Consider the following 115,343-nt stretch of genomic DNA (forward strand, 5'->3'; position numbering starts at 1 on the left):
TCTGGGTTAGATTTTGGTAGGTATTTCTTAGGCATGAATTTAGCTTTCAATACCCACAATTTATCTTCTTTCGTAATTTGCTTACGTAAATCTTCCGCATAAACCCAATTAATTTCAGGGAATGCTTTCAGGAGATATTCTAATTTGCCTTTGTCTAAAAAAATGCGTGAAGTTAAAATCGTTTTCACTTCAGCTGCAGTGATAGCGGCAGACATACCATCAACACCCGCTGTATAATTCAATAGTGCTGATACACGTTTTGTTAAGTTTAAAGCCAAAACTGTCGCCATTGAACCAATTGCATTGGGTAACAATACACCCACTCTTTCATTTTCAGCTGTAAAGCGAGTAACAATTCTGCTGATGCCCAAAATTTTTGTGATGAATTGATCATATGTTTCAGGTTTACGTTGAATATCTTCAATACAATAAGCATCACCACCAAATCTTTGCTTTGATAACAAAACCGTGTCGAACAATGATGTAGGTTCAAAAATATTCACACGCATATCCATCATTAAATCATGTGTATATTTCGCTAAATATTGACGACGTTTTTTGCCAAATAAATCTTCTGGCACTGTAATATCTAACGGCGCGCCCATTGTAATTTTAATTGGTGTGAATAAACGTTGTTTAACTAATCCTTTTAAACGGCTCAAATATGTATATTCTGCGCCATCTAAAATAACAGGAATTAAAGGCACTTTTGCTTTATGTGCAATAAATGCAGCACCTTCATAAATCTTCATGAAGCTTCCTGTTAATGTAATGCGCCCTTCTGGGAAAATAACAATCGTACGGCCTTTTATGACTTCTTTTGTGAGCATTTTAATGGCCATAGGGTGCAATGGATCCACTGTCACATGATCGATCAACTTTAAAAAAGGTTTAAAATACCAACGATTTGCAATATCTGTATTCACAACAAATACTGGTTTTTGCGGTAAAAATGCACCGAGCAAAACACCATCTAAAAATGATTGATGATTACATACAATCACACCATGGGTTTTGGCTGCTTTTGCATCCAACTTTGTTTCTACATTAAAGAAGAATTTCAATAAAACCTTAAAGATCGTTCTCATGATTTAGTACCACTGCTTTTTATTAATGAACAACGTTTAGTTTATAGATTATTTTTAATTAATCAATGTTTATTTAAAAACACAATCAAATAAATATTTCTCTGCGTGCATACTCTAAAACATTTTGTTTATGAGGAACATTAGAAAATTTAATAAAAGGATATCACAGTCAATTATCATTATCTTTTTGAGTTGCGTATAATCCTGTGATAATACATATTTAAGGAAGGGTTTTAGATGTCATCCACCACTATTTCTTTGATCGTTGCCATCGCTGAAAATGGCACAATTGGAATTAACAATTCATTGCCGTGGCACCTTCCTGATGATTTAGCATTCTTCAAAAAAAATACTGTCAATAAACCCATCATCATGGGTAGAAAAACTTATGAATCGTTGGGTCGACCTTTACCAAAGCGCGATAATATTGTGATAAGCCGTCATCCTGCACCTGATAATTTACCTGAAAATGTTTTCTATTTTGATTCATTAGATAAAGCGATTGCTGCTTATCAACATGTACCAGAAGTGATGATCATTGGTGGCGCACAATTATATTGCTCAGCCTTACCATATATGAATAAGCTTTACCTCACAATTGTAGAAAGTGAAGTGGCTGGTGATACATTTTTACCTGAAGTTTTGGCTTTACCATTTTCGGATGCAAAAATTCTTCATACAGAAAATCATCCAGAAGATGAAAAACATAGCTATCCATTCAGATTCGAAATTTGGGAATTCCCTACGAAATCTTGATCAAAGTCGACATTTACAAACGTTTACTTCCTGCTAATACTGCAAAATTTGGCAATTTCGTTATAATTGTGCATTACATTTTATATTGAGTGAATTATGGCTGTTTCAACAAAAAAAGTGAGCTGGTATAAAAAATACGCAAGCTATAAATACTATATTCCTTTAGCAAACGCGATCATTCCCTACTGTTTTTGGGGAAGCTTAATCATTGTGATTATAGGATTGGCTTTAGGCTTAGGTTTTGCACCAGCTGATTACCAACAAGGAAACAGCTTTAGAATCATCTATATTCACGTGCCTGCTGCAATGTTATCCACATCACTTTATATGGCAATGGCTGTGACAAGCTTATGCTTCTTAGTATGGAAAGTAAAACTATTACCACTCGTTGCCCGCAGCATGGCAACAGTCGGCGCAGTATTAACATTGGTTTCGCTATTCACAGGTGCTGTTTGGGGCGCGCCAACATGGGGAACTTGGTGGGTTTGGGACATTCGCTTAACATCGCAATTATTACTTTTATTCTTCTACATTGGCTACATCGCATTTGATCATGCGATTGAAGACCGCCAAACGGCTGATATTTTCACATCCATTTTAGCTGTCATCGGCATTGCTGTTGCATTGCTGGTTAAACTTTCAGTGTACTTTTTCAATTCTCTACATCAAAAGAGCACACTTTTTGCATCCGGCGGGCCGAAAATTCCGATGGATATGTTGTTACCATTGATTTTAATGATCGTAGCTTACTCATTGTTTACGTCAGGTTACATTCTGAAAAAGAGCGTGAATCTAATCAATCGTGACAGAGTGATGAAACATTATCTAAATCAATAATTATATAGTGGGGGCGCTATGACGTTTGCATTTGGGAGCTTTGCAGAATTTCTGCAAATGGGAAAACATGGTCTCTATGTTTGGTTGAGTTACGGATTTTTCTTAATCTGTGTACTTGGTCTAATTATTCCGCTATTTAGCGAGAGTAAAAAGTTAAAACAAATTATGAAGCAGGAAGGAATTGAATAATGACACCAAAACAGAAACAACGTGGCATCATCGTTGTTGCATTAGTAGTGATCACACTTGCAGCAATCGGCTTACTCATTTATGCATCAAGAAGCGAATTGAACTACTACTATTCGCCCATTGAAGTAAAAGAAGGTAAAGCACCTTTAGAACGTTCGATCCGTATTGGTGGTTTAGTTGCACCAGGTTCAGTTGTGAAAAGTACAGAAACAATCGACATTGCGTTTGACATTATGGATGGTAAAGACCGCGTTCGTGTTACTTATGACAAAATGTTGCCTGATTTGTTCCGTGAAGGCCAAGGCGTAATCGCAACAGGGCTTTTAAAGGATCAAGATAATTTCGTTGCTACAGAAATTTTAGCGAAGCATGATGAAACATACATGCCACCTGAAGTGAAAGAATCTTTAGAAAAATCTGGCATTGTGATCGATGAAAATTCCAGACATCCTGGCTCACAGCCTTAATTGAGGAGCTAGCATGTTACCATTTGGCGAATTAGCACTTTATATTGCACTAGCAGCATCTCTATTGTTGCTATTCCTACCATTAGTAGGATTATCCACTCATAACATTAAACTCATGCAAACAGCAAAACCGCTGACAGCATGGGTTTTCTTTATGCTTCTAGTTTCATTCTTATGTTTAGGCTATGCCTTTTATGTGAATGATTTCAGTTACTCATACGTTTTCAAAAACTCCAATACACAACTCCCTGCAATCTTCAGATTCACAGCAATCTGGGGTAGCCATGAAGGTTCTGTATTGCTTTGGGTATTAACATTATCATTATGGATGTACGTTGCGACTCTGTTCATGCGTAAAGTGCCGATTGAATTGACAGCAACAACACTTGCAATTTTGGGTGCTATTTCTGCAGCATTCATTGCATTTGTCATCTTCACATCTAACCCATTCGATCGTATGTTAGATAATCTTGCTTTCGATGGTCGTGACTTAAATCCATTATTACAAGATGTTGGTTTAATCATCCACCCACCATTATTGTATATGGGCTATGTTGGTTTTGCGATTCCTTATGCTTTCGTATGTGCAATCTTAATCAATGGTTATATTGATCGTACAACTGTGCGTTGGTTGCGTCCTTGGGTGTTAGCAGCTTGGGGCTTTTTGACATTAGGTATCACTGTTGGTAGCTGGTGGGCTTATTATGAATTAGGCTGGGGCGGCTGGTGGTTCTGGGATCCTGTTGAAAACTCATCATTGATTCCTTGGATTTTATCTACAGCATTGCTTCACTCATTGATTACCACTGAAAAACGCCAAGTATTCTCTGTTTGGTCAGTGTTGATGGCAATCTTGTGTTTCTGCTTAAGCGTACTAGGGACATTCCTTGTTCGTTCAGGCGTATTAACATCAGTTCACTCATTTGCTGCTGACCCTCGCCGTGGTGCAATCATCTTGATGATTTTGGCAATGGTTGTGATCTTCGGTATCGCGCTCTTATTGTTCCGCTCAAGTCGTATTCGTCAACAATCTACAGTCGCTTTAGTGTCTAAAGAAACAGGCATCTTGTTGAATAACATCTTCTTATCCGTAGTGTGCTTCATTGTTGTTCTAGGCACATTGTACCCATTGATTGTTGATATGTTAGCCATCGGTAAAATCTCCGTGGGTCCGAACTTCTTCAATAAAACAGTGAATCCTTTAGCGATGATTTTATTAGTGATCATGGGTGTAACGCCAATGATTCGCTTTAAGAAAGATCAACTAAGCCGAATTAAGAAGCAATTAATTTTCATGGCAATTGCATCCTTGATCATGGGCCCATTATCTAATGCGCTTTATGTAATGTATGTGAATAACTTAAGCCATAATAATGAACCTGCCTTACCTTTAATCAATCCAATGGTAACGTTGGCATTGATCTTATGTTATTGGGTGTTCTTTGGCATCTTGGCTGAAATTGCACTACACAAACCTAAAAATGCAGGCTTTATTAAAGGCTTTTTCTCTCAATCATTATCTCGCGTTGCTATGAACTTAGGTCACTTTGGTACAGTTGTGATGATCATCGGTATCACAATGACAAGTTACTACAGCGTTGAAGCGGATCGTTTATTGCGTGTTGGCCAAACAGAAGCTGTACAAGGTTATGACTTTAAATTGGAAAACCTCCAAGACATTAAAGGACCAAACTATACAGCGACCAAAGGAACATTCACTGTCAGCTTCCAAGGTGAATTTTTACAAATGATGTACCCTGAAAAACGTGTTTACGCTGCAAGTGGCATGCCGATCAGTGAAGTTGCATTGCGTGCATCATTATTGGATGACTTATACATCGCATTATCAGAAGAGCGTCCGGGTCAAAGTTGGGCAATCCGTTTATATGTTAAACCTTTCATTCGTTGGATTTGGTTAGGCGGCATCATCATGGCTGTAGCAGCTGTGATCGCGATGTTCAGCTTACGTCGTCCTGAACGCTCTGAGAAATAAGGAGTTAATATGAAAAAACCTGTAATCGTAGGCATCACCATTGCTGTGTTAGTGGGCATTTTTGGCTTCTTCTTCACAACTTTGGGCAATGATCCAAGCAAACTGCCTTCACAATTAGAAGGGAAAGCTTTGCCTGAATTCACTGCCAATAAGCTTTCTGCACCGGGTAGCATTGCGCAAATTCTCACGAATGATGATATCAAAGGCCCTGCATTAGTGAATGTATGGGCAACTTGGTGCCCAACTTGTCGTGATGAGCACGAAACATTGAATGTGCTCAAAACACAAGGCGTGACTATTTATGGTGTGAACTATAAAGATGATCCCAAATTAGCTTATGAATGGCTCCAAAATCTTGGAAATCCTTATCTATTTAATTTTTTAGATATGAGCGGTGCTGTGGGTATTGAACTCGGCGTTTATGGCGCACCTGAAACATTCTTCGTGGACAAAAACAATGTGATCAAATATCGTCATGTAGGTGCAATCTTGCCTGACATTTGGAACAGCAAGTTGAAAGCGATTTATGAATCATTGGATACTGAAGGAGCACAACCATAATGAAAAAACTCTTAATGTTAGCGTTATTTTTAGGTGCTGTTGCGACTGCAAACGTGAATATCTATCCATTCAGTGATCAAGTAAGTGAAAAACGTTTCAACTCACTCATCACAGATTTACGTTGCCCAAAATGTCAAAACCAAAACTTAGCAGATTCGGATGCGCCTTTGGCGAAAGATTTAAAAGATCGTGTTTATACTATGATCAACGATGGCCGAAGTGATGGCGAAATTTTAACTTTTATGGTGGATCGCTACGGTGATTTCGTTTTATATACGCCACCTGTTAAACCCATCACTTGGTTCTTGTGGTTTGGTCCTGCCATCATTTTGATTGGCGTATTAGTCATCATCTTTGCTCGCCGTCGTAAACCTGCCGTTGAAACTGTCCAACCATTATCACAATCAGAAGCAGAGCAATTGGCTGAGCTGTTAAATAAAAAGGATACTCATCAATGATTTTCGCATCTTTCCTCCTTTTCGCGCTGACAATGTTGGTAATCTTTTACCCATTGACTCGCTCTCAATCAGCACAGCAAGAAGTCACATTGCAAGATCTCTATCAAAAGAACTATGTTGCAACAGAAAAGCGTCTTTCTGCTGAATTAAGTAGCGGCAAGTTAACGCAGGATGACTATGACATTCAAAATGCTGAAGCTGCACGTGATTTATTAAAAATCAACCAAAAAAATCGTACTAACCTTTCTAAACCTGCACGTTTATTGGTGGTATTGATTGCATTGCTCTTCCCTGTTTTAGCCATTGGCGGTTTTTGGGCATTTTCTTATACGCCGGAAACACGCACATTTGATGCAGAGCGTTCTCGCTTAATCAATGAATTCACAGAATGGCGTGAAGTGATCCCAACATCTGAGTTGGATTCATTGAATGGTATCTTAGCCATTGAACCGCAACCTCGTAATCCTGAGATCTTCAATGAATTGAAATACGGTTTCCCTGCTTTGTTCTTCATGAGCGCAAAAGATACACATGACAACATTCCAACGTTAAAATTATTGGGTAAATTGTTGTACGATGTGAAATGGCTCAGTGCTTCTCACGAAGTTTACACACGTGTTTTATCATTAACGCCAAATGATTTCATTGCTAACGCAATGGTGATCGACATTGAAATGCAAAGTGCTAACAATAAGATTACACCGGCAATTCAAGCGAAAATGGAACGTTTCTTCGCAATCTTCCCAAAAGAAACCTCTATGCGCGTGATGTATGCTCAAGCGCTGTATGACAATCAAATGATTGAAAAATCTGTAGAGCAATGGCGCATTTTACGTGAATTATTTGCACAAGACAGAGATCCTGCACGTAAAGAGCAAGTGCAACAAACATTGCAAGCAATTGATATGATCATCATGTCAGTTTCTCAGCAAGCGATGGAAACAGCACAAGTACGCAACTATGTGATCGATCTAAAAACATTTGCTGATTTAGATTGGAACCAATTATCTACACCATCAATCTTGACGTTGTATATGATTGATCAAGAAGATAATACTTCTGTGGCTTATAAAGAAGTATTGATCACGCCAAATATGCAATTCCCAACAGAATTATCATTGAATGACTTTGATCGCTTTGCTGATGTGAAAAGCCCAATCCGTAACTTTGAACATTTAGCAGTATTTGGTGAAATCACTAATGTTGAAAATGGTGAATCTGTTTATGTCACAGATCTATCTCAATTAACAAAAGGTGCTTATGAAAGTGCATTGATGTTTGAGCCAAACTCAGAAGATCACGCATTCTCTGAGCCTATGCAAAAAACTGTTGATTTAGTGAAAGCGAAAAAAGATCAACGCATCTTAGTGCAAGTAAATGCACCAAATGCTGATCTAAGCGCATGGCCGGATGATGCAACTTTAAGCTTATTCATCTCTCCTGCAGGTTCTCGCATGCCATTGGCAGCTAAGAAAATCCCATCAGCGAAGAACTTAACGTTCCCAATAACTGTTGAAATCACTGATGACAACAAATTAATGCAAGGCACACCAAGTTTATTCACGATGGATAATCTAGAAGTGGGCGGTCGTTTAAGCCAAGGTTCAGATGTTGTGGGTAAAGCAGGTGATATTGAAAGTGCTAAACAAGCAGTTTCACCGAGCAAAGCAAACGTGATTATTTTAGATCAAGTGCGTGAAGAATCTAAAGCTTCACCCATCATGGCTCAATAAATATGACATTTGCTGAATTTACTTTAGCCATTAAAGATGTCAGCGCGACGCGTAATTACCGCAAAGTTTTTACGCCTGTTTCGCTGACATTACAAAATGGCATGAGCCTTTATATCGAAGGTGAAAATGGCGCAGGAAAGACAACTTTCCTGCGCGTTATTGCGGGCTTAAACAATATCTATTTGGGCAATATTCTCTATAACAATGTTGATCGTCAAGAGCTTGCGCACACTTATAATCACAATATTCTCTATGTTGGGCATGCGCTTGGCTTAAAAGAAGATTTGACTGCCTTTGAAAACATTCATGCGATGCTCAAAATTCAAAATGTACAGCGTACAGATGAAGAGATCCGCACAGTGTTTGAAATGCTTTCCATTCCTGCACAAGATCGTGCCATCCGCTTTTTATCCGCAGGTCAAAGACGAAGAGTTGCACTGTCTCGTTTATGGTTAGAACCCAAAACCATTTGGATTCTCGATGAGCCATTTACAGCATTAGATAAGCGTTCTATTGAGATTTTAGAAGCCACCATCACAGAACATTATCAAAAAGGTGGCACAGTTATTTTCACTTCTCATCAAACGCCATCAGAAGGTGTGTATAATCATCACCATATTATTGAAAGCTATAGGAAAGAATGAGTGTATTCACTGCGATCATTCAACGTGATCTACAATTAGGCATGCGCCAACGCACAGAATTACTGACGCCCATGATCTTTTTCTTGATCGTTGTGAGTTTGTTTCCACTCGGTTTAGGGTTGGATAATGAAAAAGTCATGCGTGATGTTTCACCTGCCATTTTATGGATTGGTGCTCTATTGTCGAACATGTTGATCATGGATCGCTTATTCAAAAGTGATTATGATGATGGTTCTTTAGAGCAATTGATGCTATCAGGCTCGCCACTCGTTGTGGTTGTATTTGCCAAGATCATTGCACATTGGTGCTTAACTGCTGTGCCACTTATCATTGTTTCACCCATCTTGGGCTTAATGCTCTATTTTTCTGTGCCACAAGCACTAGAAACCACATTCCTTTTACTCATTGGCACACCAGTTTTAAGTTGCATTGGTGCCATTTGTACAGCTTTAACACTACAATTAAAACGTGCAGGCTTATTATTGAGTATCATTGCACTACCATTATTTTTACCTGTACTAATTTTTGGCGTACAGGCAACACTTCGCATCGTTGAAGGACATTCTGTGATCGGCTTTTATGCTGTATTTGCAGCCCTCGACTTGATCACGCTTGCCGTCGCCCCATTGATTACAGCTTTTGCACTACGCATTAGTCTTAACTAAATTTTCTTGAGTTTTACATGACAAAAAAAACAATACCATCCACCAACATGGAATATTCTGAACAATTGCCACCTTTGGTACATTCATGGATTTTAACCATTATTTTGGATTTAGGTGGCCATCGTGAATTTATCCATAAGGATTTTTTCAGTGATGATCAACTAGCTACAGCACTTTCATTGGATAAATGGATCAACCATAAGCCACCATTGAACCGTGCAGATATTTTAAAAACATTGCGCGAACAGCAAGAAAAACTCTTGGCTGATCCAACATTGTTCACAACAGCATATAATCATGATCTTCGCCACAACTTAGACAATCTCAAAACATTGATTGATCTCTCTGATGTGGAATGTACTTTATTAGAGTTCACATTGATCACGTACAATGAAACATTGTTGAACAATGCATTGGATTTATTGGGTGCGATTAGCTCAGATCAAATGTACCGCATTTTATCTGTACTCTTACAAAAAACACCGCAAGAAATTCGTACTGCATTTGCATCGGATGGCACATTAGCGCGCACAGGTTTAGTTCGCGTTCATCATGGCCCTTCTCTATTCTTCCGCGGCAAAGTGGATTTATTGTCTCGCAATTTTATTGAAGCGATGTTTTCACATGAAACAACGCCATACAATATCTTAAAAGATGTTGTTTCTAAATCTAAGCCAACAGAATTAACTTTAGATAATTTCGGTTACTTAAAAACTGAGTTATCTGTTTTAGTACCTTATTTACAGCATGCTTTGGACAATAATGAAAAAGGCGTGAATATCCTTGTATACGGCGAACCAGGCACAGGGAAAACAGAATTAGCACGCGTTTTGGTGGAATATTTTAAAGTTTCTGCTTATGAAGTGGTTTCTGAATCTATTCAAGGCGAAGGCGTAGAAAAAGGCGAACAGCGTTTATATGCTTATTTGGCTGCGCAAAACTTCTTCTGCAATCAAAAATCATTGATCATTTTTGATGAAATCGAAGATGTATTCTTTGATGCTTCATCAGAAGGTTTACCGAACTTCTCGAAAGCTTGGTTCAACCATATTTTGGAAACCAATAAAATCCCAACCATTTGGATTTGTAACGATACTTACGAAATCGACCCTGCCATCATTCGCCGTTTCGATTTCACATTCCATTTGGCTCCGCCACCAAAATCAGAACGCAAAGCAATGCTCGAATCAGCATTGAAATGTTCACTCAGCCCAAATACTTTGAATGCATTGGCATTATCGAAAGATTTAGTGCCTGCAATCATTGATCGCACTGCAAAAGTTCTCAATACTATCGAGAAATCATTGGATGTAAGCTACGATGAAGCTGCTGCTGCTATCATCAATGGCACTTTGAAAGCGCAAGGTAATGATGAAATTCGCATCGCTAAAATTGGTGGATTGAGCGAGATTTATAACCCTGCATTCACAAATACTGATAACAATTTGGCACTATTGGCTGAGCGTTTAAAAGTATTCAATGAAGCGCGCATCTGTTTATATGGTGCTTCGGGTACTGGTAAATCAGCATTTGCACATTACTTATCAGATTATCTCAACAAGCCTTTGCTCATCAAAAAAGTATCAGATTTAATGGATAAATATGTGGGCGAAACTGAGAAACAGATCGCAGCTGCATTCCATGAAGCAAATACAACAGGCTCAATCTTGTTAATGGATGAAGTGGATAGCTTCTTGCGTGATCGTCGCCATGCTCAGCAGAATTATGAAGTCACAATGGTGAACGAAATGCTGACGCAAATGGAAGAATTTTCAGGTATTTTCATCGCAACCACAAACTTGATGGATCACTTAGATCAAGCAATGCTCCGCCGTTTTGACTTTAAAGTGAAATTTAATTACTTAACATCAGAACAAGCTTGGTTGCTTTTCAATGAACAATGCCGTTATTTGGGCTTTAAAGAGATTGATCCTGCATTGGAAGAGAGCTTTAAAAAACTCACAAGCTTAGCGCCTGGTGACTTTGCGATTTCTGCCCGCCAAGCAAAATTGGGCGTGATCACAAAACCTGAAGAAATCATCGCACAGCTTGTTAAGGAAAATGACTTGAAACAAGCCAAAGGCACCACGATCGGGTTTGTGGCTGGCAAATAAGGAGTACTCAATGGCATCATTAGATTTTGAAAAAGAAAAAACAGCTTTTAGAGATTATTGGAATCAGCACAACAAAACTCTTGAGCAAGCTAAAGAAACTTTTGTAGTGATTATAAATTCACTCATTGCCAAAGATTTTCAAATATCAGCTATTTATGGAAGAGTTAAAGATAAAGAAGAGTCTATTAGAAAATTTGCTCATAAATACCAATCAAAATTAGAATCTGAAGGAAAACCATATGAAATAAAAGATCACATCACAGATCTAATTGGTTTACGCCTTGTAACTCTATATGAACCTGATGTTAAAAAAATTAAAGACTTGCTTTTAACGGAATTTAAAGTAATTGGTGTCACAGATAAAATCTCTAGTATGGAATCCAAGGAAGACTCTTTTGGCTATAAAGGATTACATGTTGACTTACAATTAAATAGCAAACGATCTGATATGTCAGAATATATTAATTATGCAGATTATACATTTGAACTACAAATTCGAACTATTATTCAAGACGCTTGGAGCGTCTTAGACCATAAAATAAAATATAAAAAAGCAATTCCTATAGAATTTAAACGACGTATTAATACATTAGCCGCTCTCTTTGAATTAGCAGACAGAGAATTTATGAGTATTAAAAATGATACTGAACTAATGGAGCAAAATATTAAAAAAGCTGCTTTAGAAGAAGAAAACTTATTAGATGCTTTCAACTTCCTCAAAGTTGTATCTGAACATTTTTCTGATTATGAATTTAAAGGTTTTAAAATAGATGGTTTTGTTGAGTCTATAATATCTACAGAGCCTATGACCGCAAAAGAGTTTAACACTATACTCTCAGATCAAAAATCAAAAATTGATTTATATAGTCATTATTTACAACAATCTTCTGATCCTCATACTATGAATCCATATACAGAAATTAGACATATGCTATATGTTTCAAATAAAGAAAAATTTTCAGATATTCTTTATAAAAAACAAAAAGATAACTTTGATCTATGGTTAAAAGATAACGATAAATCGTGACCATAAACCAAAAGCCCTCAACGAGGGCTTTTTTGTTGGATTTAGGCAGTCATTTTGGTGAGGAAATCTTGCATTCGATTGGCATTATATTTCACAAGATTACCTTGGTTTTTGATGTGCACAACATCCAAAAATTCCATTCGGCTGATCACATGGCTCACTAAATGTTCGCGTGCTCTATCCGTCATATCACGGGCTTTAAGCTGTGCACGAATTGAATTCCGTAAGCCTTCCAATTTCACAGGGCGAGAGCAGTCTTCGATCTTGTGAAGCATTCTGCACATTTTAATGAGCACAGAATCGAACTGTAATTCTTTATCACTGCGTGTTGTGCCTACACGCTTGGCTTTTTTATCAGGCGCACGATTCACTAGATTAATGATGGCATCGAAATCTTTATCATTGGAATAAATTTCAAAGCGATCATATTGCTCAAAGTAACAGCCGAGCATAAAAGTAATGCCAAAATCCGCAGAATTATTAGCTGTATCGCCCATTTTAATGAGCTCTAAGCGACCTTGTATCACAAAGTTGCTTAATGCAGTTAACCAATCTAGGGGAATTTTCACGCCAGTGTTGGCGTAGCAGATCACAACTTTATGATATTCTTTGAACTCTAGGATGAGCTCGGTGATCTTTGAGGGGCAGTTTTCAATATCTATGAACAGAATTGAGCGTTGAGAATTATCGGGTAAGTTAATAATTGTTTTATCTCGCATAGTTGCACTCCTTTGAAATGAAACTCACTTGATGCTATCAGTCTTTTTTGACAGTTTTTTGACAAAAAAAATTTTATTTTCATGCATAAAAAAAAGCGGCTTTCGCCGCTTCAAAAATAACTACCAAACTATCATTATTATAAGTGTCACTTTAGTTAGCCATAACAATTTTTTCAAGCGCACCTTCATTTTCCAACTTCTTGATTTTAGATGGACCGTAGAAAATAATCGCAATCAACACTATGCCCACATAACCTGCAATCGGATAGAAATAACCCATCAACTGAATGAAGCCCACAAAACTAATGCCATAACCAATAATCAACGTTACCAAAATAAATATGCGTGATTTCTGTGTTTCCATTGCAACATAGCGAGATATGAATACATAGAACATGCTCACAGCTGTACTATAGATCATCGCCAATGCAACCATGCTCAATGCTGAACTCAAATGTGGTGCATAAGTATTCATGATCTGTAATGAAGGCATTTGTGCCAATGTTTCAACAGTTGGTGCGATTGTTTTGATTTGTGCGAACAATGCAAAGTGACCCATTGCTAATACACCACCGATGATTAAACCGCCTAAAGCACCGCCTAGACGCGCAACTTTTGGATCTTTCTCTTCACCACCAATTACTAATGACATACCAACACCTGCAACAGTCATCATCGTTACGTGGTTAATCGCAGCCATCCACCAGTTTGGTAATGTATCTGGCAATGTTTTACCCACAGCAATCACGTAATCATTCAATTCTGCAAATGTTTCTGTTTGGTTGGATAAGCCTTGATAAATCATGATGGATAACAAGCCAATTAAGATAGGTGTAATCATACCAATCACTAAGATAATTTTACGTAAGCGCAACATTAAAGTACCGATCACCAACAATGTCATGATCAATGAGCCCTGCCAATAAGGCATGTTATATTGCTGTTGGAACAATGCGCCACTGCCTGATAACATGATGATACCAGTACCTAACATCATGATGATGATTAATACATCCACAAATTTACCAACTTTTTTACCGCCCACTAAATAAACTGCTTCTTTATAGTTTTTGGATTGTAAGCGCTGCCCTAAGCCTGTAACAAAGTAACCCACAATGCCATATAAAACTGTTGCAAGTAGTACACCTGTAGTACCATCTAATCCAAATGATGTGTAATAAAAGAATGGTTCCATGCCAGAGGCATTGCCCGCACCTACGACGACGCTCGCATAAGCAAAGCCGACGATTAAAATTTCTAAAAGCTTCTTCATTCCTATCCTCCTCAGCGGTGTTCTCTACTGATATTTTTTTGAGTTTCATACCATCAATTAGTGTGAAAACTTTAGGAAATCACTGCTAATCAACTGTTTTAAATGAAATCTATAAATCTTTTGACCTACATCAGGTTATTCGATCATCACTTTTTCATACCAAAAGTGTCAAAAGATATGAATTCAGAACTTTATGAATTTTTTTCCTAGCAATGCTAAGTCAAAGATTAATAAAGAATTTATGATTATCATTCCCAAAAGGAATAACTCTGTGCATATAGTTCGTTTGTCTAGATTCGTAGTAAAGCTGTAGGATCAAGCCATCTACTACGCAACAAAGGAAAATTGACATGGATATTTCAACAAAAGTATTAAACAAGTTAGGCATTTCAGATGCAGTATTGAATGGCGGTACACACGAAGTTCACAGCCCATTAGATGGCGCAGTGATCGCAAAACTTAAATTTATCGATGAAGCAGCAACAGATAAAATCATTGATGATGCACATGATGCATTTTTGGAATGGCGCACAGTACCTGCACCAATCCGCGGTGAATTGGTTCGTGTATTGGGTGAAGTATTGCGCGAGCATAAAGAAGATCTAGCAGCTGTTATCACTTTAGAAGCAGGTAAAATTCAATCAGAAGCATTGGGTGAAGTTCAAGAAATGATTGATATCTGTGACTTTGCAGTGGGTTTATCTCGCCAATTGTACGGCTTGACAATCGCTTCAGAGCGCCCTGGTCACCACATGCGTGAAACATGGCATCCTTTAGGTGTTGTGGGCGTAATCACAGCATTTAACTTCCCGATGGCTGTTTGGTCTTGGAACTCTGCATTGGCATTGATCTGTGGTAACCCTGTTGTTTGGAAACCTTCAGAAAAAACGCCTTTGACAGCATTGGCTTGCCAAGCAGTATTTGAAAAAGCAGTGGCACGTTTTGGTTCAGCACCAAAAAACTTATCACAATTAGTGATGGGTGCACGTAACTGCGGTAACGCAATCGTTGAAAACCACAAAGTAGCACTAGTAAGCGCAACAGGTAGTACTCGCATGGGTCGTGAAATCGGTCCTAAAGTTGCAGCACGCTTTGGTCGCTCTATCCTAGAATTGGGCGGTAACAACGCAATGATCTTAACTGAATCAGCAGATTTAGAATTAGCAGTTCGCGCAATTCTATTCAGTGCTGTAGGTACAGCAGGCCAACGTTGTACAACACTTCGTCGCTTGATCATTCACAAATCAGTGAAAGCACAAGTATTAGAGCGTTTGAAAGCATCTTACAACACTGTGCCTGTAGGTTCACCGCGTGATACAAGCAACCTAGTTGGACCATTAATTGATAAAGGTTCATTCGATGAAATGCAATCAGCATTGGCAAGAGCAAAAGCTTCTGGCGGTGTTGTTCACGGTGGCGAACGCGTATTAGCAGCTGAAATGCCAAATGCATACTACGTAAAACCTGCAATCGTTGAAATGCCTGAACAAAATGAAGTCGTGGAAACAGAAACATTCGCACCAATCCTTTATGTGATGGAATATGAAAACTTTGCAGATGCAATGGCGATGAACAACGATGTACCACAAGGCTTATCATCATGTATCTTCACAAATGATGTAAGAGAAGCAGAATTCTTCCAATCTGCTGCGGGTAGCGATTGTGGTATTGCAAACGTGAACATCGGTACAAGTGGCGCTGAAATTGGCGGTGCATTTGGTGGTGAAAAAGAAACTGGCGGTGGCCGTGAATCTGGTTCAGATTCTTGGAAAGGTTACATGCGTCGCCAAACTAACACGATCAACTATTCTCGTGAATTACCACTAGCGCAAGGCGTTAAATTCGATTAATGTAAATCTTCACAGACTGCGAAGAGTGATTGCTCCCCTGCGTTGCTCTTCGCTGTTCTGGCCATCTATTAAAGAGCTATATCAATAGCCGAATAATCAAAAACTACCGAGGAAACAATTGGATGATTAAAACATCCATCAGGAGGAGAGAATGCAAATCTCTATTAATCAACTACAGGAGCTTGTCGAGAAAATTTTAGATAGCAGAGGTTTTTCCAAACCTCAACGTGATGCTATTACTCAAAACCTCATCACAGCACAAGTTTCAGAATGTCATTCACATGGTGTATGGCGCTTATTAGAGTTAATTAAAAATCTAGATAAAGGGATGTTGAATCCAACTGCAATCCCTCAAATTACCCAAAATAAAGGCGCTGTTATTCGCGTAGATTGCCAAATGACAGCAGCACAATATGGTCATCAAGTTGGTATTCCATTACTGATCGAACGTGCAAAAGGGTTAGGCATCGCACTATTAGCCGTGAATCATTGCATCCACTTTTCAGCACTTTGGGTGGAATTAGAGGAATTAACCAAACATAATTTAGTTGGCTTAGCCATGACAACAAGCCATGCTTGGGTTGCACCACATGGTGGTACAATGCCTTTATTAGGCACTAACCCATTTGCATTTGCATGGCCTCGCACAAATATTGATCGCCCTTATATTTTTGACTTCGCAACGAGTGCAACAGCACGTGGTGAAATCCAACTGCATGCACGCAACAATACACAATTACCTAATGATGTCGCAATTGATGCCAATGGCAAACCAACCAATGATCCTAATGAAGCCCTAAAAGGCGCAATGCTTGCATTTGGTGGACACAAAGGTACTGCTATTTCCACAATGATCGAATTGATGGCTGGCCCATTGATCAATGACCTCACAAGCCAAGAATCACAGAAAGCAGCCAAAGATGGCGCAGCTTTACCGTATGGTGGTGAAATCATCATTGCGATTGATCCTGAAATTATTTTAGGTACAGACAGACAAAGTGCAGCACAACGCGCAGAAGATTACCTCAATCAATTCAGCCAAGCAGGTGTTCGTTTACCTTCCGAAAGACGTTTTGATGCTCGTGATCAAAACCGACAGCAAGGCACAATCAACATTGACGATACATTGATTGAAAATCTCAAAACATTGATTAGGAATTAAAAATGACAACTTCTCAACATGCATTTAAATATGAAAACCTATGGCACACATTAGTTGAAGATAAAGTTTCTTTCACACCACTTCAAAATAATGAAACAGTAGATGTTTGTATCGTTGGTGCAGGTTTCACAGGATTATCCGCAGCCATTCATTTAGCAGAACAAGGTAAATCTGTTGTGATTTTAGAAGCTCAACATGTGGCTTTCGGCGGTAGTGGTCGTAACGTTGGCTTAGTGAATGCAGGTACATGGAATAAGCCTGATTTCATGGTGGATATTCTCGGTAAAGAAATGGGTGAAAACTTAGTGGCAGCATTGGGTGATGCACCAAAGTTAGTATTCTCCATCATTCAAAAATATGGCATTGATGCACAGCAACAACAAGTTGGCACATTGCACATGGCTCACAGTGAAAAAGGTGTACCAGAATTACAAGATCGCTATGAACAATTAACACGCCGTGGTGCGCCTGTTGAGCTATTAACAGGTGCTCGCATGGAAGAATATTCTGGCAGTAAAAAAATTCCTGCAGCATTATTGGATCACCGCGCAGGTACTGTGAATCCATTTGCTTATGCAACTGGTTTAGCGAAAACAGCAGATAAATTGGGCGTAAAAATCTTTGAAAACTCTCCAGTGGCTTCTGTGAACTGTGAAAAGGCTGGTGAATGGGTTGTAACAGCATTGGGTCATACTGTTCGCGCTGAGAAAGTCATCATTGCTACAAATGCTTATGCAGAAGGTGAATTATCAGAATATCGTAAAGCAGTTTACAGTGGTTATTATTACCAAGTAGCTTCTGAGCCAATGGGTGAAGCTGGTGTAACTGTTCTACCTTATAAGCAAGGCTCTTGGGATACACGCTTAGTATTGAGTAGTATTCGTTTGGATAAAGATGGTCGCTTAATTTTAGGTAGTATGGGACGAGCACTCAATAAGCCTGATTGGTATCTCAAAACTTGGGCAGATCGCATTCAGCAACATTACTTCCCACAGCTTGGTACTAAAATGAATTGGCAATATAGCTGGTGTGGCCGCATTGGTTTTACTGATAACCATACACCAAAAGTATTTGAACCAGCACCAGGTTTAATTACAGCGATTGGTTATAATGGCCGTGGGATTACAACAGGCACATTGATCGGTAAATTGTTTGCAGATCATTTGACTGATCAAGAAATGGCACCGATTCCATTACCATTCTTCTCTTCTGTGGATCAATCTAAATGCAACTACTCACAGATGAAATCCCTCTTCATTGAATCAGGATTCACGATGTACCATTTAGGTCAATGCTTGAAAGTGATTCGTTGAATCACGTTAAAAGCACTTGAGTATCGATCTTCTCGCCGATGGCGAGAAGATCAAAATATAATAATCAGCGAGAAAATATTATTCTTCAGGTAAGTACTTTGGATCTTTGCCTAAATAATTCAAAATCCACTCACGAATAATTTTAACTTTAGGCTCAGCTGAATGGCTTTTGAGATAAGCCATATAATAAGAGCCAACACCCGTTAAACGATGGGAAGATGCTGGCACTAAGCACCCGTGTTTCAAATCTGCTTCCACTAAAATTTTTGGCACCAATGCCAAGCCACAGCCCGTTTTCGCAGCACTGATGCAAGATGACCAACGTTCAAATAACAATGATCGATAACCATCCGGATAAATTTGATTGAAGCGCTCAAAGAATTGATCCCAAGTATTTAAACGGGAGCGGCATTCAATCAAACGCGTATTAAAGTAAATATCAATTTCTGGCTTGCCTTTATTGCGCTCCAAAACTTCTGGATTGCACACAGGAATCATCTCTTCATCGAACAATTCAATGGATTCCATACCATGCCAACCGCCATAACCATAAACAAAAGCAACATCTACATCCACTTCGACTGGATCATACGGCATCATCTGCTCATAAAATGAGAGCTGCACATCGCCATAGTGTGCAGTAAAGCCTTTCAAGGCTTTCACCAACCAAGCAGAACATAATGATGGATGCGATGCAATGCGGATCACATCTTCAAATGTGCCGTAAGACAACATCTCCTTCGATGTTTCCTCGATCTTGTGCAAGATTGTATTCACATGGGCAAGATATGTGCTGCCTGCTGGGGATAATTCTAATTTCTGTCGGTTACGTACAAATAGCTGAACTTGTAGGCTACTTTCCAGTAAAGCCACTTGCTTACTGATGGCACTTTGCGTCAGATTCAATTCTGCTGCTGCTAAGGTAAAACTTAAGTGCTTAGCTGATACTTGGAAACACCGCATTGTATGCGTTGTTGGTAAATATAAACGACTCATCTTCTCCATTCCTCTTTTCCATTGCTGGATATTTTTATCTATCTTTGTTAAATAAATCTAACAAATTAATGCTTTTGCATGCAACATGTATAACATGGCTTTTAAACTATACGCAAATCGAAATATTTAGCATTGCAATAAATTTCAAAACGACCATATTGCTCAAAGCAATGGTTGATATAGCAGATCATAACTTTATGATATTCTTTAAATGATAGAATGCATGATTTGTTTATTCTGACTAAAACATCTGCGTTATATCGAATAATTATGAGGTTGTTATGAAAAACTACAATATTGAAAATCAACAATTTGTGTTGACAGAATCCGCAGATGCTTATCTACGTTTCATACCTTTTTCAAGCTTGCCACAAGCAGAAAATGATACTGGCTTAGCACAATTAACTGAACGAGTTTTAATGGCTAAACATGATGCGTTTATTGGCCATTATACGGACTATATACTGTTCAGCTTGACGCTTAAAAACCATGATGATTTCAATAATAACGAAGCGATTGTAATGATTATTTATAAAAATTATACGCTCTTTTTCTATGACGAAACGCTCACAACAGCAGAGATTTATGTCGATCACATTAACTACATGCTTAAGCAATTGACAGATTCCTCTCTTCCTAATTTGCTGATTCCTTATATATTGATTCGCTATGACTTATTAACAGATCGTAGATTTTTAATGGAGATCGAGAATACAATTTTAGATATTGAAGTATCTTTTAGTCATAAATTGGTAGATCCACAAAATAAAATTTTATCATTGCGCAAAATCCTCTCTAATTATAAGCACCATTATTTATCATTATCTGATTTGATGGAAGATATGATGGGAAATAATTCTAATCTTCTAGGTAATGAAGTTGACCAAAATTATCAAAGACTTTCAAATAAATTAACTCGCCTATATAAGTACACAGAGATGTTAAGCGAATATGTCTCTCAAGTGAATGATCGCTATCGTGCCCAGATGGATCTCAATTTAAATAAAATAATGAAAACATTCACTATTATTTCGGTAATTTTTATGCCCTTAACCTTGATTGTAGGTTGGTATGGTATGAATTTTGACATACCTGAATTAAAGTCGAAATATGGCTATTTATATGTGACTGGATTATCGATTTTTATGCTCATTGCTTCACTTTTGTACATAAAAAAACGTGGATTTTGGGATTAACATCATACTTCAACCCTATCCTCCATCTTATATGCTCGACATTTAGCATGCCCCTGCCGAGTGATGCAAATTATTTTACATCCATAAAAAAGCGGTGTTGCCACCGCTTTCTGAGATTTGTCTAAATTCGTGCAGAATTAATCCACATAAAACTCCATTGGATAAGTCATGTAGCCCACTTCTTCCAATTTATCGACAGTAATGAATCCTGCTGGCGCATTCAACACTGAAGGAATACGATTCACGGCTGTTGCACAAGTATGCGCCACTGTATCAGGCTTCTGTACGGAGAAAACTACATCAGGCTCACCGATGATCTTCCAATCACAGCGATCACCTTCGCCTTCACCATATACATTGCCAACACATTGCACAACTAATTCAATGCCTTGATGTGTTTGAATTGTTGTGACAGCGCTCATCCCTGTTGCAAAGCCTGCTTTGATTGTTGCACCCATTGTTTCTGAATAGATGTCTTTATCCAAGATGATTGGCACACTCTTTTGACTGATGCTTGCAATTGTCCAACGCATTTTTGCACATAAAGATTCAGCTGCATTCCACATATAAGATGGGAAGCTTTCCGCAGATGCAATCTCTTGATCAAATTGTTCAGCAGATAAACCCACGCCATGCGCTTTAGCCAGTGCCATTCCATAATGATCCACGTTATAGCTCACAACGCCTTCCATTCTTGTGATCTTATTCACGCCACCTGCGACTAAATATGGCATATTGATCCAATAAATATCCTGCATACCTGAGCCTGAAATCGTAATGCCACTTTCTTTTGCTAAACGATCTAAACGATTCGTTTCGGCAGGTGAAGTATTCCAAGGATAAATCGCTTCTTCACAAATTGTGATAACGTTCACACCATTTTCTGCGCACAATTCAAAGAAAGAGTACATTTCTGGCATATAGCTGAATACTGTAACAATCGCAATATCTGCATCACATGAATCAAAAACACGCTGAGCATTGCTATCAATTTTAACACCAGTTTTATGGCCAAAATTCGCAAAATCACCAATATCCATGCCTTGTAATTCTGGCTTATTATCAATCGCCCCAACAATCTCCACACCGTGATCACGTAAGTAACGCAACATCACTTCAGCCATTTTTCCACAACCATACTGAACAACACGAATTTTCATAGTAAGCTCCTATTTATAGTGAAATTGCTGTAAAACCCGATTAATATAACTATCCTGTGATACATATTGATGAAACTTATCTGCATGGTAACAAAAAAGGCGGTTACCCGCCTTTTTATCACAACTTTTTATACACTATTTATGAATCTTAGTGCCTTTTGTACCTTTCAATGCATCTGCCATTGTTTCCAATTTAGTCACAATGCCTACGCCATGTGGGCAAGCTTCAATATAATCCAATAGCGATTCTACTTTTGGTAACATGCTACCTGCTGGGAATTGTCCTTCAGCTTTGTATTTTTCAGCATCAGCTACTGATAATTCAGATAACCATTCTTGATTTGGCTTACCAAAGTTCACAGCGATTTGCTCAACGCCTGTAGGAATCAAATAGACATCTGCTTGTAGATCTGCTGCCAATAAAGATGATACGCGATCTTTATCAATCACAGATTCAATACCACTCACAGTATTATCTGCATTACGCTGAACTGGAATACCTCCACCACCACAAGCAATGACTAAAGCATCTGCATCCACTAAGCTTTTGATCACATCCAATTCAACAATAGATTTTGGTGAAGGTGAAGCTACAACGCGTCTCCAACCACGACCTGAATCTTCTACAATATTCCAGCCTTCCGTTGCAGCTTTATCTTTTGCAGTTGCTTCATCCATGAATACGCCAACTGGTTTATTCGGTGTTGCAAATGCTGGATCTTTAGGATCAACTTCCACTTGTGTAATCACAGACACAACTGGTTTATTGATGCCACGGCGCTTAAATTCATTACCAATTGCTGATTGCAACAAGTAACCAATTTCACCTTGTGTACTAGAAACATGATGATCCAATGGATATTGCGGTAAATCTTTCGCCGCAGCATCCTGAATGAGATGGATGCCTACATGAGGACCATTACCATGAGTTAATACAACACGCCAGCCTGCTTCGATTAAGTTCACAACATCCACTGCTAATTTATCTGCAACTTCACGTTGAGATTGCATGTCGATGTGATTGTTATCTTCAATCAATGCATTGCCACCAATTGCCAATACCATTACTGGCACTTTCTTTTGATCACTCATATATTTTCCTCTCAGGTCAATGTGTCAATATCCGCAGTTTAAAACAGAAAAAGCAAATAATGTGGCTATTAAAATAATTAAGTTAATCCTTATAAATTAATAAAAACAATTATTTGCTATTCCCTTAAAACTTGATTAGGACTCTTGACAACCTTTATATGAAAGTGGAATACAAGCCACAATAATCGCTAAAATTGCAACGCCACCAATGTACCAAGCCGCACCCAATGGTGTTTTACTCAATAACCAAATTGTTAATGCTGGCGTAATCGCACTGAATACTGCATAAGCTAAGTTATATGAGAAAGACAAACCTGAATAACGAATCTTCGCTGGGAATGCTCTTGTACCAATGATCGGCGTAATTGCAATTGCACCTGTAAATAGGCCCATCACAGCAGCACCCATGTAAATCATCTCTAAGCTTGGTTGCGTTGTTAATAATGAGTAGAACAAGAATGATGTAATTGCTAAACCGCCCCAAGCAATTAATGATGTTAAGCGAGTTTTTAAAACATCTTCCAGCCAACCAAATAGTACACAGCCGATTGTTAACATCAATGCCATGATAGAACCTGTCACACGTGCATCAATGGATGATAACTGGTACATGCCACCTAGAATTTTCACAGGTGTCATTAAGATTGCCACCATCACAGTTGTGGATAATGTCCATGTCATCAATGCTACGATCACACATGCCCATTTATGTTTTTTCATAACTGTCACAACTGGAATTTCTTTTGATAATTCTTTGCGTTCAGCCATTTCTTGGAAGATTGGCGTTTCTGATAAATAACGGCGCAAATAAACAGAAATCACACCAAATAAGCCACCCGCAATGAATGGAATTCTCCAAGCGTAGCTCAGAATTTCTTCTCTTGTAAAAGTCAGATCGATCAAGATTGAGACTAGGAAACCTAATAAAATACCGCCAGTGATGCCGCTTGTTAATACACCAATGCCTAAACCATAACGATTTTTTGGTGTATGTTCTGCAATAAATACCCAAGCACCTGGCATTTCACCACCAATTGCAGCACCTTGGAACATACGCATAATGATTAATAATACTGGTGCCATGATACCGATAGTTTCATACGTTGGCATAATACCAATCACAAATGTTGGCAATGCCATCATCGCAACACTTAATGTGAACATTTTCTTGCGCCCTAGAATATCTCCAAAGTGCGCCATAATAATTCCGCCGATTGGGCGAGCAATATAACCTGCTGCAAAACCACCCCAAGCATAGATATCACCCCAAACTGTACCTTGTAGGTCAGATGGCAGGAACAGTGCTTTTACAACCATTTCGATATATAATGCGTAGATTACAAAATCATAAAATTCTAATGTGCCACCCAAAGAAGATAAGCCTAATGTTTTATAATCTTCTTTATTCAATGGTCGCGCTGAGGGGGCGCCCGATGCCTCTTGACTCATAGTTACTGACATAAATATATTCCTAAACTTATTTTGATCGAATCCCCATCATAGCTACTTATCTTTCTAAAACTCAATCCCTAAAGTGAAATATATTTACAATTCCATCATTCTCACAAATAAATAATGGATTATGTCACGGCAAACATTATCAATGCCCTACAATTTCACACACCATAATTAACTATATAATTCAAATAATAGGATTGTTTTATATGAATAATTCTACATATCACAGCCTATTGCTTTGAGTCAGGCTGTCGCGAATCTATGCCGTTATAATGATTAGACTATCTAGATTACTATGAGCAGGTAATGTATGAATCATTCTAGCCAAGNTTTCACACACCATAATTAACTATATAATTCAAATAATAGGATTGTTTTATATGAATAATTCTACATATCACAGCCTATTGCTTTGAGTCAGGCTGTCGCGAATCTATGCCGTTATAATGATTAGACTATCTAGATTACTATGAGCAGGTAATGTATGAATCATTCTAGCCAAGCACATCGACCATTGCCTTATTGGCAACAAATCATCATGATTTTAACAGCTGGCTGGATAGTGATTTGGATCTACCGAACAGTTCTAACACCAATTTATCCCATCATTAGTGAATTCTTTGGGCAAGCAAGCGATGCTCAGCTCGGTAATATTTCTAGCTTCTATTTCCTTGGCTATGTTTGCATGCAAATTCCATCAGGGATGCTAGTGGATAAACTTGGTAAGAAACAAGTCATCATTCCTGGTTTTTTATTATTTGGGCTAGGCATATTAGTTGTTGCAACTTCAAGTACACTTCCTGTCGTTTATATTGGTAGCATCATGGCTGGCTTAGGCTGCGGAACATTTTATGGTGTTGCCTATTCCCTCACGACTGAATATGTACCAGAACATAAAAAAAGCTTAGCAACAGCTATTGTCAATAGTGGCACAGCAATTGGTAGCGGTATTGGCTTATTATCTTCAAGCTACTTAGTGAATCAAGGCATTCTCTCTTGGCAAACACTGCTATACATAACAATTCTTTTAGTCATTGTCATGATCATAGTTTTTGCGCGTTACATCAAGCCCAACTTAGGGCAAGTTATTCCACAAACAATCGAAACGCCTATCTCACAAAAGAAATTAAAAGCGCTATTTAAGCCACAAATGATTGCGGCTTATATCCTCTATTTCTCTACGCTTTATACTTACTATTTAATTGATACTTGGTTGCCAAACTTTCTTGAAACAGAGAAAGGCTTTGAAGGTACAGCTGTTGGCTTAGCATCATCTCTTGTATTTTTTGTAGCCATCCCTGGCGCCTTAGCCTTTAGCTTTATGGCTGATAAATTTCCAAAGCATAAAATTGGCTTGATCATTACATTAGAAATTATTGCAGCCTTAGCTTTATTATTTACAGTCAACGCATCACATCAAACTGCCGTTGTCATTGGTATCATTGCTTATGGTTTTTTTGGCAAATTAGCGGTTGAACCCATTATCATTGCTTGGCTGAGCCAATTTACTAACCGCAGAAGCATTGCGACAACTTATGGTGTATTCAACTTCTTTGGTATGACTGCTTCTGTCATTGTTCCCTCTTTAACAGGCATGATATCTGATGCAACGGGCTCTAAAATGTATGCATTCTATTTAGCAGCTGCCATTATATTTATTGGTACATTTTTATTTTTCATCATTAATTTATTAGCCAATAAAAACAAAGCCACCATTGCATAACAATGATGGCTTTGCCAAAGATTACGGTAGGTTAATCTTTAGTTCCCGGTTTAACGTGAGGCTTAAATTTAAACTGTATCTTAGTATTCACACGCTGAGCAATGATCACACCTGTGAGCGATACAATACCACCCACAATATGATACGTTTCCAACGACTCATTCAAAAATAGAATTGAGATAATCGCTGTGAATAATGGCGACAAGTTCATGAATAAAGATGTTTTACTTGCACCTAAACGTGCTACACCTTGCAACCACAAGAAGGGTGCAATAATGGAGGCTGGTATCCCGGCAAAAAGAATCAGCCCCACATTATTGCTGGTAATCGTCGCATCTTTAGTGATCATAAATAATGGAATTAAAATAATCACACCAGAGATGACTTGCCAGTACAACGATTGCCAAATTGAAACTTGAATTTTCCACTTCATTGTTAATACGCCATAAAGCGCATATGCAGAAGCAGCCACGATCATCATCAATTCGCCCTTACCAATACCACTTTCTAAAATCACAGCAGGATTCCCTGCGCTGATTAACCAAGTGATACCAGAAAACGATAAAATACTACCCACAACTAAACCAACCGTTAATGGCGAACGCAAAATGATAAAGCTTAATAAAATTGTTAATAGCGGCGTCAATGATAGGAAAATACCAATCATCGTCGCTGAAATTGTATAAGCAGCGTAATACGCTAAGCATTGATACAATGCCATCCCGAGAAAACCTAAGAATGCAAACTTAGGTAACAATGGACGAATTTGCGCCCAGTTTTTAATGGATTGACGCAAGCAAAATGGCGTCAAAATAATAAATGCTAATAACCAACGATAAAATGAAATGGCTTCAGGCTCAATAACGCCCGCCGACAGTTTATTTACAACTGCATTCATCGCCCAAATCAATACCGCCATCAATGGATACAGCATTGCTACAAAGTTCATGTGTACTCCTATCTTTACATCAGGGCGCTAGTATAAATTGTCCCATATTAAATATATAATGATAATCAGACATTATGATTCATTATTCTGACATTTTACGATAAAGGTTAATCACTTATGATGAAAAAGCGTTCTTTTCAAAATCTAACCTTCCAAAATGACCAACTCATTTTGTTGGCCAATGAAAATATTAATGAAGCCAGTGAATATCAACCCCATCGACATACTTGGGGGCAAATTATCTTCGTCAAATATGGTGTTGTGACTTTAGAGATTGAAAAAGAGCGCTTCCTAGCGCCTTTAGGCTTTGCCATTTGGATTCCGCCTAATTATGAACATTCATGCTTCAATCACCAACCTGCTCGCTTCCGCTCCATTAACATCTGCGAGCGCGAAGCTGAAAAGCTCTCTCAAACACCTTCATTGCTAAAACTCAGCAATATTGCGCTCAGTATCATAGATGCTTTTTTTGAAAAAGAAACTTTAACCTTATCCACCAAACAAGATTTCCGAAAATCTTTAGTGCTCATTGATGAACTACATAATGCGATGATTGGCCATACTTACTTGCCCAACTCTCAGCACCGTTTACTTCAACCCATCATCAAAGCATTGGAGCAGGATCCTTCCAATCGCTTAACGTTGAAAGAATGGGCGGAGAAAGTCTTTACAACAGAACGAACTCTGGCGCGCTATTTTAGAAAAGAGCTTGGCATGAGCTTTAATGAATGGTGCCAACGCCTGCGTTTCATCCATGGCATTGCCTTATTGGAACAAGGCGAAACCATCGAAGAAATCGCGTTTAAAGTGGGCTATCGCTCTGCTTCTAGCTTTATTGCGATGTTCCAGGCTTTATCAGGAACAACGCCAGATCGTTATCGCCAGCTTCATAATATTGATCGGATTGTGTAGCCAACTACATATTTACTGATATAGAGCAAATCACCATAAGAATCTGCAATTAAAGGTAGCTTTTTAGTGATATTTGATTTGTAAATTATAACAATAACCTCCTCATTGAATAAAAATAATATATTTAATATCAATCAATTGAAAAGTTACCGAAGATAACATATTAAAATTTAAGCACATAAATTTGTTTTATCTTTAAAAATATGGTTTATATGTACTTACAAAAAAGCTACAAAATAATCAAAAGTGGGATAAATCATCAAGGAGAAAATCATGTATAAAATTATACAAATGGCGTTTGCCTTTATTGGCGTAATTGTGGGTGCAGGTTTTGCATCTGGGAATGAAATTTTACAATATTTCACAAGCTTTGGCACTTGGGGTACAGCTGGCGCAGTCCTCTCAACAGGCCTTTTCGCATACTTAGGTATGATGCTTATGCAAATGGGTAGCCGTTTACAAACGCAATCACATGATGAAGCAATCTATAAATTAAGCGGTAAATTTATGGGCATTGCAGTTGACTACATTATCATCTTCACATTATTTGGTGTTGGCGTTGTAATGGTTGCAGGCGCAGGTAGCATGTTGAACCAACAATATGGCGCACCAAACTGGGTAGGTAGTTTGATTATGACAGTATTAGTTGTTTCTACAGTATTGTTACCAATTCAACGTGTAATTGCATTGATCGCAGCAATCACACCTTTCTTAATCATTGCATTAACAATCATTTGTACATTCACATTATTCTCAAACCATGCACCTTTAGAAGAGTTAGAGCCTATCGCAACTTCAGTGAAAAGCTCATTACCAAACTGGTTCATTTCAGCAATTAACTATGTATCCTTCAACGTTGCAGTTGGTGCAGGTATGTCATTAGTTATGGGCGGCAGTGAGAAAAATGAGAAAATTGCAAAATGGGGTGGTTTATTAGGTGGTTTAGGCGTTGGTGTATTAATCTTAATTGCTCACTACGCGATCTTCTTAAACATCAAAGAAGTTAAAGACATGAGCTTACCATTATTGAAAATCATCCAAGACATTTCACCAGTTTTAGGCATCATGATGACAGTTGTATTATTCGGTATGATCTATAACACAGGTGTTGCGATGTACTATGCTTTCGTTGCTCGCTTCACAGTAATGCAAACTAAACGTTCATATATGTTCGCAGTCGGCACAGGTTTAGTAGGTTTCATTGCAAGCTTCGTAGGCTTCACAGGCTTAGTTGCTTACTTCTATCCATTGATTGGTTACTTAGGTTTGTTATTAATCGCGATCTTAGTTGTTGCACCTTTCAGAATTAAGAAAGTAGCAAAAACAGCTGAAAACAATACAAATGATGATGCTGAAGTATTGGGCGTACCAACTATATAAAACTGACTAATCAACACATAACAAAAAAAGCTTTGGTGAATTTCACCAAAGCTTTTTTTGTACTACTGAGGAAATACTATCTTGTATAGTCTTTCAAAATCTTCATATTATCTGTAATCACAGAATCCACACCGATTTCAAATAGATGTTTAATGTCTTCAGGTTCATTGGCAGTATAAATCATCACAAAGCGCCCTGATTGATGGCAACGCTCTACAATCTCTTCCGTTAAAATTTTGTAATTCGTGATGATGCCAATGCATGCGGTATCATCCAAAATTTGAAAAAATTTATCCACATCGCCTTCCCAATCATCCACCAACAACGCGCGCGGAATCGCAGGCACTGCATCCATCGCACCTTTTAAAGATTCAGGTTGAAATGATGATAATAAAAACGGATAAGCCCCCGTACCAAATGGGCATTTTGCTTCTAAAAATTTAGCCGTTGCCACGCCTGTTTCATAATCTTCATTGGGATTGGGCTTAATTTCCACATCTAGCTGAAACTTATTGGCAATCACAAAATCCACCAATTGCTCAAAGCATGCCAAAGCTTCACCCGCATAATGCGCTGAATGCCAACTACCCGCATCTAACTTCGATAATTCATTCCAAGTATGATGCTTCGCTAATCCCTTGCCATTTGTCGTGNTCATAATCTTCATTGGGATTGGGCTTAATTTCCACATCTAGCTGAAACTTATTGGCAATCACAAAATCCACCAATTGCTCAAAGCATGCCAAAGCTTCACCCGCATAATGCGCTGAATGCCAACTACCCGCATCTAACTTCGATAATTCATTCCAAGTATGATGCTTCGCTAATCCCTTGCCATTTGTCGTGCGTTCCAATACATCATCATGATGCAAGAACAGCTCTTTATCTTTCGATAATTTCACATCACACTCAAACATCTTGTAACCATTCTCTGTACCTAATCTAAATGCCGCCAATGTATTCTCAGGTGCATCTTTACCCGCGCCACGGTGTGCGATCAAGTTGGGATAAGGATAAGTTGACATGTTAGCTCCTTTCGCTGAACGATTGTCTAAATACGTTTTTGTGTTATCGCATCAAACCATAACACTTCTTCGAGTTTTGGCTCGATGTGGAAAGTCTGATTGCGTTGATATTTGTTTTCAGAATAGCGTGAATCTTCTGTGCGAATCGTCAAAGAAATTTTGCCTAAATTCGTATATAACAACTGCTCTGAGCCCAGAGTTTCTGCCAATGATAACGTCACATCCCAACTGTTATCTGTGCTTTCAGACACGATCACAATATGCTCAGGGCGGATCCCTAGAATCCACTCTTTTTGTGCACTATTACGAATTGTTTCTGGCAATGTAATGCCTTTTAATTCTGTTTCACCCAACCAAGTTTTGCCATCACGAACCACAACATTCAATAAGTTCATCGCAGGCGAACCCATGAAGTTTGCAACAAATGTCGATGCTGGTGAATGGAAAATTTCACTTGGCGTGCCAAATTGCTCAACCACACCGCCATTCATGATGATAATGCGATCAGCTAGTGTCATCGCTTCAGTTTGATCATGCGTTACATATAAAGATGTAATGCCAATTTCATTATGACGACGGCGAATTTCTAAACGCGTAGATGTTCTTAATTTTGCATCCAAGTTAGACAACGGCTCATCGAATAAGAATAGCTTTGGCTTACGTACAATTGCGCGCCCCATTGCAACACGCTGCCTTTGCCCACCTGATAATTGGTTTGGCTTTTTATCCAAGTGCTGCTCAATATCAAGCATCTTTGCTGTATCTTGAATACGGCGCTCAATTTCATCTTTCGGCATTTTCGCTAATTTAACGCCATAAGCCATATTTTCACGGACAGACATGTGCGGATACAAAGCATAGTTTTGGAAAACCATCGCAATATCACGTTGTGCTGGCTCTAGCTTTGTCACATCTTTATCACCAATGTGGATTTCACCACCTGAACTTGTTTCTAAGCCTGCAATTACACGTAATAATGTTGATTTACCGCAACCCGATGGTCCAACCACAACGATGAATTCACCATCTTTAATATCAATATCGATCCCTTTGAGGATCAATGGCCCAGGCTTTCTTGCTGAACCATAATGTTTTGTAATGTTTTTTAACTGAACTGTTGCCATAATTTTGTGTTTCCTTTATCTATTTCTCGCTGTCAATCAAGCCTTTCACCAACCATTTTTGCATCAATAAGATGACTAACATTGGCGGGATCAACATCAATACAACCGTTGCCATGACAATATTCCAGTCTACCGCAACATCACCATTACCCATCATTTGGCGCAAGCCAACTGCGAGCGGGAACATATTTTCTTTTGTTGCCATCAATAATGGCCATAAATATTGGTTCCAACCATAGATGAACTGAATCACGAATAATGATGCAACTGTCGGGATTGATAACGGCAATAAAATATCTTTGAAGAATCGCATTGCGCCAGCACCATCAATGCGTGCAGCTTCAAGCAATTCATCAGGCACTGTGATAAAAAACTGCCTAAACAAGAAAGTCGCTGTTGCAGATGCAATCAATGGAATAGTTAAACCCGCATAGCTATTCAACATTTTTAAGTTCGCCACAACATCAAACGTTGGGATGATACGAACTTCCACAGGCAACATTAACGTAATGAAGATGATCCAAAATAACAGCATGCGAAATGGGAATCTAAAGTATACAATTGCAAATGCTGAAATCAAAGAGATCGCAATTTTGCCAATCGCGATGATCAACGTCATCACAATTGTGACCCACAACATGCGAGATGCAGAGATGGATGTGCCTTCACCGCCTGATAATGCTTTCGAATAGTTTGCCCAGAATTGATCACCTGGCACCAATGACAATGGTACATTCACAACATCTTGTGCTGTTTGTGTGGATGCCACAAATGCCAAATAGATTGGGAAACATACGAGCAATACAGCCACGATTAAAAAGAAATGGGATAAAAATTTTAACCCAGGACGATTCTCTATCATTATTGATTCCCCTTACGATCAATGAAACGGAACTGAACGATCGTCAGCAATAATACAAAGCCCATCAATACAACTGATTGCGCTGCAGAACCACCATAATCCATCGCTTTAAAGCCATCGAAGTAAATGCGATAAACCAATGTTGAAGTTGCTTTACCTGGTCCACCTTGCGTTAATGCATCGATGATGGCAAAAGTATCGAAGAATACATACACAACGTTGATCACACATAAGAAGAATGTTGTTGGCCACAATAATGGAAATTGGATGGAGAAAAATCTACGCCAAGGTCCAGCACCATCAATCGCTGCAGCTTCCATCAATGATTTTGGTATTGCTTGTAAGCCTGCAAAGAAGAATAAAAAGTTATAGGAAATTTGCTTCCAAATGGATGCAATGATCACAAGCCACATCGCTTGATCTGCATTCAATTGGTGATTCCAGTTAATGCCCATTTTGCCGAGCCAATATGACACAATCCCGAATGAAGGTGCGAACATGAATGTCCACAATACGCCAACGATAATTGGCGAAACAGCATAAGGTAGAATTAATGCTGTGCGATAGAACAACGACGCTCTAACAACCTTTTGCATAAAGANTGCTTGTAAGCCTGCAAAGAAGAATAAAAAGTTATAGGAAATTTGCTTCCAAATGGATGCAATGATCACAAGCCACATCGCTTGATCTGCATTCAATTGGTGATTCCAGTTAATGCCCATTTTGCCGAGCCAATATGACACAATCCCGAATGAAGGTGCGAACATGAATGTCCACAATACGCCAACGATAATTGGCGAAACAGCATAAGGTAGAATTAATGCTGTGCGATAGAACAACGACGCTCTAACAACCTTTTGCATAAAGAAGGCTAAAAACAGCGATAAACCTAATCCTAATAATGTCACCCAGAAAGAGAAATATAGCGTTGTATAGATGGATTCTTTATATGTTTTATCTGCAAACAGTACTTTGAAGTTTTCTAAGCCAACCCATTCACGAGCTGTACCGAAAATATCTTCCATCTGAAAGCTTTGCACCAGCGCTTGTCCTGCTGGCCAATAGAAGAATATTGCGATGATTGCCAACTGCGGCAAGATCAATAGCCACGGCAATACACGATAATGTTTAAAATATAATTTCATAAAACAGCCTTTGATTAGAAACAAATAAAAAAGAAGTGAAGAGCGCTGCCCTTCACTTCTCAATCAATGCTATTTATTTACTCGTTCAAAACGTTTTAGCAATGCATTACCACGCTCTACTGCGCTATCCAATGCATCTTTTGGAGATTTTTTACCTGTCCAAACTTGCTCTGTTTCTTCATCCACGATTGTGCGGATTTGTAACATGTTACCTAAACGTAAACCGCGAGTATTATCGTTTGTATCACGAATCATCTGTTGTACTGGAACATCTGCACCTGGATTTTCGTTGTAGAAACCAGTTTTTTCAGTGATTTCAAATGCTTCTTTTGTGATTGGTAAATAGCCAGTTCTCATATGGCTTTGCGCTGCTCTTTCGGGTTGAGAGATAAATTCAAAGAATTTAGCCACACCTTTATAGTTTTCAGCAGGTTTACCATTCAATACCCACAAGCTTGCACCGCCAATCACTGTATTTTGTGGTGCGCCTTCTACATCATCATAATAAGGTAATGTTGTTTCAGCAAAATCGAATTTTGCATCACGTTTTAAACCTGAATAGAAGCCCGAAGATCCCATGAAGATCGCACATTCGCCTGATAAAAATGTAGGCTGAGATGCAACAGAACGGCCTTTATAAACAAACAAACCATTTTTCGCCATATCACTCAAGTTTTCAAAGTGCTTAACATGTAAAGGTGAGTTGAATTGTAATTCTGCATCCATTCCGCCAAAACCATTATTTTTCGTTGAATAAGGGACGTTATGCCATGCTGAGAAGCTTTCTAATTGTGTCCAGCCCATCCAAGAAATTGTCATTGGGCATTTGCTGCCTGATGCTTTCAACGCTTCAGTTGCTGCACGCACTTCTTTCCAAGTTTTCGGTGCTTTATCAGGATCTAAACCTGCTTTTTTGAATTCATCTTTGTTGTAATACATTACAGTCGTTGAACTGTTGAATGGTAATGATAATAAATCACCTTCAGGTGATGCATAATAACCTGCAACTGCTGGAATATAAGCATTGATATCAAAAGGAATATCATTCTCTTTCATGATTTCAGAAACTGATTTAGTCACACCTTTTGAGTAAATCATAGATGCTGTGCCCACTTCAAAAACTTGAAGAATGTCTGGTGCATTGCCTGAACGAATCGCAGCAATACCTGCTGTCATTGATTGCTCATAGTCACCTTTAAATACTGGCACAACTTTATAATCTGTTTGACTTTCGTTGAACTCTTTCGCTAAATCATTCACCCAATCATTCAAAGCACCATTCATTGAATGCCACCATTGAATTTCTGTTTGTGCATATGATGCAGACATCAAAGTACCCGCACCTAAAATCGTTGCCAATGCAATCTTCTTCAGTTTCATAGTCATCAAACTCCCTTTATTTTTACTTTAATTAACGAGCATATAATATAACTTTCTAGCACTGCTTTCCTGACTATAAATAGCCCAAACAACAAGAGCATACCATTTGCTCAATATATCGCGATTTAAATTAAATAACACTCACACAATCTATTGTTATCCATCAATTATTTTTAATGACTTAATTGAAATTGCCATGCCAAAATTACTACATATTATTCACAAACTTCAATCTCTATAAGAGATCATCCGAAATATTCTCAAATATTTCAATCCATATAGGCTTTTCATTGTAGCCATAAAGTAAGAAAAAACAAAAATGCCCAATGAAGCCATTGAGCATTCTCTTTTATGCCTACATATTTATTTGCTATTTGTGCGTTCAAAGCGCTTCAATAATGCATTACCGCGCTCTACCACATTATCCAAAGCTTGTTTTGGTGTTTGTTTGCCTGTCCACACTTGTTCTGTTTCTTCATCCATGATCGTACGGATTTGTAACATATTGCCTAAACGAATACCACGTGTATTATCTGTCGCTTGGCGAATCATCTGTTCAACTGGCACATCAGCACCTGGGTTTTCATCATAGAAACCAGTTTTTTCTGTGATCTCAAAAGCCTCTTTCGTCACAGGTAAATAACCTGTTCTCATGTGGCTTTGTGCTGCGATTTTCGGTTGAGAAATGTATTCAAAGAACTTCGCTACACCTTTATAATTTTCAGCAGGCTTGCCATTCAATACCCACAAAGTTGCACCGCCAATCACTGTATTTTGTGGTGCGCCTTCCACATCATCATAATAAGGCAATGTTGTTTCAGCAAAATCGAATTTTGCATCGCGTTTAATGCCAGAATAAGCGCCTGATGAACCAAACGTAATTGCACATTCACCTGAAACAAAAGCTGGTGAGCCAGCATCTGCTCTGCCTTTATAAACAAATAAGCCATTCTTTGCCATATCGCTCAAGTTTTCTAAATGGCGAACTTGTAATGGGCTATTCAATAAAAGCTCTACATCTAAGCCATCAAAACCGTTATTCTTCGTGGCAACTGGCACGTTGTGCCATGATGAAAAGCTTTCTAACTGCGTCCAACCAAACCATGTTGTCGTCATTGGGCATTTACTACCAGATGCTTTTAAAGCTTCTGTTGCTGTACGAATCTCTTCCCATGTTTTAGGTGGTGCTTCTGGATCCAAGCCTGCTTTTTTGAACGCGTCTTTATTGTAATACATCACAGTTGTGGAGCTGTTAAATGGCAACGATAACAATTTACCATTCGGCGCTGTGTAATAGCTCGCAACTGCTGGAATATAAGCATCTATATCCAATGGCATATTATTCTCTTCCATCATTTCAGAGACAGATTTGATCACACCATCTGCGTAGATCATGGAAGCCGTACCCACTTCAAATACTTGAAGGATATCTGGTGCATTACCTGAACGAACTGCTGCAACGCCTGCTGTCATGGATTGATCATAGTTACCTTTATAAACAGGCACAACTTTGTAATCTTTTTGGCTAGCATTGAAGCCATCTGCCAAATCCACCACCCAATCATTCAAAGCGCCATCCATAGCATGCCACCATTGAATTTCTGTTTGTGCCAATGCCGAAGCTGATAATACATTCACGCCAACCAATGTTGCTATTGCTAGTTTTTTCATTTTTGTGACCATGAGATTCCCTTCAGTTAGTGATGACTCATGGCTGAATTATAAGAACTAATTGTGACAGAAAAATTACAGTGAGCATTTTTCTTCAGGGTCATAGATTTGTCATAAAGATATCCTATACTTCCCTCAAAACTCTTATAAAAAGGTGCTTAATTATGATCGCAATATTTGATTTAGATGAAACCTTAATCCACGGTGATTGCGTGACATTATGGTGCCAATGGCTCTGTGAACAGGGATTAGTAGAAGATGTTGATGCATTCCTGCAAGAAGAAATTCGCTTGATGGACGCTTATAAAGCCAAAACATTCGACCAACAAGATTGTATGGATCATGTTTTTGCGCCAATTACTTATTTACCAACCAATGAAGTGCAAGCATTGGTGGCTCAATTTGTGCGCGCTAAAATTTTGCCTATCGTTTATCAAGCAGGATTGCGATTAATCCAAGAACATTACGATAATAGTGATGATGTGATCATCATCTCAGCTTCGCCACGCATTTTTGTGGAAGAGATTGCTCGCACATGCTTCAATGTGGAAAAATTCTTTGGCATTGAAGTTACTGAAGAAAATGGCTATCACACAGGGAAAATTCAAGGCTTAATTCCTTATCAAGCTGGTAAAGTTGCTGTCTTTAAAGATTATTTAACTCAACACAATATCACCATAGAAACTGCGCTACAGCACAGTTATTTCTACAGCGATTCCAGCAATGATCTGCCATTATTAGAAATCGTAGCTTACCCAAATGTCGTGAATCCTGATGATTCATTACGAAGCGTTGCTGAAGCCAATGATTGGCCAATTTTCGAATTTACTAAGCTGCTGGTGCGATAATATCGAAGTTATAATTGAGCTGAGCATCTTCCATGTGATTATGCGCTTTTAACTCACTATATTTCTTCAATACTCGATTGGAATATTTCAAGGTTTTATCATCTTTGCTGCCATTGTAACGGTGCAAAGCTTGGCGAATATTCCCTTCTTTTTCAAGATATTCCATGAGAATTTCTGTGCCGATCGCAATATTGGCACGGATATCGTATAGAACACTCACATCGCCATATTGTTCAATTTTATCCAAATGCCATTTAGGCACAACTTGCATTAAACCAATGGCGCCTTGATTACTTTGCGCGGTGACTTTATAGGTAGATTCCACAAAGATGATCGCCATTAATAACTCTAAATCAATTTTGTATTTGCGGGCATTACTATCCGCACTTCTGACTAAAACACGCGCTTCACGCTCTTGAACATCATAGTTATTCACTAAATATTTGGTCATCTTTTGGCGTTTATGACGGCGAATATCATTATGATATTGAATATTTTCTGCCATGCTACGCCAGCGTTCTAGTTCATCATCCGTGAAGATGGTTAAATCACGCGATAATCCCCAAACATCTGCCAACTCTGGCATTAAATTTAAGTGTTGCTCACTGGGATGCAAAATATCAAATTGAGCACTTTCTGGCTCGTCAGATTCTCTAAATGATAAACCGTAAAACGTTACGCTAGAGAACGTTAAAACGATTGTACCGATGGTTCTAATGTATTGTCGGATGAATTTTAAAGTCATGCAGCTCGCACTTTTAGAGAACAAGCTTGAAGTATAGCAACAAAAACAAATAGTTCAGCTAAAATGAAACTTATTTACAAATATGTTTCCACCCTATTTTTCCACCCTGGCAACCAACGCTCTTCATTACGTTCTTTTGGAGAATTGTTCACACGATTTGTTAAGATTTCTTTAGCAGAATTTCTAAAACTGAGCATTAAATCTTTTTTTGTTGTTTGATCATTCATATTTTCAAGGACTTGCAACAAACCCCAGCCTTGCCCTTGATAGCGCTCATTCTCATTAATGCCTTCACCTTTGAAGTTAATGTAATCAATCAACGCATATAAACCCACAGGATGATTCAACAATGCATTAAAGTTTTGCTCTACTTTCTTAGATTGTTTTGTGTGCGCTAAAATCTTTGGTAAAGATGCATGCAAACGATTAGCAATGAATTCAATTTGTACGGATTGTGTGTTATACAAAAAACTTTCTAAATCCTTAAATTCTTGGTCATTTTGCTTAGCAGCTAAAAACTCAGCCTGAGTTTTCCAAGGTGCATAACGATACATGCGTAAGATTTTAGGCAGTGCTATCTTTTTAGATTTATAAAACTCCACCAATAATGGAAAGCTTTCTTCAAAGCGCTCAGGCTCTTTATATTTGTACCAAATGAAATGCCCAATCCCTAATGATGGGAAGTTTTCACCATTGTTCCAAACCACGAGATTTTCTCGTTTACCCCCTGTTTCATTGCGATAAATTTTGCCTGCAATATCCTTCAATGTCGCGTCAGGAATCGTGATATTCGCTAAGCTCACACTCAAAGACAACAATAAAACAGCGGTTAAACGTGCAATCATCTAAAAACCTCAATCATATAAAAAGCGCCCTAAGGCGCTTTATTGTCTGTGATTTTAGTAAAAAATCAATCGAAAAGATTTGCTTCTTGGTTGATACCTTCAAACTTAAAGAGTTTTGCTTCTTTAAAGCTTGCTGTTGCATCGCCCGAGAAGATGTTCTTTTGATCTGCACCCAAATCCAATTTCATCACTTTGCCTGTTTTTGGGCTAAAGTCGATTTTCTTCAAATCCACCCAGAAAGTATTCGGTGTTAATGCTGATTCAAAGAAATAGAGTAGATCTTTATGGTCCACAACTGTACGCCAGCGTGTTGAAGAGATATTTGGCTCTGATTCTGTCACAATACCAAATGGCACAGATACGTTACGAATCACGCTGAATACACTTGCAACGGATGTGCGCATATCTTTATCTTTTGGAATGGCATTGATGTAGAAATCTGCACGAGTAAAACGATCTGCCGCACGGTTTGTGCCTGGTAACATCACTGTGCCACCAATTTGCTGCCAATATGTATTCAATGCTAACTGTTCATCAAATGTTGGTGAGTTTGTCATCACTTGATATTTACGATCATGATGAATCACTTGCTTACCTTTGATGTACTCAATGATTGCGCTATCGCCCGTTGCATCTGAAATGGACAGATGCAATGTTGCATTGCGTGTTTCACCTGGCACTTTATCTGTGACGACAATGAATTCTTCTTTAGATAATGCATCTACAGCTTCTTTTACCGTTGCAAAGTTATCCAATACATATTGTGCCCAAGCAGAAATGGACAGCATTTTTTTATCTTTCGTTGGCTCTGGATACTCTGATTCAACGAGCCACAATAAGTTAGCTGCTAAACCTTTTTCATTCACACCATCCGTACTAGAAATATCGTAACCTGATGCAATCACGCTGCCATATTTAGAAACCCATTCAATAGAGTTAGGACCAGCGCCACCATTTTGATGCAAGCCTTGCGGCATAACCCATAAGTTAGTGCCAACATCCACTTTCCAATCCATTGAACGACCTGTAATCACACGATCATTATCACCTAGAAAAACTGCGCGAGTACAAGCTAAGCTCACAGGAATCGCTGCAATGCTTAATGCAATCACAGCAGTTGATAATAAGCGGCGTGTATATTTTTTCATGTCATCACCCTTTGTTATATATTCAATGAAGTCTTGATCGTAAAGACTTTATTCTATAGAAATAATCAGCTTTGTAACGAATTTATTCATATAATAATCATATCAGGTATATTATTGAACATTCATTATCATATAAATTATGGATTAATCATGACTCATCAGAAAAAGCTCGTCGTATTAGGCAGCACAAACATTGATCATATTTTAAATGTCCCATATTTTTTAGCGCCCGGTGAAACATTAAGTGCACACCAATATCAAGTTGCCATGGGCGGAAAAGGTGCAAACCAAGCAGTTGCAGCAGGTCGTGCTGGTGCCAATATCAAATTTATTACAGCTTTGGGTGATGATCCATTTGGTAAGGAAGCTTTAGAACAATTTAAAAATGATGGCATCGATACTTCATTGATTAAAATTGTGCAAAATGAAAAAACGGGTGTGGCTTTAATTTTCGTGAATGATGAAGGCGAAAATATGATTGGCATTCATGCCGGTGCAAATGCTCATGTCACACCTGACATGTTAGAAGAGCGCATTGCAGAAATTGAATCAGCCGATGCGTTATTGATGCAGTTGGAAATTCCATTAGAAACGATTCAAATGGCAACAGAACATGCAAAAAAACATGGCGTGTTAGTTGCATTAAACCCTGCGCCTGCAAAGCCTTTATCGGATGAACTGTTATCTCAAATTGATATCATTACACCGAATGAAACAGAAGCGGAAATCTTAACAGGCGTAAAAGTGGATTCCACTGAAAATGCTCAAAAAGCTTCTAAAATTTTGCATGATAAAGGCATTCAAACTGTCATTATTACCATGGGGAAAATGGGTGCTTGGGTGAGTGAAAACAACCAAGGCATTTTAATCTCAGGATTTAAAGTGCAAGCCATCGATACCATCGCAGCAGGTGATACATTCAATGGTGTATTAATTATGGCACTTTTAGAAGGTTTAACTCTAAATGCTGCAATTCAAAAAGCCCATGCAGCAGCTGCGATCGCTGTGACAAGAAAAGGTGCTCAACCATCCATTCCTTGGAAAGATGAAATTGAAACTTTTTTAGCAGATCATTAATTTCATTACTGAAACATACAAAAAGCCTCATATTGACTAAAATATGAGGCTTTTTTATCACCTAATTTCATTAGGATTATGCATAATCTTTCACAATGAATGCGATGGCTTTATCAATTTCTGCGATCAAAGCTTTCGATTCATCACAATAATCACACTCTTCTAAATGAAAATATCCTGTTGCTTTCTCTTCAGCAACCAATTGGCTAATCTGTTCAGCAGGCTTAAAAATACATTTTCCTGTGTTATTTCTCACTTCAGCCATCTGATAAAAACGTTCTGTTAAGCCGACAGAATAGAATCGAACATCTGGTAGCAAACTTTTCCAGATATATAATGCAAAAAAGCTCTTAAAATAAGAGCCTTCTTGACTGCCTTCAACAACCGATAATAATAAATTAATCGCGTTTCTTTGTGTTGGATTGAAATCCGCCATGTAATCAAAGCTTAAAGGATCTTTATCACTATTCACTAATTCTACAAAATCATTCGGATTAATTGTAAATGACATATTAATCAAACGATTAACTGTTTTTCTTCTTTTTGAATCTTTGCTACCTTCCTCTAAAACTTTCTCATAGCACTCTCGGACATGGCTCAATAAAGAACAATATTCTAAATCTTTAACTTCTGCAGCTCTCACTGCTACAAATAACTTATGAAATTGCATATAAACCCCTTACACCGGTTAATAACAGCTCAATATTGAACGTTGTTAATATATACTTAAAATTTACATTTAAGTCCACATGTATAAAGTCTTATTTTATTATGTTTAATAAAAAAGATTAATCATGACTTCATGATTAATCTTTATATAAAGAAATATATTAATTATTTTTCAAAATAATTATCTAATTCACTTTCTCTAACTGTTTTTTGTGTGGCATTCATATCTCGCCCTAGCGCAATATAAACCGATGGCAACATGAACAGTGTGAAGATTGTACCAATCAACATCCCTGCAATGATCACTAAGCCTAAGCCAAATCGACTTTGTGCACCTGCACCACTTGCGAATAACAACGGAATCAAACCAAAGACCAATGCTGCTGTTGTCATTAAGATTGGGCGTAAACGAATCTTAGCTGCTTCCACAATAGATTCTTTTTTGCCTAAACCTTCATCACGTTGAAGGTTGTTGGCAAATTCCACCATCAATATCCCATGTTTACTGATTAAGCCAATCAATGTCACTAAGCCAATTTGAGTATAAATATTCAAGCTTGCCCAGCCCATTGACAATGGCAATAAGGCACCACACAATGACAAAGGTACTGTCACTAAAATGATTAATGGATCTTTCAAACTTTCATATTGTGCTGCTAAAACAAGATAGATGATCAAAATCGCCGCACCAAAAGCATAGATTAGTGCATTGCCTTCTTCCTTAAATTGACGAGAATCTGACTGCCAATCATGGGAAAACTCTGACGGCAATTCATCCAATACTTGTTCAAAGAATGCAATCGCTTGCCCCATCGAAACGCCTTGTGCAGGAATGGCTTCTAATATCGCGGCATTCTGTTGATTGAATTGCTTGAGCTGATTTGCATCCACATCCATGCTGATTTCAACCAATGCGGATAATGGAATCAATTCACCTTTTTGGCTTCGCACATAATGCTGCCCCAAAACATCTGGTGTCATTCGTTGATTATGCTGACTTTGTGGAATCACATCATAAGCCCGGCCTTCCATGCTGAAACGATTGATATAATTTTCACCCACTAAAATGGCTAAAGCATCACCAATTTCCTGCAAAGAAATCCCTAAGCTTGCAGCTTTTAAGCGATCAATCTTCACTTCCACAACAGGTTTGTTATAGTTCAGATCACTATCCACCACAACAAACAAGCCACTTTGCCATGCTTTGGCTTTAATCTCTTCCATCGCATCATACAACACACGATAATCTTGCGGAGAACGCAAAACCATCTGCACAGGTAAACCTCCACTGGAACCAGGCAATGCTGGTAATTGGAATACGAAAATAGAGTTACCTTCAACACTACCAACTTTGCCTTGAAGCTCGCTTTGTACTTCTACTGCGCTCCGCTCACGATCGCCCCATGGCGTTAAAATAATACCGCCAATACTGGAAGCTGGTGAGCCTGTGCCATTGATGATCCAACGGCTCTCCATCTCTGGAATTGTTGTAAAAATGTCATCTAGCTTCATATTGAAGCGTTCTGTGTAATCTAAGTTCACATGTTGTGGGCCTTTTACAGCTGTTAACAAATTCGCTTGATCTTCCATCGGCGCAAGCTCTTTCTGAGGCAATGTGTATAAGAATGGCAAACTCATAACGATCAATGTCATCACTGCATAAACCACATAACGAAATCGCAATACAACCGCCAATGCTTTGCCATAAACATACATTAACTTATTGAAGAAATACTCTGCATACACAGCCATTCTGCTCACATGATCTTTTGGTGGCAATAAGTATGAGCTCATCACTGGAGATAACACCAATGCAATCACACCTGAAATCAATACAGAACCTGCGAGCGTTAATGCGAACTCTTTAAACAATGCACCTGTTAATCCACCCATGAAACCAATCGGTGCATACACTGCTGCCAATGTAATCGTCATCGCTATTACGGGCCCAATCACTTCTCGTGCAGCAATGATGGAAGCAATCACAGGCGTTTTCCCTTCATCAATGTGCCTATGAATATTTTCCACCACCACAATAGCATCATCCACCACTAATCCTATGGCAAGTACCATTGCCAATAATGTTAATAAATTAATAGAAAAACCTGAGAGCAACATAATCACAGCAACACCGAGCATGGATAAAGGAATCGTTGCAATCGGGATCAATACGCTTCTGAATGAGCCTAAGCAAAGATAAATCACAATGATGACGATCACCAATGTTTCTATCAAGGTTTGCACAACGCCATCAATAGAAGCTTGAATAAATCGCGCGGTTTCAAAGGATAAATTTGCTTCAACACCTGGTGGTAATGTTTTCTCAATGTCCGGTAATAACTGCTTAATACCATCCACAATCACTAAAGGGTTACCACTTGGCGCAGGAAAGAAGCCCAAATAAACGGCAGGTTTACCATCCATAAAGCCACTGGTTAATTTAGATGCTGAGGTTAACTCCACATGACCAATATCTTTAATGCGAACAACGCCATCATCTCGCGTTGCCACAACCATTTCTTCAAATTCTTGTGTTGATGTTAGATCTGAGTTCACTCGAATATTGGTAATTGTATATTGCCCATCCACTCGACCTGGTGCCGATTGATAGTTATTGGCACGAATTGCATTGGCAACATCATGAGCAGTTAAGCCTTTCCCAGCCAATAAATCAGTATCGATCCATAAGCGCATTGCGAGTGATTGCCCACCATAAATTTGGATTTTAGCAACGCCTTCAATGCTTGTGAAAATTGGCTCTACAACACGACTAATATATTCCGTTAATTCCGCCGCAGGCAATGTTTCACTCGCAAACCCAACATAAGCAACTGCAGTAGAATCACCCGCAGAACGCTCAATCACAGGATCATAAGCTTCTTGTGGCAATTTATAACGAACCTCATTCACTTTCGCCATAATTTCCGTCAAGGCTTCTGTGGAGTTAGCATTCAGCTTCATGCGCACAGTGATTAAACTTGTGCCATCTGTTGAGCTTGATGTTAAGTAATCAATCCCTTCCACAGATGCTATTACTTGTGCAATGGGCTGTGTGACAAAGCCTTGCATCAAATCAGCAGTTGCCCCAGAATATTGCGTGGAAATCGTAATGGTGGAAGTTTCGAGCATTGGATATTCTCGAATTGGTAATTTCATCAATGAAAATAAACCCACCATCAAAAAGAGTGCACTCACCACCAGAGCTAAAACTGGGCGGCGAATAAATATATCTGTAAAGCGCATCATTAACCCTCCACTCTTTTCTGACCTTTAGGCAATTCAAACTGGAGCGTATCGCTTTCCACTATTTCGATTAATGAGTTATTTTGTAATTTATGCTGCCCTGAAATGACCACTTGATCACCCGCATCAATGCCTTCTGAGATTTCCACCCAAGCACCTAAACGATCACCAATTGTCACTCTACGGCGTTCTACTTTGCTAGGATCAGCTTTACTCACAACAAAAACTGAATTCCCATAAGCAGAATAAGCAATTCCAGTTTCTGGAATGATCAGTGCATTACTTGAGAATGGGCTTTCTAGCTCAGCTTTAATATACATCCCTGAAACTAAGTGAGTTTGACCTGCTACGATGTCCGCTTGAATTGCCAATAAGCCTGATTGATCAATCCATGGATCAATGGATGTAATCACTGCATCATAGAATTTATTCGGATCACCGTTACGAATGGTTAAATGTTGCCCCACTTTCAAATGAGATAAAGTTTTATCATCCAATGTGAAGTTTGCAAATAGCTCATCATCATTGATTAAGCTCACAATTGCTTGCCCATTCACAATGAATTCACCCAAATGCACACGACGAATGCCCATTCTGCCTTCAAATGGTGCAACGATTTTCTTCTGCTCGATCAATGCATCCATTTTATTGATCTCACTTTCCACCATTTTCACTTCAGCTTCTGCTTTATCTAGCTGCTCCTTACTACCCGCTTTCTGCTCTGCCAATGTTTTAAAACGCTTCAATTGCTGAATCGCTAACTCTTTTTGTGCCAATAAACGTGTTTTATCTGCTTGTTCGATGTCATCATTCAATTGAATCAGCACATCGCCCTTTTGTACCCAATCACCCGAATTAAAATTAATCTCTGTGATTTGCCCGCTCACTTCTGAAGAAACCATCACTTGATGCTTGGCTTCAACAGATCCAATCCCTGTCATTCGTTTCGCAGAAACAATTTCCATCGCAGGAACCACTGCAACTTGCGTGGGATAACTCGCCCAACCTTGTTGCTCTTTTTTGCCTAACCAAACATAGCCGCCACCGCCTAATGCTGCTATCACTAATCCAATTATTACTAATCGCTTCATAAACCAATCCTTATACCATTTGACTTTTTGTCAGATGCGGATTATAAAACCTCAAGTTAAGTTGAGGTCAAGAAAAGAATTTACATATGAATCAACAAGTTTTGAAATGTGATACAAATAGAATGATGACTGTGGGCGAAGTTGCAAAAAGAAGTGGCGTGCCCATTTCCACCATCCACTTTTATGAAGAAAAAGGCTTGATTAAAAGCACTAGAAATAGCAGTAATCATCGCCGCTTTCCTTCGTATGTTTTGCGTTATATCGCTATCATTAAAATCGCGCAATTAACAGGGATTTCCTTAGAGGAAATTAAACAATCCATCGGTGAATTTCCCGCAGATAGCAAGCTCACAAAAGAAGGTTGGGAGAAAATATCCACACAATGGAAAGCGGATTTAGATCGACGAATCACTTATCTCACACGTTTACGTGACGAATTGAATGATTGTATTGGTTGCGGTTGTTTATCCATGGATCGATGCCCACTTCGTAATCCTAATGATATTTTGGGTGAAGAAGGCACAGGCGCAAGGATTTTGAATCGTCCTTTGGATGAAGAGATATAATGATCACATTACATTTAAACTCACCATTAGGATGATTATGAAAAAACTATTATTAGCTGTTGGCATTATCGCTTCAGTGCAATTAACTGTGGCAGAAGATTTAGCATCGGAAATGAATTACTACACAACGCCATTGCAGGTTGTGATCCAAGATAAGTTGTTATTGGAACAAGAATAACTATCTACAATCACTTTAACGCAAGAGTTAAGCTCTGTTGAAAGCCCTGACCAAGTGATCATCACATTGACTGAAACAGATTTAATGGATGATTCTATTCAAGCGTTACAAACTACTTATGACATCAAAAAAGATGAGCATGGCTGGTATTTAGAAGATAAAGAAGCCGCTTATCGTTGTCGCCGTGGTGAACATACTGAAGAATTTACAATAAATCTTTGTCCTTAGATATTCCAAAAATATAACTTTAATTGTAATATAACAACATAAAGTTATATAAAAGGAATATCCTATGAAAACTGCATATATTGTTCAAACATTTACAAGACAAGGTAACGCGCAATCATCTAAATTATTCAATGATCCTGCTGTGCAATGTAACACNATTTAGAAGATAAAGAAGCCGCTTATCGTTGTCGCCGTGGTGAACATACTGAAGAATTTACAATAAATCTTTGTCCTTAGATATTCCAAAAATATAACTTTAATTGTAATATAACAACATAAAGTTATATAAAAGGAATATCCTATGAAAACTGCATATATTGTTCAAACATTTACAAGACAAGGTAACGCGCAATCATCTAAATTATTCAATGATCCTGCTGTGCAATGTAACACTGCGGAAGAAGCTATGAACCGTGCAGAACGTTTCTCTGAAATGCGTGCTGGCGTCTTGGCAATTTCGCAAGCTTACGATGAAACAACAGGCGATTATGGCGAAATGAAAGTCCTTGCGCATTATGGCGAAATCCCAGATGGTGCTTTGGGCTACGATGATTAATCACATGAATAACAAAAAGGCGCATCAAGCGCCCTTTTTGTTAGGTTTATTTCTAAGAATTATCTTAGCTATAAATCTGACTATTATTATCCAAGAACTCTTTGGATTTTTCCTTCATGCCATCTGCAATTTTCTGCTCTAAGAATTCACCTGTTTGATCTTTTAAGCGAATGTCTTGAGAGATTTTCATGCTACAGAATTTAGGGCCACACATTGAGCAGAAATGCGCAACTTTTGCGCCTGCTGCTGGCAATGTTTCATCGTGATATTCACGCGCTCTTTCAGGATCTAAACCTAAATTGAATTGATCTTCCCAACGGAATTCAAAACGCGCTTTCGATAAAGCATCATCACGTTTTTGTGCATTAGGATGACCTTTGGCTAAATCCGCCGCGTGTGCTGCCAATTTATAGGTAATCACGCCGACGCGCACATCTTCACGGTTTGGTAAGCCCAAATGCTCTTTTGGCGTGACATAGCACAACATCGCGGTGCCATACCAACCGATCATTGCTGCACCAATTGCAGACGTAATGTGATCATAACCTGGCGCAATGTCTGTCGTTAATGGCCCCAATGTATAGAAAGGTGCATCATCACAATATTTTTCCTGCATGATCATGTTCTCTTTGATCTTATGCATCGGAATATGCCCCGGCCCTTCTATCATCGTTTGTACATCATGTTTCCAAGCGATCTTAGTTAATTCACCCAGTGTTTCCAATTCAGCAAATTGCGCAGCATCGTTTGCATCTGCAATTGAACCCGGACGCAAACCATCACCCAATGAAAATGAAATATCATACGCTTTCATGATGTGGCAGATTTCTTCAAAGTTCTCATAAATGAAGTTCTCTTTATGATGCGCCAAGCACCATTGCGCCATGATCGAACCACCACGAGAAACAATGCCTGTCACACGTTTTGCCGTCAATGGAATGTAACGGAGTAAAACGCCCGCATGAATTGTGAAGTAATCCACGCCTTGCTCTGCTTGTTCGATCAACGTATCGCGGAACACTTCCCACGTTAAATCTTCCGCAATGCCGTTTACTTTTTCCAAAGCTTGATAAATTGGTACAGTACCAATTGGCACTGCAGAGTTACGAATGATCCACTCGCGCGTTTTATGAATGTCTTTACCTGTCGATAAATCCATCACGTTATCCGCACCCCAGCGCGTTGCCCATGTCATTTTTTCCACTTCTTCTTCAATGGAAGAAGTCACAGCTGAGTTACCAATGTTTGCATTGATCTTAACATGGAAGTTTTTACCAATGATCATTGGCTCAGATTCAGGATGATTGATGTTGTTAGGAATAATTCCTCGACCTGCTGCTACTTCATCACGCACAAATTCAGGGGACATATTTTCACGGATTGCGATGAATTCCATTTCAGGAGTGATGATGCCTTTACGCGCATAATGCATTTGCGTCACACTCTGCCCAGCTTTTGCCTTGAGTGGTTTACGCTTTAAACCTGAGAAAGAGCCTTCAAAGTTACGGGGATCATTCAAATCCTTATAGCCATTATCCACGGCTTTAATTTCACGACCTTCGTATTCTTCCACATCGCCACGTTCCATGATCCAATTACGGCGAAGTGCAGGCAAGCCTTGCGTTAAATCTACAGTATAATTTTTATCTGTGTAAGGGCCACTTGTATCATAAACGCGGAATGGTTCATTCTGCTCGATGATTTGGCCTTTGCTATCCAAAGTTGGATCTAATGTGATTTCGCGCATTGGCACGCGAATGTCAGGGCGAGAGCCGATCACATAAACTTTTTGGCTACGAGGAAAACTGGATTTAATCTCAATTTTGGTGGTTGTTGTCATTAAAACTCTCCATATCATTATGGTGTAAATAAAAACGAGAGTCTGGCAACGTAATGAATGTATGAACGAGCAGAATGGCAAATTAAACCCATAAAAAAACCTCGCCATCACAATCGTGAAGACAAGGCTCATCTATTCGTTCGGATATACTTCCCTACGCTGGTATGAGCCAGATCAGGTCCAAAGGGTTTAAAAGCGCATTCGCCTTAATCTCAGCCCACAGCGTGGACACCCCCAGTGAAATCTGCACTAGTTATAGCTTTTATTAATGACAATTGCAAATTTTAAACATCATCTTTGTTAGTCATCAAACACATACTATCTAACCCATGATATTATGACTGGTCAATATTTAAAATTATCAATATAATATTAATGGATTAGATTATGTTAAAAAAGAAACTAACATTTAAAACAGCCATCGGAGCATTAGCTATTGCAGCTCTTTTAGTGTATTTGAATCAGCCGAGCTTACCAAAATGTGATAGTAATATTATCCAACAAGATATGGGCACAATTATGGCTGAATTAGGCTTTAAAGGCATAAGTAATATCTATGAAGTAAGCTCAGATAAAACAAATGGTCGCTTATGTAAGGCAGCAGTAGCAACAGAATTAGGTGGTTTCGTAATGCAATATAAAATCTATTGGACTGATCCTAATTATAATGCGTTTTTACAAAGAGAAAGAAACTATAGAGTTGAGGTTATCAAGGAATCTGTTGTATTTGATTAATTTCTCAAACTTTACTCATATTGTGCGCATAGCTCATATTAGATAACACGTGCGATATAGTTTGGTAAACTGTCGTGATAAATCTTTATGGATAAAGTTTGTCATGAAACCCTTTTCACTATTAATTCCTGTGCCTGATGTGCCAAAAGGTTTGGCTTGGTATCAACAAGCCTTTTCGATGGCAGAAACCACTTATCTACCAGAATTTGATTTCACACTATTACAAATTGATAACTTTCAGATTGAGATCGTGCAAGCTGATCAAAAAGTAAACTCAGGTCATGATGGTATTGTACTCTATAGGTATGTAGAAAGTTTAGCTAGAACTACGCAACATCTCAAATCTTTAGGCGTAAATTTATACCACGGGCCATTAACAATCGAGAACTCTACAGATGTGTCAATTCAAAGATCCTTTTGGTAATCTTATTGGCCTGAAAGGATAATTAACCATACAAAATAAACATTTAGATTTATTTTTATTAAAATTGTTTATTTCTCCCAAGTAGGTTAGCATTACATTCTTGGATTAATTTCAACTTTTGCATTGCTTCTGTTTCTGGGAAATTCATGAAAAATACGCTTATTACATTGGCCGAAATTCATTATGATTTGGGACTCATCGGGCACAATGAATATTGTGAACGCATCGACGTGGCACTTTGGTTGTCAGGGCAATATGACTCTGAAGATCCAAGAGAATTGCCACAAGGTCATACTGCAATCCAACAAGAAACACTCAAAATCCAAGGCAACAGCAGAGTTTTAACTCATCCACAAACGCAAGAAAAATTTCTATGTATGGGTTATTGGATTTTCACCAAAGCAGAAGCTGAATCTTATCCTTCTGTGCCTTTTGGTTACTATAAAAATCCTAAGCACCAATGGCCGAAACTTGACCCTTATACTGGCCGTGTTTACCACGCAAAGTATCAAGAAAATGTGCAGCAACGCTTATCCAAAGTAGATTTAGAAAAATTGTGGACAGATGAACATCTCAAAAGCTTATGCCGTGAAATTACTGTTTGGTATCAAGAGCAATTCAGATCGTACACATTTCCTGTGCGCAATCACATGAGAATGCCCAAAAACCCAATGCAGTAACCCACAAAAGTTTCCCATAAAAAAACGCCCAGTTTGGGGAAACTGGGCAAAATTCGAGAAAGAGAAAGAGAACTTATAGTTATTATTATTCTTGAGTGAGGTTGCTTGCATCAATCACGATGTTATCTGGATTGATGTTATCCCCATAAAATGACTTCATTGATTTATCGTATGATTTGTGGAAAAACTCTTGGCTTTGTAATGTTGTGATTTCAGCATTCAACCAATCCAACAATGCTTTGTTACCTTTTTTAACTGCTGGTGCAATCACATCTTCTGGGCCAATCACTTGCACAGATACATCGAATTCAGGGTTATTCTTCGCCCATGCATATAACATTGTATTGTCGTGTGCTAATGCTGCTGCACGGCCATCTTTCAATGCTGCAAATGCTTCTGAGTTATGATCATATTTTTGTAACTGTACATTTGGGTGATTCTTTTCAAAATACGTTTCAGCCGTTGTGCCTTTATTCACGATCAATACTTTGCCATCCAAATCTTTCACATCAGTAATCGATGCTTTGTTTGGTGAAACTAAGCCGATCGCAACTTTCATGTATGGCTTTGCAAAATCCACTTGCTCAATGCGCTCTGGCGTTACTGTGAAGTTTGCCAATGTGATATCTACTTTATTCGCATTCAAAACGTTGATACGGTTTTGCGCTTCTGTTAATACAAATGTTACTTTGTTTTCATCACCGAATAATGCTTTACCTAAGTGCTTCGCTAATTCGATGTCATAGCCTTGGCTTTTGCCTTCTCTATCCACATAGCCAAATGGTGGCTTATCACTGAATACCGCAATGCGCAATTCACCGCGATCTTTTACCTCTTGTAAGCTGTTATCTACTTCTTGCGCTAATGCTGATGAAGAAAATAGTGCTGATAAACCCAATAATGCGACTGATGCTGACTTTTTAAAATTAAACATGACAATCCTTCCTTTTTTATAATTAATTAACAATTGGCTGATACTAAACAAATAAGTTCTGGATACTTAAAAATCAAAAACGGTTAAAAACTGCTGAGTACGCTCTGTTTTTGGTGCTGTGAAAAATAGCTCTGGCGGAGCCATTTCTACGATATTGCCTTGATCCATGAATACAATGCGATCCGCAACTCTGCGCGCAAAGTTCAATTCATGTGTCACAATCAACATCGTCATGCCTTGCTTTGCTAAGCCTTGAATCACTTCCAGCACTTCTCGCACCATTTCGGGATCAAGTGAAGCTGTCACTTCATCAAAGAGCATGATTTCAGGATTCATACACAATGCTCTCACAATCGCGATGCGCTGCTTTTGCCCGCCTGATAATTCTCGTGGATAAGCATTTTTACGATCCAGTAAACCCACTCGCGTTAATAGCTCATCCACCTGTTTCATCACTTCTGCTTTATCGCGTTTTTGGACTTTTAATGGCCCGAGCAGAATATTGTCTAAAACTGTCATGTTTGGGAAGAGATCATAGCTCTGAAACACCATCCCAATTTTTTGTCGCACATTGATCCAATTCGTTTTAGGCTGATTTAACTCTTCACCATCTAACTGAATTGAACCACTATCTATTTTTTCTAAACCATTCAAACAACGTAAGAATGTTGATTTACCACAACCTGAAGGCCCAAGAATTACAACCACTTCGCCTTTCTTCACAGCCAAATCAATGCCATTTAAAATGGTGCGCTCTGAGAAAGTTTTAGTGAGCTTGCCAACATTTAATAAAACATCTGACATTTTGTATCCTTATTGACCTGATTTGCGTGTTAAAAAGGTTGCTAATTTTGAGAGCGGATAACAGATCAAGAAAAAGATCAGTAAAATCACACCATAAATCCAAAAGGGTGCCATTGGGTTATTCATCATCGTTGCATATTCAATGATCTCTTTGCCCACTTTTGTGATGTCTTGTACACCAATCAAAACCAATAGCGATGTTGTCATTACGATGCGGGAAGAGAGATTTAATGTCGCAGGTAATGCTCGCTGAAAAGCTTGGGGTAACAACACATATCTAAAGAGCTGAACGTGGTTTAATCCTATCGCTTGCGCTGATTCTTTCTGGTGCTTCGGTATCGAAATGATTGCACCACGAATGATGTCGCTCATTTCTGCCGCACCCCAGAATGTGAAGGCAATGATGCCGACCGTTCGCCCATTGATATCAATTTTCAAATCTGTGGGGAAAATGTAATACAACAAATAGAGTAAAACTAATGTTGGTAATACACGCACAATCTCTAAATAGATTCTAAACACTGTGCGAATGAAACAATTATTGGAAGTACGAAGCACACCAAAAATCGTCCCTAAAATCACACTCAAAACTATTGAGATCAATGCCACTTCTAATGTGAAATAGAGCCCGCTTGCTAAGCGCTTAACGGTGATCCAATCCAGAATATCAAGACCCAAATTCTGCATAACGCACCCTCTTTTCCACATAAGATAAGATCATCGTAAATGGCAGAATCACAATCACATACGCAATCACTAATAACAGTAAGTTTTCATTCGTATGACCAATATTACTGATGTAATTCACCACAACCGTTGTAATATCCGTGCCTGCAATCGCTGTAAATACTGATGTTTCTTTGAATAAGAAAATACAGTTTGCGCCCAATGCAGGAATACAATATGAAAATGCTTGTGGCAATATGATGTAACGAATCATCTGTAATCGATTCAAACCAATTGCTTTACCTGAATCAAACTGCGATTTTGCAACCGATTCAATGCCACCTTTAAAAGCTTCTGCCATATAAGCACCGCCCAAGAGCGATAAACCTAATAAGGCTGTTGTTTCAAAACTCAAAACAATGCCAAAAGCACGTGGTAATCCAAAGTACAGAAAGAAAAGATGCAGCAATAATGGCGTATTTCTAAAAAATGCCACATAGCCTTGTGCAATTCGAGCGATGATGGGCAAGCGATAGAAAATCACTAAACTCAATATCACGCCCAAAATGATTGCACTTGTGATCCCAAAAAATGAGATCTTTAATGTGAGCCATAGAGCTTTCTCTAATGTTGGCAATACTTTAACAATGTATGAAAAATCCATGGCTCTACTTCATCTTTTAGCTGTATTTATCTTTTTTCAAATAATGGTGTGGATAGATATTTCTCACCGCTATCTGGCAAAATCACCACAATATTTTTACCTTTATTCTCAGGGCGCTTTGCCAATTCCAATGCTGCGCTCAATGCTGCACTTGAAGAGATACCAATTAATAAGCCTTCTGTGCCGGCCACAACTGGTGCTACAGAGAATGCATCACTATCTGATACTGTGATCACTTCATCATAANATGAAAAATCCATGGCTCTACTTCATCTTTTAGCTGTATTTATCTTTTTTCAAATAATGGTGTGGATAGATATTTCTCACCGCTATCTGGCAAAATCACCACAATATTTTTACCTTTATTCTCAGGGCGCTTTGCCAATTCCAATGCTGCGCTCAATGCTGCACTTGAAGAGATACCAATTAATAAGCCTTCTGTGCCGGCCACAACTGGTGCTACAGAGAATGCATCACTATCTGATACTGTGATCACTTCATCATAAACTTTAGTATCCAATGTTTCTGGTACAAAACCTGCACCAATGCCTTGGATTTTATGTGGGCCAGCAACGCCTTTAGATAAGATTGGGGAAGATTCTGGTTCAATTGCCACAACTTGGATATTCGGGTTTTGCTTTTTCAAATAAGCGCCAGTACCAGAAATCGTACCGCCTGTACCAATGCCTGCGACTAAAATATCCACTTTACCATCTGTATCATTCCAGATTTCAGGGCCAGTTGTTGCTTCGTGCGCAGCAGGGTTTGCAGCGTTTACGAATTGACCTAAGATCACGCCGTTTGCAATTTCTTTAGATAATTCTTCAGCTTTTGCAATTGCGCCCTTCATACCTTTAGCGCCTTCTGTTAAAATCAATTCTGCACCATAAGCTTGTAATAAATTACGGCGCTCAATGCTCATTGTTTCTGGCATTGTTAAAATGATGCGGTAGCCTTTCGCAGATGCAACAGATGCTAAACCAATGCCTGTGTTGCCACTCGTTGGCTCAATGATGACAGAACCTTCTTTTAGAATGCCTGCTTTTTCTGCTGTTTCGATCATAGCGCGTGCAATGCGATCTTTCACGCTGCCAGCTGGATTCAAATATTCTAATTTAGCAATCAAAGGGGTTTCTAAACCTTCATGCTGAGAGAAGCGGTTTAATTTTAATAGTGGCGTATTACCGATTAAATCAGTTAAACTTTCATAAATTTTTGTCATTACTCTCTTCCTTCTAACATTTTTAACTTGATTCTCATTTAACATACTTTTAATATATGCTTTGTATGTATTATAAATTATCAGAGAATTTGATAAACTGTCAATCAATATTTATGTAAGAAGGTGAAAATGAAACTATCTGCAAAATCGCGTTACGCATTAGCCTCAGTCACAAAGATGGCAATGGCATATGATTCCAAAGAAACTATGACGATTTTAGAGATCGCAACTGATCTCAATATTTCTAAAATTTATTTAGAACGCGTCTTCTCACAACTCAAACAAGGTAATGTTGTTGCTGCCATTAAAGGCGCACAAGGTGGTTATTTTTTAACCAAAACACCTGATCAGTTAACAGTATATGATGTTTTAGCGAGCGTTGAACCTGCTTTGTTTGAAGACAACGAAAAAACAGTAGAAGAAATCGCCCCAAAAATCGAACAAGCCCTACAAAAACAAGTTTATGTTTGCTTAGATGAAGCATTAAAATCCAGCTTAAGCACAGTGACTTTGGCAGATTTAGCTGAAGATGCACAAAAAGATGATGATAATTACATGTATTACTTATAAATAAATATTTAATATTTTATGTAATAGCTTTGTTTTATGGATGACAATATAATTAAACGCATTACAATGAGGATTAGTCTCATACTTTTATAAACACTAATTGTGACATCAAGAGGATTAAATGCGTAAAGAAGTTGACCTACTCGGCAGTAAAGAGATTTCCAGCGATTGCTACTACGGTATTCATACACAACGAGCAATTGATAACTTTAAAATTTCATCTCAAACCATCAATGATATGCCTGAAATCATTCGTGGTATGGCATTGACGAAGAAAGCTGTTGCTTTAGCAAATAAATCATTACGCATTTTAGACCCAAAAGTTGCAGATGCAATCGTTAAAGCATGTGATTTAATCTTAAAAGATGATCGCTGTTTGGATCAATTCCCGATTGATGCATTCCAAGGTGGTGCAGGTACTTCTGTTAACATGAACAGTAACGAAGTGATTGCAAACCTTGCATTGGAAACTTTGGGCCATGCAAAAGGTCAATATGACATCATAAATCCAAATAACCATGTGAACATGTCACAATCCACAAATGATGCTTATCCTTCAGGTTTGCGCTTAGCATTCTATGAAAAAATGCATACTTTGATTGCGGGTTTAATTTATTTAAAAGCTGGCATCGATGCAAAAGCAAAAGAGTTTGATGGCGTATTAAAAATGGGCCGTACACAGTTGCAAGATGCTGTGCCAATGAGTATGGGACAAGAATTCAATGCATTCTCTGCAATGTTGGGCAATGAAATTGTGGCATTGAAACAATCCACAGATGCATTATTAACATTCAACTTGGGTGCAACAGCGATTGGTTCTGGTATCAATACACCAGAAAACTACCCTGAAACAGTTGTGAAACACTTATCTGAATTGATGGCAAAAGAGTGCAAATCAGCACCTGATTTATTCTCAGCAACTTATGATTGCTCTGATTTCGTCACATTGCATGCAGGTTTAAAACGCTGTGCTATTCGTTTAGGTAAAATCTGTAACGATCTTCGTTTATTGGCATCTGGCCCACGCACTGCATTGAAAGAGTTAAACTTGCCTGAATTACAAGCAGGCAGCTCAATCATGCCAGCAAAAGTGAATCCTGTGATTCCTGAAGTTGTGAACCAAGTGTGCTTCAAAGTGATGGGTAATGATGTGACTGTTTCTATGGCTGCGGATGCGGCACAATTACAGTTGAACGTAATGGAACCAGTATTGGTTCAAGCATTGTATGAATCCATTTCTTTATTGAATAACAGCTGCTACAACTTACGTGATCGTTGTATTGATGGCATCACTGTGAATGCTGATCGTTGCCGTGAACACGTTTTAAATTCTATCGGTATCATCACTTACTTAACACCAGTGATCGGCCATGCTGAAGGCGATATCGTTGGTAAGATTTGTGCTGAAACAGGCAAAAGCATCAAGGAAGTTGTGTTAGAACGCAACTTGATGACAGAAGCTGAATTGGATGAATTATTATCTGAAGAAAACTTATTGCACCCACATCATGTGAAAGCTAAGTTTTAATCTAGCTATTTTTTATAGAATATAAGTAAACAAACCCTATCCAACGATAGGGTTTATTTTATCTCAACACCCAAATTTTTAAGATAATCTGCAACCATTTGCACATCTTTAGGATCTTGGGTATTGATTTCAAGAAAGGGTTCTTTTAAACCACATTCCACTAATACTTTACGAACTGCTGGTAAATCAACATCAGGCAGGTCGACTTTGGTGATCACTGTCACTATTGTTTTATTGTTATAAATATCCAAAATTCCACGAGGTAAACGACAAATCTGATCTTCTGCACTGTGCACATAAATGATAATTTCAGCTTCCGTTGTAGTGCTGATCATTGCTTTATATAAATGAGGATGACTAAAGAATTCACCTGGCGTATCAATACCACCCATCAAGTTATAATCCACAGCTTGCGTTTTACGTGCTAATTCATAATCGCCCATCAATGCATTAAAGAGTGAAGTTTTACCAACACCTACAGAACCTACAAATACATATTTTTTCAATCATTAGCTCCTTGTTAAAGGACAAGCAGTAAAGCCTAAAGTTGTTTCTAAATTGCGCGTTGTTTGCATTAATGCTTCTTCAATGGCACCAACAGAGCCATAAATCACTAATGCCCCTGTAAAGNGTTAAAGGACAAGCAGTAAAGCCTAAAGTTGTTTCTAAATTGCGCGTTGTTTGCATTAATGCTTCTTCAATGGCACCAACAGAGCCATAAATCACTAATGCCCCTGTAAAGCGATCTAAAAAGCCAATATGTACATCCGCAGCTTTCGTTGCATAATCCCCTGCGATCATTGCTGTTTCACTTGGCGTTAATGTCATGATGCCAATTGCTTCAGCACCAGGCACACCAATTTTAGTCGCCAGATCAGGCCCAGGATGTGCGATCAAATGAGCCAATGTCACTTGTTTACCTGGCACAAACTCCTGAATAATTCGGGTAGGTGGTTTTTCAAAATCCATATATGACTCCTAAACTCTACGATGCCTGATAAGCAGCAATTGCATACGGTGTGAAGAAAATAGAATTGTCAGGCAATACAACCTGCAATTCAGGAAATTCATTTTGAAACAGATCTCTAACACCTGGCAACATACAACTACCACCCGATAAATAGAGTGCTTTAATATCGTGATTCATAATGTGATGACGCGTAATATCTGCCATTTTTTCAAATACAGGGCGAACAATTGGCCAAACTTCTTTGCCCGTTTTTATTTTGCTTTCTTCTGCTTCTTCATAACTTTTTCGTAAACTTCCTGCAATGGTTAATGTGACATGGCGCCCGCCCGTTGCTTCATCACCAGAATAGATAACTTTGCCATCTTCAAGAACAGCAATACCAGTTGTACCACCACCAATATCCACAACCGCTGCTTGATCTAATTTCAATAAATGTGCAACAGCAGAAGGTTCATCAATCACAGCAGAAACTTCTAAACCAGCAGCCTCAATCACATTCACAGAGATTTTAGGATCAGTCCCAGGTGGATATGATGTATTGGCAGTTTTAAATTCAACATTCAATAAAGCTTCCAATTCTGCAATTTGCTTTTTAACAATTTGAATCGCTTCATGAAAGTTTACAACGACACCATCTCGCACAACATCAGCCCAATTTAATCGAGCTGCAATAGGTTGATTGTCAGCATCCAACACAACTGAAACAATGTCACTTGTGCCTAAATCTATGCCTAACTTGAGTGGAGTTTTCTCCTTTGTAACATCCTGATCACTATTCACAATCCTTGCAATATGATTTAAATTGTTGGCAACCCATGTTGGGAAATGTTGATTGTCATTCTTCATCTAACGACCTCTCAATAATCGCTACCAATGTTTCATCATCTATAGACACATTGGGTAACTGTTTCTGTATGGCTTCTTTGACTTGAAAAACTAATAAATCTCGATCTGAAATAGAGAAATTTGGGCGAACACCACAAAATTTCCGATAAATTGTTTTAGTAACAAGATAATCAGTGGCTTTTAATTCAATTTTTAATGTTCTTGCTACATCATAAGCTTCAGGCGTCACTAAACTATTCTGCCTTGAATACTCCAAAACAGAACTACCAGACTTTGCAATTTCTCGTACTTTAGCTGCCGTAATTAGCTCTTTCATGCCGATCATCGTCCATTGTTCTTATATGAATACATTAGCAATCAGGTCACTGAGACAATATCAATATTTGGCAAAATTTTAAAAAATCACATAATATATTGACGTAGGTAATGTCATAATATTATTACGATAATTGCTTAGATTGATATATTGTAGAATACGATACTAAAAATAATTTTTTCGCAAAACCAGAATATGATTCAGCAGGTTATTCTAACAATTGCATATTAATGCAAGGAGGATATAGTGGCTCATAGTAAAAAAGTAGACCTTCATCGGCTATATCACACAGATATAGATTTGTCGTATCCATCATTATCAAAATTACAACCCATTGTAGAATTCAATACCATCAATGTTCGCAAAACTGTCGATGTCTATGAACATGCTTGCAATATTACAGGCTGGCAACAGCTGTACAATCAAATATTTCCTGGTCAATTTGATGGCTCTGTGATTGAAGGCTGGCTAGAGGGCATTCAATTCTTTAAAGAATATACGAATAAAACGGTTCAGCAAAAATGTATGACTTGGCCAGGATCAATTTGGATCGGCATTCCTTTACCCAGCAACCCTCAGATGGGCATGATTGGCAATAGCACATTGACTGATGATCTTGTGGGTATACAAATTGGTGGCACAGAGTTTGGGCTCAATACACCTGACAACTACACTATCCTAGGATTAGTCGTTGATATCCAATTATTGGAAAGTTACTTTGAAACTCTATTACAAAGGCCTTTACCGCTACAAACACTTTCCAAACAGATGACCATCCAAATTGGGCACGCAGAAAAACACAAGCTTTGCCATATCATTGAAACGGCTCTTAGCATTGCTCATTCAACACCCGAGATTCTCAACAATATCATCACCATTAAAAATCTTCGCTATGATCTTTTAGAATCATTGGATTCATTATTCAGTAACATTGTCATCAATCAACACAATCCTTTACTTAAAAAATCCCAACAAAACCATATTAACCTTGTCCAAAAAGCTCATGATTTTGTGATTGATCATGCACAAAATCAAGATGAACTCACCATTATTGATATATGTGAGCATTTAAAAACAAGCCGTCGAACATTACAAAATGCATTCCATTCTGTATGGAATGTTTCTCCGATTACTTATCTTAAAGCCATTAAATTAAATGCTGTGCGCCGTGAATTACGTAGCCCTTATTCTGCATTCAATACAGTACAAGATGTTGCAATGTCTTGGGGATTCTGGCATATGGGGCAATTTTCAGCGGATTATCAATTGCTGTTTAAAGAACTACCCTCACAAACTTTAAGCAACCGCATGATTTTTCAATAAACACCACAAATGCAAAAAGCCTGATCAATGATCAGGCTTTTCAATTTAATATTCATATTAAATCAGTTGTTGCCACAAATCTGGATGTGGTCTTGGGACAACCATACTGTAAACCAATAAACCTTTAGCACCCGCACTTTGTGTACCAACATCCACAGCAGTTTGAATATCTGCAACATCACCAGAAGCCACAAAATAACATTTACCACCAATCCCAAATGCCATATGTACTCGAATCAATGTCACGTTTGCAGCCTTTACAGCAGCATCCGCAGCTTCGATACAAGCTGCAACGCTATATGTTTCCACAACACCGATCGCTTGACGCTTGTCCACATTTGTCACACCGCTGATTGCAGGCAAAACGCTTGGGTGAATGTTCGGCAATACAAACTTATCCACCATTAAAAAGCCACCCGCTTCAGCCCCCACTGAAACAGATTGATTCACAGCAGCAATTTCACCGCCCACCATCACGATATATTTGCCTGGGCAAATGGTTTTTGATGTGAGTAATGTTACATCTGCCGTTTTTAACATGACATCTGTCACTTCAATGCCTTTTGCAATACTATTTAATTCAACTAATCCGATGGCATGTAACATAGTTTACTCCTGTGCGATCACAATATTATGATCATCAATGTTCTGAATAATTCCTGAAATACTCGCATGTAATGGCACGCCCAATTTTCCTGCATCCATAGCTGCGATTAATTGTCCTCTTGTCACACGATCACCTACAGCAACCACAGGTTTTGCAGGTGCACCAATATGTTGCAACAATGGCAATACAACTTTCGATGGCATCCAGTCAATATTAATCATTGGGGCTTTATGATTCATTCGGTCTAAATCAATGCGCGTAATCAAACGGCTAATCGGTAACATACGATATTCCGCCATTGGATTTAAAGGCCTAAGCTCACCAGTATATTTTGCGCCTTCTGCTCTAAATTGTGCCTTCAATGCTTGATTTAAACGCATTGGCGAAATCTCTACAGGACAAGCATAAGCTTCACAAATGCCACATTCTGAACACGTTAATGCAGATAAAATTGTGGAACATTCTGTTTGATCAGCCTTTTGATAATTTACAGCACGCACGATTAAATGTGGTGGTAATTCATGGCCAATCAAATGACGCGGACACAATTCTGTACATAAGCAACATTGTTCACAGACTGTGCGCGCCATCGCTACAACGCTGTTCATGTTTTGAGTACGGCGTCGAATCAACAAATGATCATCTGGTAAAACTAATAATGCACCTGTTGTTTTTTTAATCGGTTCATCCAAATCATGGAAGAGCACGCCCATCATTGGGCCGCCATTTAAAAATGCAGGATTAGGAATTGTAGCGCCACCTGCCATTTCTAACACTTGTCGATAAGTCGTACCGATTGGCACAGTAACAGTGATCGGTGTTTTCACCATGCCATTGATGGTTAAGGTTTTATCAATGACAGGCGCTTCATTTTCAACTGCATGAGATACATTAATGAGCGTTTGCACATTATTCACAACAACGCCAACGGATAATGGTAATGCTGCGGGTGGTACTCTTCGGCCTGTTGCCATCCAAATGGTGATCACTTCATCACCCGCAGGATACACATCATCCAGAATATGGATACGTATATCATGTGGCAATAATGGTGTTAACGTTTCAATTGCAGTTTTATATTTTGCCTTCAATGCAATGATGCCTTCTTTTGCACCTGTTGCAATCATGCCATATTGCAAGCCTTTGATCAGTTCAATCGCATTTTTCTCAGCCAATTGTTGATCCACTTTCAATAATGGCTCACATTCTGCACCATTCACCAAAAATATTTCGGCTTCTGAATTAAACTTCACATACGTTGGAAACCCAGCACCACCAGCGCCTACAATCCCTGCATTCTGTACGCGCTCTCTTATAATTTCTTTAGTTATGCCCGTTATCATAACTTATCCTCAATTATGTAATAACGATTGCTATTTTTACGCAATAATTTTTGTGTAACGCCTTTATGAAGCGCATCTTTCACCACTTCTCGATCTAAACCAATATACTTAATGACATCTGTCATATTGGCACCTTTGCTCGCTTTTTTACGTAAGAACGTCACTATTTGTGTGACTAAGTCTTCTTCAACCCGTTCTTTTGGTTTTGTGACTTCTTGTATAGTTTTAACTTCAGCTTTCTCTTCAACAACACTTTCCACTGCCTTTTTCACCGCAGCTACATCAGCTTGTGTACCGCCACAAAAGCTCAAAACCATTCTTTCTGTATCTTTTTCAGGGCGACCTAAATCTTTTCGACAAATCACTCGACCACCAATGCGCTCGGCAGCCGCGCTTCCTGCATCTAAAGCCGCGCGGCATGCTGCAAGATCACCTTCAACGACAATTGTTACCAAAGCAGATGGAGTAACTGAATGACTTAACAAACGCACATTGGCTGACTTCAGCATTGCATCCATCGCTTCAACCCCTGCGATAAAACCATAAACTTCTAATAAACCGAGCGCGTTAATCATTTTTGACTCCTTACTACCTATAAAACATTATGCTGATTGAATTGGATTACGACCCACTTCTAATACTGCTTCTGTAAATGCATCACATGCTGCTTTACAAGCAGCTTGGCTACCGCGCAAAAATGCTGCTGAGTAGTTCGTTTCCGATGGTGGCGGTGTATAAGCAACCATATCCACTTCAGCGGCTTTTAGCGCTGCATCGATACCAAATGTTGCTTCTAATGGTGGCGCGACCAAATATGCAATCGAATCGCCGTGAGGGATATTTGCCATTTCTGATAAATATGTACCTGTACGAGAAACAACATGCGCTAAGAATGCTGCATCTTCTTGATCATTTGCCCATTGGAAAGCAGGACCATCTTCAATGGTACCAATCATGGCATTTAAACCTGCACGAACTTCTGCTGGGTTTGGCCCGCCTAGCATGATCAATACTTCACCAGATGATGGTGAAGGCGAATTGCCTGCGCCTGCATACAATGAACGACCATAAACCACTTGTACAATCGCTTGCTTTGTTGCTTCATCCGCTGCGATATACGCAACATCATCTGAATCACAAGTTAATAGCCCAAGGCTACGAATATCTGCTGGTAATTTGAGTTCTTTGCGAAAATCTTCATGCAAAGAAGCAATGAGGCGAACGGCTTTGACACTTGGTCTGATTAAATCTAAAGCTGGCATAATCTAATCCTCCTATTTTGTTAAATTGATGCCAGATGCTTTCTTCTCTAGCATTTTTTTCACTAAATCCACAATCACAGCGGCAGCTTCTACTGGCGGTGTTCCTGCTCTATGAATATTGGAAATACACGTTCTGTCTGCTTCAACGGTTAATGCAACTGTTGGGCTATACACGGCATAACATGACAAGCTTTCTGATTGTCCTAATCCTGGGCGTTCACCCACTAACATCACGACCGCTTTAGCACCTAAAATTTCACCAATGTGATCTTCCAATTTCACACGACCATAACGTGCAAATACTGGTGTACCAATTTTTAAGCCTGTATTTTTCAAACCTGCCATTAATGGTGGCAAAATTTCTTCATAGTTCACTAATACGGCATCTGTTGATAAACCATCACAAACAATGACTTGTACATCTGGTGATTGTGTACATTTTTCTTTAATTAAAGAAACAGATGCTTCATTCAAAATTCTACCCATATCAGGGCGAGTTAAATATTGATCCTTATCTTTAACTTCTGACTGAATTTCTAATAAGCCTTGCTTTTCAACCCATTCAACAGGTACTTCTTTTAAAACAGTATCTTTTGATCGTGAATGATCTGCCAAGAAACGTACTAAGGATAATGTTCTTGGGCGAACACCAGCACGACCTGAACCTACACGTGATGCTGTATTATTTTTAAAGCCCTGCAATACATCCGCATTCTTAGGATTTTGAACACCAATCCAAGCTTTCGCTTCTGGCGAACCTAAATCAATGCTGCATGATTCCACAGAACCAGCAGCACTTGATGTACCAGCGTTATATGATTGACCATTCGCCTGATTCAAACCTGAGGTGAAATGCTGACCATTGCTGTTTGATTGAACATTCAATTTACTGATCACTTGCTGCACAAGTGCTTCAATTTGTTTTTGATCCATTATTCATTCCTCCTTAGAAAAACAGAGAAGCATCGCCAGCGATGCTGGTTAAGCGACCATTTTGCATGATGCCCATTTTTTCAAGCCATACTTCAAACTCTGGCGATGGACGTAAATTCAATAATTGACGAATTGTAGCGGTATCATGGAATGCTGATGTTTGATAGTTGAGCATGATGTCATCGCCAAGTGGCATACCAATGATGAAGTTACAGCCTGCTGTTGCCAATAAAATTGACAATGTTTCATTCACGTTTTGATCAGCATTGGCATGGTTGGTATAACAGCAGTCAACACCCATTGCGACGCCGTGTAATTTACCCATGAAATGATCTTCTAAACCTGCACGCATGATCTGGCGATCATCGTACAAGTACTCAGGTCCAATAAAGCCCACAACTGTGTTCACCATGAAAGGATCATAATGACGAGCTAAACCATAGTTTCTTGCTTCCAATGTTACTTGATCAGAACCATTGTGAGCATTCGCTGATAATGCAGAGCCTTGCCCTGTTTCAAAGTAGAAAAAGTTTTCGCCTGCAATGCGATTATATTCACGACCAATTGCTTGCGCTTCATTTAGCATTTCTAAGGAAATACCAAACTCTTTTAAGCCCTTTTCACTACCACAAATACTTTGGAAAATTAAGCCACCTGGTGCACCTTTGCGGATTGCTTCCATTTGTGTGCTCACGTGCCCTAATACACAGCCTTGCGTTGGGATTTCATATTTATTGATCACATCGTAGATGGTGTCTAAAACTCGTCGCAAGTTTTCAACATCGTCCGTTACTGGATTTACACCGATAACAGCATCACCTGCGCCATAAGACAAACCTTCATAAATCTGTGCTTCAATACTCTTAACGTTGTCACGTGTATCATTGGGTTGTAAACGACAAGCAAAATGCCCTGGCAAACCAATCGTATTATTTGCTCTTTTCACAACAGGTACTTTTTTAGCACCATAAATTAAGTCTGCATTCGAGCAAATTTTTGCAACACCTGCGATCACTTCTGAACTTAAGCCTTTGCTGATGAATTGCCAATCTGTGAGCGTTGTATCATCACTCAGGATGTATTCACGCAATTCACCTATTGTCCAATTTTTCACTTGGTTATAAGCTGTTTCATTCAAGTTATCTTGAATTAAGCGTGTCACACAATCTTCTTCGTATGGCACAACAGGGTTATTTCTAACATCCGCAACTGTAAGCTCTGATAGAACTTGCTTTGCGGCTACGCGTTCCTGTGAAGATGCTGCTGCAACGCCAGCGAGAACATCACCAGAACGAAGCTCATTAGCTTTAGCCAACACATCTTTGACATCTCGAAATTGATAAGTTTGGCCGAATAACTGCGTTTTTAATTTCATTATTTTACTCCTTAACTATGCTGGAAATGCCAGTGATTTAATGGTCACAGGAACTATTTCACCTTCAAACAGTGGCTTTCCTATATCGATATAATCACCATCTCGAGTCACAACCTCATCTATAACGGCAAGCTTTCTATCTTGTAAATATGGTTGTAAAAGCATACCTAAAACTTTGCCTAAATCTTGTCTTGCCACAACAATGAGTGGCAAATGGCTTGGATATCTCTGTGTAAATTGCGCCAATGCATCGACACACTTCTGAATCTCTTTATATGCAACTGCTAAATCTTTCGGTAAATTGAGCGCACATATATCTAATAATGGATCAAGATCATGCTGCTTAATCGCAAACTCCCAATCTTCTATTAAGGATTGTGGTTGTAGATCTATGCCAGATATTCTGGTTTGAATCACAGGAACATTACGAATTGGTAACGCCACTTCTTTGAGCCAAATTGTGCTACCAGATAATGATAATGTGTGCGCACCTGCACCAATCACTGTTGCACGAATCGTCTGCTTTGGTTGAACCAATCGCAAAGATTTAATGCCTTGGTTTTGCAATAAAGCTTCTGCCAACAATGGTCCAATATCACCATATTTAAACAGTTCATGCTGAGGTACTGGTTGATAAACACATGTGCCAACACCACCAGAAATTGTGACAGCTTGGAATGATCTCAAAGATGGTAAATCATCTGACATCATTAATTTCTTAGCCAGTGCAGAAGGTTGCCCAATTGCCACTTCATAAACTAATTGTGCCATTGTGCGTGTCACATCACGAATCTGCTCTTGCGTTAGATTCATAGGATTAACAGATGAACCAAACATCGATTCACATACAATTTTTGCAGGTTGGTGTGCACGTAAAACTTTGCCTGAAGCATCTAGCTCCAGCAAACGTCCGCCAATATTTAAGCAAGCAGCTTCTTTTGCATCACCATTTTCAAAAATTGCATAATTAGATGTACCACCACCGATATCTATATTTAAAACTCTGCCTTTAATATCTTGCGAAATCTCGGATGCACCTGCACCTTGCCCTGCAATGATAGATTCCAAATAAGGACCAGCCGTTGCCACAACGAAATTACCCAATTTTTCAGACAAATTCATAATGGTTGGGCGTGCATTACGTGCTTTAGAAGTTTCACCTGTAATGATGATTGCACCAGATTCTAATGTTTCTGGTGCAATGCCAGCAACGCGATACTGTTCTAATATGAAAGCCAATAGCTCATCTTCACGGATCTGCCCTTCAAAATTAATGGGTGTGAATATGACAGGGCTTTCATATAGAATTTCTCGTTTTGTAAATTCATAATGAGGCACTTGAGAAACAGCAGCACGATTCACCACTTCCAATCTTGAAAAGATGACTTGTGTTGTGGTTGTCCCAACATCAATACCTACACTATGAAGAACTAACGTTGCCATATCTTTATCCTTATGCCTTTTCAGCTGTCACTGCAACTTCTTCTAATGGTTTTGCAGGTGCTTCATCATTGATATTTTTTGGCATAATCATAATTGCTACGAATACACCAAATGCACCACCTGCAATCTTGCCCGCAATCATTGGGAAAATCATTTGATTCATAACACCTGCGGTATAACCTAAGTGATCACCCAATGTGAATGATGCACACACAGCAAATGCACAGTTAATGACTTTTCCGCGGTTATCCATTTTGCTCATCATGCTGAACATTGGAATATTGTTTGCCAATGTTGCGATCATACCACCTGCTGCCATGTCATTCATTTTCAATAAGCCACCCACTTTTCTGAATGCCTTATCAAACCAACGTGTCAATAAAAGCACCATTGGATAAGCACCTAATAACACACATGAGATTGAGCCAATGATTTCAATTGCGCGCATTTCACCATCGCCTGTGTTGAAGATCGGATCCATACCTGGGATCAATGTCACGCCTGTTAAAAAGTGGAATACTGCAGCTGCTAAGCCAATTGTGATGATCACAACTAAAATTTTTGCAAAGACTTGGAAGCCTGAAATCATTTTCTCTGGAATAAATTTCAAACCTAAAATGATTAAAATCGCGACAATTGCAACAGGGATTAAGTTAATGAGAATCATGCTGAATGTGAACACTACTGTTTGTCCATTCACAACAACACCTGAATACATCGCAACAATACCACCCACTAAACAACCCACTGGGATTGCGATGATTCCTGCCAACATTCCTAATGCCATGAAGCGAGTATCACCTTTGTTGATGATACCCAATGCAACAGGAATCGAGAACACAACCGTTGCCCCCATCATGGATGCTAAGATGATGCCTGAATACAATTCAGCTGCAACGTCACCATTCGCTAAACTACCTGCAATTGGGAAACCACCCATATCAATCGCGAGAATTGTTCCTGCAAACATTGCTGGGCTAGCGCCAACGCTTTGATACAAAGGAATGATCACTGGGCCTAAAACATCTTTAATTACTGGAGCAAGCGCTGTAATACCAACCATTGCCAAACCCAATGCACCCATGGCTAAAAAGCCTTCATCAAATTGTTCACCAGCACCTTCGATACCTTTGCCCACTTTGCCAAGGCCAACTTTACCCAATATCTGCGCAGAGCCACCAAATTGAGCCATGATGCGGTCAAATGCACCAATCATCATAAAGATCATCATGAACCATATTATTATTTCGTTAATACCCATAATTTTCCCCTTATTTCTCTATAGCCACTTAATTTGAAAATGCATCTGCATACACATTTTGAATCTGTGCAATCGTTGTTGTTCTTGGGTTTGTCGTTAAGCAAATATCTTCAAAGGCTGCTTTGGATAATTCTGGAATATCATCAGGGTTTAAACCTAATTCAGTTGAAGATTGCTTTAAATCTAATTCTTGAATCAGTGTTTCTACTGCTGCAATAGTATCTACAGCTTCTATATGTTGACCTGTGAGTGCATGCCCAACTTCGGCATACTCTTTTTTGCAAACTAAACTGTTGAATCGCATAATGGCTGGCAACATGATGGCATTACACTGCCCATGTGGAATATGGTATTTACCACCAATTTGGTGTGCAGTTGCATGAGATAATCCTAAACCTGCATTGGAAAATGCCATGCCTGCCATATAAGATGCCAACATTAATGATTCTCTCGCTTCAATGTTTTGCCCTTGCCCCACTGCCTGCGGCAAAGCTTCACCAATCATTGTAATTGCGCGATAAGCAAAACCTTTTGTTAATGCTGTAGCCTTTAAACCCACATAAGTTTCAATCGCATGCGTTAAAGCATCAAATCCAGTAATTGCTGTAATGTAAGGTGGCAATGCTAAGGTTAAGCATGCATCAATGATAGCAAGATCAGGAATCAGTTGATCATGAATCAAAACTTGCTTCACACCTGTTTTAGTATTCGTAATCACTGCGATATCTGTCGCTTCAGAGCCTGTACCCGCTGTCGTTGGAATCGCAACCAAAGGCAAACGCTTATTTAACTTAAACTCACTATTTAATAAACTCTCTAAAGGTAATTCTGCATTGGCAGCTAACATTGCTGTCACTTTAGCAGCATCTAAAACTGAGCCACCACCAATTGCAATCACGCTATCACAACCCGCGGTAACTAAAGATTGTGCTGCAACTTCCACAACATTAGAAGATGGTTCTCCACCTTCATATAAGCAGATTTCATAACCAATGCCTGCAACTTCTAATGAACGATATAAGCCATCCACAATGCCAGTATTATGAATGAATGCATCCACCATAATGAATGTACGGATAAATCCTTCAGCCTTCATGGCTTCACCACAACATGCCAAAGATCCTGGTCCCATATATGTACGAGGAGGCACGCTGAATTTACGCACATTTTGTGAATTCATCACATCCAATGCGCGATAAATGATTTGGCTAACATCATCTAATTTCATGCTTTACTCCTCGAGTACATCGAACATTTGTTTAAATCTAATGATTAAACAATCCTAAAATTACCTGCGATCACACAACGTCTTAAACGTACAAATGTTTTTGCATTGGTAACGCCTTCACCTGTTGGTGTTGTGATGGTCATGGTTGTCCAACCCTCTCCGCCAAAACCTAGACCTGCAATACATGGCCCATTTTTCACAAAGATACTGGTATCTATCACTTGTGCCATTTTGTCTAAGTTATCTAAATTGGTTGAATGCATTGCTGCTGTATGATGGCAACCTGCTTCCAATTGAACCGCCAATGCAATGGCTTCATCCACATTTTTCACACGAATAATTGGTAACACTGGCATCATCAATTCAGTCACAGCAAACGGATGACTCATGGATGTTTCAACAATCAATAAACGAGTATCTGCTGGCGTTGTAATGCCTATTTGCGCCGCAATTTTAGTAGCATCGCGCCCAACCCAATCACGGCTCACAACACCATGGCCAGTTGCATCTACTTTTGTTAATAAAATTGGCTCTAATTGCTTCGCTTGCTCACCTGTTAGTTGATAAGCTTTATGGCGCTTCATCGCTTCTATCAATTGATCAGCGACTGAATCCACAACAATCAATACTTTTTCATCTGCACAAATGATGTTGTTATCAAACGATGCACCCAATACAATAGATTTTGCTGCATTTTCAATATTTGCAGTTTCATCTACAACCACTGGCGGATTACCTGCACCAGCTGCAATTAAACGCTTATTGGTATGTTGACGTGCTGATTCAACAACAGCATCACCACCTGTTACAACCAATAAACCAATGCCTGGATATTTAAATAAGCGTTGTGCTGTTTCAATGTTAGGGCTTGCCACTGTGACCATCAGATTAGCAGGGCCACCTGCTGCGATCACAGCTTCATTCAAAATTGAAATTGCACGTTGAGAAACTTTTTTAGCAGCAGGATGTGGTGCAAATACAACTGCACTACCTGCAGCAATCATACTGATGGAGTTATTAATAACTGTTGCTGCAGGATTTGTGGATGGTGTCACTGATGCGATCACGCCCCAAGGCGCATTTTCAATCAATGTTAAACCATTATCACCTGTCACAACTTCTGGTCGTAAACATTCAGTACCGGGCGTACCTTCAGCTTGTAAAATATTTTTAGCTGTTTTGTCATCCACACGGCCCATACCTGTTTCCTGCACAGCAAGCTCTGCTAGCTCTTTTGCATGCGCAACACCTGCCTGACGAATTGCTGCGATGACTTTATCTCGCATCGCAACAGATCTTAATTCTTTTGCTGCATTTCTCGCAGCTATTACTGCATCATCTAATTCATGAAAAACACCAGCCGCAACAGTTTGAGGTTGGCCTGAATTTCCCTGAGAAGTTCCTGATGTATTATTTGTGATTTGCCCCATTGAACTGAGAACGGCTTTAACCACTTCTTCTATTGCTTTAGAATTAATGTCCACGTTTGACCTCACTTATGGTAAAAAACTTCACCATTAACCACTGCTTCATCAACAATTCCGACAACGCTCGCGTCCACTGGTGCTTCTGTACCGTTAATACTTCTGACTGTTTTTCTAGCAGCACTACCACTTGCAACCAAAACCCACTCACCATTGCCTGCACCTAAAGAATCTGTTGCAACAATCCTTTCTTCAGATGGCAAGCCGTTGTTATTGAGGATATCCACTAACAGCAAGCGTTCCTGTTCAAAGCCAGGCTGTTTCACGGTACTAACCACTTGACCTACAATAACTCCTAACTTCATGAGCTTCCTTTCCTTATCGTTATTCAATACATTAAGGTGTAAGGTTGTGACTCATACACCTTAATGACTGTCATGACTATTAATCCAACTGATTGTCTTTAGACATTTTAATTGGAAACAAGTTTTCTAAATCACCATGTGGACGTGGAATTACGTGTACTGCAATCACTTCACCGCCAACACGTTGAGCTGCTGCTGCACCTGCATCTGTCGCTGCTTTACACGCTGCAACATCGCCACGAACCATAGCTGTTACTAAACCGCCACCAATTTGCTTATAGCCAACCAATGTCACACGAGCAGCCTTAACCATCGCATCAGATGCTTCAATCAAAGCGACAAGACCTTTAGTTTCAATCATTCCTAATGCTTCCATAACTACCTCTACTTATTAATCCCACAATGGGAAGTTAAACAATGGTGACCTCATCACCGACTTTTTTTACCTGCTTTCATTTGTGTTGCAATCACAAGCACTTGAACCATATCTTGCCAACTGCAACCACGAGAAAGATCGTGCATTTCGCCATTGAGCCCTTGAATTAATGGACCAATGGCTTCATAACCGCCCATACGTTGAGCGATTTTGTATCCAATATTGCCAGCTTCTAATGATGGAAAAATCAATACATTTGCTTTGCCTGCAACCTTGCTGCCAGGAGCTTTCTTCTCACCAATACTTGGTACTAAAGCTGCGTCAAACTGTAAATCACCATCAATATTTAAATTCGGGGCACGCTCTATAACCATTTGCGTTGCCATTTGTGTTTTGATCACAGCATCATGTTTTGCACTGCCTTTTGTAGAGAAAGACAACATCGCAACATTTGGTGTTTGTTGAGTAATTGCATTAAAATTTTCTGCGGTTGTCATTGCAATATCTGCTAACTGCTCAATGCTTGGCACAGGGATCACACCACAATCTGAGAAACCATAAACATTCTTACCATCAGGTGAAATCATGATCATGATGGAAGACAATGTTTGGTTGCCAGGTTGTAAACCTAAAATACGCAAGCCTGCTCTTAATACATTGGCTGTAGATGAAATATTACCTGCAATACAGAAATCACAACGCCCTGTTGCCAACATTGATGCGCCAAACCACAGAGGATCTTGCACCATTTTCTTTAAATCATCTAAAGTCTTATCTTTAATTTTGCCTAACAAGCGCTCTGCAAATTCTGTAATCCATTCTGATTGTGTTGGATCAATGATATTCAAAGACTCATACGGTAAATTCTGTGCTTGGCAGATCTGTTGAATCGCCGAGAAATCACCCAACAACCAAGGAAAACCTAAGCCTTCTTTTTGAATTTGTAACGCAGCGCGAATTGCTCGCTCATCCACTGCATCTGGAAAAACTACCCATCCTGGGTTCTTTTTAGCATTGACTGTGCATTGCTCTAGTAGTTTCATACTTGTTTCTCCAATGCTTGCATCAACGCTTCTTTAGTTAACCAAGCTTTCTCTCGTTCTACTCGTAAACACATAATCATCAAGACATATACAGCGCTGGATAAACGATTTAAACCTTTCATAATGTCAGGACGTTTCACCACTAAATCACGATCAATAAAAATAGATGCGGCAACAATTTCTGTTTCACGGATTGATGTTCTGAGTAAATTCAATAAACGCACATTTTTGCCATGTTCAAAGGCTGGCACAATGTGATCATGCTCTAAATATTTCAAAGGAAAATGAGATAATTGATGAATAGATTTTTCATCCAATCCACCAATGGCAAAATGTGGCAATGTTTCATCCATCGCATCTGCACGCATAATATTGCCCAGTACAGAGCGAATATCCGTTAACCAGCTTTGTGCATAGTCAGAAACTTCACCTTGCAACCAAACAGCCATGGAAATTGTGCTATCTAATTTTGCTCTAAAACCTAAGCGAGGATCTGACTTAGATACCAATGTATAAGCATTCAAATGCGTCATCGTATCTGGTTTTTTCACCACTTCTTGTTGGCACAATTGGCAAGATGACATCACACGTTGGTCTTGACTCGTTAAACCATGCACATGCTTTAGTTGAACATTATCATTAGTACTTTGTGTATTGGCTTCCTCAGGTTTTTCAACAAATAATCGCCCCTGTTCATCTAAATATTTGATGACCAAATGATGATCTGAGATTAAAGTTCTCGCAGCAGGCGTCAAACGGCAATCCGCAGGCAAATGGATCTCTGTACCATCGCTCAAGCTATAATTTGCCCTTAACCAATCTTCTGTAACAAATAAGCTCATATGAACCCCTTTATTAAGATTGTTCCTGCCAGTTTGCTGGCCATGCGATATAAACGAATCGCACTTTCGTTGGTGTACCAAATTCTATGGAAGAAGATTTCGGCACAAAAATAATATCCCCAGGTTTACCAATCACTGTTTCACCTTGAGATTTAATGTGTAATTCACCTTCTAAAATGACCTGAACCTCATCATAATTCAGTGTCCATGGGAAGAAACCTTTCTCCCAGCTCATATAACCTGCGGACATACTGCTGTTATCTTGTCCTGTGATGACATCTGCGATGGATACTTTATTATCTGGCAATGCACCTTCAAATAACTCCGTTTTAGCTAAGTTGCCTTTCACTAATTTAATTCCACTTTTAAGCTTAGTGCTGCTATTGTCAGCTTGCTTGCATGGCGGAGTATTTTTAGCATGTTGCTCTTCTTTAATCGCTCTAACCACTAATTGCTCTAAAAGCTCATCGCTGATTTTTGCACCTTGTGGCATTTTCTGAAGTACTGCTTCACGAATTAAATTAAAGTCACGATCAGACAATTTTTTTGCACTATTACTCGCTGGTACTTTAGCAATGCTTGTTTGTACCGCAGCCGATATAATAATTTCTATGCCCAGTTCACCTGCAACTTCACGCGCTTCTGGCGTTACAATGCACAGTTTAGGATCGTATTCAAACTGGCTTTGCCCTTGTTGTTTATATGTACGAACAACTTCTGCTGTAATCAATTGCTTACTCATAGTCTGTCTCGCTTCTTTATTTATATGCATAAATACTTTTCTGCATAAAAGATTAGCAATCGTGACTATTTTTCATTATCAATATTTGGCAAATCGAAGAAATAATTTTAATTCTTGATTTAAATCTAAGTTAAATGCATCTCTTGCATCAAGGTTATCACCATACGTTGACATGACATTGCACTAAAAATAATGATACAAAATTATTACAGACTTAAAGATGATGAAGTTCATAACTATCAACTTGTTAAATTTCATTGACTCTATTCATAGCCGTTTTACAATATAAGCCTGACATAACAATATTAATAATACAGGCGGAGTTCACATGAGTTTAATGGACATTACGATTAATCTAATTCTTAGCGTTATTCTAATTGTTGGTGTGTATCAATTTTATTTTTTCACACAGCGCCATATGCTCAAAGCACCCAAAACTTTCCATTCACCTCTCGATGAAAAGGTCCCCTATTGGCCTTGGTGGTCTTGGATTTATAGCTTTTTATATTACCCTGCGATTTTATATATGAACTGGATTGTGCAGGATGCACGAGAATTTATCATGATGGCATTTAGTTATATCGTTTTATTAGCCATGCAGATGTTCTGTTTTACTGTTTATCCTGTTTCCACACCTGCACATTGGCGACAACTGAACCAGGGCAAATCAGCTTCTGAAAAATTCTTATTATTTGTGCGTAAGTTTGATGATTCATCCAACTGTTTTCCAAGTATGCATGTTTCCGTCGCAACATTAACAGCATGCTTAGCTTATTCCACATTAGGCGGTTGGGTGATTTTATTCCCTATTTTAATTGCACTGTCCTGCATTTTCACAAAGCAACATTACTTATTAGATATTCCAACAGGTTCATTACTGGGATACATTGCTTATTTAGTTCATACGATGATCATTTAAAATGAATTGATATCTTTCCACACTTATTCACAATTTGTGTGATTAAGGACGTGGATAACTTTGTGAATTAGATTCTAGTCTTTGCAATCTTTGCAGATGCCTTGGATTTCAATACAGTGATCTTGTAATGACATGCCCATATCACCTAATTTGTCACAAATAGTGTCAGTTAAGGTTTCATCATCAATTTCTTCAGCTTTTTGACACTGAGAACAGATCACCATCAATGAGTTATGCTCATGTTGATGATCCACAGTACAAGAGATATAAGCATTCAATGTGTGAATTTTATGGATAAGTTTTTCTGATAATAAGAAATCTAAAATACGATATGTTGTAGTTGGTGTAATGCTGTGACCTTGTTCACGCATTTTTTCGATCAGTTCATAAGCTTTAACTGGCGCATTCGCTTCCAATAACAATGCCAAAATCATTTTGCGCAAAGTTGTTAAACGCACACCTTGTTGTGCGGCCAATGCTTCTGCATCTCCAAGATATTTCATCATTGTTTCTGATAATTGATCTTTTGCCATCACTCATATCTCTTAATTTCATCCGGTAATATAGTATATCCCGAAACGCCCATTGCTGCCGCATCATTTCTTTGAATGGCAAGCTTGCCTGAAAGTGAGATTTCTTCCATAGAGCGTGCGCCTTTCAAGGGTTCATCCATTTTGACATAAATAATTTGGTTTGCTGGTGGTGGCGGTGAATGAATACACGCACCAAAATATGGCACCAATAAAAACTCACTCAATGATCGATTATCTGCCCAATCCAATGGCACGATATAACCAGAAATATTAACTGCTTGATCATTCAATAATTCATTCATAGGCGCATTTGCCCATTCCGCCAGAATATCTTGTAACATTTCTTGTGCCATTGGATCAGAATCTGAAATGGCATTCAGATTCATATTGGCAAACAATGATTCTGGCTGAATAGCATCTTGGGAGATTAAATCATGCCACTGAATTTTTTGATATTCCTGCGGCGCATTTTGATAAATTGCCAAGCCTAATACTAAAAATAGTCCGATGAATAGCAATCCAATAATTCGCACCAACCCAATCATCATCTAGCCCATTGTGATTAACATCGTTAATAATGTCATCACAATTAAAGCGACAAACATTCCCAATATCGTTGACTGCTTATTTTGTAATGGCTCAGCTTTTGGCAATATCTCCTTCATCGCAACATAGAGCATCATGCCACCTGCTAAAGCTGATAAATGAATCAAATATTCCAAAGATAATACAGAACGAAGGAACAAATACATCAATATTGCTAAACATGCAGGTACAATACCTGTGAATAAAGCTCTATAAAATTGTCGTTTTCTCGCTTGTTGAGATGTAGGCAATACTAAACCACAGCCCAAAGGTAGATTATGGCAAATCACCGTCACTGCCAATAATAAGCCCAACCAAACATTCATCATTGCTGTACTGAATATCACAAAACTTTCTGGAATATTATGAATCATCAATGCTGTCACAGTTAATTTGCCTTGCGCATGCAGAATTTTATTCAGCACTAACAATACTAAAAAGCCAAACATCCATAATCCTATGGATAATGTATTCATCTGTATCCACAATACTGCCAAACTTAAATAAATCATCGTGCCCGCTGAAAAGCTTAATAATATTCTCATCAATGTCATGCTTTTATACTGAATCCAGTGGCCGATCAACCAACCAATGCAAATAGCTAAGCCAGATATTAATGTCAAAGTAGCTGCCCATAATAATGCTTGCTGCTTGTGTTCAGTATCATGCTGAATACTTTCTGCCTGCAATGAATAGTCTGATTCACCATATTCAGAAACATTGCCATCAATATTCAACGTACCAAATACTGTGAGATTATCCATTGTTTGAATGCCTGATAATCCTTCCTTCAAACGCACATGAATGATCTGATTTTTCGGTGGCGGTGGCACATGAATACATGCACCATAATAAGGCACCAGCAAAAACTCACTAATATTAGAATTTTGATCCCATTCCAATGGCACCACAAAACCTGAAATGGCAACATTCTTACCTGATAGCATTGGATTAGGTAATCGTTTATCTTGTGCGTCAATATAGCTTTGCAATATTTCTGGGGATATATCATCTTGAGATGATATATCCATGGAAGATTGCATCAATAATTGATCCCAAGTAATTGCTGGATAATCATCCGCTAGACTCAATGGAGCCATAGATACTAAGATCATTATGACAATCACAAACTGCCGAATTCTATGCATCATTTTGAAATACTCAAGCCATCTGCCAAGCTCATGCGATAAGCTCGCCATGCAGGAATCATACTTGTGATTAATCCTGCCAACATAATCGCACCAAGCAACAGCCATTCACCACTTGTTGGCCAAGATAAAGTAATAAAAATTCCGTAATGATTAACCAAAATTGGACTGAAAATCACAATCATCAACACTAATAAAATGATTCCCGATATAACACCGATGATAAGTAGCATCAATCCTTCGCAAGCTAATAACACTAAAATGTCTGTAGGTTTTGCACCTGCTGAACGCAAGATTGCTAATTCTCTTCTGCGCTCGCCCAATCCTGCTAGGATTGTCGCTGTTAATCCCGCTAAGCCCACAACTGTTACCAATCCAGAAACAACGAGTAATACTTTCTCTGCTGAGCTCATCATCTCCCAAATTTGATCCATCACAACGCCTGGCATTACAGCCATTAACGGTTCTGATCGCCATTCATTAATAGATTTTTGGAGTGCAAATACATGACTACGTTTTTTCAAACCCACCAACATTGCAGTAATGCTTTTCGGTTTCAAATCAAATTTGGTGATCTGATCAGCTGGGATATTTAAGCCAGGAATCGGTGCGCCACTTTGCCAATTTAAATGAATCGCTTCCATTGCTTCTAAACTGATATATAAAGAACGATCCACTGGCGTGCCTGTTGGCACTAAAATACCCACAACTTCAAAAGGTTTATCATCATGCTGTGCAATGGCTGATTGACTATTACCGTGGCTAAGCACAACTTTTCGCCCTAATTCATAGTTAAGATTTTTAGCAACCTCTGAACCAATCACAACATCAAATAAATGCTGAAATTGTTGCCCTTTAGCAAAAGCTAAAGTTTTATCCCATTGATAACGATAATGCTCAAATAAGTTTTCATTCGTTGCAACAACAGGATAGCTTTGATGTGTATCTCCAAGTGAAATCGGAATCACCCAGTCAACTTCAGGTCGTTTATCAATTTGCTCAGCGCTTTGCCAACCCATATTATTAGTAGCACCACCCAAATGGAAAATTGCATATAGAATCAATTGCACATTACTGCCACGTGCGCCCACTACTAAATCAGTGCCTGAAACTGCTTGTACAAAGTTCTCTCTTACCTGCACACGAGTTTTTTCAATGCCCAATAATAAAGTGGTGGATAGCGCTATAGAAAATACTATTAATAGTAAAGTGCCACGACGATTCCAAGAGCTTTTCCAAGAGAGTGATAGTAAATAGCTTAATCGTTTCATCCTTCACCTTTTCCACAATCATTAATATCATTAAGATGAATCGCTTGGCTAAAGCTCTGCATAATATCTAAATCATGGCTCACAAATAACAATGTTGTGCCATGATCGTTACAGGCACTCAATAATAAATTTAAGAAATCTTGTCGACGATTCGCATCTAATGCAGATGTTGGTTCATCTGCAATCAAGATAGAAGGTTTACCAATTAAAGCACGTGCTGCTGCTACTCGCTGTTGTTGCCCGACAGATAATTGATGTGCTTTTTGATGCCATAATTCAGATGATAAATCCAAACGTTGCAATAAAGCTTTCGCTTCATTTAAAACAGAGCCATAGTTTTCAATGCTATTTTGTGTGCGCAGTTTCGATAATTGGCAAGGAATCACAACATTTTCTAATACAGTTAAATAAGGAATTAAATTAAACTGCTGAAAAATGAAACCAATATGATCTCCCCGAAAAATATCACGTTCACCGCTACTGAGCTGATTTGTCACGCAGTCATTAATCTTAATCTCGCCTGATGTTGGCACTAAAATACCTGCGATCAGACTTAACAATGTGCTTTTTCCACTGCCACTTGGCCCTGAGATAAAAAGTTGCTCACCATGATGAATGTTCAATTCATCAATGGCAATCGTTGGCTCTGTTGCTTTAGGCCAAAGAAAGCGAACTTTCTTCAGCGCTATAGCGATGGAATTTGTATTCTCCATTGTGTTTACCATTGAATCACAGAATTTTTACGTGATAATTCAGCAGATTTTTGCCCATTTGGTGTAATCATCTGTACTTCTACATGCTCCAAATTTGGAAAGTATTCAAAGAGTTTCACATTCAGCTGTTGAAGTTTTGCGGGCGTTTGGCACTGCCATTGTGCTGTCATCATTAAATTACCATGTGTTGTATTATGATTTTTGTGTTCTTCTGTGTGTGTTTTTTGCCCTAAGAATTGAGGTTCAATCACATCTGATACCAAATCTAAATCCTTCAAAACACAATTTGCATCTTTCGGTAACACAAACAATTGATCAATTGCATTCAACTGATTAGCCATTGCCTTCACTTCTGCAATTTCAGCATCACTTTGTGGTGCATATTCAAAAGAGATAAAGTTCGCCAATGCGCCATCTAGTTCTAATTCAACATTGCCGTGTTCAATACTGATATTCATATTGGCAACACCATGTTGATGCGCACCATGCCCTCCGTGCGAATCATGCCCAATCATTTCATCCACAATTTCTTCCTGACTAAACGAAGCAGGATAAAAAGTTGGCCAATTGCTGAGTTCCAATGCCAATGTTTCATGTGAATCATTGCCCATGTATAAATGGAAATGCCCTGCTTTCTCTGGTGCTATGATGTGATCACTGAATTGAATATATTTAGGGGCTTTTGATTCTGCATCAATGCATTCAAATTGATAGCGCACGCCTTTTTTACCTGAATCATAATTCAGAATATTCTTGCCTGAATATTTATATTCACAAACAGCTGTTTGATTGGGTGCAATAAATTCGATCTGATCACCATGAATTTTCACCAATGTTAAATCTGTCTTGTAACCATTCAAATAATACGCACGATACTCCTCAAGCGTTTTATCGCCTTTCTCGACTTTAACTGCCAACACTTGATCCAAATCCCTACTCACTAGATATGGATAAATGGATTGCCAATCACCTTCCCAATCGCTCAATGCACGATCTTCCACATCTGCATCATCAAAAATTTCTTGGCTTGCTAAGGCTGCTTTTTCTGAATGACTATGGTGATGATGTTGGTGCGCCCAACTCGCTTGTAAACTTAATGCAGCTAAAACAATGGCAGTTTTTTTCATATCAATCCCCTTAACTTGAAAAATGCAATGTTATATCATTTCATTTTGACCGTCAAACAGCTTTAAAATATTTTTTAAAACGACTTATTCACAAATAGTGTGATTAAGGATGTGGATAACTTTGTGGGTAAGATTTGAAACATGCATTGCTGATTTTTGATACAATGCCCCGCTTATTACTCCATGGAAATGAGCATTATGAGCACCCAAATTGATGAAATATTAGTGGTATATTCCAATCTGCAAGATGCACAAACTGTTGCACAGATGGTTCGTTCATTGAACTTCTACTCTGCGTTAACACCAGCATTCAAAGTCACCGAAGAGATTGTTAACAAAGCACCTGCAATTATTGATTTATCTGAGCAAGGCAACTTCCCACAAGAAAAAACTTTCACTGTGGCAAAAGAAGCATTGGCAGACATTCATTTAAAAGCTCATATTGCTGAATTCTTAAAAGAAAAATGCCAATTAAAACCAACATGGACAGTGGAAGCTTTTGCTGAATTAGAAACTGCTCGCATTAAAGAAATTGTAGGTGAAGATGAAGTGATCTTAGCTTTATCTGGTGGCGTGGATTCATCAGTTGTGGCAGCTTTATTGCACTCAGCGATTGGCAAAAAATTAACATGTATTTTCGTAGATACAGGCTTGATGCGCTTAAATGAAGGCGATCAAGTGATGCAAATTTTTGCTGAAAACATGGGCGTTAATGTGATCCGTGTGAATGCAGAAGATCGTTATTTAGCAGCATTGGCTGGTGAAAATGATCCTGAGCGTAAGCGTAAAATCATCGGCGAATTGTTCATCAAAATCTTTGAAGAAGAAGCTCAAAAATTATCTCATGCTAAATGGTTGGCTCAAGGCACAATCTACCCTGACATTTTAGAATCTGGCGATCATCATGGTGCTGCAAATGTGATTAAATCACATCATAATGTGGGCGGTTTACCTGAAGATATGCAGTTTGAATTGATCGAACCATTGAAATATCTATTCAAAAATGAAGTACGTGAATTGGGTGTTGCATTAGGTTTACCACCAGAAATGTTGTATCGCCATCCATTCCCAGGACCAGGTTTGGGCGTACGTATTTTGGGTGAAATCAAAAAAGAATATGCTGATATTTTGCGTTTAGCTGATGATATTTTTGTTCAAGGTTTACGTGAACATGGTTTATATGGCAAAACATCACAAGCTTTTGCAGTATTTTTACCTGTAAAATCTGTGGGCATTAAAGATCATAAAAGAACTTATGAGTACACAATTGCCCTTCGCGCCATTGAAACTGTTGACTTTATGACAGCTCGTGCAGCTCGCTTACCTTATGAATTCATTGAAGAGATTTCGGACAAGATCATTTTATCGATTCCTAAAGTGACAAGAGTTGTTTATGATGTATCGAATAAGCCACCCGCAACAATTGAGTGGGAATAACAAAATAGTGTAATATTACAGAGATGTATTATCACATATCGATTTAGGAGAATGACATGCGTATCGTATTATTGGGTGCACCTGGCTCAGGCAAAGGAACTCAAGCAGCCAATTTGGTCGAAAAATATGGGATTACTCACCTTTCAACAGGTGATATGTTGCGTGCTGAAGTTAGCGCGGGTACAGAACTTGGCGTAGAAGCTAAGAAAATCATGGATGCTGGCCAATTGGTTTCAGATGATATCGTATTAGGTATGATCAAAAACAACATCGAATCTATTGATGGTGGTTTTTTATTAGATGGTTTCCCACGTAACTTGAACCAAGCAGAAGCTTTGGATTCATTGTTAGCTGGCATCGATCAACCAATTGATAAAGTAATTTTCTTTGATGTACCTTTTGAAATCATTAAAGAACGTTTATTGTCTCGTGGCCGTTCAGATGACAACGAAGAAACAATCGAAAAACGCCGTAAAGTTTATGAATCAGAAACTGCACCATTGATCAACTACTACACTAAACAAGGTAAATTAGTGACAGTTGAAGGTGTTGGCGATGTGGCTGAAATCAGTCAAAACATTTTTAAAGCATTAAGCTAAATTACAGCTTAAAATTAGATGGAATGGCAGCTCAAGCTGCCATTTTTGTGAGCATGAAAAAAGAAACTATAATTACTGTTGCTTGTATCTTATTTGTCGGTGCTTTTGCCTACTTTGGCTTGCCGATGTTTATTCCACGAATGGAGAATCCTAGCCAGCAACCTTTCTGGGAAACTTCCTTATCTGAATCTAAAGATATGCAAGCGTTTGGTTTAACGCTGAATCACTCCACATTGCAAGATGCCATCGATACTTTTGGCAATCGCGTTTCTTTAACTTTATATGAAACAAAATCAGGCGATCAAGTGGAAGGTTACTTCCGTGAAACTCAAGTGGGTCCATTTCTAGGTAGAATGGCATTCACTTTAGTCAATAACCCTGCTGATATTCAAACTGCAAAGGAAAAATCCGTTGCAGAACAAGCACCAATGAGTGGCAACAAGAGCTACAAATTAGCTTCAAATTTAAATGAATTATTCCTAGATGAACCCGTTTTCAGTTTAGCCTTCATTCCAACTCATGTTGTGTTAACGGCAGATGATGTGAAAGGTCGCTTTGGTGAGCCAGACCAAATCATTGAAGAAATGATAGAAAGCAAAAAAACAGGCACAGTCCATTATCTCTATCCAAATAAAGGAATTGACGTAACTTTGGATAAAGAAAAAAGATCAATTATTCNCCAACTCATGTTGTGTTAACGGCAGATGATGTGAAAGGTCGCTTTGGTGAGCCAGACCAAATCATTGAAGAAATGATAGAAAGCAAAAAAACAGGCACAGTCCATTATCTCTATCCAAATAAAGGAATTGACGTAACTTTGGATAAAGAAAAAAGATCAATTATTCAGTATATCTCACCTAAATATTTTGGGGAAAAAATCATCTCTCCGATTGCTGTTGAAAATTGATATTGATCAAAAAAGTTGACATCTAAAATAAAAATGGTAATTTGTATGTAGCTCCTGAAAAAGAGATTGCCTAAAAAGCTCTTCAGGATCTTAGGCAAAATAAGCACATTGAGGATATGATAAAACCCGTAATGGAAATTCCATTACGGGTTTTACCTTTGTAGCCATTCAATATTTATTGTGCTGCCATTTTCTCTAATACTTGTTCTAAACGACCAACCATTGCATCGATATGATCCAAAGTAATGTTCAATGGCGGGAAGAAACGCACAACGTTATCGCCAGCACCTACTAACAATAAACGTGCATCAAATGCTGCATTCACAACATCAGAAGCTTTCACCATAGATTCATCAAACTGAATACCGAGCAATAAGCCTTTACCACGGATTTCTTTCACAAATGGATATTTAACTTTGAGTAAGTTCAATTTCTTCTGTGTATATGAGCCACGCTCTTCTACCGCTGCGACAACGCCATGATCAATCAATTCAGTCAATACTGCATGTGCAATCGCACATACGAAAGGATTGCCACCATAAGTGGAACCATGATCACCAGGCACAATGATATCATTTGCTTTTTCACGCGTTAAACATGCTGCAATCGGTACACCACCGCCCAATGCTTTAGCAATTGTCACAACATCCGGCACGACATTCATTTGCTGATAAGCAAACAATGTGCCCATTCTACCCATACCACATTGAATCTCATCAAAAACTAACAAAGCGTTAAATTGATCAGCTAATTCGCGCAATGTTTGCAAGAACTCAGGCGTTGCAGCACGAATGCCACTTTCACCTTGTACTGGCTCAATGAAAATCCCACAGAACTCTTCATTCACTAAAGATTTTGCCATTTCAATGTTATTGAATTCGCATTCCACAACATCGCCCATCAATGGTCTAAAATCCACTTGGTATTTTTCTTGGCCAGTAATCGCCAATGCACCAGTACTACGGCCATGGAAAGATTCCTTCATATAGAGAATCTTCGTTTTATTTGACGCAATCGAATGACCATGTTTACGCACAACTTTAATCGCTAATTCATTCGCTTCAGTGCCTGAATTGCAGAAGAAAACTTGTTGATGATAGCTATTTCGGATTAACTTCTGTGCCAACAATGTTTGCATATCATTTTGATACAAATTGGAGATATGAAACAATTTTTCACTCTGCTCTCTTGCAGCTTGAACCATTGCTGGATGCGAATGTCCTAAGCAGTTAACAGCGATTCCTGAGACACAATCAATGTACTCATGATTTTGATCACTGTATAAGAAAGGACCTTTCCCACGAACAAAATTGACAGGAAAGCGCTTGTAAGCATTCATTAACATCAGTTATTTTCCTCTTTAGTTTCTTTGATCAATGTACCTGCACCTTCGGCAGTAAAGATCTCTAATAAAATTGCATGCAGTGTTTTGCCATTCAAAATAATAACGTTTTTCACACCACGATCAATCGCATCTAAACATGTTCTGACTTTCGGCAACATTCCGCCAGAAATCACTTCATCTTTAATTAATTTCAATACTTCTTCATAACCCACTTCTTTTAATAAAGTTGATGGATCACGGAAGTTCATCATAATGCCATCCACATCCGTTAAAAAGATTAAACGAAATGCGTTCAATTCAGCGGCAATGGCACCTGCAACATAGTCAGCATTGATATTGTAAGTATTACCATCTTCATCCATACCAATCGAAGAAATCACTGGAATATAGTTATCTTTCGTCATCGTATAGATAATGTCTGGATTAATATTTTCAATTTCACCCACAAAACCAATATCAATTTGCTCGCCGTTTTTATCTGCAAATTTTTTCTTCGCAGTAATTAAATTACCATCTTTACCGCTTAAACCAATCGCTTTGCCACCTTGGCGCTGAATATCTGCAACGATGCCTTTATTGATCTTCGCTGACAATACCATTTCCGCCAATTCAACTGTATCTTGATCGCTGACGCGTAAGCCTTCGATGAATTCTGTGGTTTTATTCACGCGCTCAAGCATTTGGTTAATTTCAGGACCACCACCATGCACAATCACAGGATGAATCCCAACATATTTCATCAATACGATATCTTTGATGAACTCTTGGCGAATCTCTTTATCCACCATCGCACTGCCGCCATATTTAATCACAACCGTTTTGCCATGATAACGACGAATGAATGGCAGAGCCTCAATCAGAAAGGCTGCTTTATCTTGATTACTAATCATATCCATCACCTAGGTTCTATAATCCGCATTGATTTTGACGTAATCATATGAGAGATCACAACCCCAAGCTGTCGCTACAGCTTCGCCATTATGCAAATAGATTTCAATTTCCACTTGTTTTGCAGAGAAAATTTGAGCAAGCAACGCTTCATCAAAAGCAATGCCAGCACCATTAGCAACGATCTGAATTTTAGCATCGCCACCTTTCACAAAGATCTCAATCTTATTCACTAGCAAATCTGCGGATGAATAACCGACAGCACATAAAATTCTGCCCCAGTTTGCATCACCGCCGAAAATCGCCGTTTTTACCAAACTTGAACCAATCACAGATTTTGCAACTTTACGTGCATCGTCTACAGTTTTTGCACCGAATACATTGGTTTCAATGAGCTTCGTTGCACCCTCACCATCTTCTGCGATTTTCTTTGCTAAAGTTTGGTTAATGAAGCGCAATGCTTCCACGAATTTATCGTAGCCTGCATCCGTTTCAGATGTGATCACAGCATTACCTGCTAAACCATTCGCTAGAATGATTGCTGTATCATTCGTACTCACATCACCATCCACAGAAACCATGTTATAGCTTTCATCCACGCTTGCTAAAAATGCGCGTTGTAATAATGATTTTTCAATGGCGATATCTGTTGTGATGAAACCAAGCATCGTACCCATATTTGGATGAATCATGCCTGAACCTTTAGCAATTCCACCAATCGTCACAACTTTGCCTTGCACTTCGATCACAACTGCAATATTTTTCTCTGTTAAATCCGTTGTCATGATCGCTTTAGTTGCAATCGTGCCATCTTGAGACAATGCATCCACAACATGACCAATACCAACATTAATCTTTTCCATTGGCAACTGCACACCAATGATGCCAGTTGAAGCAACCAATACAGCATCTTGTTGTAAGTTCAATCGCCCTGCCACTAACTTACACATATTTTCAGCATTGCGATAGCCTTCATCGCCAGTACAAGCATTCGCATTGCCACTATTAACAATGATTGCTTGTACATTGTCTGATTTCACATGCAATTCTGATAATGTTACAGGTGCTGCTCGCACTGCATTGCGTGTGAATGCACCTGCGGCAACTGCTGGTGCTTCTGAGTAAATGAGCGCCATATCATAGTTACCGCTCGCCTTAATCCCCGCTTTAACACCTGCCGCTAAAAAGCCTTTGGCAGACGTCGCATTTCCATCCTGAATGATTTTCATATCTTATCCATTATTTTCATGTTTTATATATACATAGAAAGCTGATGAATGCCTGTTTCCTCTGGCAAACCAAACATCAAATTCATGCATTGCACAGCTTGACCGCTTGCGCCTTTAATCAAATTATCAATCGCAGAAACCACGATCACTTTTTGACGTGCTTCATCCACACGAACGCCTACTTCGCACAGATTACTGTTTTTTACATGTGAAATTTGCGGTAGCTCATTCACAACACGCACAAAAGGTTCATCTTTATACATCGCAACATATTGCTGATAAACCTCAGCTTCTGTCATGCGCTCTGTAATATCTAGATAGATCGTTGATAAAATCCCACGATTAATCGGCAACAAATGTGGCGTGAATGTTACATCCACTTCTTGGTGCAAAAGCTTAGACATCTCTTGTGAGATTTCTGGTGTATGGCGATGAGAGAATAATCCATAAGCTTTGAAGTTTTCATTCAATTCAGCAAATAATAACTCAATTTTCTCACTGCGACCTGCGCCACTCACGCCAGATTTAGCATCCACAATCACAGATGGTTTCACTAAGCCTGTTTTCAATAATGGCGCAACACCTAAAATCGCTGATGTTGGATAACAACCTGGGCAAGCAACAATGTTCGCAGCTTTAATCTGTTCGCGATATAACTCTGGCATACCATAAACAGCTTGCTGATTGATCGTTGGATCTTCATGCTTGGTTTTGTACCACTTCTCAAAAATTTCTTCATCATCAAAGCGGAAATCTGCACCTAAATCGATGACTTTGACATTTGCATCCACTGCCTTTTTCGCCAATGGCTCAGACAAACCATGTGGCAATGCCAAAAATAACAAATCAATCGATGGTAATCGCTCTTCAACCTGCTCAAGATTAATTAATCGCTTATCAAAAAAAGACTCGTAGTTTCGGTAAACTTCCGAGAATTGTTTAGCACTATGGCTGTGTGATGCGACAAAATTAATAACAACATTAGGGTGCTGATGCAATAACCAAACTAATTGTTGCCCAGCATAACCTGTGGCACCAATGATTCCGACTGAAATTGTTTTCTGTGACATATTTTCCTCCTTGAACTTTATAATGTAGCAAGGATTACCAGCTTTAAGAATAGCTAAAAGAAGTTTTTTAAATAAAAACAAAATTAAAAGTGTTATATGATAAAAACTTGTTTTTAATGGTGATATGAATATGAAGAGAAAACTCATTCTAACCGCACTTTTAACGCCGTTCTTCATTGCGAGCTGGAGCTATGCGACAAATTTGCCCAATGAAATTGTTTTAAATTATTCCGGTCCTTATGGCATTCCTGCCACGATGAAGTTCACTCATAACGATAGCAATTACACAATTGATACGACTGTTGCCATTCCATTTAACAAAATGCAATTCAGCATTAAAGGTAAAATTCAAAACAATCAATTACTGCCCACCGAATACATTGTTTATAGAAGTGGCAAAACATATTCTTCTGCACTCATTGATTACAACAAAAAAACGATCACTTATGGCAAATTACCAACACGCAAAGAAGATAAGTTGATCCAAAATACACAGGATTTATTCTCTGTCGCTTGGCAAATGAGCTTGAATCAAGGATTGCCAAATAAAAACACGCAAACAACAGATGGTAAAAAACTTTATCAATTACCTGAACTACAGCAAACCCCATCGATTGAACACCGAATCAATGGTAAAAAAGAGAATTCAATTTATTTTAAAGGCGGCGAAGGAGATCGTCGTTTGGAAGTTGGCTTAGCCACTGATCAATATTTTATACCTTCTGTCATTGTTTATTATGATAAAGGGACTCGCTATGAATTAACGCTAAGAAAAGCAACCATCAAAAAGTCATAAGCATAAAAAAGCCATTCTTCAATTTCACGAATGGCTTTTTTTATCACCGCTTATTGGGCATGTTTATATTCATTGATCATTATGACGGTGTGTAGTAATAATGTCCTTCAATGCCTAATGGCAAACCTAAGCCCCACCAGATCAACAAGAAGATGATCCATGAAATCAAGAATGCAATTGTGTAAGGAATCATAATAGAGATCAATGTACCAATCCCTGTTGTTTTGATATAACGCTGGCAGTAAACCACAACCAATGCAAAGTAAGTCATCAATGGTGAAATGATATTTGTTGTTGAGTCACCTACACGATAAGCTGCTTGTGTTAATTCTGGTGCAATGCCTAAATGCATCAACATTGGCACTAAAATTGGGGATAATAATACCCATTTTGCAGAAGCAGAACCGATGAATAAGTTAATGAATGCAATAAATAAAATTGCCATCACAACTGTTGTTTTTGGCCCAACATTCATATTTTGTAATGTTTCAGCACCTGCTAATGCAATCAAACGGCCTAAACCTGATTGTGTGAATGCTTCGATGAAGAACGCACAGAAGAACATCATGATTAAGAAACTGCTCATGTCTTTCATGTTTTCTGTCAATGATGCAATGATATCGTCCGCTTTCTTGTAATAGCCCACTAAGAAACCATAAACGATGCCAGGAATGATGAATGTGATGAAAATAATCGCAACAATTGATTTCATCAATGGTGCGCCTGCGCTCGTTAATGAGCCTTCATGTCTTAATAAAGAATCTGTAGGATATGCCCAGATCACAAATACTGCCAATACTGCCGCCATAACAACTGTAGAGATCCAAAAAGCACGGCTTTCTTTTGCAGTCACTTCTTTGTGCTCTTCTACTTGTGCATCATCATCTATTTTTGTGCGGTTCAATCTTGGTTCAACAATTTTATCTGTCACAAACCAACCCACAGCGATTAAGAAAAATACTGATGCACTACCAAATGCCCAGTTAGATAATACGTTGACTGTATATTCAGGATCTACAATGCGTGCTGCTGATTGTGTAATACCTTGCAATAAAATGTCATTCGTTGCAGGAATCATATTTGCAGAGAAACCTGCTGAAACACCTGCAAACGCAGCTGCAATACCAGCAACAGGATGACGGCCTGCCGCGTAGAATAAAATAGCTCCAATCGGAATAACAACGATATAACCAGCATCCGCTGCAAAGTGACTCAACATTGCCACGAATAAAACCATCGGCGTTAATAATTTCTTAGGTGTGATGCTCAATAATTTTTGTAGTGCAACATTCACATAACCTGTGCGTTCAGCAATGCCAATCCCCAACATACCCACAACAACAACGCCCAATGGCGCAAATGTTACAAATATGCGAACAAAATCTGTTAAGAAATATAATAATTTTTCAGCAGAAAATAAATTATAAACTTTCTCTGTCTGTACAACAGATTCACCACTAGAATTCGTCAATGTGAATGAAAAATCCATATACGATAATGGCAAAGAAATGACCATAATCAATAGCATTGAATAGAAAAATAGCAATGCTGGTGCAGGTAGTTTATTGCCTACCCATTCGATTCCGTTCAGGAATTTATTAATCAGCCCCTTTGACTGATCTTGCATTTGCGGCTGTTCACCCATGTTATATATCCTTTATTTTATAAATAACGCGCTAATATTACTAAAAAGCTACATATTTATCTTCTTTATTCGTTTCATAATATATTAATATTTAATCATTATTAAACATAAATCAAAATAAGTCTTCTTATATCAGTCGATTAAGTTAATACATGATTTTGCAAATATGAATTAATTTCTTGTAGGATTGTCAGAACGACAGCTACTCGGTAGCCATTTTTCTTGGATGAGTTTGATCTCAACACATGCCCATTGAACGGATCCCGCTGAGTTTGCATCTTTAGGCGCTAAAGCCAGAATTGCCTGATCTGTTCCGACTGCCATCGCTTGGTCAACAGTTTCTGTTGGTGGCACAGAACCTTTATAAACTTTATCATTAAAATAAATCACGATATTTGTCACATTAGCGCCAGCATTTCTATTGGTACCATCTGCACCTAAACGCAACCCTAATCCCATAACTGCTTGCCCTGACATGGTTTGAGCCTGCCCTAGACCAATCTCAGCATTATTGGATGGCCATGTGCCATTGATAGCATAATATTCTGTCACAGCTGATTTTGCCATACTCGCTAAAGACATACCTTCTGCAATATAAGTGCGCTTTGTGTAGTCTTGATAAGCTGGCAAAGCAAACATAGACAAAATTCCAATGATCGCAACCACAATCATCAACTCAATTAACGTAAAACCTTTCTGTAACATTTTTATCCTATTTATCTATCTAAATCACTGTTATCTCAACAGAGGAGCCATAGAATAATAAATTTTTCAAAAAAATGTTTGACAATCTTTCCTCAGCATATATAATGCCAATCCTTAATTCCTCGATAGCTCAGTTGGTAGTAGCACTTGACTGTTAATCAAGGGGTCCCTGGTTCGAGCCCAGGTCGAGGAGCCAAGTTTTCAAGCCTAGCATAGCTAGGTTTTTTTTTGTCCAAAATATAATATAATAAGGTGGCTTACATGCAATCCATCACTATTAATCATTACACATTAAACTATCTACAAACTGGCCCAAAAGATCTCATACCAATTTTTATCTTAGGTAGCGCTATTTACTACCCAAGATTATTTCAACATACTCTGTTCAAAAATCTTCATTTAATCTTTATTGATCATAGAGGCTTTACCAAAGCGCCTAGTAACGAAACATCACATACGTTACAAGACATTGTGAATGACATCGAAAAAATTAGATCAGCATTAAATATTGAAGAAATGTACTTATTGGGACATTCTGGTCATGGTTTTATGACAATGGCGTATGCTGAACAATACTCTCAGTATGTTAAAGGTATTATTCTATCCAATCTGGCACCAACCAACAGACAATCTCGCCAGGATGAGAGTATTGCATTTTTTGAATCAACCGCAGCTCTTGAGCGCAAAGAGCATTTCTATTCAGAAATTGCAAAACTCAATGATGATATTCAAAAGGATCCTGCTCACCGTTTTTCTCATATCAATATTCGCATGCAAGCACACAGTTTTTACGATTTCACATATGATGCTGCTTATCTTTGGGACAATGTTCCCAATAATATGCCTGCAATAGATCATTTATGGGGCGTTGAATTTGCAAAATTTGATACTGCTGAATTTCTCAATTCTTGGAAAAAACCGCTATTATTAATATTGTGCGAACATGATTTTTTAGTTTCCCCAATATCTTTGTGGAATGATATCTGTCACAGCGCTAATATATCCCCTGTTATTTTTGATAAAAGTGGGCACAATCCCATGTTAGAAGAGCCAGAAAAATATTATGAAACTCTTCTTTCATTCGTGTCTTAATCGTAGGTTTTATGGTTTTGAAATATTTTTTGAGTGTCATTTTAGTATTTAGTGGCTTATTCATTGCTCACAGCAAGGATTTGCACAATATTACTGTGGGTTACAGCGATACATTGGAAATCACAAAAGAAGCCACAAGCATGGTTTGCTTTGGCTTTGAAGCAGATCATCCAAGCAATCATTGTGTCTCAGAATATGTTGATGCTGAAACCATGTGGGATCAGCTCATGAACAATGAGATTCAGGTTGCACTCATGCCTGAAGAAATCTTGATCGCTAATCAAAAAAAACGACCACAACCATTGATCATTGCACCTTTATATCAACAATATCTCATCCTGATAGGTAATCATGATGTTTCTATGGAATCAGTACAAAGCTTTAAAGATCGCACCATTGGCGTTACAGATTGGGCAACGAAAGAATATCGTGGCAAGCCGTTAAGCATTGCTTTAGGTTTAAAAGAGCGAGATGTTTACTTCCCGATCACCAATAACCGAACACAACTTGCTGATATGTTCTGTAGCTTTGCCATTGATGGCATTATGATTATGTCTGATCCTTCAAGCCCATTAGCAAGAGAATTAACGACAAGCTGTAATGGGCAAATCATGTCTTTCACTGATCAACAAATTCAACAAGCCATGAAAAGTAGCTTAGGCTTATATCCTGCTATCATTCCAAAAGGAATGTTTTGGCGTGTGGATGAGGACATTAAAACATTAAGATCTCGTGTCTTTCTCGTTGTGAATCCTAAAAAGAATGTCACCAATAGCATTTTAGAGAGCTTAGATCACATCAAGGATGAGATCAATCTCACCACGTTGCGTACTCATATCACAGCTAAATCTATCTTAGAAACGTATGATATCAGACCCATCAAGTTACATCCCGATGGCGAAAACCTCATGAATGCCTTAAGAGACGAACTAGTTGCCACAAAAGAAGCTGAAACCGCAGCTACCCTATTGTTTGCTCAACCATCTTCTGAATCTCCAAACGAAAATCCTTAGCTTCCACATTCACAGGCATTAAATTCGCCTCACTGCGTAGCCATGTGCGCTGCCTTTTCGCATATTGACGCGTTGCAATAATCGCACGCTCAATCGCTTCTTCTTTCGTCATCAAGCCATCCAAATAATCCCAAATTTGGCGATAACCCACAGCGCGCTGTGAAGGATTATCACCATTCAATTCTGGATATTTTGATTTTAGATACTCAACTTCAGTAATGAAACCATCCTCAATCATTTGATGGAAGCGCTTTTCCATAGAGTGATTCGCACGCTGAATATCTTGATAAGTTAATGCAAATTTCAAATATGGATATTCCAAAGCTTCTTTTGATGGCATTTTCCAAAAATCATTCAGCGTTTGCCCTGAGCTTAACACAACTTCTAAAGCACGCAGAATGCGCTGAGTATCTGCTGGCGCTAATCGCTCTGCACTGATCGGATCTAGTTGCTGTAGTTCACGATATAAAGACTCAATGCCTTCAGCATGATGGCGAGCGATCACTTCTTCCCTAACTTCAGGCTTAACCTCTGGAATGGGTGAAATCCCTTCAATCAAAGATTTCATATATAAGAATGTTCCACCTACAATCACAGGCATTTTGCCCAATGATCGGGCCTTCTCTATTTCTTCACGTGCATCTTGCCTAAATTGTTCGGTAGAATATCTTTCCATGGGTGAAATGATATCCACAAGTGCATGTGGATAACTTGTGAGTATCTCTTTACTAGGTTTTGCTGTACCGATATCCATATCCTGATAAATCAGTGCTGAATCACAGGAAATTAAATGGCATGGGAAATGATCCGCTAAATAGAGCGCAGTATCAGTTTTACCGGACGCTGTTGGTCCCATCAAGAAAATAACTGGAAAATTTGGCATAATACTCACTTTGATTATCAATTGGCTCTATTATCTCTCATGGCTCGCTACTGGACAACTCTTAAAGATTTACACAACGCAAAAATCATCAACAATACAGAAGCACTATCTTCTGTCGCTGATCATTTTCAAATTAGAGTTTCGCCAGCAATGCAAGCTGTCTTAAAAAATGATGAGAAAGATCCTATTTATCAGCAATTCATCCCATCCATTCATGAATCTTTGATTTTGGATGATGAATTAGGTGATCCAATTGGTGATATTCCTTACACGCCTGTGACTGGCATTGTTCACCGCTATGAAGATCGTGCTTTATTAAAAGTGACACAATTGTGCGCTGTGTATTGCCGCTTTTGCTTCCGTAAAGAGATGATTGGTCAATATGGTGAATCTCTCAGTAAAGATGAGCTCAAAGATGCTTTTCATTACATCGAAACGCATCCTGAATTGTGGGAAATCATCTTAACAGGTGGTGATCCACTCATTCTCTCAGTGAACCGCTTGACGGATATTCTGCACCGTTTAGCTGATATTGAGCACATTCAAAATATCCGCATTCACACGAGAATTCCTGTGGTTTCACCTGAAATGATCACGGAAGAATTATTAATATTATTCACAGCAATTCAAGACAAAGGCAAAACCATCACTATTGTGATTCATGCCAATCATGCCAATGAATTAACCGATGAAGTTGCCGTAACAATGAAGCAATTACAAAGAAATGGCATTATGCTCATTTCTCAATCTGTCTTGCTACAAGGCATCAATGATGATTTTGAAACATTAGCAAACTTAATGCGTAGATTCATTGCTGTCGGCATCAAGCCGTATTATTTGCACCAATTGGATTTTGCGCGTGGCACAAGCCATTTCCGAGTCAAAGAAGAAAAAGCAGTCGCGTTAATCCGTGAGCTACGCTTGAAACTTTCTGGCATTTGCGTGCCTGTTTTAATTCAAGAGATTCCTCACGGCAAAAAACCGCTATTTTAGAATTAAGCTAGAATCTGATTCAGTAAAGCACGCGCTTCGGTAGAAATCTTCTGATAGTGAAAAATGCGCTTAAATGTTGTGCCACCACACTGATTCCATAAAATACCTGAGCGAATGCCCGCCAATAACAATGTACGAATCAATGATGCATTACGCTCGCTAGATAAAAAAACCTGATCTGTGCCTTTAACATAAATGCGTGGCGTTAATTTACTAATGGTCTGCGTATAAAGATCTGCTAATGCCATTTGAATATTGTCATGCATCATCGGAAAATGCACTAAACGCCCACTAATATTCTCAATGCCACTGCCCATAATATTCAAATACGATGGCGTATTCAGCAAGCGCTTTTGCAATTTCAACATCGCTGTAAAATAATACATCGATTCTTTAGATAAACTATTGGCATTTGATAATGCCGTCAAACCCAATGCTAAATGTTGCAATCCATCATAAACTTCAGTGATATTTTCAGGATCAGTCACAAAAATACTATTCACTAAACCTTTAGCATCTTGCTCTGAATATTCTTGCAATTTTGCAAATCGATCCACCAAAATTGCACTTTGCATCACACCCGCCAATGCAATCGTTTGTCCTCTTAAATCATTTGTCATACACTACCTAGAAAATTTTTATCAATGATTAATACCATACATTATGGCATAGGAAAACATGGATAGTTATCAATCTCTCTCTGCAAAAGTTTATAATTTTGACAAACCTGTTGGCAAAAGCTTTGGCGACCTTGAATATTACCAATCTCGCCTAACAAACAAAGCTAGCGCCATTTTAGAACCTGCGGTTGGCACAGGCCGTATCATGATCCCATTGTTACAGCAAGGCTATAACATTCAAGGATTTGATTTATCCAATGAAATGCTCGGCTATTGCGAAGAAAATCTAAAATCAGCTCAATTGCCCACCAATATTATGCAACAAGCTAGTTTTACGAATTTCCAGTATAATGAAACTTTCGATGCCATTATCATTCCTTCTGGCACATTTTTATTGATGACAGATTATGTGGAAATCAAACAAGCACTTCAAAAGTTTCACTCAGCACTCAATAGCAATGGCAAACTCATTTTTGATCTCTTCTTCCAAAATGATTTTCAATTAGGCAGAACGAATATTAAAATTTTCACATTGTCAGATTCTGAAAAAATCACACTCACAATGACAGAAGCTGAAATTGATTATGCCAACCAAGCCGCAACCTATATTCATCGCTATGAACATTGGAAAGCAAACCAATTAAAAGAAACAGAACTAGAAACATTCCGCTTGAAATGGCTTGGCATAGAAGAGATTCAATTACTATTGAAAGAGGCAGGATTTATAGATATTACAATTTCTGCAGATTACCAATACAAAAAATCCATCACCAACGGGACGGAAATTTTTACAGTAGAAGCAATCAAAAGCTAATTAATGATGAGTTAATGAATGGTTTCACTCGGTTTAGGTGAAAGATCAACACTAGAAGTTGTTAGACCAACTTCTTCACGTGAAACCAATTCTAATTTAATGGCACTATTATCACTGTAGGCAATGGCTTGTCTTGTAATACCATATTCATCACTCAAAACACCCACAAAGCTTGCAGCCTCTTTAATAGCCTGCGTTGCAAAACGGCTTTCAAGATCCAACTCAGGTGTTACATCGCCACGCAAGGCTTCGATGTCAATCAATAATGCCAAATACAATTCACGCAAATCTGCCATGTTTTTATCATAGCTTTGGCGCTCGATGCCTTCTGCCATTAAATATTCTGGAACTTTTTGCAGAATAATATCCAACATTTCTGTCAGTTGCTTTTGGAAAGTTGGCTGCGACATGCGAATGAAAGTCGCACTATTATTGGGTGATGGAATGAAACGGATGCCACTATCACTGAAAAACACAAATGAACCCACAGGATTATCTTCGCCATAGGCTTCTAATAGTTCTGGAGATTCTTCTGCCAAGGCGCGACAAATTGCTTGATGATCGATTTCATAACAAGCACCCAATCCTTTTAAAGATTTTTGAACACTTCTCTTTTTCATGGGCACTCCTTATTCTGTTTCACGATAGAGATATCATATTCAATTGCGAACAAAAGGCAATGCATGTGTAATTTTTATCGATTCGTTAGAGATTGTCGTACCATACACTAAAGGCTTCACACCATTCGCAATCGCTTCATCAAATGCGACGGCATAAGCAGGATCAATTTCATTCGCAATGCGAACACCTTCAATGCCAGATAAATTCACACAATATAAAATATATGCTTCGAGATCAGCTGCTTGTATATTAGCTAATTCACGTAAATGCTTAGCGCCACGCGTTGTCATTGCATCAGGAAATGCGGCAATATTGGAATCATCAAAACCCAAAGTTACGCTCTTCACTTCCAAGTAAACAGGGCGATCTTCATATTCCAAATAGAAATCTATTTTAGAATTTTCTTCACCGTATTTTACTTCACGCTTGAACTTTGTAAAGCCAGCCAATTCAGCAATTACTCCATTACGCAACGCTTCTTCCACCAACGTATTAGCCAAATGCGTATTGATACACGCAATTCTACCTTGTGGCGTTGTGGACAATGTCCAACTGCCTTTTGTTTTACGGGCAGGATCAGAAGATGGCTCATACCAAATTTCACCGTTAGGCATAAGGCAATTCATCATAGAGCCTGTATTAGCACAATGAATCGTAATTTCATCACCATTTTCAGTGACTATATCAGCCAAAAAGCGCTTATAGCGCTTAATGAGGGTTGCTTTTTGTAAAGGAGTTTTAAATTCCATGATTCTCAATACTTACTAATAAAAACTTAATGAGTCAAAAATATTCAACAACAATTATCTTGAAAACACTATCTACATCAAAAAAACGATAGTTATTATAAAGTATAATGGCAAGTGAATACAAAGAAAAACATAAATAAAATTATGACAAAATTTGTAACAAAAACAACTTGCTTACTTACATATAAATATAAAACCTAAGAAAATTATACATAAATTTGAAATGGCATAATTATTGCTTAGTAATTATCTAGGTAAATTACCTTATATAACTCGAGGCTAATAACAACATGATAAATAACAAAAATATTTCAATCTCCCCTCTTGCTGCAACATTAGCGGGAATTTTATTCATAACAGTAACTCCCGTATATGCTGTGACTATAATTGACAATACAACAAATCCTACCGATATCAAAGTAGGAACCAATGCAACTCATGGTGATCAAGGTATTGGAGGCAATGGTGGTATTGCTGGCACTGGTGGTTCTGGTGGTTCTGGTGGTATATATACAGGAAATCCTAGCCCCCTTGTTGGTAATGGCCTTAATGGCAACACAGGCCATTCAGGATCCAATGGTGCAAATGGTATTGGCGGGTCAGGAACTACAGGCCTTAATGGCAATAGTGAAAATATTCAAGATACAAACATTAACGGCTCTTTTATTAATACACAAATAGGTGGGGATAGTGGCAACGGAGCCCAAGGCGGCCAAGGTGGTCATGGTGCTGGTGGTGCTGGCGGTGGCGGTGGCGGTGGCGGCTCAGGCAGCGACCCTGTTTCACATGGCTCTGGTGGCCAAAATGCCCCAACAGGTGGGCCTGGAGGATCAGGCAGTAATGGGTCTGCTGGTGGTAATGCTACTCAAGGTTTAAATGCGGGATCAGGCGGACAAGCTGGCGATGGGCATCTAATTATTACTGGTGGCAACGCTAACCTTGGAACCATCCAAGTCGCAGGAAAAGGTGGTGATGGTGGTAATGGTGGTAATGGTGGCAACGCAGGGCAAAATGGGCAAAATGGGCAAAGTGGGCAGGATGGTGCATCGAATGATACCGTAGGTCACACTCATTTTGGTGGTCAAGGTGGTATTGGTGGTCAAGGTGGTATTGGTGGCAATGGCGGTAATGGCGGTAATGGTGGTAATGGGCTAACAGGCGGACAAGGGACATTAGATATTACTGGCGGTAATTTCACAGGTACTTCCCTTACAGTTGGCGGCAATGGTGGTAATGGTGGCATGGCTGGCACATCTGGTAATAATGGATGGAAGCAACCAATCATCCCAACTAAGCCTGCGGAATCTCAACAAGGCACAGGCAACCCTATCAACGGCGGAGATGGAGGCAATGGTGGTAATGGCGGACTAGGGGGAGAGTTTAACCCAGGATCAAATAGTGGAGCCACAGACGTAGGCACTGGCGGCAATGGTGGTAATGCTGGTACAAGTGGCAATGGTGGGGATGCAACTTTCAATCTGAGTAATGCAACCATGAGCATCAGTGGTCCAGCTATCTTTGGTGGCAATGGTGGTAATGGTGGCAATAGCAATCAACAAGGCGATCAAACTCCAGGCATTTCTTCATCAGGCAGTGCTGGTGGTAGCTCTGTAGCATCTATTAATAACGCTAAATTTGAATCTGGCACAGTTATCATAGGCGGTGCAGGCGGCCTTGGCGGTCTTAACAAAGTGAATTCTAGCGACTCTGCACCAAGTGTTGGTGGCAATGGTGGCAATGCAACTGTAATAGTTGATCACTCAATATTTAATGTGACAACTGGTGATTTAAAAGTTGGTGGTGATGGTGGCGGTAGCATAGACAACCAAATAAGCAGCGCTGCTAATGGTGGAAGCGGAACATTAACATTAAAGAATAATACATCATCTCGTATTCAAGGAAGAGTCGTGATTGCCGGTTCTAATGCAAACACTACAGGAGCAATTGCAGGCCAAGGCGGCGATGGACATATGACCATTTCAAACAATACTGCATTAGTATCTGAGGGTGGTATTTTAGTTGGTGGAGATTTCAATTCTGCGACGACGACTGGAAAAACAGGCAATGCATATCTATTAGTAGAAAATGGTAGCACTGTAACAGCTAACGGAATTGGTGTTGTTATTGATGGATCTAATTCAATCAATGGTAATTCTAGCAGTGCAATCTTTGAGGTTGGCACTGGCCACATCAATACATTAAAAGGTGATGTGGAGATAAAAACAGGCGAGTTACAATTGACAAAATCTGTCAATCAAGATGGCAGTAAGTTAGATATGACGGGATCCCAATTGCACTTGAACAGCCTCAACAACCCAAGCAATGCNTCAATTCTGCGACGACGACTGGAAAAACAGGCAATGCATATCTATTAGTAGAAAATGGTAGCACTGTAACAGCTAACGGAATTGGTGTTGTTATTGATGGATCTAATTCAATCAATGGTAATTCTAGCAGTGCAATCTTTGAGGTTGGCACTGGCCACATCAATACATTAAAAGGTGATGTGGAGATAAAAACAGGCGAGTTACAATTGACAAAATCTGTCAATCAAGATGGCAGTAAGTTAGATATGACGGGATCCCAATTGCACTTGAACAGCCTCAACAACCCAAGCAATGCCATTGCAAATATTCAAAATGATAGCTGGATTATAACCAAATCTACCGTCATCGATTCTGGGAAGTTAACCGTTGATAATAATAGTACCTTCGTTTCTAAGGATTTTGACGCAACAAATGCTTCTGCAGGATCCACTTTCCATATTGGTGCAAACAATGGTGTTGCAATCATTGGTGATGATGACTCAAGTTGGGATAATATCGGTACTGGCCCTAACTATCAAATTAATATCTTAAAATGGCATACACACCAACTTCAAGTGGCAGGAAAAAATGACCAACAACTATTCAACAAAGGCACATTAGCATTCTTAGGTTTAAAAGATGCAACTGGAAATCCTAGATCATTAGATTTAAGCAAATTAGACTTTGGTGTTGGTTCATCTGCTGTAGCACCTGGTAATGGCGGAATGTTTGGAGCAGGATCACTGACAATCATCAACACACCAGATTATATCTACGATACAACACCTGGATCCCCAGCATCTGCTATTAAAATTAATACGGGCGGGAATAGTCCATTTGCAACTAACGATGCAAAACTTCTTCTAGTTGTTGATAACCGTGCTAAGGCTGGTGATAAAATTGACGTATTAGAAACAACTACAGGTGACTTCGCTAATATTACAAATGGTAATTTAGGTTGGACACAACAAGGCAATGCATTCACAACAAGCCGATTGCTAGATGCAAGTGTTATAACCAATGATAATAAATTAACGGCAGAGCTTGGCAAAGCCGATATTATCAGGAACATGCCAGGAATTTCTAAAGAAGCCGCAAACCTTCTAGGAGATATGGTAACCCAAGTTGGCCACACTGTTGGTGAAAACAATCCTAGAGGCCAATCTGTATCATCTGGGGTACACTTTTTCTCAAGAGCATCTGATTTCTTATATGTTCCGAACTCAGAAGATTCTGCTAGAATCGTTGAAAGCTCTCTACGTCTTGGAGCAATTGGTGGAATTTATCAAGCTGGAAAAGCTGCAAATACTAGAGTATCAGATGCTGTACACTCTAGAGCACAAATGATTTCAACAGGTAAAAAAGGTAAAAATACTGTTAATCCACAAATTATTTACTCTTCAAAAGATACTCAAACAATTGAAGGTAATGGATTTGCAATATGGGCGATGCCACTTCATTACAATGCAAAAGATAAAAATCTACAAATTAACAATGGTTACTTCTCATTTGGCAACAAAACTCAATTTACTGCTGGGATATTTGGTATAGATTACACATACAACGATAATCTGATTCTAGGTGCTGAAGTGAACTTTGGTAAAGGAGATGTCAAATCTAATGGTGATTTATCTCGCACAAAGAATAATTTTGATTTCTTCGGTACATCTCTTTATGCGGGTTATAACATTAACAATATCACCATCACTGGCGATTTAAGCTATACACAAAATAAAAATAAACTTGAGCAAGATGTTCCCAATAGTATGCTAATGGGCAACTTATCTGCAACAGCTAAAAGCAAAATTTTTGGTATAGGCTTACGTGCTGAATATTTATTCTCCACACCTTCACTCGATATTACGCCATATGCTGGCGTCAGATGGTTAAACATTAAACCTGGTGATTACATGGTAAAAACACCAACTAATTATAGTTCTGGTGCGACTGGTGAAGTATTAAATGTTAAAGAGAAAAAAATGAATGTGATTGAAATTCCTGTAGGAATTAGATTTGATGGTTCATTTAGCACACAAAGTGGAGAGTTTAACCCTTATTTATCTTTAGGTGCAATCTTCTTATCAGGCGNCTCCACACCTTCACTCGATATTACGCCATATGCTGGCGTCAGATGGTTAAACATTAAACCTGGTGATTACATGGTAAAAACACCAACTAATTATAGTTCTGGTGCGACTGGTGAAGTATTAAATGTTAAAGAGAAAAAAATGAATGTGATTGAAATTCCTGTAGGAATTAGATTTGATGGTTCATTTAGCACACAAAGTGGAGAGTTTAACCCTTATTTATCTTTAGGTGCAATCTTCTTATCAGGCGATAGAGATGCCACAACAACGGCTAGAATCCCTGGTGTTAATTCTTCAGCAACAGTTAAAACACCTGTATTTGACAGAACAACATTCAATGCAGAATTAGGAGCTCGTTATAAGGTTAATGACTTTAATATTCAGGTTAATTATAACTTCCAAAGCTCAAAACATAGAAAAGCTCATGGTGTAGCAATGAAATTCATTTATGAATTCTAAAACTTAACATAGCAAATCTATGATTGATAAAAATGCCCAATTAAATTAATAATTGGGCATTTTACTTTTTATAAACCTACTCGAAAAATAAATTTCAAATACTTAATTTACGTACTAATGCTTGATTAAAGCACTCGTTCTGTTTTTCGATGATTTGATAAATGCTATTTTTCGCAAATTTCAACATTTGAGCAAACTCTTCTTCAGAGAATGCAGCTTCTTCAGCTGTTGCTTGGATCTCAATGAAGCGACCTTCTGCATTCATTACAACATTCATATCTGTTTCTGCTTCAGAATCTTCAATGTATTCCAAATCAGCAATCACATTGCCTTTATGAATACCCACAGAGATTGCAGCAATGTTAGAAATGATAGGGTTTTCAGTCAACACACCTTCTTTCATTAACTTATCGATTGCAAATTGCAATGCCAAAAAGCTACCTGAAATTGCTGTTGTGCGTGTACCACCATCTGCTTGGATGACATCACAGTCAATCGTTAAAGTGTTTTCACCCAATTTTTCTAAGTTCACAGCTGCACGCAATGAACGGCCGATCAAACGCTGGATTTCTTGCGTACGACCAGATTGCTTACCTTTCGCTGCTTCACGTTGCATTCTTGAATGCGTAGAACGTGGCAACATGCCATATTCAGCAGTAATCCAACCACGACCTTCACCACGCATAAATGATGGTACTCGGCTTTCAAATGATACTGTACATAAGACCTTGGTTTCGCCAAAGCACGCTAAAACTGAACCTTCTGCATGTTTTGTATAATGAGGAATGAATTCGATTTTGCGCATTTCATCAAATGCACGTTCAGATGGACGCATGATTTACCCTTATATTTTCAAGACGAAAAAAGACTAGCCATATTATATGATTATTATGGCAATAAGCTATGCTGACTCAGCTAATCTTTGAGATGATTGATCTGTGGTGTTAAATTAAATATTAACGGCCACGGAAAACGATACGTGCTTTACTCAAATCGTATGGTGTTAATTCAACACGCACTTTATCGCCCGTCAAAATACGGATGAAGTTTTTACGCATCTTACCAGACAAATGTGCTGTCACAACGTGACCATTCTCTAATTCTACTTTAAATGTTGTATAAGGAAGAGTTTCAATAACTGTTCCTTCCATTTCAATATGATCTTCTTTAGACATAATTTCCCATTCATAAAGATTTCAATGAAAAAAGCCTTAAGATGATCTTAAGGCTAAATTTGGTCGGGATAGCAGGATTTGAACCTACGACCCCTTGCACCCCATGCAAGTGCGCTACCAGACTGCGCCATACCCCGTTTCGAGCGAGTATTATACAGTTTCTATACAGTTTTGCAATCTAGGGCTATTTCTCTTCAGCGAACATTGGCTCTGCAACCGTGGTATTTACTGTATCTTCATACAATCCACCACCTAATGCTGTGTAGAGGTCAATGCCATTTAAAATTTGCTCTTGATACGTACTCAACAAACCTGTTCTTGCTTGGAAGTGTGAACGCTGTGCATCCAATACGTTCAAGTAACTTGCGATACCGTTATCATATAACAACTGAGCTAAGCGTAAGCTCTCTTTCGTTGTTGATACTAATTTGATTTGCGCGCCCAACTGTCTTTGTAAAGGCTGTTGAGATTGCAAGCCATTTGCTACATTCATGAATGCAGTTTGAATTGCTTTTTCATAAGATGCGATGCTTGATTCTTTACGCACTTGTGACAAATCGTAATTAGACTTGATTTTACCCCAGTTGAAAATTGGAATAGAAATCGATGGTGCAAAGTTCCAAGTTTGTGTTGGACCTTTGAATAAATCAGAGAAATCTGTTGAGATAGAGCCAATCGTTGAAGTCAATGAAATACTTGGGAAGAATGCAGCACGTGCAGCCCCAATATCCGCATTTGCAGACATCAATTGATATTCAGCCGCCATTACATCAGGATGCGCCAATAACACTTCTGATGGCAAGCCTGCTGGCAATTTACCTAAGATTTTTTGACTGCTAATTGCATAGCCTTTTGCTGCAGGTTTAACCATTTTACCCACAACTAAGTCTAATGCGTTATTCAACTGAATCACAGCTTTTTCTGCCGCTGCTACCGCAACTTTAGATGAATACAACTGTGCTTCTGCTTGCGCTAGATCCAAGTCGTTCGCAATACCTGCTTCAACTTGTTGCTTCACTAACTGATAAGAATCATTGTAAGTACGCGTTGTAATGCGTGCTAAATTCAATTGCTCTTCTGCTGTTCTTAATTGAATGTAACTACGCGCAACTTGTGCAACTAAAGCAATGTGAGCACTTTTTTGCCCTTCTACAGTTGCTAAGTATTTAGTTTGCGCAGAATCACTCAATGATGCATATTTGCCGAAGAAATCTAATTCAAAGGATGATACACCACCACCAATTTGATACCCAGCATCAATTGGACCACCATTGCCTTGCTGTTTACGGCTATAACCACCTTGAGCATTAATGCCTGGCAAACGATCGCTGATTGTAATGTTATAAGCCAAACGTGCTTGTTCAACATTCAACATCGCGATTCTTAAATCACGGTTATTATCCAATGATGCTGTGATGTATTCTTGTAAACGAGGATCTTGGAAGTATTGTTTCCATCCAATTTCAGAAGCTTTAACTTTTAAATTAGCAACCTTAGCTGGCTCGCCTGGAAAACTATTTTCTACTGGTAAAGGTGGACGCTGATAATCAGGCGCCATAGAGCAAGCACTTAATACCGCCGTCAATACAACATAAAGAGGTAATTTATTCATAAAGTTTTTAACTCCAAAGTTAAAATTTAAACCAATTCGTTGCTAAATTTTCAAGCTCAGAATTATAACAATGAGCCTAAAAATAAAACAGCTAGTTTACATGAAATTGACAACCTTGTTGTCAAAAATTTTTAAAATTAACGTCTTTCGGATCAAATGTTACAGCGACGCCTTCCTTTACTAGCTTATTCACAGCATGTTTGTTATCAGGCATCTTAATACGCTTTGTTTTCTCAACTGCAGCTATCACTGAATCATCAAAGGGCCTAAAACCACTCAATGTCGATTTACCCTTATCTATTTTAATGATATTACCTTGCTGATCAACATAAAATACGACTGTTGCGGTATAGCCTATCATTTCCATACCAGTCACCCAATTATCATACAATGCTTGTTGTAATGCGCCAACAAAACTCGCATTACCTAAATAAGCATTTGCGATTCGGTCATTTTCAGCTGCTTCTGCTTTTGCATCAGCATCAGCCTTGGCTTTTGCTGCCGCGGCAGCCGCTGCCTTTTTAGCCTCTTCAGCTTTCTGCTTATCTGCCGCTGCTTTTTTATCAGCAATGGCTTTTTCTTCTTTCTTTTTAATCTCTTCTTGTTTCTGCTTCTCTTTCTTCTCTTCAGCTAATTTTTGCTGAAGGGCTTCTTCATCTTTTTTCTTCTTCTCTTCTTCTAGCTTTTTCTTCAAGGCAATTTCATCTAAACGTTTTTGTTCGGCAGCTTCTGCTTTTTTCTTCGCTTCTAATTCTGCCAAACGTTTCTTTTCATCCTCAGCTTTTTTACGCGCTTCTTCTGCCTTACGCTTCGCTTCTGCTTCAGCCTTTTTACGTGCTTCTTCCGCTCGACGTTTTTCTTCCACCTTGCGCTTTTCTTCCGCAATGCGATTCATCTCATTTTCCACTTGCTCTTCATCAATGCGCTCAGAAGCAATAGGTTTTGGCGATGCTGCAAAATCAGATTCTATTTTGCCTGATGGCGCAAATAAAGAAAATGAATCTTGTTTTTCATAGATAAAATAACCTAAGCCAATCACAATGATAGCGGTTAAAGTTCCGCTCACAATATTAGCAATCAGTGATCTTGGGTGCATACTCATAACTATTCATCCATTGGAGAAGTCATTAACTGAACATTTTGATGCGTCACAGATTGCAACAAACTCATTGCATCAATCACTTTACCATAAGGTGCAGTTTTATCACCTTTCACTAAAGCTTGAATTTTAGAGTTTTCTGCAAACATCTGCGTTGCTAAATCTGTAATGCGTTGTTCAGACAATGGGCTATTGGGATCTTCTGCATGATTAAAGAAAAATTCGCCATGGCCATTGACTGAAATCACAAGCATCACATCATCATTTTCAGCAGCAATCGCTGTGCTGGATTCCATTTTGGGCGGATCAACATCAATCCCGACAGAAATCGTCGTAGCTGTCACCATGAAGATCGTCAACAAAACAAACATTACGTCCACATAAGGGACAATGTTCATTTCGGCTTGTAAGCCTTTGCCACCTTTTTTACGTGATCGACGCATTTATTGCGCTCCATTTTGACGTTGTAATTGCATTTGACCGTATTGACGCGCCAAAATATTCGCAAACTCTTCAATGAACACATCATAGTGATCAGAAATCTTCTGGATCGTATTCACGAATGAGTTATAAATCATCACTGATGGAATCGCCACCAATAAGCCCAATGCTGTTGCGATCAAAGCTTCAGCAATACCTGGTGCAACTTGCGACAATGTCACTTGCTTTACAGCTCCTAATGCTACAAATGAGTTCATAACACCGATTACTGTCCCAAATAAACCAAAGTAAGGTGCGACTGAACCAGTTGTTGCTAACCATGACAGCGATTTATGCAAAGTATTTTCTTCGCGCTGTGCACTTGCTTCCATAGCACGGCGAATATTTTCCACCACAAATTCAGGTGAAAAAATTGGTGATGTGCGTAAACGATTAAACTCATGAAAGCCAGAGACAAAGATATATTCCATACCTTCTGTATATTTCTTTTGGCTCGTCATATTATAAAGCTCTTGAATATCTGTACCTGACCAGAATTTACTTTCAAATTTCTTCGCATCATTTAAAGCAAGTTTTAACAAGATCCATTTTCGCCAAGCGATAAAGCTTACAGAGATCAACATCAAAACAAGTAATAACATTACGATTTGCACAATGATATTCGCTTCGACTACTAACGTCCAAAGACTCAATTGTGAATGTGCGTTCATGATTTTTCCTATGAAAATAATAATGGTAAAGGTACAGGGCGACGAGTTTCAGTATTCAAGCAAACTAATTCCACTAAGCCTGAAACCAATAACTCTTCTTGACGATAAATTAACTGCTGAAAATAGACACGTGTTGCTGTGAGCTTTGTAATGGTCGTTTCCACCACCAAATCATCACATAAATGCGCGGGCTTCTTGTAATCCACTTGAATACTTTTCACGACAAACATTTTTTGTTCTGTCGCCGCATAAGTATTGAGATTAATCCCTCTCGCAAACATCCACTCTGTGCGAGCACGCTCCATAAAATTCAAATAGGTTGAATGATAAACTACGCCACCAGCATCGGTATCTTCATAATAAACACGGATTGGTAAGCGAAACACTGATAACTTTTGTTCTTCCATTAGCGCCATGTTCCATCTAGTTTAGCCAAAGTAATGGCGGCATTATAACAGCCGATTTGTAAATGATTTGCATTAACTGCTTATTTTTTTGTTCCCATAGCAAAAAAACCTAGCTAGGCTAGGTTTTCTTTCTTTTGGCTCCTCGACCTGGGCTCGAACCAGGGACCCCTTGATTAACAGTCAAGTGCTACTACCAACTGAGCTATCGAGGAATTAAGGATTCGCATTATATATGCTTACGCTTAGATGTCAAACTTTTTAGTGATCAATTATTAGTCATCATGAGGTTTTACCTCTAATCGCTCTAAAACTTTGCCGTCATAAGGCAAAACTTTGAACTTATAATTATCGATGACAACTTCTTCACTCACGTTTGGCAAGAAGCCAAATTGCGTCATCACTAAACCGCTGATTGTTTCCACCTCATCTTTATCAAAGCTTGTACCAAAGCGCTCGTTGAACTCTTCCAACGACATTTTTGCATCAATGATGTAATGGTTTTCATCCACTTGTTCAACTTCAGGTTCAACTTCTGGCCCTGAGATATCATGCTCATCATCAATCTCACCGACAATTTGCTCTAAGATATCTTCAATCGTCACCAAACCTGAAACTGCACCATATTCATCTACAACTAAAGCCATGTGCGAATGACGCTCACGGAATTCATTCAGTTGTGCCAATATATATTTTCCTTCGGGCACATAATCCACAGGACGCAATAAAGATGTCACTTTCAAAGAGGGATCTCGCATTTTTTTTAATAAATCTTTTGTCAGCAAAATGCCCTGCATCTCTTCATGATCTTCTGACAAAACAGGAATACGGGAATGCCCTGATTGAATAATTTTTTCCAAGACTTCATCATAAGCATCATCAATGGCAACAGATGTCATGTGTGCACGAGGCACCATAATATCTCGCACAGTTAATTCTTGTGATGATAATATGGAGCGAATCATCTGCGATGCTTCAAGATCTATATGACCTTCTTTTTGCAACAATGACAATTCAGTATTCCAATTGTTTAAAGTGACGTTTTTACGTTCTAATCCAAATCTAGATAACCAACTCTTTCGACTCGGCGAAGGATCATCTGACATAATTTTTATTTTTTCCTCAAAGTGATAAAATTACCTAAGTTTAAACCTAGCTATCTAAAAAGTTAAAGTTTTAAATGCCTTTTCTCTTTAAACTAGTCTAGTATAGCAAGCAATTATTCTCAGCAAAACCAATTCAACGAATTCATACTTTAACCATGAAATTTACCTTAAAAAAAAGAACATTCGGATCAAGAATTAACGCAGCACTGCGCTATTTTCTTCGTCTCGTAATATATATGATTGTGGGTGGCGCATTCTTAATGATCCCCATATTTTTCTATTTCTTGATTAAAACCAATCAAGAGTTGGGCACGCAATTCGAGGACAGAAGCTGGTCCGTTCCAGCTCGTGTTTATGCTAGGCCTTTAGAACTGTATGTTGATAAGCCCATCAAAAAAGAAGATTTATTGTTAGAGCTTCAAATGCTCAACTATAAAAAGACAAATCAGCTAAGCCAACCTGGTTCTTATCGTGAACATGAGAATACAGTCAGCATCTACTTAAGAGAATTCACTTATAGTGATGGCTTAGCGCCTGCGCAAAAAATTCAGGTTGCTATCAGTAAAAACAAGATCACTGAATTAAAGAGCGGTCAACAAGACGAAAAAATCAGTTTGATTCGTATTGAACCATTGCATATTGCATCGATTTATCCTGTGCATAATGAAGATCGTATCTTATTAAAGCGTGAAGAAATTCCACAATTATTGGTGGATACATTGCTTGCAATGGAAGATCGCCAATTCTACGATCATATGGGCGTGAACCCTAAAGCGATCATGCGTGCGATGGTTGCTAACATGAAAGCTGGCCGTAAAGAACAAGGTGGCTCAACGTTGACGCAACAGCTGGTGAAAAACTACTTCTTAACACCAGCTCAAACATATGAACGTAAGATTCAAGAGATGTTCTACGCATTGATCATTGACTGGCGCTATCCTAAAGATGATGTTCTTGAAGCTTATATGAACGAAATCTATTTAGGCCAAGATGGTTCACGCGCAATTCATGGTTTTGGTTTGGCAAGTGAATTCTTCTTTGGTAAACCAGTTTCTGAATTGAGCATCAACAATATTGCAACACTTGTGGGCATTATTCCAAGCCCATCTGCTTACAATCCACGTAATCGCCCAACAACAGCATTGAAGCGCCGTAATCTTGTATTAGATGTTATGGCACGACAAAACTTAATTTCTCATGAAGAAGTTGAAGAGTTAAAGCAAATGCCATTGGATGTATTAGAAACTGCGCCATCTGGTATTACGAAATATCCTGCATTCATTGATTTAGTTTCTAAACAAATCAAAGAATTCTACGCAAGCGAAGCATTAACAAGCGATGGTTTGAAAGTTTTCACAACTTTAGATCCAATTGTACAAACGTATGCTGAGAAAGCTGTGATTGAAACATTGCCTGTGATTGAAAAAACACGCGGTGTTAAAAATATTCAAGCGGCCATTATCATCAGTCAAAACAATACAGGTGAAGTCGAAGCATTAGTCGGTGATCGCCAAGTTCGTCAAGCTGGCTTTAACCGTGCCTTGAGTGCTAAACGCCAAATCGGTTCATTAATCAAGCCATTCATCTATTTACGTGCTTTAGAAGAACCACAACGTTACTCTTTAGCAACATTACTCGATGACCAAACGCATTTTGAAATGAATTCTGGTGGTAAAAAATGGACACCGAAAAACTATGACAGAAGATTGCATGGATGGATTCCATTAATCACATCATTGACGAAGTCTTATAATATCCCGACCATTCGTTTAGGTTTAGATATTGGTGTGGATAACGTTTTAGATACACTTTATCGTTTAGGCTTAAATGAAGATGAATATCACTTCCCTTCTGTGCCTTCATCTTTATTAGGTGCGCTAGATATTACTGTATTTGATGTGACACAAATGTATTCAACATTCGCAAATGGTGGCTATTACATTCCATTAAAATCCATTCGTGAAGTGACACAACAAGATGGCACAGTATTGGCTCAAAATATTGTTGAACCAAAGCAAGTGATCTATCCTGGACCCAATTTCTTAATCACAAAAGCGATGCAAAATGTTATTGATGCAGGTACAGGCGGCGGTGTTCGTCGTGCAGGCATTCAAACTAAAGTTGCAGGCAAAACAGGGACAACCAATAAGAACCGAGATGCTTGGTTTGCAGGTTTCTCAGGTGATCGTACCGCTGTCGCTTGGGTTGGTAAAGATGACAACACAACAGCTGGGAATTTGGGTGGTGCAACAGGTGGCTTACCAGTTTGGGCAGCGGCAATGAAACCATTAATTTTAGAAAATATCAGTGATACACCACCAAAAGATATTGTGAATATCCGAATTAATATGTCGACAGGTTTACCACCACCAAACTATGCATGCCCAGGTAAACAGATCATGTCATTACCATTCATCAAGGGCTATCAACCGACTTATCCTGGGGATTGTGACTTCTACCCACCTGAAACAGATTTCAATTTCAGTGAAGACTTCGAACCATTTAACTTCGATAGTTTTGAATAATTCCAAACGAGTAAAGAATGTCTCTACTCGTTTCGTATATTTTATGATAAATTAACAGCACTGACTTTTATGTCTAACCAAACTTTTAAAATATCGTTATATGGGAATAACTATAGTGAGAACTACAACATTTCTAATATTAGCTCTACTCGTCATTAGCGGATGTACATCTCGCACTGATGGTGGTGCAAGAGTTCGTCCATTGTCTAATCAACCTGTAACGCCAGCAATTCCAAATGGCATTCCACTCGATGATGGTACTGGCAACCAAGGTGCTAACGCATATAATCAAGCTCAACCTTACGGCCAAACAGCACCAACAGGTGAAGTACAATTCCCTGCTTATTCTGGTCAAGGTCCAGAGTTCCCAGCAGATAATAATGCCTTCCCAACTTATCCAAATACAGGACAAACAGCGGCACAAAAACCTAATGTTCAGCAACCAACATATGCGCCTTCTAATACAGGTACAGCGCCCATGATTCCTGGTCAAAATAATGTAGCGGCAACAACAGCAGGTGCTACAAATACATACCAAGCATCACAGAATCAAACAGGCGCAGTTCAATCTTTATTGGACGAAGCCAACTCAGCTGTTAAAGCAGGTCAATTAGAAAAAGCTGCAACAGCATTGAATCGTGCAGTAAGATTAGAGCCAAACAACGCGAGTATTTGGTACGATCTTGCACAAATTCGTCTACACCAAGGTAAATATGAACAGTCTGAACAATTAGCGAAAAAATCAATAGATTTTGCTAAAGGTAACCAAGCACTGATCAATAAAAACTGGAATGTGATTTCTTCTTCACGTAAAGCACGCGGAGATGTAGCAGGTTCTAACGAAGCGATGAGAAACGCACAATAATTCTCATCAATGATCACTCAAAAATACTCAAATATCATTCCTACTCATCCATACGATGAGTGGGCTCTGCTTTGCATCGTATGATATTTTTTACGAATTTAATTTTGGTTATAAATACTGAGGAATAACAGTACTAATACAAATCACTGCGTTAACAACTAATAACAACTCTAAATGTAACGTACATTGTATTAAAATAGGTAAGGAGTGATCTCTGTCAACTCCTCACTATTTAGGGCCTGGAGAACACAATGAAACGCATGTTAATTAATGCGAGCCAACCAGAAGAGACACGTGTCGCTTTAGTGGATGGACAACGCCTATATGATTTAGATATTGAAAATGCTACAAATATTCAAAAGAAAGCAAATATATACAAAGGTATCATCACAAGAATCGAACCTTCATTAGAAGCTTGCTTTGTCGATTATGGTTCAGAACGCCATGGTTTCTTATCTTTCAAAGAAGTTTCTAGAGAATATTACTCTGATGCTGCAAAATCTATGCAAAAGCCATCCATCAAAGATGCGTTAACAGAAGGCATGGAAGTCATCATTCAAGTTGAAAAAGAAGAGCGCGGAAATAAAGGTGCAGCTTTAACAACAATGATCACATTGGCAGGTCGTTATTTGGTATTGATGCCCAATAATCCAAAATCTGGCGGTGTTTCTCGTCGCATTGAAGGCCAAGAGCGTGTTGCAATTCGCGAAGCGATGAGCCACTTAACAATTCCTGATGAAATGGGCGTAATCGTTCGTACAGCAGGTTTAGGTCGTACAGCGGAAGAATTACAATGGGATCTAGATTATTTGATGACGCTTTGGCGCTCTATCAAAACAGCATCCACTGAAAAAGCACCGTTCTTAATCTATCAAGAAAGCAATATCATCATCCGTGCATTGCGTGATTACTATCGCAATGACATCGGTGAAATTTTAATTGACAACCCTGAAATTTATGAAGAAGCAGC

General features: G+C 38.7%; 109 protein-coding genes, 3 tRNA genes, 7 pseudogenes and 1 riboswitch (2 of these 120 cut by a window edge). Of the genes and pseudogenes, 45 read left to right on the forward strand and 74 right to left on the reverse strand.

Going from position 1 to position 115,343, the window contains the following annotated elements; all coding sequences use genetic code 11:
• On the reverse strand, window positions 1-1,088 hold the 5' portion of the coding sequence (gene aas / locus BZK16_RS06035) for a bifunctional acyl-ACP--phospholipid O-acyltransferase/long-chain-fatty-acid--ACP ligase (protein WP_077928005.1). It extends 1,036 nt beyond the left edge of the window; the window shows 1,088 of its 2,124 coding nt (coding positions 1-1,088); its start codon is at window positions 1,086-1,088; its stop codon lies off the left edge, out of view.
• Window positions 1,089-1,325: 237 nt separating this feature from the next.
• Here aas and BZK16_RS06040 point away from each other — a divergent pair, with 237 nt between their 5' ends.
• The 12 genes from BZK16_RS06040 to BZK16_RS06095 all read left to right on the forward strand — a co-directional run bounded on the left by BZK16_RS06040 (window position 1,326) and on the right by BZK16_RS06095 (window position 12,532).
• Window positions 1,326-1,844 (forward strand): dihydrofolate reductase, encoded by a 519-nt coding sequence (locus tag BZK16_RS06040; protein ID WP_077928006.1) that lies wholly within the window; start codon window positions 1,326-1,328, stop codon window positions 1,842-1,844.
• A gap of 96 nt (window positions 1,845-1,940) precedes the next feature.
• Window positions 1,941-2,681 (forward strand): heme ABC transporter permease CcmC, encoded by a 741-nt coding sequence (gene ccmC, locus BZK16_RS06045; RefSeq protein ID WP_077928007.1) that lies wholly within the window; start codon window positions 1,941-1,943, stop codon window positions 2,679-2,681.
• An 18-nt stretch (window positions 2,682-2,699) separates the two neighbouring features.
• A complete protein-coding gene (gene ccmD, locus BZK16_RS06050; protein WP_077928008.1) occupies window positions 2,700-2,870 on the forward strand; it encodes a heme exporter protein CcmD in 171 nt (56 codons plus the stop codon).
• Window positions 2,870-3,337, forward strand: a complete 468-nt coding sequence (ccmE, locus tag BZK16_RS06055) for a cytochrome c maturation protein CcmE (RefSeq protein WP_077928009.1) — start codon at window positions 2,870-2,872, stop codon at window positions 3,335-3,337. Before ccmD ends, ccmE begins: the two co-directional genes overlap by 1 nt.
• A gap of 13 nt (window positions 3,338-3,350) precedes the next feature.
• Entirely contained in the window at window positions 3,351-5,330 is a 1,980-nt protein-coding gene (locus BZK16_RS06060) for a heme lyase CcmF/NrfE family subunit (protein ID WP_077928010.1), read from the forward strand.
• A 9-nt stretch (window positions 5,331-5,339) separates the two neighbouring features.
• Window positions 5,340-5,891, forward strand: a complete 552-nt coding sequence (locus BZK16_RS06065) for a DsbE family thiol:disulfide interchange protein (RefSeq protein ID WP_077928011.1) — start codon at window positions 5,340-5,342, stop codon at window positions 5,889-5,891.
• Window positions 5,891-6,349 carry a cytochrome c-type biogenesis protein gene (locus BZK16_RS06070; RefSeq protein WP_077928012.1) on the forward strand — a complete coding sequence of 153 codons (459 nt, stop codon included), beginning with the start codon at window positions 5,891-5,893 and terminating at the stop codon, window positions 6,347-6,349. The genes BZK16_RS06065 and BZK16_RS06070 overlap by 1 nt, the downstream gene beginning before the upstream one ends.
• Before the next feature lie 32 nt (window positions 6,350-6,381).
• Window positions 6,382-8,082: a c-type cytochrome biogenesis protein CcmI gene (gene ccmI, locus BZK16_RS06075; protein WP_233145211.1), complete on the forward strand. Its 1,701-nt coding sequence runs from the start codon at window positions 6,382-6,384 to the stop codon at window positions 8,080-8,082.
• A gap of 2 nt (window positions 8,083-8,084) precedes the next feature.
• Window positions 8,085-8,726: a cytochrome c biogenesis heme-transporting ATPase CcmA gene (gene ccmA, locus BZK16_RS06080; protein WP_077928014.1), complete on the forward strand. Its 642-nt coding sequence runs from the start codon at window positions 8,085-8,087 to the stop codon at window positions 8,724-8,726.
• Window positions 8,723-9,391, forward strand: a complete 669-nt coding sequence (gene ccmB, locus BZK16_RS06085; protein ID WP_077928015.1) for a heme exporter protein CcmB — start codon at window positions 8,723-8,725, stop codon at window positions 9,389-9,391. Before ccmA ends, ccmB begins: the two co-directional genes overlap by 4 nt.
• A 17-nt stretch (window positions 9,392-9,408) precedes the next feature.
• Window positions 9,409-11,505, forward strand: coding sequence for an ATP-binding protein (locus tag BZK16_RS06090; protein WP_077928016.1), 2,097 nt, complete (start codon window positions 9,409-9,411; stop codon window positions 11,503-11,505).
• Window positions 11,506-11,515: 10 nt separating this feature from the next.
• Window positions 11,516-12,532: a GTP pyrophosphokinase gene (locus BZK16_RS06095; RefSeq protein WP_077928017.1), complete on the forward strand. Its 1,017-nt coding sequence runs from the start codon at window positions 11,516-11,518 to the stop codon at window positions 12,530-12,532.
• A gap of 41 nt (window positions 12,533-12,573) precedes the next feature.
• On the opposite strand, the gene BZK16_RS06100 is transcribed toward BZK16_RS06095, so the two are convergent.
• Window positions 12,574-13,251, reverse strand: a complete 678-nt coding sequence (locus BZK16_RS06100; protein ID WP_077928018.1) for a PIN domain-containing protein — start codon at window positions 13,249-13,251, stop codon at window positions 12,574-12,576.
• Window positions 13,252-13,402: 151 nt separating this feature from the next.
• Window positions 13,403-14,524, reverse strand: a complete 1,122-nt coding sequence (locus tag BZK16_RS06105; protein ID WP_077928019.1) for a YkvI family membrane protein — start codon at window positions 14,522-14,524, stop codon at window positions 13,403-13,405.
• A gap of 350 nt (window positions 14,525-14,874) precedes the next feature.
• Between BZK16_RS06105 and amaB the strand changes: the two genes are divergently transcribed.
• The 3 genes from amaB to amaA all read left to right on the forward strand — a co-directional run bounded on the left by amaB (window position 14,875) and on the right by amaA (window position 18,849).
• Entirely contained in the window at window positions 14,875-16,374 is a 1,500-nt protein-coding gene (gene amaB, locus BZK16_RS06110) for an L-piperidine-6-carboxylate dehydrogenase (protein ID WP_077928020.1), read from the forward strand.
• 151 nt (window positions 16,375-16,525) lie between these two features.
• A complete protein-coding gene (locus BZK16_RS06115; RefSeq protein WP_077928021.1) occupies window positions 16,526-17,536 on the forward strand; it encodes an Ldh family oxidoreductase in 1,011 nt (336 codons plus the stop codon).
• A gap of 2 nt (window positions 17,537-17,538) precedes the next feature.
• Window positions 17,539-18,849, forward strand: coding sequence for an L-pipecolate oxidase (amaA, locus tag BZK16_RS06120; protein ID WP_077928022.1), 1,311 nt, complete (start codon window positions 17,539-17,541; stop codon window positions 18,847-18,849).
• A gap of 78 nt (window positions 18,850-18,927) precedes the next feature.
• Here amaA and BZK16_RS06125 read toward each other — a convergent pair whose 3' ends face one another.
• Entirely contained in the window at window positions 18,928-19,845 is a 918-nt protein-coding gene (locus tag BZK16_RS06125) for a LysR substrate-binding domain-containing protein (protein ID WP_077928184.1), read from the reverse strand.
• Between the two features lie 281 nt (window positions 19,846-20,126).
• Between BZK16_RS06125 and BZK16_RS06130 the strand changes: the two genes are divergently transcribed.
• Window positions 20,127-21,041 (forward strand): CorA family divalent cation transporter, encoded by a 915-nt coding sequence (locus BZK16_RS06130; RefSeq protein ID WP_077928023.1) that lies wholly within the window; start codon window positions 20,127-20,129, stop codon window positions 21,039-21,041.
• 137 nt (window positions 21,042-21,178) lie between these two features.
• Here the strand turns inward: BZK16_RS06130 and BZK16_RS06135 are convergent, their stop codons facing one another.
• The 3 genes from BZK16_RS06135 to BZK16_RS06145 all read right to left on the reverse strand — a co-directional run bounded on the left by BZK16_RS06135 (window position 21,179) and on the right by BZK16_RS06145 (window position 24,742).
• Entirely contained in the window at window positions 21,179-22,201 is a 1,023-nt protein-coding gene (locus BZK16_RS06135) for an NAD(P)H-dependent amine dehydrogenase family protein (RefSeq protein ID WP_077928024.1), read from the reverse strand.
• A gap of 135 nt (window positions 22,202-22,336) precedes the next feature.
• Complete coding sequence (locus tag BZK16_RS06140) at window positions 22,337-23,293, reverse strand: carbamate kinase (protein ID WP_077928025.1); 957 nt, start codon at window positions 23,291-23,293, stop codon at window positions 22,337-22,339.
• Between the two features lie 135 nt (window positions 23,294-23,428).
• The gene (locus BZK16_RS06145) at window positions 23,429-24,742 is read right to left on the reverse strand and encodes an MFS transporter (protein ID WP_456300682.1); all 1,314 of its coding nucleotides are present in this window, start codon (window positions 24,740-24,742) and stop codon (window positions 23,429-23,431) included.
• 493 nt (window positions 24,743-25,235) lie between these two features.
• On the opposite strand from BZK16_RS06145, the gene BZK16_RS06150 reads away from it, so the two are divergent.
• Window positions 25,236-26,474, forward strand: a complete 1,239-nt coding sequence (locus BZK16_RS06150) for an MFS transporter (protein ID WP_077928027.1) — start codon at window positions 25,236-25,238, stop codon at window positions 26,472-26,474.
• Window positions 26,475-26,505: 31 nt separating this feature from the next.
• On the opposite strand, the gene BZK16_RS06155 is transcribed toward BZK16_RS06150, so the two are convergent.
• Window positions 26,506-27,423: a DMT family transporter gene (locus BZK16_RS06155; protein WP_077928028.1), complete on the reverse strand. Its 918-nt coding sequence runs from the start codon at window positions 27,421-27,423 to the stop codon at window positions 26,506-26,508.
• A 117-nt stretch (window positions 27,424-27,540) separates the two neighbouring features.
• On the opposite strand from BZK16_RS06155, the gene BZK16_RS06160 reads away from it, so the two are divergent.
• Both BZK16_RS06160 and BZK16_RS06165 read left to right on the forward strand, forming a co-directional pair.
• Complete coding sequence (locus tag BZK16_RS06160) at window positions 27,541-28,335, forward strand: AraC family transcriptional regulator (RefSeq protein ID WP_077928029.1); 795 nt, start codon at window positions 27,541-27,543, stop codon at window positions 28,333-28,335.
• A 273-nt stretch (window positions 28,336-28,608) separates the two neighbouring features.
• Window positions 28,609-29,715, forward strand: coding sequence for a YkvI family membrane protein (locus tag BZK16_RS06165; protein WP_077928030.1), 1,107 nt, complete (start codon window positions 28,609-28,611; stop codon window positions 29,713-29,715).
• A gap of 76 nt (window positions 29,716-29,791) precedes the next feature.
• Here BZK16_RS06165 and BZK16_RS06170 read toward each other — a convergent pair whose 3' ends face one another.
• From BZK16_RS06170 to ugpB (BZK16_RS06200), 7 genes and pseudogenes are all read right to left on the reverse strand, one after another.
• Window positions 29,792-30,406 (reverse strand): glycerophosphodiester phosphodiesterase family protein, encoded by a 615-nt coding sequence (locus BZK16_RS06170; RefSeq protein WP_077928031.1) that lies wholly within the window; start codon window positions 30,404-30,406, stop codon window positions 29,792-29,794.
• Complete coding sequence (locus tag BZK16_RS06175; protein WP_077928032.1) at window positions 30,324-30,740, reverse strand: glycerophosphodiester phosphodiesterase family protein; 417 nt, start codon at window positions 30,738-30,740, stop codon at window positions 30,324-30,326. Before BZK16_RS06175 ends, BZK16_RS06170 begins: the two co-directional genes overlap by 83 nt.
• 26 nt (window positions 30,741-30,766) lie before the next feature.
• A complete protein-coding gene (locus BZK16_RS06180; protein ID WP_077928033.1) occupies window positions 30,767-31,864 on the reverse strand; it encodes an ABC transporter ATP-binding protein in 1,098 nt (365 codons plus the stop codon).
• Between the two features lie 19 nt (window positions 31,865-31,883).
• Window positions 31,884-32,726, reverse strand: coding sequence for a sn-glycerol-3-phosphate ABC transporter permease UgpE (gene ugpE, locus BZK16_RS06185; protein WP_077928034.1), 843 nt, complete (start codon window positions 32,724-32,726; stop codon window positions 31,884-31,886).
• Window positions 32,726-33,301: pseudogene (locus tag BZK16_RS06190) on the reverse strand (ABC transporter permease subunit); the annotation flags it as partial. The gene ugpE and the pseudogene BZK16_RS06190, both read right to left, overlap by 1 nt.
• Before the next feature lie 639 nt (window positions 33,302-33,940).
• Window positions 33,941-35,251, reverse strand: a complete 1,311-nt coding sequence (ugpB, locus tag BZK16_RS06195) for a sn-glycerol-3-phosphate ABC transporter substrate-binding protein UgpB (RefSeq protein WP_077928186.1) — start codon at window positions 35,249-35,251, stop codon at window positions 33,941-33,943.
• A gap of 363 nt (window positions 35,252-35,614) precedes the next feature.
• Window positions 35,615-36,922, reverse strand: a complete 1,308-nt coding sequence (ugpB, locus tag BZK16_RS06200) for a sn-glycerol-3-phosphate ABC transporter substrate-binding protein UgpB (RefSeq protein ID WP_077928187.1) — start codon at window positions 36,920-36,922, stop codon at window positions 35,615-35,617.
• A 164-nt stretch (window positions 36,923-37,086) separates the two neighbouring features.
• Between ugpB (BZK16_RS06200) and BZK16_RS06205 the strand changes: the two genes are divergently transcribed.
• Entirely contained in the window at window positions 37,087-37,770 is a 684-nt protein-coding gene (locus BZK16_RS06205; RefSeq protein WP_077928035.1) for an HAD family hydrolase, read from the forward strand.
• Here BZK16_RS06205 and BZK16_RS06210 read toward each other — a convergent pair.
• From BZK16_RS06210 to BZK16_RS06220, 3 genes are all read right to left on the reverse strand, one after another.
• The gene (locus tag BZK16_RS06210) at window positions 37,751-38,515 is read right to left on the reverse strand and encodes a transglycosylase SLT domain-containing protein (protein ID WP_077928036.1); all 765 of its coding nucleotides are present in this window, start codon (window positions 38,513-38,515) and stop codon (window positions 37,751-37,753) included. The two genes, BZK16_RS06205 and BZK16_RS06210, sit on opposite strands and share 20 nt — an antisense overlap.
• 74 nt (window positions 38,516-38,589) lie before the next feature.
• Window positions 38,590-39,360: a hypothetical protein gene (locus BZK16_RS06215; protein WP_077928037.1), complete on the reverse strand. Its 771-nt coding sequence runs from the start codon at window positions 39,358-39,360 to the stop codon at window positions 38,590-38,592.
• Between the two features lie 65 nt (window positions 39,361-39,425).
• Complete coding sequence (locus BZK16_RS06220) at window positions 39,426-40,508, reverse strand: linear amide C-N hydrolase (protein ID WP_077928038.1); 1,083 nt, start codon at window positions 40,506-40,508, stop codon at window positions 39,426-39,428.
• A 150-nt stretch (window positions 40,509-40,658) separates the two neighbouring features.
• On the opposite strand from BZK16_RS06220, the gene rbsK reads away from it, so the two are divergent.
• A complete protein-coding gene (gene rbsK / locus BZK16_RS06225; protein ID WP_077928039.1) occupies window positions 40,659-41,585 on the forward strand; it encodes a ribokinase in 927 nt (308 codons plus the stop codon).
• Between the two features lie 76 nt (window positions 41,586-41,661).
• On the opposite strand, the gene BZK16_RS06230 is transcribed toward rbsK, so the two are convergent.
• From BZK16_RS06230 to BZK16_RS06240, 3 genes are all read right to left on the reverse strand, one after another.
• On the reverse strand, window positions 41,662-42,255 hold the full coding sequence (locus BZK16_RS06230) for a hypothetical protein (RefSeq protein ID WP_077928040.1): 594 nt from the start codon (window positions 42,253-42,255) through the stop codon (window positions 41,662-41,664).
• Between the two features lie 164 nt (window positions 42,256-42,419).
• Window positions 42,420-45,497, reverse strand: coding sequence for a MexW/MexI family multidrug efflux RND transporter permease subunit (locus BZK16_RS06235; RefSeq protein ID WP_077928188.1), 3,078 nt, complete (start codon window positions 45,495-45,497; stop codon window positions 42,420-42,422).
• Window positions 45,498-45,499: 2 nt separating this feature from the next.
• The gene (locus tag BZK16_RS06240) at window positions 45,500-46,588 is read right to left on the reverse strand and encodes an efflux RND transporter periplasmic adaptor subunit (RefSeq protein WP_077928041.1); all 1,089 of its coding nucleotides are present in this window, start codon (window positions 46,586-46,588) and stop codon (window positions 45,500-45,502) included.
• 86 nt (window positions 46,589-46,674) lie between these two features.
• Here BZK16_RS06240 and soxR point away from each other — a divergent pair, with 86 nt between their 5' ends.
• From soxR to BZK16_RS06250, 4 genes are all read left to right on the forward strand, one after another.
• Entirely contained in the window at window positions 46,675-47,154 is a 480-nt protein-coding gene (gene soxR / locus BZK16_RS06245; RefSeq protein ID WP_077928042.1) for a redox-sensitive transcriptional activator SoxR, read from the forward strand.
• A 37-nt stretch (window positions 47,155-47,191) separates the two neighbouring features.
• The gene (locus BZK16_RS14255) at window positions 47,192-47,332 is read left to right on the forward strand and encodes a hypothetical protein (RefSeq protein WP_158076817.1); all 141 of its coding nucleotides are present in this window, start codon (window positions 47,192-47,194) and stop codon (window positions 47,330-47,332) included.
• 54 nt (window positions 47,333-47,386) lie between these two features.
• A complete protein-coding gene (locus tag BZK16_RS14260) occupies window positions 47,387-47,560 on the forward strand; it encodes a hypothetical protein (protein ID WP_158076818.1) in 174 nt (57 codons plus the stop codon).
• Window positions 47,561-47,861: 301 nt separating this feature from the next.
• Window positions 47,862-48,116: a hypothetical protein gene (locus BZK16_RS06250; protein ID WP_077928043.1), complete on the forward strand. Its 255-nt coding sequence runs from the start codon at window positions 47,862-47,864 to the stop codon at window positions 48,114-48,116.
• Between the two features lie 64 nt (window positions 48,117-48,180).
• Here the strand turns inward: BZK16_RS06250 and thiC are convergent, their stop codons facing one another.
• Window positions 48,181-49,956, reverse strand: coding sequence for a phosphomethylpyrimidine synthase ThiC (gene thiC / locus BZK16_RS06255; protein ID WP_077928044.1), 1,776 nt, complete (start codon window positions 49,954-49,956; stop codon window positions 48,181-48,183).
• 134 nt (window positions 49,957-50,090) lie between these two features.
• A riboswitch (TPP riboswitch) is annotated at window positions 50,091-50,202 on the reverse strand.
• A 141-nt stretch (window positions 50,203-50,343) separates the two neighbouring features.
• On the opposite strand from thiC, the gene BZK16_RS06260 reads away from it, so the two are divergent.
• From BZK16_RS06260 to BZK16_RS06270, 3 genes and pseudogenes are all read left to right on the forward strand, one after another.
• The gene (locus tag BZK16_RS06260; RefSeq protein WP_077928045.1) at window positions 50,344-50,691 is read left to right on the forward strand and encodes a hypothetical protein; all 348 of its coding nucleotides are present in this window, start codon (window positions 50,344-50,346) and stop codon (window positions 50,689-50,691) included.
• Between the two features lie 103 nt (window positions 50,692-50,794).
• Window positions 50,795-51,137 (forward strand): annotated as a pseudogene (locus BZK16_RS06265) (VOC family protein).
• Window positions 51,138-51,261: 124 nt separating this feature from the next.
• The gene (locus tag BZK16_RS06270) at window positions 51,262-51,795 is read left to right on the forward strand and encodes a hypothetical protein (protein ID WP_077928046.1); all 534 of its coding nucleotides are present in this window, start codon (window positions 51,262-51,264) and stop codon (window positions 51,793-51,795) included.
• Window positions 51,796-51,880: 85 nt separating this feature from the next.
• Here the strand turns inward: BZK16_RS06270 and BZK16_RS06275 are convergent, their stop codons facing one another.
• From BZK16_RS06275 to cysK, 6 genes and pseudogenes are all read right to left on the reverse strand, one after another.
• Window positions 51,881-52,729: a cysteine ABC transporter substrate-binding protein gene (locus BZK16_RS06275; protein ID WP_077928047.1), complete on the reverse strand. Its 849-nt coding sequence runs from the start codon at window positions 52,727-52,729 to the stop codon at window positions 51,881-51,883.
• Between the two features lie 66 nt (window positions 52,730-52,795).
• On the reverse strand, window positions 52,796-53,533 hold the full coding sequence (locus BZK16_RS06280; RefSeq protein WP_077928048.1) for an amino acid ABC transporter ATP-binding protein: 738 nt from the start codon (window positions 53,531-53,533) through the stop codon (window positions 52,796-52,798).
• Between the two features lie 9 nt (window positions 53,534-53,542).
• Window positions 53,543-54,220, reverse strand: coding sequence for an amino acid ABC transporter permease (locus BZK16_RS06285; protein ID WP_077928049.1), 678 nt, complete (start codon window positions 54,218-54,220; stop codon window positions 53,543-53,545).
• Window positions 54,201-54,863 (reverse strand): amino acid ABC transporter permease, encoded by a 663-nt coding sequence (locus BZK16_RS06290; protein WP_077928050.1) that lies wholly within the window; start codon window positions 54,861-54,863, stop codon window positions 54,201-54,203. Before BZK16_RS06290 ends, BZK16_RS06285 begins: the two co-directional genes overlap by 20 nt.
• Before the next feature lie 26 nt (window positions 54,864-54,889).
• Window positions 54,890-55,123: pseudogene (locus BZK16_RS06295) on the reverse strand (pyridoxal-phosphate dependent enzyme); the annotation flags it as partial.
• A gap of 26 nt (window positions 55,124-55,149) precedes the next feature.
• Window positions 55,150-56,085 carry a cysteine synthase A gene (cysK, locus tag BZK16_RS06300; RefSeq protein WP_077928052.1) on the reverse strand — a complete coding sequence of 312 codons (936 nt, stop codon included), beginning with the start codon at window positions 56,083-56,085 and terminating at the stop codon, window positions 55,150-55,152.
• 129 nt (window positions 56,086-56,214) lie between these two features.
• On the opposite strand from cysK, the gene BZK16_RS06305 reads away from it, so the two are divergent.
• Both BZK16_RS06305 and aspA read left to right on the forward strand, forming a co-directional pair.
• Window positions 56,215-56,655: an RrF2 family transcriptional regulator gene (locus BZK16_RS06305; RefSeq protein ID WP_077928053.1), complete on the forward strand. Its 441-nt coding sequence runs from the start codon at window positions 56,215-56,217 to the stop codon at window positions 56,653-56,655.
• Window positions 56,656-56,776: 121 nt separating this feature from the next.
• Window positions 56,777-58,183 carry an aspartate ammonia-lyase gene (gene aspA / locus BZK16_RS06310; protein WP_077928054.1) on the forward strand — a complete coding sequence of 469 codons (1,407 nt, stop codon included), beginning with the start codon at window positions 56,777-56,779 and terminating at the stop codon, window positions 58,181-58,183.
• 53 nt (window positions 58,184-58,236) lie between these two features.
• On the opposite strand, the gene BZK16_RS06315 is transcribed toward aspA, so the two are convergent.
• From BZK16_RS06315 to BZK16_RS06330, 4 genes are all read right to left on the reverse strand, one after another.
• Window positions 58,237-58,689, reverse strand: a complete 453-nt coding sequence (locus BZK16_RS06315) for a EutP/PduV family microcompartment system protein (protein WP_077928055.1) — start codon at window positions 58,687-58,689, stop codon at window positions 58,237-58,239.
• Window positions 58,690-58,768: 79 nt separating this feature from the next.
• Window positions 58,769-59,152 carry an ethanolamine utilization microcompartment protein EutS gene (eutS, locus tag BZK16_RS06320; protein ID WP_077928056.1) on the reverse strand — a complete coding sequence of 128 codons (384 nt, stop codon included), beginning with the start codon at window positions 59,150-59,152 and terminating at the stop codon, window positions 58,769-58,771.
• A gap of 16 nt (window positions 59,153-59,168) precedes the next feature.
• Window positions 59,169-59,999, reverse strand: coding sequence for an ethanolamine utilization protein EutJ (gene eutJ, locus BZK16_RS06325; protein ID WP_077928057.1), 831 nt, complete (start codon window positions 59,997-59,999; stop codon window positions 59,169-59,171).
• On the reverse strand, window positions 59,989-60,315 hold the full coding sequence (locus BZK16_RS06330) for a cupin domain-containing protein (protein ID WP_143691145.1): 327 nt from the start codon (window positions 60,313-60,315) through the stop codon (window positions 59,989-59,991). The genes eutJ and BZK16_RS06330 overlap by 11 nt, the downstream gene beginning before the upstream one ends.
• Window positions 60,316-60,561: 246 nt before the next feature.
• Between BZK16_RS06330 and eutR the strand changes: the two genes are divergently transcribed.
• On the forward strand, window positions 60,562-61,638 hold the full coding sequence (gene eutR, locus BZK16_RS06335) for an HTH-type transcriptional regulator EutR (RefSeq protein ID WP_077928059.1): 1,077 nt from the start codon (window positions 60,562-60,564) through the stop codon (window positions 61,636-61,638).
• A 57-nt stretch (window positions 61,639-61,695) separates the two neighbouring features.
• On the opposite strand, the gene BZK16_RS06340 is transcribed toward eutR, so the two are convergent.
• The 15 genes and pseudogenes from BZK16_RS06340 to eutQ form a co-directional block, all read right to left on the reverse strand.
• Window positions 61,696-62,244, reverse strand: a complete 549-nt coding sequence (locus tag BZK16_RS06340; RefSeq protein WP_077928060.1) for a BMC domain-containing protein — start codon at window positions 62,242-62,244, stop codon at window positions 61,696-61,698.
• Window positions 62,245-62,247: 3 nt separating this feature from the next.
• Complete coding sequence (locus tag BZK16_RS06345) at window positions 62,248-63,588, reverse strand: SLBB domain-containing protein (RefSeq protein WP_077928061.1); 1,341 nt, start codon at window positions 63,586-63,588, stop codon at window positions 62,248-62,250.
• Window positions 63,585-64,163 (reverse strand): BMC domain-containing protein, encoded by a 579-nt coding sequence (locus tag BZK16_RS06350; protein WP_077928062.1) that lies wholly within the window; start codon window positions 64,161-64,163, stop codon window positions 63,585-63,587. The genes BZK16_RS06345 and BZK16_RS06350 overlap by 4 nt, the downstream gene beginning before the upstream one ends.
• Before the next feature lie 27 nt (window positions 64,164-64,190).
• Entirely contained in the window at window positions 64,191-64,850 is a 660-nt protein-coding gene (eutL, locus tag BZK16_RS06355) for an ethanolamine utilization microcompartment protein EutL (protein ID WP_077928063.1), read from the reverse strand.
• A gap of 12 nt (window positions 64,851-64,862) precedes the next feature.
• Window positions 64,863-65,645: pseudogene (gene eutC / locus BZK16_RS06360) on the reverse strand (ethanolamine ammonia-lyase subunit EutC); the annotation flags it as partial.
• A gap of 151 nt (window positions 65,646-65,796) precedes the next feature.
• Complete coding sequence (locus BZK16_RS06365) at window positions 65,797-67,158, reverse strand: ethanolamine ammonia-lyase subunit EutB (protein ID WP_077928065.1); 1,362 nt, start codon at window positions 67,156-67,158, stop codon at window positions 65,797-65,799.
• Between the two features lie 15 nt (window positions 67,159-67,173).
• On the reverse strand, window positions 67,174-68,601 hold the full coding sequence (locus BZK16_RS06370) for an ethanolamine ammonia-lyase reactivating factor EutA (protein ID WP_077928066.1): 1,428 nt from the start codon (window positions 68,599-68,601) through the stop codon (window positions 67,174-67,176).
• 10 nt (window positions 68,602-68,611) lie between these two features.
• The gene (gene eutH, locus BZK16_RS06375; protein ID WP_077928067.1) at window positions 68,612-69,862 is read right to left on the reverse strand and encodes an ethanolamine utilization protein EutH; all 1,251 of its coding nucleotides are present in this window, start codon (window positions 69,860-69,862) and stop codon (window positions 68,612-68,614) included.
• Window positions 69,863-69,890: 28 nt separating this feature from the next.
• A complete protein-coding gene (locus tag BZK16_RS06380; RefSeq protein ID WP_077928068.1) occupies window positions 69,891-71,090 on the reverse strand; it encodes an iron-containing alcohol dehydrogenase family protein in 1,200 nt (399 codons plus the stop codon).
• A 44-nt stretch (window positions 71,091-71,134) separates the two neighbouring features.
• Window positions 71,135-72,568: an aldehyde dehydrogenase family protein gene (locus tag BZK16_RS06385; RefSeq protein WP_077928189.1), complete on the reverse strand. Its 1,434-nt coding sequence runs from the start codon at window positions 72,566-72,568 to the stop codon at window positions 71,135-71,137.
• 14 nt (window positions 72,569-72,582) lie between these two features.
• Window positions 72,583-72,879, reverse strand: coding sequence for a EutN/CcmL family microcompartment protein (locus BZK16_RS06390; RefSeq protein ID WP_077928069.1), 297 nt, complete (start codon window positions 72,877-72,879; stop codon window positions 72,583-72,585).
• A gap of 79 nt (window positions 72,880-72,958) precedes the next feature.
• On the reverse strand, window positions 72,959-73,255 hold the full coding sequence (eutM, locus tag BZK16_RS06395) for an ethanolamine utilization microcompartment protein EutM (RefSeq protein ID WP_077928070.1): 297 nt from the start codon (window positions 73,253-73,255) through the stop codon (window positions 72,959-72,961).
• A 53-nt stretch (window positions 73,256-73,308) separates the two neighbouring features.
• Window positions 73,309-74,298 carry a phosphate acetyltransferase gene (gene pta / locus BZK16_RS06400; protein WP_077928071.1) on the reverse strand — a complete coding sequence of 330 codons (990 nt, stop codon included), beginning with the start codon at window positions 74,296-74,298 and terminating at the stop codon, window positions 73,309-73,311.
• Window positions 74,295-75,140 carry an ethanolamine utilization cob(I)yrinic acid a,c-diamide adenosyltransferase EutT gene (gene eutT / locus BZK16_RS06405; protein ID WP_077928072.1) on the reverse strand — a complete coding sequence of 282 codons (846 nt, stop codon included), beginning with the start codon at window positions 75,138-75,140 and terminating at the stop codon, window positions 74,295-74,297. Before eutT ends, pta begins: the two co-directional genes overlap by 4 nt.
• A 13-nt stretch (window positions 75,141-75,153) precedes the next feature.
• On the reverse strand, window positions 75,154-75,882 hold the full coding sequence (gene eutQ / locus BZK16_RS06410) for an ethanolamine utilization acetate kinase EutQ (RefSeq protein ID WP_158076819.1): 729 nt from the start codon (window positions 75,880-75,882) through the stop codon (window positions 75,154-75,156).
• 328 nt (window positions 75,883-76,210) lie between these two features.
• Between eutQ and BZK16_RS06415 the strand changes: the two genes are divergently transcribed.
• A complete protein-coding gene (locus BZK16_RS06415; protein ID WP_077928074.1) occupies window positions 76,211-76,801 on the forward strand; it encodes a phosphatase PAP2 family protein in 591 nt (196 codons plus the stop codon).
• A 74-nt stretch (window positions 76,802-76,875) separates the two neighbouring features.
• Here BZK16_RS06415 and BZK16_RS06420 read toward each other — a convergent pair whose 3' ends face one another.
• The 7 genes and pseudogenes from BZK16_RS06420 to BZK16_RS14870 form a co-directional block, all read right to left on the reverse strand.
• A complete protein-coding gene (locus BZK16_RS06420; RefSeq protein ID WP_077928075.1) occupies window positions 76,876-77,334 on the reverse strand; it encodes a Fur family transcriptional regulator in 459 nt (152 codons plus the stop codon).
• The gene (locus BZK16_RS06425) at window positions 77,334-77,879 is read right to left on the reverse strand and encodes a DUF3299 domain-containing protein (RefSeq protein WP_096777506.1); all 546 of its coding nucleotides are present in this window, start codon (window positions 77,877-77,879) and stop codon (window positions 77,334-77,336) included. The genes BZK16_RS06420 and BZK16_RS06425 overlap by 1 nt, the downstream gene beginning before the upstream one ends.
• A 3-nt stretch (window positions 77,880-77,882) precedes the next feature.
• On the reverse strand, window positions 77,883-79,019 hold the full coding sequence (locus BZK16_RS06430) for a DUF3299 domain-containing protein (protein ID WP_233145212.1): 1,137 nt from the start codon (window positions 79,017-79,019) through the stop codon (window positions 77,883-77,885).
• 47 nt (window positions 79,020-79,066) lie between these two features.
• Complete coding sequence (locus BZK16_RS06435; RefSeq protein ID WP_077928078.1) at window positions 79,067-80,338, reverse strand: ABC transporter permease; 1,272 nt, start codon at window positions 80,336-80,338, stop codon at window positions 79,067-79,069.
• Window positions 80,335-81,051 carry an ABC transporter ATP-binding protein gene (locus BZK16_RS06440; protein WP_077928079.1) on the reverse strand — a complete coding sequence of 239 codons (717 nt, stop codon included), beginning with the start codon at window positions 81,049-81,051 and terminating at the stop codon, window positions 80,335-80,337. Before BZK16_RS06440 ends, BZK16_RS06435 begins: the two co-directional genes overlap by 4 nt.
• A gap of 5 nt (window positions 81,052-81,056) precedes the next feature.
• The gene (locus BZK16_RS14865; RefSeq protein WP_408645565.1) at window positions 81,057-81,566 is read right to left on the reverse strand and encodes a ZrgA family zinc uptake protein; all 510 of its coding nucleotides are present in this window, start codon (window positions 81,564-81,566) and stop codon (window positions 81,057-81,059) included.
• A pseudogene (locus BZK16_RS14870) lies at window positions 81,555-82,178 on the reverse strand (ZinT/AdcA family metal-binding protein); the annotation flags it as partial. The gene BZK16_RS14865 and the pseudogene BZK16_RS14870, both read right to left, overlap by 12 nt.
• A 291-nt stretch (window positions 82,179-82,469) precedes the next feature.
• Here BZK16_RS14870 and guaA point away from each other — a divergent pair.
• The 3 genes and pseudogenes from guaA to BZK16_RS06465 all read left to right on the forward strand — a co-directional run.
• Window positions 82,470-83,615, forward strand: a pseudogene (guaA, locus tag BZK16_RS06450) (glutamine-hydrolyzing GMP synthase); the annotation flags it as partial.
• A gap of 56 nt (window positions 83,616-83,671) precedes the next feature.
• The gene (locus BZK16_RS06455; RefSeq protein WP_077928082.1) at window positions 83,672-84,214 is read left to right on the forward strand and encodes an adenylate kinase; all 543 of its coding nucleotides are present in this window, start codon (window positions 83,672-83,674) and stop codon (window positions 84,212-84,214) included.
• Window positions 84,215-84,923: 709 nt separating this feature from the next.
• Entirely contained in the window at window positions 84,924-85,121 is a 198-nt protein-coding gene (locus BZK16_RS06465) for a hypothetical protein (protein WP_143691147.1), read from the forward strand.
• 175 nt (window positions 85,122-85,296) lie between these two features.
• Here BZK16_RS06465 and BZK16_RS06470 read toward each other — a convergent pair whose 3' ends face one another.
• The 4 genes from BZK16_RS06470 to argC are packed head-to-tail and all read right to left on the reverse strand — an operon-like array spanning window position 85,297 to window position 89,653.
• Window positions 85,297-86,469 carry an aspartate aminotransferase family protein gene (locus BZK16_RS06470; RefSeq protein ID WP_198932443.1) on the reverse strand — a complete coding sequence of 391 codons (1,173 nt, stop codon included), beginning with the start codon at window positions 86,467-86,469 and terminating at the stop codon, window positions 85,297-85,299.
• Complete coding sequence (argB, locus tag BZK16_RS06475) at window positions 86,466-87,356, reverse strand: acetylglutamate kinase (RefSeq protein WP_077928086.1); 891 nt, start codon at window positions 87,354-87,356, stop codon at window positions 86,466-86,468. The genes BZK16_RS06470 and argB overlap by 4 nt, the downstream gene beginning before the upstream one ends.
• A 9-nt stretch (window positions 87,357-87,365) precedes the next feature.
• A complete protein-coding gene (gene argJ, locus BZK16_RS06480) occupies window positions 87,366-88,583 on the reverse strand; it encodes a bifunctional glutamate N-acetyltransferase/amino-acid acetyltransferase ArgJ (RefSeq protein ID WP_077928087.1) in 1,218 nt (405 codons plus the stop codon).
• 23 nt (window positions 88,584-88,606) lie between these two features.
• Complete coding sequence (gene argC, locus BZK16_RS06485) at window positions 88,607-89,653, reverse strand: N-acetyl-gamma-glutamyl-phosphate reductase (RefSeq protein WP_077928088.1); 1,047 nt, start codon at window positions 89,651-89,653, stop codon at window positions 88,607-88,609.
• Window positions 89,654-89,783: 130 nt separating this feature from the next.
• Here argC and BZK16_RS06490 point away from each other — a divergent pair, with 130 nt between their 5' ends.
• Entirely contained in the window at window positions 89,784-90,449 is a 666-nt protein-coding gene (locus BZK16_RS06490) for a hypothetical protein (protein ID WP_077928089.1), read from the forward strand.
• A gap of 79 nt (window positions 90,450-90,528) precedes the next feature.
• Here BZK16_RS06490 and BZK16_RS06495 read toward each other — a convergent pair whose 3' ends face one another.
• Window positions 90,529-92,094: an AbgT family transporter gene (locus BZK16_RS06495; RefSeq protein ID WP_077928090.1), complete on the reverse strand. Its 1,566-nt coding sequence runs from the start codon at window positions 92,092-92,094 to the stop codon at window positions 90,529-90,531.
• Window positions 92,095-92,265: 171 nt separating this feature from the next.
• On the reverse strand, window positions 92,266-92,799 hold the full coding sequence (locus tag BZK16_RS06500) for a pilin (RefSeq protein ID WP_198932438.1): 534 nt from the start codon (window positions 92,797-92,799) through the stop codon (window positions 92,266-92,268).
• Between the two features lie 119 nt (window positions 92,800-92,918).
• Between BZK16_RS06500 and BZK16_RS06505 the strand changes: the two genes are divergently transcribed.
• The 3 genes from BZK16_RS06505 (at window position 92,919) to BZK16_RS06515 (ending at window position 94,904) form a co-directional block, all read left to right on the forward strand.
• Window positions 92,919-92,995, forward strand: a tRNA-Asn gene (locus BZK16_RS06505).
• Between the two features lie 65 nt (window positions 92,996-93,060).
• On the forward strand, window positions 93,061-93,891 hold the full coding sequence (locus BZK16_RS06510; RefSeq protein WP_077928092.1) for an alpha/beta fold hydrolase: 831 nt from the start codon (window positions 93,061-93,063) through the stop codon (window positions 93,889-93,891).
• A 29-nt stretch (window positions 93,892-93,920) separates the two neighbouring features.
• The gene (locus BZK16_RS06515; protein WP_233145213.1) at window positions 93,921-94,904 is read left to right on the forward strand and encodes a TAXI family TRAP transporter solute-binding subunit; all 984 of its coding nucleotides are present in this window, start codon (window positions 93,921-93,923) and stop codon (window positions 94,902-94,904) included.
• Here the strand turns inward: BZK16_RS06515 and miaA are convergent.
• Window positions 94,852-95,787 (reverse strand): tRNA (adenosine(37)-N6)-dimethylallyltransferase MiaA, encoded by a 936-nt coding sequence (gene miaA / locus BZK16_RS06520; RefSeq protein WP_077928094.1) that lies wholly within the window; start codon window positions 95,785-95,787, stop codon window positions 94,852-94,854. The genes BZK16_RS06515 and miaA overlap by 53 nt on opposite strands.
• Before the next feature lie 39 nt (window positions 95,788-95,826).
• Here miaA and BZK16_RS06525 point away from each other — a divergent pair, with 39 nt between their 5' ends.
• On the forward strand, window positions 95,827-96,780 hold the full coding sequence (locus BZK16_RS06525) for a KamA family radical SAM protein (protein WP_077928095.1): 954 nt from the start codon (window positions 95,827-95,829) through the stop codon (window positions 96,778-96,780).
• Between the two features lie 2 nt (window positions 96,781-96,782).
• Here BZK16_RS06525 and BZK16_RS06530 read toward each other — a convergent pair whose 3' ends face one another.
• On the reverse strand, window positions 96,783-97,400 hold the full coding sequence (locus BZK16_RS06530; protein ID WP_077928096.1) for a lysogenization protein HflD: 618 nt from the start codon (window positions 97,398-97,400) through the stop codon (window positions 96,783-96,785).
• Window positions 97,401-97,458: 58 nt separating this feature from the next.
• Between BZK16_RS06530 and BZK16_RS06535 the strand changes: the two genes are divergently transcribed.
• Window positions 97,459-98,214: a class I SAM-dependent methyltransferase gene (locus BZK16_RS06535; RefSeq protein ID WP_077928097.1), complete on the forward strand. Its 756-nt coding sequence runs from the start codon at window positions 97,459-97,461 to the stop codon at window positions 98,212-98,214.
• A gap of 11 nt (window positions 98,215-98,225) precedes the next feature.
• On the opposite strand, the gene BZK16_RS06540 is transcribed toward BZK16_RS06535, so the two are convergent.
• A complete protein-coding gene (locus tag BZK16_RS06540; RefSeq protein ID WP_077928098.1) occupies window positions 98,226-98,834 on the reverse strand; it encodes a hypothetical protein in 609 nt (202 codons plus the stop codon).
• Between the two features lie 39 nt (window positions 98,835-98,873).
• Window positions 98,874-99,584, reverse strand: coding sequence for a DNA/RNA nuclease SfsA (gene sfsA / locus BZK16_RS06545; RefSeq protein ID WP_077928099.1), 711 nt, complete (start codon window positions 99,582-99,584; stop codon window positions 98,874-98,876).
• Window positions 99,585-103,338: 3,754 nt separating this feature from the next.
• Here sfsA and BZK16_RS14965 point away from each other — a divergent pair.
• Window positions 103,339-104,436, forward strand: a complete 1,098-nt coding sequence (locus BZK16_RS14965; RefSeq protein WP_456300683.1) for an autotransporter domain-containing protein — start codon at window positions 103,339-103,341, stop codon at window positions 104,434-104,436.
• A gap of 94 nt (window positions 104,437-104,530) precedes the next feature.
• On the opposite strand, the gene rph is transcribed toward BZK16_RS14965, so the two are convergent.
• The 10 genes from rph to BZK16_RS06620 form a co-directional block, all read right to left on the reverse strand.
• Window positions 104,531-105,271: a ribonuclease PH gene (rph, locus tag BZK16_RS06575; RefSeq protein WP_077928104.1), complete on the reverse strand. Its 741-nt coding sequence runs from the start codon at window positions 105,269-105,271 to the stop codon at window positions 104,531-104,533.
• A 121-nt stretch (window positions 105,272-105,392) separates the two neighbouring features.
• Window positions 105,393-105,611, reverse strand: coding sequence for a translation initiation factor IF-1 (infA, locus tag BZK16_RS06580; protein WP_077925738.1), 219 nt, complete (start codon window positions 105,609-105,611; stop codon window positions 105,393-105,395).
• 60 nt (window positions 105,612-105,671) lie between these two features.
• A tRNA-Pro gene (locus BZK16_RS06585) sits at window positions 105,672-105,748 on the reverse strand.
• 47 nt (window positions 105,749-105,795) lie between these two features.
• Window positions 105,796-107,223, reverse strand: coding sequence for an efflux transporter outer membrane subunit (locus BZK16_RS06590; RefSeq protein WP_077928105.1), 1,428 nt, complete (start codon window positions 107,221-107,223; stop codon window positions 105,796-105,798).
• Between the two features lie 121 nt (window positions 107,224-107,344).
• Window positions 107,345-108,325: a cell envelope integrity protein TolA gene (tolA, locus tag BZK16_RS06595; RefSeq protein ID WP_077928106.1), complete on the reverse strand. Its 981-nt coding sequence runs from the start codon at window positions 108,323-108,325 to the stop codon at window positions 107,345-107,347.
• A gap of 2 nt (window positions 108,326-108,327) precedes the next feature.
• On the reverse strand, window positions 108,328-108,765 hold the full coding sequence (locus BZK16_RS06600; protein WP_077928107.1) for a biopolymer transporter ExbD: 438 nt from the start codon (window positions 108,763-108,765) through the stop codon (window positions 108,328-108,330).
• Window positions 108,766-109,473 carry a protein TolQ gene (gene tolQ / locus BZK16_RS06605; RefSeq protein ID WP_077928108.1) on the reverse strand — a complete coding sequence of 236 codons (708 nt, stop codon included), beginning with the start codon at window positions 109,471-109,473 and terminating at the stop codon, window positions 108,766-108,768.
• Between the two features lie 8 nt (window positions 109,474-109,481).
• Window positions 109,482-109,880, reverse strand: a complete 399-nt coding sequence (ybgC, locus tag BZK16_RS06610; RefSeq protein WP_077928109.1) for a tol-pal system-associated acyl-CoA thioesterase — start codon at window positions 109,878-109,880, stop codon at window positions 109,482-109,484.
• 135 nt (window positions 109,881-110,015) lie between these two features.
• Window positions 110,016-110,092, reverse strand: a tRNA-Asn gene (locus BZK16_RS06615).
• Window positions 110,093-110,152: 60 nt separating this feature from the next.
• Window positions 110,153-110,983, reverse strand: a complete 831-nt coding sequence (locus BZK16_RS06620; protein WP_077928110.1) for a transporter associated domain-containing protein — start codon at window positions 110,981-110,983, stop codon at window positions 110,153-110,155.
• A 260-nt stretch (window positions 110,984-111,243) separates the two neighbouring features.
• On the opposite strand from BZK16_RS06620, the gene mrcB reads away from it, so the two are divergent.
• The 3 genes and pseudogenes from mrcB to BZK16_RS06635 all read left to right on the forward strand — a co-directional run.
• A complete protein-coding gene (gene mrcB / locus BZK16_RS06625) occupies window positions 111,244-113,508 on the forward strand; it encodes a penicillin-binding protein 1B (RefSeq protein ID WP_077928190.1) in 2,265 nt (754 codons plus the stop codon).
• Window positions 113,509-113,623: 115 nt separating this feature from the next.
• Window positions 113,624-114,373: a tetratricopeptide repeat protein gene (locus BZK16_RS06630; RefSeq protein WP_077928111.1), complete on the forward strand. Its 750-nt coding sequence runs from the start codon at window positions 113,624-113,626 to the stop codon at window positions 114,371-114,373.
• A 251-nt stretch (window positions 114,374-114,624) separates the two neighbouring features.
• A pseudogene (locus tag BZK16_RS06635) lies at window positions 114,625-115,343 on the forward strand (Rne/Rng family ribonuclease); its annotated part runs 811 nt beyond the window's last position; the annotation flags it as partial.

The sequence above is a fragment of the Wohlfahrtiimonas populi genome, assembly GCF_002006795.1.
GTDB lineage: Bacteria > Pseudomonadota > Gammaproteobacteria > Cardiobacteriales > Wohlfahrtiimonadaceae > Wohlfahrtiimonas > Wohlfahrtiimonas populi.

What these genes read in the sequence shown, in the direction of transcription:
- ccmD (WP_077928008.1), top strand. Translation starts at nt 2,700, where the DNA reads ATGACGTTTGCATTTGGGAGCTTTGCAGAATTTCTGCAAATGGGAAAA.
- BZK16_RS06155 (WP_077928028.1), bottom strand. Translation starts at nt 27,423, where the DNA reads ATGAACTTTGTAGCAATGCTGTATCCATTGATGGCGGTATTGATTTGG.
- argB (WP_077928086.1), bottom strand. Translation starts at nt 87,356, where the DNA reads ATGATTAGTAATCAAGATAAAGCAGCCTTTCTGATTGAGGCTCTGCCA.
- BZK16_RS06140 (WP_077928025.1), bottom strand. Translation starts at nt 23,293, where the DNA reads ATGAGTGATCAAAAGAAAGTGCCAGTAATGGTATTGGCAATTGGTGGC.
- BZK16_RS06240 (WP_077928041.1), bottom strand. Translation starts at nt 46,588, where the DNA reads ATGAAGCGATTAGTAATAATTGGATTAGTGATAGCAGCATTAGGCGGT.
- amaA (WP_077928022.1), top strand. Translation starts at nt 17,539, where the DNA reads ATGACAACTTCTCAACATGCATTTAAATATGAAAACCTATGGCACACA.
- BZK16_RS06250 (WP_077928043.1), top strand. Translation starts at nt 47,862, where the DNA reads ATGAAAACTGCATATATTGTTCAAACATTTACAAGACAAGGTAACGCG.
- BZK16_RS06095 (WP_077928017.1), top strand. Translation starts at nt 11,516, where the DNA reads ATGGCATCATTAGATTTTGAAAAAGAAAAAACAGCTTTTAGAGATTAT.
- eutL (WP_077928063.1), bottom strand. Translation starts at nt 64,850, where the DNA reads ATGCCAGCTTTAGATTTAATCAGACCAAGTGTCAAAGCCGTTCGCCTC.
- BZK16_RS06455 (WP_077928082.1), top strand. Translation starts at nt 83,672, where the DNA reads ATGCGTATCGTATTATTGGGTGCACCTGGCTCAGGCAAAGGAACTCAA.
- ccmE (WP_077928009.1), top strand. Translation starts at nt 2,870, where the DNA reads ATGACACCAAAACAGAAACAACGTGGCATCATCGTTGTTGCATTAGTA.
- BZK16_RS06340 (WP_077928060.1), bottom strand. Translation starts at nt 62,244, where the DNA reads ATGTTACATGCCATCGGATTAGTTGAATTAAATAGTATTGCAAAAGGC.
- eutJ (WP_077928057.1), bottom strand. Translation starts at nt 59,999, where the DNA reads ATGAAGAATGACAATCAACATTTCCCAACATGGGTTGCCAACAATTTA.
- BZK16_RS06040 (WP_077928006.1), top strand. Translation starts at nt 1,326, where the DNA reads ATGTCATCCACCACTATTTCTTTGATCGTTGCCATCGCTGAAAATGGC.
- BZK16_RS06275 (WP_077928047.1), bottom strand. Translation starts at nt 52,729, where the DNA reads ATGTTTAATTTTAAAAAGTCAGCATCAGTCGCATTATTGGGTTTATCA.
- soxR (WP_077928042.1), top strand. Translation starts at nt 46,675, where the DNA reads ATGAATCAACAAGTTTTGAAATGTGATACAAATAGAATGATGACTGTG.
- BZK16_RS06435 (WP_077928078.1), bottom strand. Translation starts at nt 80,338, where the DNA reads ATGAAACGATTAAGCTATTTACTATCACTCTCTTGGAAAAGCTCTTGG.
- ccmI (WP_233145211.1), top strand. Translation starts at nt 6,382, where the DNA reads ATGTTGGTAATCTTTTACCCATTGACTCGCTCTCAATCAGCACAGCAA.
- BZK16_RS06060 (WP_077928010.1), top strand. Translation starts at nt 3,351, where the DNA reads ATGTTACCATTTGGCGAATTAGCACTTTATATTGCACTAGCAGCATCT.
- BZK16_RS06530 (WP_077928096.1), bottom strand. Translation starts at nt 97,400, where the DNA reads ATGACAAATGATTTAAGAGGACAAACGATTGCATTGGCGGGTGTGATG.
- ccmC (WP_077928007.1), top strand. Translation starts at nt 1,941, where the DNA reads ATGGCTGTTTCAACAAAAAAAGTGAGCTGGTATAAAAAATACGCAAGC.
- eutM (WP_077928070.1), bottom strand. Translation starts at nt 73,255, where the DNA reads ATGGAAGCATTAGGAATGATTGAAACTAAAGGTCTTGTCGCTTTGATT.
- BZK16_RS06525 (WP_077928095.1), top strand. Translation starts at nt 95,827, where the DNA reads ATGGCTCGCTACTGGACAACTCTTAAAGATTTACACAACGCAAAAATC.
- BZK16_RS06105 (WP_077928019.1), bottom strand. Translation starts at nt 14,524, where the DNA reads ATGAAGAAGCTTTTAGAAATTTTAATCGTCGGCTTTGCTTATGCGAGC.
- amaB (WP_077928020.1), top strand. Translation starts at nt 14,875, where the DNA reads ATGGATATTTCAACAAAAGTATTAAACAAGTTAGGCATTTCAGATGCA.
- BZK16_RS06490 (WP_077928089.1), top strand. Translation starts at nt 89,784, where the DNA reads ATGAAGAGAAAACTCATTCTAACCGCACTTTTAACGCCGTTCTTCATT.
- argJ (WP_077928087.1), bottom strand. Translation starts at nt 88,583, where the DNA reads ATGAAAATCATTCAGGATGGAAATGCGACGTCTGCCAAAGGCTTTTTA.
- BZK16_RS06430 (WP_233145212.1), bottom strand. Translation starts at nt 79,019, where the DNA reads ATGGCTCCATTGAGTCTAGCGGATGATTATCCAGCAATTACTTGGGAT.
- BZK16_RS06235 (WP_077928188.1), bottom strand. Translation starts at nt 45,497, where the DNA reads ATGCGCTTTACAGATATATTTATTCGCCGCCCAGTTTTAGCTCTGGTG.
- ugpE (WP_077928034.1), bottom strand. Translation starts at nt 32,726, where the DNA reads ATGATAGAGAATCGTCCTGGGTTAAAATTTTTATCCCATTTCTTTTTA.
- infA (WP_077925738.1), bottom strand. Translation starts at nt 105,611, where the DNA reads ATGTCTAAAGAAGATCATATTGAAATGGAAGGAACAGTTATTGAAACT.
- eutQ (WP_158076819.1), bottom strand. Translation starts at nt 75,882, where the DNA reads ATGAGTAAGCAATTGATTACAGCAGAAGTTGTTCGTACATATAAACAA.
- BZK16_RS06500 (WP_198932438.1), bottom strand. Translation starts at nt 92,799, where the DNA reads ATGTTACAGAAAGGTTTTACGTTAATTGAGTTGATGATTGTGGTTGCG.
- pta (WP_077928071.1), bottom strand. Translation starts at nt 74,298, where the DNA reads ATGAAACTACTAGAGCAATGCACAGTCAATGCTAAAAAGAACCCAGGA.
- rbsK (WP_077928039.1), top strand. Translation starts at nt 40,659, where the DNA reads ATGACTCATCAGAAAAAGCTCGTCGTATTAGGCAGCACAAACATTGAT.
- BZK16_RS06510 (WP_077928092.1), top strand. Translation starts at nt 93,061, where the DNA reads ATGCAATCCATCACTATTAATCATTACACATTAAACTATCTACAAACT.
- cysK (WP_077928052.1), bottom strand. Translation starts at nt 56,085, where the DNA reads ATGACAAAAATTTATGAAAGTTTAACTGATTTAATCGGTAATACGCCA.
- BZK16_RS06390 (WP_077928069.1), bottom strand. Translation starts at nt 72,879, where the DNA reads ATGAAGTTAGGAGTTATTGTAGGTCAAGTGGTTAGTACCGTGAAACAG.
- rph (WP_077928104.1), bottom strand. Translation starts at nt 105,271, where the DNA reads ATGCGTCCATCTGAACGTGCATTTGATGAAATGCGCAAAATCGAATTC.
- aspA (WP_077928054.1), top strand. Translation starts at nt 56,777, where the DNA reads ATGCGTAAAGAAGTTGACCTACTCGGCAGTAAAGAGATTTCCAGCGAT.
- ccmB (WP_077928015.1), top strand. Translation starts at nt 8,723, where the DNA reads ATGAGTGTATTCACTGCGATCATTCAACGTGATCTACAATTAGGCATG.
- BZK16_RS06495 (WP_077928090.1), bottom strand. Translation starts at nt 92,094, where the DNA reads ATGGGTGAACAGCCGCAAATGCAAGATCAGTCAAAGGGGCTGATTAAT.
- BZK16_RS06285 (WP_077928049.1), bottom strand. Translation starts at nt 54,220, where the DNA reads ATGCAGAATTTGGGTCTTGATATTCTGGATTGGATCACCGTTAAGCGC.
- BZK16_RS06220 (WP_077928038.1), bottom strand. Translation starts at nt 40,508, where the DNA reads ATGAAAAAATATACACGCCGCTTATTATCAACTGCTGTGATTGCATTA.
- BZK16_RS06345 (WP_077928061.1), bottom strand. Translation starts at nt 63,588, where the DNA reads ATGATAACGGGCATAACTAAAGAAATTATAAGAGAGCGCGTACAGAAT.
- BZK16_RS06215 (WP_077928037.1), bottom strand. Translation starts at nt 39,360, where the DNA reads ATGATTGCACGTTTAACCGCTGTTTTATTGTTGTCTTTGAGTGTGAGC.
- BZK16_RS06380 (WP_077928068.1), bottom strand. Translation starts at nt 71,090, where the DNA reads ATGAAATTAGATGATGTTAGCCAAATCATTTATCGCGCATTGGATGTG.
- BZK16_RS06290 (WP_077928050.1), bottom strand. Translation starts at nt 54,863, where the DNA reads ATGGATTTTTCATACATTGTTAAAGTATTGCCAACATTAGAGAAAGCT.
- BZK16_RS06230 (WP_077928040.1), bottom strand. Translation starts at nt 42,255, where the DNA reads ATGCAATTTCATAAGTTATTTGTAGCAGTGAGAGCTGCAGAAGTTAAA.
- sfsA (WP_077928099.1), bottom strand. Translation starts at nt 99,584, where the DNA reads ATGGAATTTAAAACTCCTTTACAAAAAGCAACCCTCATTAAGCGCTAT.
- BZK16_RS06260 (WP_077928045.1), top strand. Translation starts at nt 50,344, where the DNA reads ATGTTAAAAAAGAAACTAACATTTAAAACAGCCATCGGAGCATTAGCT.
- BZK16_RS06070 (WP_077928012.1), top strand. Translation starts at nt 5,891, where the DNA reads ATGAAAAAACTCTTAATGTTAGCGTTATTTTTAGGTGCTGTTGCGACT.
- BZK16_RS14865 (WP_408645565.1), bottom strand. Translation starts at nt 81,566, where the DNA reads ATGATTGGGCATGATTCGCACGGAGGGCATGGTGCGCATCAACATGGT.
- tolA (WP_077928106.1), bottom strand. Translation starts at nt 108,325, where the DNA reads ATGAGTATGCACCCAAGATCACTGATTGCTAATATTGTGAGCGGAACT.
- BZK16_RS06280 (WP_077928048.1), bottom strand. Translation starts at nt 53,533, where the DNA reads ATGTCAGATGTTTTATTAAATGTTGGCAAGCTCACTAAAACTTTCTCA.
- BZK16_RS06100 (WP_077928018.1), bottom strand. Translation starts at nt 13,251, where the DNA reads ATGCGAGATAAAACAATTATTAACTTACCCGATAATTCTCAACGCTCA.
- eutH (WP_077928067.1), bottom strand. Translation starts at nt 69,862, where the DNA reads ATGGGTATTAACGAAATAATAATATGGTTCATGATGATCTTTATGATG.
- BZK16_RS06440 (WP_077928079.1), bottom strand. Translation starts at nt 81,051, where the DNA reads ATGGAGAATACAAATTCCATCGCTATAGCGCTGAAGAAAGTTCGCTTT.
- BZK16_RS06130 (WP_077928023.1), top strand. Translation starts at nt 20,127, where the DNA reads ATGAAAAACTACAATATTGAAAATCAACAATTTGTGTTGACAGAATCC.
- BZK16_RS06535 (WP_077928097.1), top strand. Translation starts at nt 97,459, where the DNA reads ATGGATAGTTATCAATCTCTCTCTGCAAAAGTTTATAATTTTGACAAA.
- BZK16_RS06365 (WP_077928065.1), bottom strand. Translation starts at nt 67,158, where the DNA reads ATGAAATTAAAAACGCAGTTATTCGGCCAAACTTATCAATTTCGAGAT.
- BZK16_RS06165 (WP_077928030.1), top strand. Translation starts at nt 28,609, where the DNA reads ATGTATAAAATTATACAAATGGCGTTTGCCTTTATTGGCGTAATTGTG.
- BZK16_RS06270 (WP_077928046.1), top strand. Translation starts at nt 51,262, where the DNA reads ATGAAAAATACGCTTATTACATTGGCCGAAATTCATTATGATTTGGGA.
- ybgC (WP_077928109.1), bottom strand. Translation starts at nt 109,880, where the DNA reads ATGGAAGAACAAAAGTTATCAGTGTTTCGCTTACCAATCCGTGTTTAT.
- eutT (WP_077928072.1), bottom strand. Translation starts at nt 75,140, where the DNA reads ATGAGCTTATTTGTTACAGAAGATTGGTTAAGGGCAAATTATAGCTTG.
- BZK16_RS06540 (WP_077928098.1), bottom strand. Translation starts at nt 98,834, where the DNA reads ATGAAAAAGAGAAGTGTTCAAAAATCTTTAAAAGGATTGGGTGCTTGT.
- BZK16_RS06370 (WP_077928066.1), bottom strand. Translation starts at nt 68,601, where the DNA reads ATGGCAACGTTAGTTCTTCATAGTGTAGGTATTGATGTTGGGACAACC.
- BZK16_RS06135 (WP_077928024.1), bottom strand. Translation starts at nt 22,201, where the DNA reads ATGAAAATTCGTGTTGTTCAGTATGGTTGTGGAAAAATGGCTGAAGTG.
- BZK16_RS06420 (WP_077928075.1), bottom strand. Translation starts at nt 77,334, where the DNA reads ATGGCAAAAGATCAATTATCAGAAACAATGATGAAATATCTTGGAGAT.
- thiC (WP_077928044.1), bottom strand. Translation starts at nt 49,956, where the DNA reads ATGACAACAACCACCAAAATTGAGATTAAATCCAGTTTTCCTCGTAGC.
- BZK16_RS06305 (WP_077928053.1), top strand. Translation starts at nt 56,215, where the DNA reads ATGAAACTATCTGCAAAATCGCGTTACGCATTAGCCTCAGTCACAAAG.
- BZK16_RS06125 (WP_077928184.1), bottom strand. Translation starts at nt 19,845, where the DNA reads ATGAGTCGTTTATATTTACCAACAACGCATACAATGCGGTGTTTCCAA.
- BZK16_RS14255 (WP_158076817.1), top strand. Translation starts at nt 47,192, where the DNA reads ATGAAAAAACTATTATTAGCTGTTGGCATTATCGCTTCAGTGCAATTA.
- ccmA (WP_077928014.1), top strand. Translation starts at nt 8,085, where the DNA reads ATGACATTTGCTGAATTTACTTTAGCCATTAAAGATGTCAGCGCGACG.
- BZK16_RS06210 (WP_077928036.1), bottom strand. Translation starts at nt 38,515, where the DNA reads ATGACTTTAAAATTCATCCGACAATACATTAGAACCATCGGTACAATC.
- BZK16_RS06115 (WP_077928021.1), top strand. Translation starts at nt 16,526, where the DNA reads ATGCAAATCTCTATTAATCAACTACAGGAGCTTGTCGAGAAAATTTTA.
- BZK16_RS06180 (WP_077928033.1), bottom strand. Translation starts at nt 31,864, where the DNA reads ATGGCAACAGTTCAGTTAAAAAACATTACAAAACATTATGGTTCAGCA.
- miaA (WP_077928094.1), bottom strand. Translation starts at nt 95,787, where the DNA reads ATGCCAAATTTTCCAGTTATTTTCTTGATGGGACCAACAGCGTCCGGT.
- ugpB (WP_077928186.1), bottom strand. Translation starts at nt 35,251, where the DNA reads ATGAAACTGAAGAAGATTGCATTGGCAACGATTTTAGGTGCGGGTACT.
- BZK16_RS06145 (WP_456300682.1), bottom strand. Translation starts at nt 24,742, where the DNA reads ATGAGTCAAGAGGCATCGGGCGCCCCCTCAGCGCGACCATTGAATAAA.
- BZK16_RS06090 (WP_077928016.1), top strand. Translation starts at nt 9,409, where the DNA reads ATGACAAAAAAAACAATACCATCCACCAACATGGAATATTCTGAACAA.
- BZK16_RS06205 (WP_077928035.1), top strand. Translation starts at nt 37,087, where the DNA reads ATGATCGCAATATTTGATTTAGATGAAACCTTAATCCACGGTGATTGC.
- ugpB (WP_077928187.1), bottom strand. Translation starts at nt 36,922, where the DNA reads ATGAAAAAACTAGCAATAGCAACATTGGTTGGCGTGAATGTATTATCA.
- mrcB (WP_077928190.1), top strand. Translation starts at nt 111,244, where the DNA reads ATGATCCCCATATTTTTCTATTTCTTGATTAAAACCAATCAAGAGTTG.
- BZK16_RS06620 (WP_077928110.1), bottom strand. Translation starts at nt 110,983, where the DNA reads ATGTCAGATGATCCTTCGCCGAGTCGAAAGAGTTGGTTATCTAGATTT.
- BZK16_RS06330 (WP_143691145.1), bottom strand. Translation starts at nt 60,315, where the DNA reads ATGAAAGAGCTAATTACGGCAGCTAAAGTACGAGAAATTGCAAAGTCT.
- BZK16_RS06590 (WP_077928105.1), bottom strand. Translation starts at nt 107,223, where the DNA reads ATGAATAAATTACCTCTTTATGTTGTATTGACGGCGGTATTAAGTGCT.
- argC (WP_077928088.1), bottom strand. Translation starts at nt 89,653, where the DNA reads ATGTCACAGAAAACAATTTCAGTCGGAATCATTGGTGCCACAGGTTAT.
- BZK16_RS06065 (WP_077928011.1), top strand. Translation starts at nt 5,340, where the DNA reads ATGAAAAAACCTGTAATCGTAGGCATCACCATTGCTGTGTTAGTGGGC.
- tolQ (WP_077928108.1), bottom strand. Translation starts at nt 109,473, where the DNA reads ATGAACGCACATTCACAATTGAGTCTTTGGACGTTAGTAGTCGAAGCG.
- BZK16_RS06160 (WP_077928029.1), top strand. Translation starts at nt 27,541, where the DNA reads ATGATGAAAAAGCGTTCTTTTCAAAATCTAACCTTCCAAAATGACCAA.
- BZK16_RS06600 (WP_077928107.1), bottom strand. Translation starts at nt 108,765, where the DNA reads ATGCGTCGATCACGTAAAAAAGGTGGCAAAGGCTTACAAGCCGAAATG.
- BZK16_RS06425 (WP_096777506.1), bottom strand. Translation starts at nt 77,879, where the DNA reads ATGATTGGGTTGGTGCGAATTATTGGATTGCTATTCATCGGACTATTT.
- BZK16_RS06350 (WP_077928062.1), bottom strand. Translation starts at nt 64,163, where the DNA reads ATGATTAACGCGCTCGGTTTATTAGAAGTTTATGGTTTTATCGCAGGG.
- BZK16_RS06150 (WP_077928027.1), top strand. Translation starts at nt 25,236, where the DNA reads ATGAATCATTCTAGCCAAGCACATCGACCATTGCCTTATTGGCAACAA.
- BZK16_RS06415 (WP_077928074.1), top strand. Translation starts at nt 76,211, where the DNA reads ATGAGTTTAATGGACATTACGATTAATCTAATTCTTAGCGTTATTCTA.